We start from the raw sequence: 115343 nt of genomic DNA on the forward strand, positions 1-115343 counted from the left end.
CTCTCAGGCCGGCTACGCATCGTCGCCTTGGTGAGCCGTTACCTCACCAACTAGCTAATGCGCCGCGGGTCCATCTTAGTGCGGATTACTCCTTTAATTACAATATCATGCGATATCACAATGTTATGCGGTATTAATCTCCCTTTCGGGAGGCTATCCCCCTCACTAAGGCAGGTTACCCACGTGTTACTCACCCGTCCGCCGCTAGAGACCGAAGTCTCCCGCTCGACTTGCATGTGTTAGGCACGCCGCCAGCGTTCGTCCTGAGCCAGGATCAAACTCTCAATTTAAAAGTTTGAAAACTTAAGCTCATCGCTTACTTATTTTATTGAAGTCGCTTAAACAACTTCAAAAGAATTGCTGGTCATGTTCCTGGATAACTTATGCTCGCTGATTTCCATCAGCTAAGTTATCCGCTAAAGTCCACTTAGGACTTTAACCCTTAATTTCTCTGTTTAATTTTCAAAGACCAATTACTTTGCCGTCATCTGACAGCTTTTATATCTTATCATCTAAACTTTTATCTGTCAACATCTTTTTTAAAAGTAATTTTTACTTACTATTAGATACTGAAGAAGATTGTTTGAGTAATTTGTTGTCGCTTTGTGTCGGCGACAAGGAATATAGTATCACATATAAAAACTCACATAGATATATAATAAGCATATAAATCAAAATAATTCATTATATCTATATATTTCTCTACTTAACTATAATTTTCATATATTGATACACCAGGGAGAGTATTTGCATAACTTAATAAACTTGTTTCACAATCCTGATGAAAAAGTGCAAATTAGTAATAATCAAGCTAAATAATTACAGGACAACAAAATGTTGTAGGCTTATATATTATTTCCTACGAAAAACGCTGCATACTTTAACTAATAGCTTGATATCATTTTACTGCGTTGACCTCTTTTATTCTTCTTCTACTAGCCTATCAAATCCAGCCCCTTTTCCCCAAACAGAAATAACAGGTAAGACATTTATAAATGCATTTTGATCAACTTGAGCTATAAACGCTTTTATAAGCATAGCTTCCCTCGGTGAGCAAATAGTTGATATCTTTAATCTTTGGAGGTTCATATATCCTCCTTTTATTTCAGAACTGCTTACCCCTCTTTTTACATTGTGAAGAATATATTTTGTTATAGCTTCATATTCATCGCTTATAATTTCGATATTAACTTTTTTAGAGCTAAATCCAAATAAAACCATATCAATTACTTTTACAGTTATTACTTGGGAAATAATAGCATATAAAGCTACCTTTTTATCATAAATTATTGCAGAGCTTGCTATTATAGTTCCATCAATGCCTAATAGTATTTCACTTATACTTATAAAAGCAAATACTTTTTGATGCAAAATCTTTGCAACGGTATCAGTTCCTCCAAAGGAAAATCCTCTTTTAAGAACAAGACCCACTCCTATTCCGCCTATTATTCCATAGTATACAGAGCCCAATATCATATCATTACTAATAAAATTGTAATTTAAATTTTCAAGCACAATCAAAATAATTGGAAAGGTTACTGATAGCGTGATTATTTTTAAGGCCTCTTTTTTCCCTACAGCAAGCCATGCTGATAAAAGCACAAATAAAGATAAGGCATAGTATATATAAGTATATTTAATATGAATAAACTTTTCCAATATAATTGAAATACCAGTTATTCCACCTGAAATTAGACCATTAGGCTTTAATATTGATGTAATAGAAAATGCCGTTAATATGCAGCCAATAGTTACTATGATTATATCAATCACAATTTTTTTATAATTCTTATTTCCCATATTGTCACCTCATTTTTAAAATGCTTGTCCGTTAATAGTATAATCGAATTTGTTTTAATTTAATAGATAGCAATCCTTAATTAAATTAAAAAATCGCTAATATTTTTACACTTTCCCAAATAAAAAAACGTACATAAAATGTACGCAAAGCCTATTTCCAATTTCTATCTATAATATCCCACATCATTTTTCCTACTCGAGAAATAGTTACTACACCATATACATTGTTAGGCAAGGATTTAGCCATAACAACAAACACAAAATTACCTTTATCTATATTAATTAGTGCTGAATCATTTTCTATACCTGATAAGCTTCCTGTCTTATTGGCTATATTCTTCCATTCTCTTTCCGGCATGTAGAATGCAAGCTTATCCCTGCTTTGTGTTTTATGAAGAATAGTTATTAAATATTCTCTATTATTTTTAGTTAAATAATTTCCATTATGAAGCTCTTTAAAGCACCGCGCTAAATCTAAGCTGCTTGTTATATTTTCAAGTCCTTTTTCTCTAGCCTTAAAATCCATCATTTTTCTTTTTAAAAAAGTATCCTTTAGTCCTATTTGTTTAATATGATTATTTATTTTGTCTATACCTAAAATATCTATAATCTTATTTGTTGCAGTATTATCGCTTTGTATCAGCATAGCAGTAAGCAGTTCCCTTATAGAGTAATCCTTTTCATCAAATTCATGGATAATACCGCTTCCTTCTACCATTTCCTCTTTTTTAATGAATAATTTACGTTCAAGATCGATAGTATCATTTTCTACTTCTCTAAGAAGTGCCATAGCAATAGGTACTTTAATACAACTTGCAGAAGGCATTATAGCTTTTTCATTAAAAGAATATGAATATCCGCTATCTATATCTTCAAAATAAAAACTATACTCTCCTATTCTTGTATCTATGTATCTTTTTATTTCTTTCATAATTTCCTCCAGGCTTTCATCCCTTTTTTAATTCCCCACATATAACGATATAATAGGCATGCAAAAATCCTGCATGCCTACAATTTTAGTCACCAAATGAAATTCCAATACTTCTTGCTACTTCAACTAATTCACCGCTAGGGTCAACATTTTTAGTTTTTCCAATAACATTTTCAAGACTGTCATAGGATAATTCGTTTCCTTTTAAGCATACCATGTTGCCAAACTTGCCTTCGTTTATCAAATCAACTGCAGCAACTCCGTACTTAGTTGAAAGTACTCTATCATAAGTTGAAGTTATTCCACCTCTTTGAACATGACCAAGAACAGTGCTTCTTATTTCATGATCTTTTATTAACCTCTCTAAGTCCAAAGCAAGCTTGTTAGCAATTCCGCCTAATCTAATAGGATCTGGACTATCTTCAACAATTTTGCTTATAACCACATCACCATCCTTAGATTTAGCACCTTCAGCAACAACTATTATGCTGAATACTTTCCCCTGCTTCTTTCTATCATTGATTTTTTCTACAATTTTATTTATATCATATGGAATTTCTGGAATAAGAATAACATCTGCTGAACCAGCTAAACCTGATTCAAGAGCTATCCATCCAGCATTTCTTCCCATAACTTCTAATATCATTATTCTATGATGTGATTCAGCAGTTGTATGAAGTCTATCAAGCGCTTCTGTTGCAACTCCTACTGCAGTATTAAAGCCAAATGTAACATCAGTTGACGCAAGGTCATTATCTATAGTTTTAGGTACACCTATAACTTTAATACCTTTTCTTGCAAAGTCTCTAGCACTTGTCAAGGTTCCATCTCCACCTATAACAACAAGAACATCAACTCCGGCTTTCTTTAAATTCTCTACAGCTACATCTGAAACATCCTTTTTAACCATTTTCCCGTCTTCCTCTACCAAATAGTCAAATAGGTTGTCTTTATTAGAACTATATAGAATTGTACCTCCTCTATGTAATATACCTGATACGGCGTCAAGATTTAAAGGCATATAATCATTGTTGTATAATCCTCTATAACCAAACTTATATCCAATAACTTCATATCCATATTTTAAAATTGCTGTTCTAGTTGCTGCTCTTAATACTGCGTTTAATCCAGGACAGTCTCCACCGCCTGTAAGTAATGCAATTCTTTTTATGTTTTCTGCCATTCACATATCCCTCCAAATACTTTTTAGTACTATTATACAACGATAAATTCTAATTTTAAACACACTTCTTAACAATTAGCATTTTTTCTAAATATGTCTACTGTATGTTATATATGCTACCAATTAAGTTACTGAAATATCATATAGTGTAACACAATTACTGCATTTATAATAAGCAAGTTTAGACTCATATTTATTATTACCAGCTAACTATAAAAATACTTAATTTTTAATTATAAAATTAAAAAGCCTCTAGGGCTTTTTAAAATTCTATATTATTTAGTTATAGTGATTACTTTAAGAGCAGCCAATACAAGAAGTACAATACCTATTAAAATTCTATAAATAGCAAATACTCTCATTGGTTTTTTCTTTAAGAAATTAATAAACTTTTCAACAACAAGTAATGCAACTAAGAAAGAAACTATAAAACCTAATATTAAAGCAATAAGTTCTATAGAATTCATATGAGGTCTGTCCTTAATAATATCCAAACCGCTGGCCGCAATCATTGTTGGAATTGCAAGGAAAAATGAAAACTCCGCTGCTGCTGGTGTTGAAAGACCGCTTACCCATCCTCCCATTATTGTAGAAGCAGATCTGGACATTCCTGGCCATAGTGATAGGCACTGAAAAACGCCTATTTTTAAGGCTTGTATAGGAGATACGCTTTCTAAATCTCTTGTAGAATGACGACTTTTCCTAAAGGAATTTTCAATAATTATTAATAGTGTACCGCCGACTATCATTGCTACAGCGACTGTCAATGTATTAAATAGGTATTTGTCTATCTTCTTTTTGAACACTAGTCCAATTACAGCTGCTGGTATAAAAGCTATTATCATATTAAGCCACAATTTAAATCCAGGTCTTCCTGGAACAAGTAAATTATTTGGTTTTAAAGACTCTGAAATCTTTTTCCAGTATAAAACTACAATTGCCAGTATTGCTCCTAATTGTATCACTACTTCAAAGAATGTAGCATATTCACCAGTAAAATTAATAAAATGCCCAACTATAATCATATGACCTGTTGAAGAAATTGGCAAAAACTCAGTTATTCCTTCAACTATAGCAATTATAACTGTTTTTAAAAGAAACAATAAATTTGCAGACATCGTCTCACTCTCACTCTCTAATTTATTCTAAACACAAATTTAATTATACTATCTTCCTATAGCCAAATTCAATTATAATATAAATTTTTAATAATTTTTTAATCTAATAATCAACCATTGTCAGTTGTCAGTATTTTCGTAGGATTTTGGAGGAGCTATAAAATAGTTTACTCCTACAGCAACAGTTATACCTATAAAGGTATCCACAAGCCTGTTTACACTATAAAAAAACGGACTGCCTCCCTTTAAATTTATCATAATAGCACAAAATACCACACAAGCTATTGAAGTTGATTGTTCCCAATTAAAAATATTGCATATGTATATTACCGCAACTATTCCAATACCAATGAGAATAATATTTCCAGGCATAATGCTTGAGAGAATAAATCCGATTAAGGCTCCTATAAGAGTTCCAAGCATTCTATTTCTGCCAGCTTTAAAAGATGCTTCAACAGAACTTTGCATGGAAATAATAGATGCTATCACAGTATAAAAAGGATATTCCATGTTTAGAAGTTTCGATATAATCATAGAAATCACCACAGCTATTGCAGTCTTGATATTTCTCATACCTATTTTTTTAATACGTATATTCACTATAACCACCTCAAAATATGTTATGTTTACTAATTATATAAAAAAATAAGGAACTTAACAATAATCCTTTATTTGTCAAGCTCCTTATTTTTTTATAATGTGTCTACTGCAATAGCATATTGCTTTTCTGGCAGATCATTCAATACTGGTCCAGCATTTACTATGTATTCTGGAACATTATTAAATTTTTTAAAGTTTTCATTAAACTTTCTTGCTAGTTCTCTTGCCTTTGTCTCATATTCTTCAACACTTTCCCATGTATTTCTAGGATTTAATATTTCCTTTGGAACATTCGGGCACTCTACTGGTACTAAAAGTTTAAATATAGAATCTTCTTTATAATCTACATTCTTTAATTTTCCTTCAAGTGCTGCCTTAACCATTGCTCTTGTATATGAAAGCTTTATTCTTTCACCTGTTCCATATCCGCCACCGGACCAACCAGTATTTATCAAATAAACCTCTGAACCGCACTTTTCAATTTTTTCACCTAAAAGTTCTGCATAAACTGAAGGATTCATAAGCATGAAAGGCTCTCCAAAGCAAGCTGAAAAAGTTGCTTTAGGTTCAGTTATTCCTCTTTCAGTTCCAGCAAGCTTGCTAGTATAACCAGACATAAAATGATACATTGCAGCTTCCTTTGTAAGCTTGGATATAGGAGGAAGTACTCCAAAAGCATCAGCGGTTAAAAATATAATAGTTTTAGGATGTCCTCCCATACCGCTCTCTTCTATGTTTTCTATATACTGTAGAGGATAAGCAGCTCTGGTATTTTCTGTGAGGCTGTCATCATCATAGTCAGGACTTTTATTTTCATCTAAAACTACATTTTCTAATATAGTACCAAATTTTATGGCATTATATATTTCTTTTTCTTTTTCTTTAGATAGTTTAATAGCCTTAGCGTAACATCCACCTTCAAAATTAAACACACCACTATTGCACCAGCCATGTTCATCATCACCAATAAGCTTTCTTTCCGGATCAGCTGAAAGAGTAGTCTTTCCTGTTCCTGATAATCCAAAAAACACAGCAGTATCTCCATCTTCTCCTATATTTGCAGAACAGTGCATAGGAAAAACCCCCTTATTAGGAAGCAGATAATTCATTAAAGAGAACATAGATTTTTTTATTTCACCTGAATATTGGGTTCCGCCAATTAATATTATCTTTTTATCAAAATTAATTATAATAAAAGCTTCTGAATTTATGCCATCTTCTTTTCCATTTGCTTTAAAGCTTGGTGCTGCAATAACAGTGTAATCAGCATTAAAAGTTTTCAGTTCTTCTTTGTTTGGTCTTATGAATAATTGATTTGCAAAAAGTGCCTGGGATGCAAATTCGCTTATTACTCTAACTGAGATTCTGTAATCTTTTAGAGCACCTACAAAACCATCAAACAAATATAATTTATTACTATTTAAATGGGTTAAAACCTTATTATATAACTTATCAAAAACTTCTTCCTCTATAGGAATATTTACTTCGCCCCAGTTTATTTTATCTTCTACAGATTTTTGTCTTACTATAAACCTATCTTTTGGCGATCTTCCTGTATATTTTCCAGTGTGCACAACAAGCGCTCCTGTTTCTGACAGTTTTCCTTCATTATTTTTCAATGCGTGTTCAACTAAATCTGACACTGAAATATTTCTGTAAATACTGTTGCTAGTAATACCTATATTATTTAACATTCCCCGAATCCCTCCTTAGAGTTTATAATATTATTATTGCATGAAATTATTATTTTTGCAAGAAATTATTTATATTTTTGACTATTTGGTGAATTATGAGAGTAATCAATTCATTTTTCAGACTAATTATTAATTTCAAAAATAAATGAGAGGAAGTCTCCTCTCATTTTTGATTAGTGTGTTATAACATTATCTATTATTTCTTGTTTAGTTCTCTCTAAATCTGGAACATAGCTTTTAAGAAGCTTCATGTTTCCCTTGACTTCATACTCTCCTAAAGAAGCCGGAATTAAGATGCTATCGCCTTTCTTAATAATTTCTTTTCCACTTGGATAAAATATTTCTCCCTCACCATCTACAGCGGTAAATATATAGAACCTTTCACTGTCACTCTTTTCCTTAAAACTGCATTCAACTTCATACAGCTCTAATGAGAAATGCTCGCAAAGGCAGTAATAAGTTTTACTAAAGCCTTTTTGCTCTAATTTAAGTCCAATGCTTTTTTCACCTTTTAGATTTAAATTCACAACATCTAAAGCTTTATCAACATGCAGTTCTCTGCCTCTATTATAATCATATACTCTATAAGTAGTGTCACTGTTTTGCTGAATTTCTGCTATAATAACTCCTTCACCTATAGCATGAACAAGACCACTCTTTACAAAGTAAACTTCTCCTTTTTTCACTGGGATTTTATTCATAAACTCATCGAATTCTCCAGTTTCAATCGCTTTTTTAAATTGTTCTTTTGTGCAGTTTTTAGTTCCAACTACAAGGTTTGCACCTTCAAAGGCTTCTACTACATACCAAACTTCTGTTTTCCCCATTTCACCCTCTACTTTTTGAGAGTATTCATCTTCAGGATGAACCTGTACTGAGAGTTTGTCCTTTGCGTTTATCAGCTTAACAAGAAGAGGAAACCAATCCTTTGAAATTTTACTTCCAACAATATCATTACCCTTAAGTTTTATAAGTTCATCAAGCCTCATACCTTTGAATTCTCCATTACAAACAACACTTGTTCCATGTGGATGACATGCAACATCCCAGCTTTCTCCTATATTACCTTTTGGAAGATTACTTCTAAAAAGCTCTAAATCTCTTCCACCCCAGATTTTATCATAATATAAATTTTCAAATTTTAATGGATACACTATTATACCTCCGATGCTTTATCTTTTTATTTTATTTATAATACCTATTTTATTTTATGGAAAAACTATATTCAATAAAATTTTATATTATTTTAATTGTTTGGCTAGTATTTTTGTGCTAGTATATTATTGCTTGAAACTAATCCGTCAAACGTTTTATTATCTGAATTATATCTTTCATTATTAGGAGGAACCTTTATCATGAAAACTTTTATTAAAGAATATGCACTTATAACCTTAGGCAGCGTTATACTTTCTTTAGCTATTTCAGCTTTTTTACTACCTTCACAAATAGGTATAGGAGGCGTTACAGGAATAGCCATGGTCATCAATCATGTATTTGGCCTTAAAGTAGGACTTCTTACTATTATTATGAATGTACCTTTATTCTTATTCGGGTATAAGCTGGTTGGAAGCAAGTTTACTATAAGAAGCGCATTTGTGGTTGTACTTTCTTCTTTACTTATAGATTATTTTAGTGCAGCCTTCAAATTTAAACCTATTGAAGACCTGCTTCTTTCTGCAATATTTTGCGGAGTGCTTTTAGGAATATCGGTATACCTTATATTTTTATCACAAGCCTCCTCCGGTGGATTAGATATACTTGCAAAAATAATTAATAACAAATTTAAAAACCTTCAGCTTTCAAATATATTATTAATTCAGGATTTTATGGTTTATGCACTAATAGCTTATGTATTTGGCCCTCGCTCTGTAATGTATGCTCTAATTGCAAGCTTTATAAGAACCAAAACTCTCGACGCTATACAGGAAGGTCTTGCTTCCTCAAGGCAATGTATTATTATCTGTGAAGATTCAAGTGAAATAATTTCAACGATTAATACTAAACTTGTCCGTGGCGTTACAGTTCTTGATGCTGTGGGCGGCTATTCTAACGACAAGAAAAAATTTATATATGTTGTTATTCAAAGGAATCAGTTAACTGCCTTAAAATCTATTGTAAAGAGCATTGAGCCAAGTGCATTTATAGCTGTATCACCTGTAAATGATATTTTAGGAAACTACAAACAATCCTTGACAATTCAATAAAATTTAAAAGCAGCACATCTTGTGCTGCTTTATTTAATAAAATAAAACAAAATCAGGCATCTTTAAAGTCTCGTTTCCTGTACCGCTATTATATTTATCTAGCAAATCCTTAGCTTTCTTATAATTGCTTCTTATCGTGTCGGCTGTATATTTATCAGTTAAATCATTGATGCCTTCTTGAGCCTTTCTCAAATTATATTCACCTTTCTCTAAATTAGTATCTTGGCTTATATAATAACATCCTGCATTATTTAAAGTCATTATATCATCTTGATCAGCTGCATAAGCATACCTTATTTCTTTAATTGCATCTTCTGTTTTCTTATTTTGTAAATAAACTGTACCTAAAGTTCTATGATATTTCGCCGTACTGTCCGAAAGCTTAATACATTGCTTAAGCAGGTTTACAGCTTCGTCATACTTCTTATTGGATAAATTTATTAAAGCCATATTATATTTTATTTCAGGTTCGTCTGGTTTTACAAACTCTGCGATTTTAAAATTTTCCATAGCTTTATCAATATTTTTTGTAGTATACCAATAATAGTTTGCAACTGTAAGCGTTATATTATAGTTATAAGGTTCCATAGACAATGCAGTTCTGAAATAGGGCTCTGCTTCTATTGTTTTCCCCTGAGCTTTTAAAATTTCAGGCATTAAAAACCCATAATTATCTGGATAATTCTTATTTTTAATTATAGACTCTCTGCAATATTTTTCAGCATTTGTGAAATTCATTTTATTTAAATAATACCATCCTGCAGTGTGAAGAACCCTGTAATCATCCTTATTTTCATCTATAACCTTTTTTATAAGCTCATCAGCCTTATCATTTTTCTTTAGATTTTGAAGTGCTGCTGCTTCAATTAGCTTAATTTCTATTTTACCCAAATTATACTGTTTTAAAGAATCAACTAGACTCACTGCTTGATCTGCGGTTGCATCACTTAAAGAATATATCTTTGCAAGCCACATTTTATACGCTAAATCGTTAGGATTTTTTTCAGCCATGGTACTTATGCTTTCTAATAGAGAATCTTTATTATAAACTGACATCTGGGCTAATATATCATATACTTTGTACTCATCCTTATCTATATCCCAGGCAGCTCTTAATTCCTTATAACCTTGCTCCCATTGCCCGTCAATCATAAGCATTCTTGAATACTCAGCAGTATCATAAGCTGACTTTGTATCTACAGGGTAGCCTGATACTATTTCTTTAGCTTTGTCCATTAAGTTATTAGACATATAGACAGTAAACATTGTTTTAATTAAGCTCTTATCTTTAGGAAATTGCTTTAAAGCTTCTTCGCCATAACTAAGAGCTGTTTTATAATCTTTATTCATAAACTCTGTAAAAATAACAGAGTTTAGAACTTGAGAATTTTTACTTCCAAGCTCTTTAGCCTTTTGTATATATTCATTTGATTTTTGTATATCGCCTTTCACAGAATATATTTCCGCAATTTTAGCATCCCATAAACCTTCTTTTGCATCCTTCTCCATAAGCTTGCCGTATTCAACTATAGCTTTATCATACTGACCATTGTAATAGTATTCTTCAGCTTGATTAGCAGCAATTGCATATTTTTTGCTCAAATCTTCTGCTATAGCTTTCTTATGATTGTTATTAACTGAAATGCCAAAGGAAACAACTATAATAATTCCTAAAGCTAAAAAAGCAGTATAGGCTTTAGCATTTTCTTTATATTTTATTTTAAATCTTTCAAACTTATTTTTTATATTATCTTTATCTAAATATTTTTTAATTTGTTCTACTAACCTTGTCATATTCTCTTTATTTAATTTGTTTATAATTTTCTTATGTATATCAAATTTAGGTAGCTTGTCCTTACTAAAAGCGTCCTTAAATTTTTTAATATCAATCATTACTCCACCTCATTTGCTTTTTTCCTACACTTATAAATATTCTAACAAATTAATTAAAAAAATGCCACTAAAACAGCTTAGAAAATTATGTATTTACAATTTGTCTTATATATATGCATGTGTTAAAATATGAGTTATAATATTTTAGTGCTAAAAATACTCACACAAGGCGGTGTTTAAAATTAATATAAAAACTTTTATAGGCATAATTACTTCAAAAATTATTATTAAACTCTCTAAACTTCTATTTAAAGGCGGCAGTAATTTCCCTGGAAAAGTTGCTTTGAAAATTGATAAAGATATATTAAGTACTGTTGCTAAAGATTATGAGGTTATTTTAGTAACTGGTACTAATGGTAAAACTACTACCACAAGTATGATTTATAGTATGGTAAAAGGAGTTTCAGGTAATTCAATAACTAACAGTACTGGCGCAAATATGCTTCCTGGAATAACAGCATGTTTTATCGAAAATTTCAGCTTTAGGTCCTCCGTTGACAAGAAATATGCTGTTATAGAAGTAGATGAGGCAAATGTTCCTCTGGTAACAGAATACATAAAGCCAAAGGTAATAACTGTCACAAACTTATTTAGAGACCAACTTGACAGATATGGGGAGGTCTATACTACCTTAAAGAAAATATTAGATGGTATAAGTAAATCTCCTGATTCTACCCTAGTCTTAAATGGAGATGAATCTTTATTAGGTGATTTAGATGTAAAAAATGAAGTACAATATTATGGATTTGATTATGAAGTAAGTTCAAACAAGCAAATAGATATTAATGCGGATGCAAAGTTCTGTAAAAAGTGTAAAAGTCCTTATAGCTACAATTATATTACATACAATCATTTAGGAAGCTTCTACTGCAGTGAGTGCGGATATAAAAGACCAGAACTTGCCTATACTGTAGATAATATAGTCGAACAAACATCTAGTGGTTCGCTGGTATATTTTAATGGAAATGAATATTATATCAATCAGCCTGGAACTTATAATATATATAATGCACTCTGTGCTTACTCTGTTGCTAAATTTTTAGGACTAGAAAATTCAACTATATTTAATGCTTTAAAGAGTACATCTTCAAGCTTTGGAAGACAGGAAACTTTAAATATAGATAACAAGCAAGTTAAAATAATTCTAGTTAAAAATCCTGCAGGCTTTGATGAAGCTATTAACACTTTAACTTTTGATACAAAAGCAATAAGTGCAGCTTTTATTTTAAATGATAATTATGCTGATGGACGAGATGTGTCATGGATATGGGACGTGAATTTTGAAAAACTTTCTTCAATAGATATGAGTAAAATAATAATTTCTGGTATTAGGATTTATGATATGGCTGTAAGACTTAAAGCTGCAGGCTTAAATCAGGAAAGATTTGTTTTATGTGAAAGCTACGAAAACTTACTAAATGAAATTAAAAACTGTGAAACTGACTTTATATACATTCTTGCAACTTATACTTCTATGATTAACTTTAGAAAATTCTTACACAGCAAAGGATATATTAAAAAACTTTGGTGAAATCGAGGTGAAAAGCTATGGAATTAAATATATGTCATCTATACCCAGATCTTTTAAATGTATATGGTGATTTAGGAAATATTCGTATTTTAAAATATAGAGCTGAAAACAGAGATATAAAAGTTAATGTTTTTAACGTTTCTATGGGAGATACTTTTAAAGGGGAACTCTATGATATAGTGTTTTTTGGAGGCGGCCAGGATTATGAGCAGTCTATTGTTTCAAGTGATTTAAAGGAAACTAAGAAATATGCTATTGCTGAATATATTGAAAACTCAAAGGTTTTCTTAAGCATATGCGGTGGTTATCAACTCCTTGGAAAATATTATACAACTCCAGGCGGCGAGAGACTTGATGGACTTGGCATATTAGATGTTTGTACTGATGGAGGAGAAAAGAGATTTATAGGCAATACTGTAATATATAATGAAACCTTTAATGAAACTTATGTTGGTTTTGAAAATCATTCTGGAAGAACATATATAGGTAATCATACTCCTTTAGGCAAGGTTATAGCAGGCTATGGAAATAATGGAGAGGATGGATATGAGGGCTGCATTTATAAAAACACCTACTGCACTTATTTCCATGGTTCATTATTATCTAAAAACCCTGAGCTTGCTGATAGATTAATAAAAACAGCTCTGGAGCTTAAATACGGAGAGGCAGAGTTAGCTCCTCTTGATGACAGCTATGAAACAAAAGCTAAAAACTTTATTATAGAAAGAGAAAAGAAGATGAAGTCTTAACAAGGCTACATCTTCTTTTCCATTATTATAGCTAAATTAAAATATTTTAATGCTTCACTTACCTGAGATAAATTTGAATACATATATCCCATTTCCATATACCTTTTATATATCTGTTTTTTAGCTCCAAATTTTAAAAGAGCATCCAGCGATAAATTCATATACATTTCTGCTGAAAGAAGATTATCTTGTTTCTGAAGTATACGTGATTTTAAATAATAGCTTTCTTCTATAAACTCAATATTATCAAGGCTTATAGAATTGTCTAAAGCTTCATCGCAAATTTCCTGAGCGTATTCTAGTATATTATTATCTATAAGCTCATCTATAACAAGCAGCATAAACTTAACTAGCTTTTCCTTATTATCCTTAGGGTAAAGCGTAAGTGCATTTTTAATATATTTCATAGCTTTTTCATTAAGACTTACATCAAACATTGTTGCTGCATAGTTATAAATAGCTTTTGATTTTGCTTCTCTATTAAAACCATAGAGCTCATAGGATTTAGATTCATATTCCTCGAATTTTCCCTTATCCATAATCAAAGACAGCATAGCAAGCATATGGTACACTTCAGCCTTCCCTAAGTCTTTATCCATATATTCAACTAATTCTTCAAGTCTTACAGCAATTTCATATGCTCTTTCGTAGTTTCTAAGCATAATATAGCAAGCTGCTTCGTTATATGTAGCCTTGGCAAGGATAGTAAGCTTATTTTTTTCCTTTGAGGATTTTCTCACATTATTATAATAGTTGGCAGCCTGGGAAAAATCTTTATTGCTAAACAAAAATCTAGCTATATCCATATAGTAAGTAAGGTAATTTTCATCGTCATAACATTTTTGATAATACTCGTAATACTTAGATGTCAAGCACTGTACCTTTTCAAGTTCATCTCTATCAATATGATAATTAAAAATTAAGTGTATAAGTTTAAAGCAAAGATCATAATATTCATATTTTTCGGCAAACCCTAAACTATATAAAACTTCCTGCTCATAATTATCTAAAGACTTATTACCTTCTAAAAAAGATATATTTTGTATTATCTGTTCTCTTATATTCTGCATCAAATATTCTTTATCTAAATTTAATGATTCTGAAATATGTTCTATAATCCATTCTTCAGCCTCAGCTTTATCATTTTCAATACAGCTCATTTTAGAAATGGATATTTTATCTCCGCATATATCCTTTAAAGTATATCCTTTATATATTCTTGCTCTTTTTATTTTTCCGCCAGTTGACAGTATTTCCACCTGTTTCCCCCCAAACTAATACCTATCATTCAAAGTCTTTAAATGTACCTATAGACTTGAATACCTGTATCCCTCTTGATAAAAACTCAGCCGCCTCTTTGCTTTTTCCATTGTCAACATAAAACTTTCCAAGCATTATAGAAATTTCAGCCTGATCTTTATTATAACCCATTAAACTTGCATATGATAATGCCTCATTCAAAGTACTTTCTGCATTATAACCATCGCCTTGTAAGCATAAAACTCTATATTTTAATATATAATATTCAACAAGAAGCTTGTCCTTGCAGTTTCCTATATGCTCATATATTTCATTCAGAACCTTATTTGAGTTTTCAAGATCCTTTAACTTGATATAAATATCACACACACTTAATAAGGTTTCTACTAATTTTACCTTATCAATTTCTTCTCTTATTTTTTTTGATTTATTTAAATGTTCAAAAGCCTCATCATAATTTTCGAACTCAAAAAATAGTCTTCCTAGATTATTTTCAATCTCTGCCAAGTAATCTAAATTATGAACTGCTTTAAACTCATCCATGCTTTTTTTAGAGTACTGTATTGCATTGTTTATATCTCCTCTGCTGCTGTAGTCAAGAGATAATTTCAATAAAGTCTTTGCATATTCTTTTTTGTTATCCAGTTCCTTAAACTTTTGCTTTGCCAAATTAGAATATTCAATTGCCTGATTATTGTTTTCCAGCTTATGATAGGTATAAGCTATATAATAATATATTTCTCCGAGCAAAAAATCATTTCCTATATCGTTGTCTTTAAATACCTTTTCCGCCTGTTTAAAATAGCTGTGAGAAGAATTATATGCTTTCATATGAAGAGTTATTATACCAAGCTTGAGAAATGTATTTATTATATCCTCACTGCAGTTTAACTTAATAAATAAAATGTTGGCAGCCAAAAAAAACTGCTGACATTTTGAAGTTTTTCCTTGCTTCATGTAAATAACTCCGCGTAAAAATAAGTTTTTTGCTTTTCTATATTCCAACTTGTATTTTTCAGCGTAATTAATTGCACTTTCCACATATTTTTCTGCTAAAGAAAAATCTTCACTTAAAATAAATGCTGCAATAATATTTTCAAAATAAGTACATATTTTTTCAGCTTGTGCTTCCTCAGATTCCATTAAATATTCTATAGAAGTATTTAAAGCACCTGCCAAGTACTCTAAAAGATCCATGCTCGGGTTTGATTTTCCTGATTCAACAAGACTTATTTGACCAGGTGTAATCCTATCTCCTGCCAAGTCCTTCAGTGTCATATTTAATTCTTTTCGACGTCTTTTTATTTTTTCCCCCAGAGCTAAAATTTCCATATACACTCATCCTTCGTAAACTTAAATAATACATATATAGATAAAAATGCAATATATTAATATTATTATATCATATTTTTGAATTTTAGACTAAGTTTTTATTTAATTTTCAAAATATACTTAAAAAGCTCGAGAATCGATAATTCTCGAGCTTTAATAAAAATTTATCTCATTTTTCGCATAATATCATCATGAATATCTCCCATTATGCCCATCATCATATCACCGGATCTTCTTAATCTCTTTCTTGAACTTTTGTTAAGCTGAGGAACTATTAACATTCCTGCAGCCGCTCCAATCATTGCTCCTGTAGTAACGCCTTTTAAAAATCCCATACTCAAATGCACTCCTTTCATTATAGTATATCATTAGAGTATGCAATTTTAAATTTATTAAACCTTGAAATTACTTCTATAGTTTCTTTAGCTCATCCATTGCATCATTTGCAAGCTCATCGCATCTATTGTTATATTCATTATCCGAATGGCCTTTAACCTTAATAAACTGAACCTTATGATATTTTAAAAGCTCTATTAATTTCTCCCAGAGTTCTTTATTTTTCACTGGTTCCTTGGTCGAACTTTTCCATCCATTTCTTTGCCAGTTATCTATCCACTTTTGATTTATTGCATTAATTACATAAGCAGAATCACTGTGAAGCTTAACCTCACATGGCTCTTTAAGCATGGATAAGGCTTGTATCACAGCAGAAAGCTCCATAATATTATTAGTTGTATTTCTAAAAGCCTGCTTAACCTCTTTCTTGGTTCCATTATACATAAATACAATTCCAAAAGCTCCTATTGTATTTTCCTTTCCATTTCCTCTGCAAGCTCCATCAGTGTATATCGTGACGCTTTTCATCATCCTTCTCCTCTTTAAAACCTTTTACCCTCAATTTTTTAACATAATCTAAGAGTTTACCAACATTTTGGCTGCCAACCATTTTTGAAATAAAGGCTACACCATCTTTTATAACTTTTATTATATCATCTTTTCCTGTCCAATTTGATAATATAACTTCCTCTGGTACTTCATTTATAATTTTATTCATTGCAAAAAATACAATAGCAACATCATCTATCTTACCTACGAGAGGTATAAAATCAGGTATTATATCTATTGGAGATGCTATATATGCAATTAAACCTCCAACCATCATCTTAGTTTTAATGTCTACTCTTTTATCCTTAAATAATCTCCAAAGAAGTGCTCCAATATCCGGAACAAGCATAGCATATTCTACTATATCCTTATACTTTTCAGGAACTCTATTTTCAATATTTTCCCTAGCCTTAGTATAACCATCTTCTAAAGTATTTTGTGTTTTATCCTTATTTTTGTCCTTTTTTTTAAATTCAGAAACCTCTTTATCTGGTGCATATATTATATCTTCTGCTTCTACCTCTATAGCATCCTCCATCAAATTAATAGCTTTAAGCTTAAAATAAACAAACGGTACAAGCTTAGCTATTATATTTAAATCCACAATCAAGTTATCCTTATCAACTGTAATACCATTTTCCGAAAAATCCTTCAAAGCAGTCTTTAGCGCAAAATTCTTGACAGAACTCATTATTCCAAGCTTTGCTACTTTGAATTCAAATATTTTAATGTTAACAATATTATCCCTTATGCTTCCAATCCCTGCTGTTGCTTGAAAAGGAATTTCAACACCTTTTTTATAGCTTCCCTTTACAACAATTAAATCATTTATTTGTATTTCCTTTATATTTAAACCCTCTACTTTTACGTACTCTTCGATTGCTTCTAAAATATCTTTAGATGTTACTTTTGCTTTAATACTAGTAAGCTTCATAGCACTTCCCCCTATTCCTAAGCTTTAAATCCAATAATTAAAGTATATATTAAAAAACAATTTATGCAACATCCATTTTATTCTTTAACATAATTTACTTTAGCAAATTTTATGATTTTCATTAGACTTTAAATTTTAAGTCTATATAATATTATCTTATAAGGCACATATATGTAAAAAACTAAAACATATAAAATTAACGATTTATCTAAGGAGGATATTATGAATAAGAATAAGAAAAAGTATTTGTATATTCCAATGGCAATAGCGCTTTTATCTATAGTATTGCTCCTAATATTTAATATAGATAGTCCCTCTAAGTCTGATAAGCTCTATGTGGACTTTATGAAGGATATAGCTGCTAAAAAAGTTTCTACAGTATATGTTACAAGTTCACCTAAAATAAAGGTAAAACTAACTGATGGAAATACTTATGAAACAGATAATCCTAGAACAAATAATTTTAAGGAAGAGTTATTAAAACAAGGAATTAATGTTTCTGAGAATTCGCCATTTTCACCTAAACAGGCTATACCTACTTTTCTTTTAAGTGCTTCATTAGTATTTATGGCTGTAATGACAGTTAAATCATCAAGTCTAAGCTCAAAAAAGCTGAAGGGAGTGGATGCTCTTGATGTTTCCGCTGTTTCAAATGCTGCCTACACTTTTAACTCTGTTGCAGGTAATGAAGAAGCCAAGGAAAGTGTAAAAGATATAGTAGATTTCCTTAAAAATCCAGAAAAGTACAATGCTTATGGTGCAAGAATGCCAAAAGGTATTATGCTTTACGGAGAGCCCGGTACAGGTAAAACTCTTTTAGCTAAAGCAGTTGCCGGTGAAGCGGGTGTTCCTTTTTACGCTATGTCTGGTTCTGACTTCGTCCAAGTATATGTAGGGGTAGGAGCCAGCAGAATAAGACAGCTTTTTAAGAAAGCAAGGAGCCATGGAAAGGCTGTAATATTTATAGATGAAATAGATGCCATAGGTAAAAAAAGAGATGGTGGAAAAACAGGAGGCGGTTCTGAAGAAAAGGATCAAACTCTTAATGCTCTTTTAACTGAAATGTCAGGTTTTAACGAAAAAGAGGGTATTGTTATAATAGCTGCAACGAACAGACTAGATACACTTGATCCCGCACTTTTAAGACCTGGCAGGTTTGACAGACATATAGAAATAAATCTTCCTGATATAGCTGCCAGAGAAAAAATATTAGAGCTGCACTTAAAAAATAAGCCAACTCAAGATATAAATATTCATGAGTGGGCTCAAAAAACTTCCTACTTCTCAGGTGCTAAGATTGAAAGCTTAGTTAATGAAGCTGCTATTCTTGCAGCAAAAGATGAGGACAAGTTTATAACCAATCTTCATATAGATAAAGCTTATTCAATCGTATTAGCTGGTTATGAGAAGATAAACAGAGATCATATTAAGGATAAAGATAAGAAGATTACTGCTTATCATGAAGCAGGACATGCATTGCTTACTTTAAAAGTGCTTCCTGATGATAAACTTTCAAAAGTAACTATTATACCGACAAGCAAAGGTGCCGGCGGATATACCTTAAGTATACCTGAAGATAAACTTTACCAAAATAAGGATTATTTAAAGAGAAGAATTATGGTGCTCCTTGCTGGAAGAGCAGCTGAGGATATAATATTTGGGAGCGATTTTATTACTACGGGTGCTTACAATGATTTTCAGCAGACAACAAGAATGGTTTCAAGCATGATTACTCAGTATGGCATGGGAGAAACTTTAGGTCTTCTAAATTTTGAAGAACTTTCTCATTTAAACTATGCTAATACTGATAATATAGTTAAGGAATGCAAAACGACTATTGACAACCTATATGAAGAAGTAAAACAAATTATTACAAAAGACAGAGAACTTCTTGAAAAAATTACAGAAAAATTAATAGAAAAAGAAACTCTTCTTGATACTGATATAGAAGAAATTGCTTCCTAAATCTAAAAAGATGAGGCTCACCCTAAGCCTCATCTTTTTTATTTATACTGTCTAAAATTAAAGTTATCAATATACCTCCAACCAGTCCACCTAAGTGTGCAAAATTATCAATATTTGACATTGTAAAACCTATAATGAGATTAATAATAATTACCGAGGCAATATTTCTTAAAAAATCTCTCCCAATATTTTTTCTTGCCTTTACAGCAAAAACTAACGTAGTTCCAAGAAGTCCGAAGATAGCCCCTGAAGCACCAACTGAAACACTGTCAGAAAATATATAACTGAATAAGGAGGATAAAATGCCGCTTGCAAAATATATAATAATATACTTAGCTCTTCCATAAAGTCTTTCAACCAAAGGTCCAATAGAATATAAAGCATACATATTCAAAGCAATATGCAATAAACCTCCGTGAAGGAACATGCAGGATATAAGCCTGTAATACTGACCTTCAGCTATAAGTTCATTATATTTTGCTCCTAATTTTATAAGTACATCCTGGTGACTATAAAAAATACTTCCTGATAAAAATGACGTTACTATATAGGCCGCTACATTTAATGCAATAATACTATAGGTTACCCAGCTTTTGAAGGTATCTCTTTCAGTTTCCTTATTAACATACCTTGAATTTCTGCTTAAATTTAAGAGTTCCTGTAAGGTTTGCTCCGAATTAGCACCATAATATAAAATATTATTATCAGTATAATTAAGCACTATAGTATCATTATCGTATGTCTGCAGCTGTGTACCGTCTGATACTAATATTTTATTCAGTTCAATATGACTTACATTCAGTACATCCTTCAAATACTCTACCAGATTGGCACAATCAATGCAGCCCTCATTGATAAAAACAATTACTTTTTTACTGTCAATTTCAATGTTTCTTACCAATGCCCAGTTAGACATCAAATTATAGTCATCACTAATTTCGATAATTCCATAATTAAAAACTTTGTTCATACCTTCTACAATATTTCTAATTAAATCATCTTTCATATCGTTCTCCTTACTATTGCATATATAATGCAATAAAGTTCTTTTTATTTACTTTTCTATTTGATATAATAAAAAAAACTAAATAATTAGGGTGGTTTCATGAATAATACTTCTGTAAATAAGCATACAAGAATTTTATACTATTTCCTTTCTATTTTTATTGTACTTTTTTCTATATTTAAACTTAGTACAAGTCCTATTACCTTATATATTGAAGATTATATCTTCTTAATAATTTTAATGCTTTCTTTCATTCTAGTAAATAAATATTCTCTTAAATTTAAAGTTACAAATATAAATTTTAGCGACTTTATAATTATAATATGTTATATAAAATTCAGCTTATATATAACGGCATTAATGATATTTATATGCTATTTTATTTCCTTTGCTATTGAATATAATTGCTCTAAAAATTTAAATCTGCTTACTGAAAACACACATGTATTTAACAGAAGCTTAGTAATACTATCAGTTTTCATATCTCATATACTGATAAATAAAATAGACAACATATACTACTTAAGAAACTACGAACAGGCATCTGTAATATTATTCAGCGTGTTTATACTTATATGTAATTATATTTTATATTGCCTAAACTTATCCTTTGAATACAAAACATTAATATTAGTAACTTTAGAAAATGGTCTTTATTACATATTATTAAACTTTATTACATGTACGATTTTAGCTTGTTTTTCAATTTATTTATATAATTCATATGGCTATATGCCTATAGTTTTTATGACTGCTTTTATTATTTTTATTAGTTTTTCTTTAAACTCCTTAGATAAATTAAAAATTTCTAATAAAAATCTAAAGAACATTACAGAAAACACAAACTTTTTAATATCTAGAGCAGATTTTAAAATTAAACTTCAGCACACAATACAAACCATTGAAACTATGATTCCTTTTGTATTCTGCGGTATTTATATTCCTCGTGAAAATTATACTTCAATCTATCCTTTAACCTATAAATGCAATACATTAGTCAGCATGGAGGATTTAAAGTTTGCTACATCATCAGATAATCATACCTATAATCAATTAATGAGTGGAATCACATTATATAAAGAAAGCAGTTATTTTAAAAAATCTATAAACTTAGTCGATACACTTTCAAAAGAAATCAAGTATACTGCCTCTATTCCTATAAAGGACTGCGACCGTACTATTGGTTTTTTTCTCTTATGCAATGATAGATATCTTAATTTAGATGAGGAAATAGAACTGATAAATATATTAGGCCAACATATGGGAATGGTTAATTTTCATATTAATACAAATATAAAAAATAATTTAACATCATATAAAACCTATGATGGGCTTATAAAATGTATAGACTATAATATCAAATACAAGATTTTCTTTACTTTGGCAATTATTGAGCTGACTAATTATACTGAAATAATTGAAAGATATAATTTGGATTTTTATGAAGCTTTTAAAAGTGAATTAAGCAGAATTATATCTAAACTGTTATCTCCTAGAGATAATTTACTATGTTTTGAAAAAGAAGATATTTATATTGTATTTAATCTTTTGGATATTAAAAATTCTTCAAATAAATTAGATGAAATATCAGCATTCTTAAGCAATTTTAAATATAAAGATATACCTTTAAATATAAAATTCTCTTATGCATGCTCCGAATATCCTGTAGAAGGTATAAATGCAGATGAAATACTAGATAACACCTATAGAAAACTTCACTTAAATAAAAGCGTCTCGTAACGAGACGCTTTTATGATACTATTCGTTCTATTACAATATTAGAGAATTCTAACAAATCTATTTCATAAAATGGTATTGGTGTCTTTGTTTCACTTTCGTAAAGTACACGAAGTACTGGCCTGTCAGGAAAATTTTTATTTTGCCTCACTATATAACCTTCAGCGCCATTAGATAATCTAACACAGCATCCTAATGGATAAACTGCAAAGGTTTCTCTAAAACTTCTAACTACATCATTGTCGAAAGCTGTACCACTTCCCGACAGTATTAATTCATAAGCTTCATTAGGACTGAATTTCTTTCTATATACCCTATCATTACTTACAGCATCATAGACATCACAAACACAAACTACCTTTCCAAATCTAGATATTTCCTTGTCCACAAGATTATAGGGGTATCCTCTTCCATCTATTCTCTCATGATGCTGTAGTACCGCCTTTATAGCGTTGTCGGGTATTCTCACATTTTTCTTTAATATTTCTCCGCCATAAATAGGATGCTTCTTAACCTCACAAAACTCATCACTAGTTAAAGGTCCGCTTTTAGTTATTATTTTATTTGAAATTTTTGTTTTACCAATATCATGGAGTATAGCTCCAATAGCAAGTTCTTTTAATTCCTTCTCACTAAAACCGTAAGATATACCCAAAAAAGATGACATAATACATGTATCTAAGGAATGTACAAAAGTATAATTATCATAAGTTTGTATATCGTATAAACTTTTGTTTACATCCCCCATATCTATAATATAATCAACCAAATTCTCTACAATATTTATTGTGTCCTTTACATCCCTTTTATTGCAGCTATGGATATTTCTCATTATTCTTGACATGTTTTTCATTGTTACTTGCTTCAATTCTGCTAATCTATCATCCTCAACCATAACATCATCTAGTCTATTATCCTCTACATATATAAAAAAAACTCCAAGCGACTTAAGTTTATCCATATATCTTCTATTTAACTTTACCCCAGCTCTTAGCAACACTTTTCCATCATTAGTTAGTATATTTCTCCCTAATATTTCACTTTCTTGAACTCTATCAATAAATTCTAATCTCATAAGTCACCTCTATGCTTCTTTTGCTGACAAATAATATTATACTATGTAGCACACATTATTTCAGCATTTTTTTGCAAGAATCTACATAATTATGAAAAGATAAAAAGATTCCAACACTATCTCTGGAATCTTTTTATCTGCATTCTATTTGTAATTATCTTCTTTAGCCTTTATTGCTTCAAATACACTTTCCATTTCATCTTCAATTAACTCACAAGCAGTATTTATTTTTTCACCCATATCTTTATATTCTTCCATATAATCAAACTTTAATAACCAAGTTGGGTTATATTCATTATCTACTTCTTCAATTATAAAGCCCGCTTCTTCAAAAGCATCTAAATTAAACAAGTCATATATAGCGGAATACTCCCATTCTTCAACATCTCTATTTGTATCAAAAAACATATTAACTTTATCACCATCATAATAGAATTTTGTTACATATAGCGCACCTTCGCTTACTTCATAGCTGCCTAATTCTTTAATTAAAAAATTTGTTTCTTTATCTCTTTCCATTAAAACCAATGATGAAAATTCCAACACTATCATCCTCTCTAGTAAAATATCTATAAATATAATAACACAGATTTAAGATTTTTAAACAACTTAATAATTTTGCGAACTTTAAAGCGTAGTCTGCGATCATTTTAGTTCCCAATCTACTTCTATTCCCCTTTACTAATTTACATTTTTTGGTTATTATTATATTATAAGTAATATTATGGAAATAGGAGTTAGTTATGAAGAAAATAATACCTATACTTATTGCAGTATTAATTATTTTAGCTGCCGGGGGAGCCAGATACCGTTACAGTGTAAATAGATATAGAGATTTAGATTACACAGTTCAAAAATATGTTACTACGGGATTATTTAATAAATACAAGCTATATAGGGTTGACGACATTAAATTGAGTTTTTCTGACGGAGATATTGCAGTTATGAGCGTTTCAGGTATGAAAAATAAGGCTCCTCATAAAAATGTAAAATATAAGGTCTTTTTAGAAAAAACTAAAAGTGGTATTTGGAGAGTAAAAAAGGTATATAGTACATAGTCTCGACAGGTCAAAAATTTGACCTGTTTTAAATTTATAACACAATTTTATATTGCAAATAATTTGCATTTAGTTATATAATTATATTTGTTAATATTTTAGTCAATAATTTTATATACGCAGCTATTTAATATTAAAAAATAAACTTGGAGAATGATATATATGATACTAGTTAAAAACTTATGTTTTTCTTATAATCCTTCTTCTCCATACATATTGAACAACATAAACTTACACATTGAAAGCGGTTCATATGTTTCTATATTAGGAGAAAATGGGAGTGCAAAAAGTACTTTTGTTAAGCTTATTCTTGGTTTTTTAAAACCTAGCTCTGGCTCTATTGATATTAATACTACTGAAATTGGGTACGTTCCTCAGAGAATGGAAAGCTACAATTCTCAATTTCCTATTACTGTGTATGAAATGCTCAGCTGTCACTTAAAAGCCTTAAAGCTGAAAAATAAGGATTTAATAACCGAATCCTTAGAAAAGGTTGGTATGTTAGGGTTTAAAAATTCTTTAATAGGCAAGTTATCTGGAGGACAGCAGCAAAAAATATTTATAGCTCGATCTATTATGGCTGTACCAAAGCTGTTAGTGCTGGATGAGCCCTCAACTGGTATAGATACTATGAGTCAAAAAGAGATTTATGAAATCTTAAAGGAGCTTAATGTTAAACATAATGTTACAGTGCTTTCTATAGAGCATAACCTTAACGCAGCTATAGAAAATTCAACACATATATATAAACTTGAAAAAGGTAATGGGATTCTTTATACTGCTGAGGAATATAAAAATATATAAGAACTTAAGAATTTATAACTTTTTAAAAGTTTTGTTTGGAGGAAAATATGCTGGAATATAGCTTTATGCAAAATGCTCTTATGGCAGGCATTTTGATATCTGTTTTATGCCCCTTAGTCGGTGTATTTCTTGTTTTAAGAAGATACTCCATGATGGGAGACACTTTATCACACTCATCCTTTGCTGGTATTGCAATTGGACTTATTTTTGGTTTTAATCCACTGCTCAGTGCGTTTATATTCACTTCAATTTGCGGAATTATAATTGAGTTTTTAAGAAATTATTACAAAAAATATGCCGAGATCGTTATGTCTATAGTGCTTACCTTTAGCATTGGGGTAGCAATATTACTTATAAGTACAGGAAAATCAGGTGCAAATGTTAATACATATCTGTTTGGGAGCATCTTGACTGTATCATCTTCAGATTTATATTTGATATCCATATTGAGTGTTATTTCAATCATATTATTATTGTTTCTATATAATAAAATGCTTTACATAACCTTTGATGAAGAAGGTGCTTCCATAACCGGTATAAATGTAAAACTTATTAATTATATATTTATACTTTTAGTTGGAGCTACAATTGCTGTTTCTATTAGAATAATGGGTATTTTAGTTATTTCATCTATGATTGTAATTCCGGTAGCATCAGCTCTTCAATTAAACAAAGGTTTTAAAAGCACGCTTCTTTATTCTATATTATTTGGATTTATAGACATAATACTTGGTCTAGTATCCTCTTATTATATTAATAGTGCTCCCGGTGGTACTATAGCATTAGTTTCAGTTATAGTATTAGTTATAGTGTTAGTTGTTAAGGGTTTAGTATTTAAAGATTTGCATTAAACTAAAAGAGTGAAAGCATTAACAGCTTTCACTCTTTATTATTTTGAATTGCTTTTACATTCATCACAAACACCTTTAATTTTAAGTTCATGTTCCATCAATGTAAAACCGGTCTTATTTTTAATAATTTGTTCAATTTGAACCATTGGACAATCTATTTCTACTTCCTTATGACAAAGGCAGCATTCGAGGGTATGCTTGTGTATTTCTTTCTTAAGCTTATAATTATATTTTCCGTCACCTAAGTCGAACTTATCTACTAGCTTTTTATTTTCAAACATATCCATAGTTCTGTAAACAGTTGAAAGATCAATAGGTAATTCTTTTTTTCTGCACTGTTCATATATATAATCTACGCTTAAAGCATCTTCACTGTTTAATAATATTTGAAGTATATTTAATCTTCCTTTTGTAACTTTTATGCTAGATTTTTTAAGATAAGTTTCTATATCCATGCTATCACCACACTTACTATTATGGTAATATTATAACATACTGTGCAAAAAAATAATAAGTTTTTTTATTCACTCTGCTTTTTAACTAGTATCTTTTTAATTCTTCTGTTCTCTACTTCTAATATTGTAAACTTATAATCTTCAATTATGATACACTCTCCTTTTTTCGGAAATCTCCCAAAGTAATCCAGCATTAAGCCGCTGACTGTATCATAATTTTCTTCATAATTTGATTCTAATAACTCATTTAGCTCGCTCATGTTTATTCCGCCGTCAACTTCGAATTCATTTTCACCTTTTATAGCTATCTCTTCTTCCATTTCATCGTACTCATCGTAAATATTACCAACTATCTCCTCAAGCATATCTTCGATTGTAATCAATCCCGCAGTAGTACCATATTCATCAATTACAATGCTTATATGCATGCTTCTTTTTTGCATTTCTTTTAGAAGCTTATCAATTTTCATATATTCTGTTACAAAATAAGGTTCTTTAATAAAATTCTTTAAACTGAACTCATCCTGTTCACTGTTAAATGCCATATAATCTATAATATCTTTAGTGTAAAGAATACCAATTATATTATCGATGCTGCCCTCATATATGGGTATTCTAGAATACTTTTCTTCTATAATTATCTTAAGTGTTTCATCAAAGCTGCTTTCTATATCAAGTGCCACGATATCCGGTCTTGGTGTCATAACATCACTTACTGTAGTATCATCAAACTGAAATATGCTGTTTATCATTTCTGTCTCTGCTTTTCTAAATATTCCTCTCTCTTCGCCTACATTAATCATCATTCTAATTTCTTCTTCAGTTATCTGTTCAACATCTTCACTTTCTGACCCATAAATAAGATTTACAAAAAAATTTGTTGCTTTTGTTAATGCAATTACTAAAGGCTTAGCAATTATATCGATTACTTTAATTACACCAACTGACATAGATGCTATAAGTTCTGATTTTCTAAGGGCAAGTCTTTTAGGAATTAATTCTCCAAATAATAATGACAAGAAAGATATTAATATTGTTATAAATACAAAAGATATTGTAGATGCAAATCTTACAAGAAACTCAACATTACTTTTAATGAGAAGTCCCTCTAATACCTTTGACAAACCAACAGCAGCTGAAGCTGATGTAAAAAAGCTTGCTAAAGTAACACCTACTTGAATGGTTGCTAAAAACTTACTCGGTTCTCTAATAATACTTAATAGCTGCTCTGCTTTTTTATCTCCTTCACTGGCTTTTTTTTCTAAAGTCATCTCTCTTAAGGATATTACACTTATTTCTGCCGCCGCGAAGAAAGCATTTATTCCAATTAAGATAACAACTATAATTATCTGTAATAACAAAATTTCCACCACCTAAAAAACAAAAATATAAAATCGTATAAATATAATATTACCATAAAACCTATAAATATAAAAAATTAAAGGTTACAAATTGCCTGACATTAACAGTGCACTTTGTAACCTTTCTAAATATGTATCTTATAAAAAAATCATTTTAAGTCCAAAAATAATAAGTATTATACCGCCTAAATAATCTGCATATTTTCCAATAGCATTTACCCTTCTTAAATATCTTGCTAATAAAAAAGCTCCAAGAGAAATTATTAAGGTAACTATTCCTATAAATAAAGTATCAGTGAACACCGCTGCTGCACTCTTAATATTATCTAAAGCCGTAAAGCCTACAACCATTGCATCTATACTTACAGACATTCCAAGAACTATGTACATGCTAGGTTTAATAAGAGGACATTCTCCTTTGTTCTCGTAACCCTCTTTAATCATAAGACAACCTACGATGGCTATTACAATTCCCCCAATAACCTCCGGCACACTTGCTATGTATGTATTAAATAAAAATCCTGCATAAGCTCCTATTAAAGAAAAAAAGAATTGGAAGAATCCAAAGGATAGTGCAAATAAATATTTATTATTTCTTCTAACTTGATTGTTAAGCCCAATACATACAGCCACTCCAAATGCATCAAGAGATAATGCAAGGGCAATTGTTAATAAGGAAAAAAAGCTCAATTAAATAACCTCCCTAAGCCACCATTTAGTCTAATTCACTTCATACTTGCAGAGAAGAACAACATTTTTATTTTACTTTAAATTATATAAAAAGTCTAACGCTTTTTATGCCAATTAAATGAAAAAAAGAGAAGTTTTTTCAAACCTCTCTTTAATTAAACTATAATCCAAAAACTCTTGTAATAATAAATATTGATACACCAGATAATGCAGCACAGATTGGTATTGTTAAAACCCAAGCCCAAACTATATTTTTCGCAACTGTCCATCTAACAGAAGATAATCTTTTAGATGCTCCTACACCCATTATCGATGTAGAAATTATATGAGTTGTACTTACAGGTGCGTGCATCATGGATGCAGTAAAGATAACAGCTGCTGCTCCTGTCTCCGCAGCAAACCCATTAACCGGTGCTAGCTTTGCCATATTATGACCCATAGTTTTTATAATTTTCCAGCCGCCTATTGATGTTCCACAAGCCATAGCTACTGCACAGGAGAACTTAACCCAGGTTGGCACAGTAAAGGTTGTTAATGCTCCTGCACTAACTAATGCCATAGTTATAATACCCATAGACTTTTGAGCATCATTCATTCCATGGTTCAAAGCCATAGCAGCTGCAGATGCTATTTGAGCCTTTGAAAAAACCTTCGTAACTGTAGCAGGTCTTGTCTTTCTTAATATCCACTGAAGAGCAATCATTATAATATAACCTGCTGCAAAACCTATTACAGGAGATAATATAAGCCATAATATAATCTTATTCCATAATTGCATCCAGTTAACAACCGCTAAAGACATTGACTTGTAAACTATAGCAGAACCTAGTAATCCACCAATTAAAGCATGAGAGGAACTGCTTGGAATCCCAAAATACCATGTAATAAGATTCCAGATAATTGCTCCTATTAAAGCAGCAATAACAACCTCAGGAATTACAGCTTTAGGATCTATAATACCTGAACCAACAGTTTTAGCAACTTCTGAACTTAAAAAAGCACCAACAAAATTTAAAACTGCTGACATTAAGATAGCAACTCTAGGAGTCAATACTCTTGTAGATACTGATGTTGCTATAGCATTTGCAGTATCATGAAAACCGTTTATAAAGTCAAAGCCTAAAGCTAAAATTACTACTGCTATAGTAATTATCAAAACTCCACTAGGCATGTTTCATTACAACTCCTTCAACTGTATTAGCTACATCTTCGCAAGCATCAAGAGTCTGCTCTACATATTCATATATTTCTCTCCACTTCATTACGTCTAGCGTTGAAGTCTCACCACTAAATAGATTTGATATAGCTCTTCTATATATTTTGTCGCCTTCATCTTCTATTCTATTTATTTCTATAATCTTTTCACTTAATTTTTTACTCTTCTTCATATTCTTAAGCTCTTCCATAAGATTTATAACTTCACTGCATGAATTAACTATCATATCAGCTAAAATGATTGCATCCTGCTGTGCTGTTTTAACATTAAACATTATAAATCTATGAGCTGTAGCTTCAACAAAATCTAAAATATCATCAAGCTGCTTAGCTATGGTGTAGATATCTTCTCTATCAATAGGTGTTATAAAAGTTTTGTTAAGCTGTTCTAATATGTCATGAACTTGTTTATCACCTTTATGTTCTAATTCCTCGATATGTCTTACCTTTTCTTCCATGTTTCCAAGATCCTTCAAAAGGTCTCTAAGCTTTATTGCAGCCTCATGAGTTATGTGAGCTGAATCAATAAATAAATCATAAAACTTGTCTTCTTTTGGAGTTAACATAGACATTTAAGAATCCTCCCTTTGCCTAAAAATTTATTTTGATAAATAATTAACCTAAACGCACAAGTTGAATTATAGCATACTGTTAACAATATTTAAACATATGTAAATATGGGTTAACATAAACTTAACATTGCCCAAAATCAACTAAAAAATGTCGTAATTTTATAGAATATTATAGTTAAATATTATACAATAATAGTAAATTGTAGTAATATACTATTATGATATTATATTAAATCTTAGTTAAAGGAGTGTTTTTAATGAAACGCAATAATATTACCTGGGGAATTCTGCTTATATTTCTTGGCATATTAATACTATTAAATAGAGTCTATGGAATCAATTTATTAAGTATTAGCTATTTATGGCCTTTATTTATACTAATACCTGGTTTATGTTTTGAATTCGGATATTTTATAAATAGAAGAGATTCTGGTTTATTAGTACCTGGAGGAATCTTAACTGTAATAGGTTTACTATTTCTTTTTCAAACCTATACAGATTGGAGATTTGCAACAATTATCTGGCCAATTTGTGTTTTATCTGTTGCTTTTGGTTTATTTCAGCTATATATATTTGGACATAGGTCGTCAGGACTTCTTGTGCCAGTATTTATACTTGGCTCTATAGGTCTAATAGGATTATTTTCTATGATTTATGGCGAGCTGCTTCCTTGGCTGAATTACAGTCTTGTACTTCCTATTATATTAATTTTACTTGGCATATATATTCTTGTTAAGAAACATTAATATATACAATGCAAAAGTTCTAATACATTCATGATGTGCCAAAAATCCTTGAAGATTGGATATTTTGTGACATCATGAATGTAAGAACTTTATTGCATTATATATATAAAAAGGTTCAATAGTTTAATAAAAACTATTGAACCTTTTTTCTATGGGCAAACTATCTTTATCCCATTTTCTATCATACTAAATTCTACTTCTTTTCCCCTGCTTATTTCCCCATCAATATTAAAAGAAATTATTTTAGGACTTACTAATTTTATCTTTTTTCCATTTTGAAAATGAACTTCTTTTATTTTTGAATGAGTTCCTTTTATAACCTTTGGAAATAATACTAAAATTCTTGGTTTCGATACCTCCTCAATGTTACATACATTAAATATACCATCATCTATTTTGGCCTCTGGAGTTACATTTATTCCGCCACCATAATACCTTCCATTAGCAACAGCAACAAGTAAAGCTTTCATATTAAATTTTCTATTGTCTATAATTATTTGCAAATCTGGGCTCTTATATTTAAAAACTGTAATAATAATTCCTAATATGTATGCAAGCTTTCCACCTATAAATGGCATTTTTTTTAGTTTTATAGCATTATAAGCTACTTCTGCATCAAAGCCTGCCGATGCAATATTTAAAAAGTATCTATTATTGACTATTCCTAAATCTATATATTTTTCTTTTCCATCTATCATTTTTAAAAAAATGTCTTCGATTTTTTCTTTTTTGGAATAATTATATATACTTTTAATAAAATCATTTCCTGATCCGCTTGGAATAACCGCAAGGCTGCTATTTGTATTTACCATTCCATTTAATACTTCGTTTAGGGTTCCATCCCCTCCTACTGAATAAATTCTAAAATCTTCAGTGCTGCTATATTTCCTTACCAATTCAGTAGCATGTCCTACGCCTTTTGTTACCTCAATAACATACTTTTCATTTCTATGCTCAAATATTTTTTCAATAACAGGTATAAGTTTTAATGTTTTCCCTTTTCCTGCTGCCGGATTTATTATAAAAAGATGATTCATAAAGCACCTCGTAATTTTCATAATGTATTAATATTTTATAACATAATACGGATGTAGTATAGAGGCACTTTAATAAAATTGCAAACTAAAATGGCCGCAAGCTGTGATTTAAAGTCCGCAGGGCTTTGCGTGGAAAATAATATATAAGCATGTTCTTTGATATTGTAGAAATCAAATCTACTGTAAACCAGCATGACTCAAGTAAATATTTAAATATTTTTATAGTTTTATATTTAAATAGTTTTATATTTAAATATAAAACTATAAAAACGATCATTGAGTAAGTCGTATATATAGATAATTATAATTGCGTACAAAATACATAGGCTGGGTGTAAAGACCAAGAGCAGGTGCAGAAAATAATATTTTAATTTCATTGATAACTTTGCTCATGTTCTTGGCGAAGTAATACTGAAAAGCTTAGAGCCTCTCTTCTGAGCAAGCTAAAACTTTTTAAAGCCTGCGGCTATTAAAGCAACAAGAAGTCAAAGCGAATTCTTAGAGGCTCTTAACTTTTCAGTATTGCAAGCCTTAGAACATACGCAAAGTTATCATAAAGTAAAATTTTATTTTCTACGCAAGGCTCTAAGGTCTTTACACAACAGCCTGCGGCTACTTTGTTTAGCAATCTACTTTTATTAACTATTAAGCACTCCTAAAATCTTATTTAACACCTCTCCTCTTGACTTTATATCAGAAAGGATTTGAGCTTTTGCATCTAGTATGCCTTTAAGCGTGTTTCCTGCTGCAGTATAATCTTTAGCTTGTATATTAGACTTAAAGGTCTGCCATAGTGCTTGTTTGTTTTTTTCCTCATCTTTTATTTTTTGAATTATACTTTTAGATTGATCAACTAATGGTTTAGTTTGATCTTTTTTTGCCTTAAGTGAATCTCTATAAGCTTTTAATTGGTCTTTTAAAGGTTTTATCGAATCATTATTAGCCTTAATTTGCTCTCTGATTTTTTCTATTTGAGAATTTAAATTTAAAATTTGATTTTTTAAATCCTCTGCAGTTTTTGTATCTTTATTTTTCACTGCTTCCTGAAACTTTTTCTTTAAATCCTGTCTTTGGGTATTAAGATTTTTTGCTTGAGCTGTTAATTCTTTATCTTGTGCAAGTACTGCTTTAATTTTTTCTACACTATCTTTATTATTTTGTGAAGTTAGCGCTTTATGCTTTTCCTTTATTTGATCTGCTATTTTGTTGTTTTCATCCTGTGCAGTTTTAGTCTGAGCTCTTAGATCAGTTAATTTAGTCATTTGTTCAAGATAGTCTGGTATAAATTTTTGTCTTGCTTCCTTCTGTTCAGGAGTAAGTGTAGTTTTTGCATTTGCATCAGTTCCCTCTGCAAATGCTGTAGTAGTTGCACCAAGCATCATTGCTGCAGTAAGTGCTAATGAAAGAAATTTTTTCATTATTAGTCCTCCCTTGATATATTTTTATTTTCCTAAGCTGATATCCTTTGGAATATCCGCTAATGGATCTTTGTCTGATAAAATGTCATCAATGCTGTTAATTTCATCTTGTAGTTCAATATCGTTAAGATTTACACTTTCATCATATTTTGTTATAGACTTAATAAGTTTATCGTCATCTAGATTTTCTGCTTCCTTAACAGTCATCTTAGCTGTATTATCAACAGCTTTTGTATTTAACGTTTGAGTTAAAGTCTCATCTTTTTTATTTGTAAAATTAGCTCTTGAACATCCGGCAAGAACAACTATCGCTATAAAGCTTAACAATAATAGCTTAATAGATTTTCTCATATGCATTACCTCCTCCTATTGATACAAGCAATGTGCTTTAATATATTTTTATTATAAAGACAATATATTAAATGAAAATTATAAAAAAATTAAAAAAAATAAAGTCTTGGATAAATTCCAAGACCTTAATAACTATGCAGGATTTTCTAGTTCCTTATATTGCAGCTTGTAAAGATTATAGTATAGTCCTTCTTTTGAGATAAGCTCTTCATGATTGCCGATCTCTCTTATCTTGCCTTTATGAAGCACAATTATTTTATCTGCATTTTTAATTGTAGACAGTCTGTGAGCAACTATAATTGTAGTTCTATCTTTCGTTATTTTACTTAAAGCATCCTGAATTAACCTTTCAGTTTCAGTGTCTATATTCGAGGTAGCCTCATCCAATACAAGTATAGGCGGATTAAAGGCTATAGCTCTAGCAAATGCGATAAGCTGTCTCTCTCCTTGAGAAAAAGTCGTTCCTCTTTCATTAACCATGTCATCATATTTATTAGGAAGTTTCTCAATAAACTTATCCGCATTCACATATTTACATGCCTTTATAACATCTTCATCTGTAATACTCTCATCGTTAAGTCTTACATTGCCTTTTACATCACCTGTAAAAAGAAAAACATCCTGAAGAACTGTTGCAAGATTTCTTCTTAAATCATGTTGATTCATATGCTTTATGTTTATACCGTCAATTAATATTTCACCCTTTTGAATATCATAGAGTCTGCTTATTAAGCTTATTATTGAAGTCTTTCCTGCACCAGTTGCTCCTACAAAAGCTATTTTTTCTCCTGGTCTTATCTTAAAGCTGACATCTCTTAATACCCATTGCTCTTCATTATAAGCAAACCAAACATTCTTAAATTCTATTTCACCTTTTAATCTATCAATACTTGTAGGTTCTTCTAAATCCTTGATTTCACTTTCATTATCCATAAGCATAAATATTCTTTCTGCTGAAGCCATGGAAGATTGAAGTATATCATATTTTTCTGTCAGGTCAAAGATTGGCTGAAAGAACTGCATTAAATAACTTACAAATGCAAACAGTACTCCTACAGCTATTTCTTGATTTAACACTTTAACTCCTCCAAACCACAGAAGTACAGCAAGTGTTAATGTAGAAACCAAATCAACTGAAGGTCTAAATAATGCAAATATAGTAAGTTGTTTCATGGAAGACTTAAAGTAAGATTTGTTTATTTCATTAAACTTATTAAACATCTTATCTTCAACATGATAAATTTGGACAGTCCTCATACCTGATATATTTTCTGACAAGGAGGAATTGATCTTTGCTAGCTTTGCCCTAACCTCTCTATATGCATCTCTGTCATATTTTTTAAATATTGCAGAACCGATTATTACAAAAGGTACAGAGCAAAGTATTATGAGGGCGAGCTTAACATTCATCGAAAAAATCGCAATGAGTATTCCTACTAAAATAAATATATCTTTAAATAAGTAAACTAAGACTCCAGTATACATTTCATTAAGTGCTTCAACATCGTTAGTAACCCTTGTTACCAATCTTCCCACAGGATTTTTGTCATAGAAGGAAAGAGATAATCCCTCTACTTTTCTAAACAAATCATTTCTTATATCAAAAATAATTTTTTGTCCTGTCTTTTGTAAGATATAAAAGGATAGATATCCTAAAAGAAATACACTTATACATATAAGTAAAGTATATATAACTGTTTTAATCAAATCCGATACATCTGCAGCTCTTAAAATTCTTATTTGTTCATTTGATAATTGATATGCATTATATATATTGCCATCTTGAGTGAACTTATCTACGTTTAAAGTAAAGGAACCATTTTCTTTTACTTTGCTATCAACAATATAATATTTTTTATTATAATAAACCATAGAAACTGCTTTGCCATCTTTATTTGCTCCCTTGATGACATAGCCATTTCCGAGCTTTATGCTTCCCTCTGCCGGACTTTGAACAATTGTATAAGCCCCTTTATAACCATTAATATCATTATCGATAGCATTTTTAATGAGCATAGGTCTAAGCAAATCAAGCCCTGTCCCCACAAACATCAGCATAATTACAGCAAGCAGCTGCCATTTAAAAGGCAGAGCATATTTTAATAGTCTCTTCATAAGTTTAGAATCATAAGCCTTAACTACTGCTTCTTCTTCATTTACCTTATTCATGCCTGCACCTCCTCATGTTCCTGTATTTGCTGTTCTAATAACTGTTTTTCATATATGTCATAGTAAAGTCCTTTATTTTCTAATAGCTTTGAATGAGTTCCAATTTCAACAATTTGTCCTTCATCTAGAACAGCTATGCAATTTGAATCCTTTACAGCAGAAATTCTATGAGAAATTATAATAGAGGTTCTGTCTCTCATTATTTTTTTAAGACTTTCAAGAATTTTAACCTCTGTTTTTGCATCAACGGCTGAAAGGCAATCATCAAAGATTAAAATCTCCGGATTTTTAATTAATGCTCTTGCTATAGATATTCTTTGTTTTTGGCCACCAGACAAAGTTACTCCTCTTTCACCAACAATAGTTTCAAATTTATCTTGGAAATCCATGATGTTATCATATATATCAGAGTCTTGTGAAGCCTCAATAATTTTATCCATATCTAAGCTTTCAAAAGGTAAGTTTATATTTTCTCCCACAGTTGATGTAAATAAAAAAGCTTCTTGAGAAACAAAACCTATATTTTTCCTTAAAAACTTTAAAGGAATTTTATTAATATCAAAACCATTAATAAATATTTTTCCTTCTGGTATGTTATAAAGCCTTACTAGTAAATTTACTAAGGTACTTTTGCTGCTGCCGGTTCTTCCTATGATGCCCAAAGTGCTTCCTTTTTTAATCTCCAAGTTTATATCTTTTAATGCAGGAACTATAGCACCTGGATAAGTGAAACTCAAATCCTTAATAACTATATCCCCATCCAAAGAACTCACATTCACTATTTTTTTATCAGCTATCTCTGGGGTTTCATGCATTACTTTTTCTATTCTCTCTAATGATGCAAAACCTCTTTGTATATTATTGATAACCTGTCCAACAGCCATCATTGGCCATACAAGATTTCCCAAATACATATTAAAAGATATAAAATCACCAAGTGATATACTGCCATAAATAACAAATATACCTCCTGCCCCTAAAAGCATTACAAAACTTAGAGAAGCTATAAATTCTATTAATGGATGAAAGATACCTACAACTTTAACTAAAGCAATGTTAGTATCAAAATAGTTTTCATTTTCCTTTATAAATTTTTCGTATTCCTTTTGCTCCTGCACAAAGGATTTGACAATTCTTATTCCTGAGAAGTTTTCTTGAACCATGTCGGTAAGCTTTGAAAATGCTCTTTGAACTCTTAAAAACCTTTTATGTATAGTCTTGCCGAACTTAAGAGCCGTAAAGGTTATGAAAGGAAGCGGAATGAGCGATAGTAATGTTAACTTTACATTGATGGTCATCATAATAATTATAGTTGTTACTGTCAGCGTTAAAGAATCAGTCATCATCATAATTCCAGGACCAAGGGCCATTCTAACAGCATTTAAATCATTAGTTGCAAGAGCCATTAAGTCTCCTGTCTTATTATTATTATAGAAGTTAGCAGATAGCTCTTGAAGATGTTTGAAATACATATTTCTTACATCATATTCTACATGCCTCGAGGTTCCTATTATATACATTCTCCAGACATATCTACCTACCGCCATTAATACAGCAATAGCTACAATGTATAAAATGTACTTAATTAAATAATTTGTTGTTGCCGTACCATTTGAAATACTATCGGTTATATACCCAATAAGTTTTGGCGGCACTAGCTGCAGTATATCCACAATGATCAAAAATATTATACCTATAAAATATCTGTATCTATATTTATAGGTATATTTGAATAAAGCTTTGATTTTTTTCATAATAACCCCCCCATGATAAAAATCCTTTAAAAAAGTCCGCACTAAGCGGACTTTACTATGCAGTTTGCTCTTTTTTCCCCAGCACTCTCTCAAAAGCTTTAAGTGCAAATTCAAGCTGTTCTTTTGTATGTGTTGGAGTATAACTTGTTCTTAGAAGTGCACACCCTTTTTCAACCGCCGGTGAAACTGCCGGATTTACATATACGCCTTCTTCTAAAAGCTTCATTGTAAGTGCAAAGGCACGATAATCGTCACCAACCACAATAGGAATTATAGGTGTCTGTGTTTCGCCTATGGAAAGTCCCATTGCCTTAAAACCTGCTTTCATAAATTCAGCGTTTTCCCAAAGCTTTTTAACTCTTTCTGGTTCTTTTTCTAATATGTTCAAGGCTTCCATAGCCGCAGCTGCATTAGCTGGAGGTATAGATGCACTAAATATAAACGGTCTAGAATGATGTTTTATAAAATGAATAACTTCTTCCTTAGCTGCCACATATCCCCCTAGACTGGCAAGTGATTTACTAAAAGTCCCCATAACAATATCAACTTCATCCTCGAGCCCAAAATACTCTGCAGTTCCTCTTCCATGATCTCCCATAACACCAAGTCCATGAGCATCATCTACCATAACTCTAGCTCCGTACTGCTTTGCAAGTTTAACTATTTCCGGAAGATTAGCAATATCTCCTTCCATACTGAATACTCCATCTACAACAATTATTTTACCGCTGTCTTCTGGAATATACTTCAATACCCTTTCCAAGTCCTGCATATCATTGTGCTTAAACTTTAATAACTTGGCAAAACTTAATCTGCAGGCATCAACAATACTCGCATGATTTTGCCTATCCCCAATTATATAATCATTTTTTGCTGCAATTGCAGATAGAATTCCAAGATTTGTTTGAAATCCTGTGCTAAAAACTAAAGCGTCTTCTTTTCTTACAAATGCAGCAAGCTTTTTCTCAAGTTCTATATGTAAGTCTAATGTTCCATTAAGAAATCTTGAACCTGAACACCCAGAGCCATACTTTTCCACAGCTTCTATTGCGGCCTTCTTAAGTCTTGGGTCTGATGTAAGTCCTAGATAATTATTTGAACCAAGCATTATTACTCTTTTACCATTCATGATAACTTCAGTATCCTGCCCTGAAGTAAGCGCATGAAAATAAGGATATATTCCAGCTTTAATAGCCTCTTTAGCCTCGGTAAAGTTATAACATTTTTCAAAAATATCAACCATTTATTAATTACTCTCCCTTCATTGGTAAAACAATGACAACTACAATTATTTAATAAAATAACTATACCATTATATTAACATAGAAATTTATTAATACATATATTTTAATTTAAATTTAATATTATTTTGCCATATAATGTAATATTATATTTGCAGTATGGCCCTTGCAAAAGTATAATATACTTTGTAAGGAATTATATTTTATTTAATTTTTAGTTTACTTAATAATTTAAATTCACTATTTAATCTAAAGAAATGGAAGGAGAAAAAAATGAGTAATGCAAAAGTTGTACTTATAACTGGAGCTTCCTCTGGAATAGGACAAGCAACTGCACAGACACTAATGGAAAAAGGCTATAAGGTATATGGAACCTCCCGTAAAGTAAAGACCGAGGATACAATAAAAGCTAACTCAGGAATAGGCTTTATAAAAATGATACAGCTTGACGTTTGTTCGGAAGAATCAGTAAAAAATGCAGTGGACTATGTTCTTAAGAACGAGCCCTCCATTGATATACTTATTAATAATGCCGGCAATGGTATTGCAGGTTCAGTAGAAGATACTTCTCCAGAAGAAGCTTTAATGCAATTTGAACCCAATTTTTTTGGAGTACTTAGAATGTGCAGAGCTGTGCTGCCTAAAATGCGTGAACAAAAACAGGGTCTCATTATAAATATAAGCTCTGTAGCAGGATTAATATCCGTACCTTATCAATCCATGTACAGTGCAAGCAAATATGCCCTTGAAGCTATGACTGAAACCCTGAGACTAGAAGTTAAGAACTTTGGAATAAAGGTATCCATGGTTGAACCAGGAGATACTAAAACGGGTTTTACCGGACAAAGGCAATATGTTAAACAAGCATCCGACTCTGTATATCATGATACCTTTATGAAATCTATAAAGACCATGGAAAAAGATGAGCAAAACGGTCCGCCTCCAACATTAGTAGTTAATGCTATAATGAAAATTATAAATTCAAAGAATCCACCAGTAAGAATAATTGCAGGATTTTCCTATAAAGCTTTAGTATTTTTAAAAAGAATTCTTCCTGCAAGATTTGTTCAATTTGTAGTCGGAAAAATATATACATAAACTAAGTAGATTGCTTTGCAATCTACTTAGTTTATTTTCACCGCTGTTCTTTTATAAGACCTTTTCTGTAAGCCTCTAGAAGCATTTCAAGATCTTTTATTTGAAGCTTCAATTCCCCGCCTATATCAGTATCGCCTACCCTTTTTCTTTCAACCTCCTGTTCTAAAACCACTGTAGTTGAAAGTATATCTTTCTCTTCTTCAATTGCCTTTTGAGTAGATTCAAAAGGCTCATGGGAAGCAAGTAAAAGGCCATAGGAGTTATATATGAGAGTATAACCAGCAATTCCCGTCTGACCTTGATAGGCCCTTGAGAAGCCTCCATCAATCACCAGAAGTTTTCCATTTGCTTTTATTGGACTTTCTCCTTTTTTGCTCTTAACAGGTACATGTCCGTTGATTATATGAGAAACTTTAGAATTAAGACCAAACTCCTCAAGTATTGAATTGCATATTGTTTCATTATCCCTGTACCTAAAATAGGAATTTTTATTTTCCACCTGAGTTTCCTTGTCATCTATAAAATATCTTTCAAAGGTTGTCATTTTATCTTTTCCAAAAAGAGGTGAATCTGGCCCAGTCCAAAGATACCATGTTATATCCATTCCATAAAGTTTAGCCTGTGGATTATTTTTGTAAAAGTAACCTTCTCTAGCTAAAATTTCAAGCCTATCTAATAGTGCTTTGCCGCTATACTCTTTTCCCGTTATTCCAATTTTAACCCTCTTAAAGCTTCCGTCCTCATTTAGTGGAATACATCCATGATACAATAAATTAGAGTTATATTGTAAATACATGCTTCCTTTTGCAAATAAGAACCTGATATGTTTTTGGAGCTTTTCGCTATTTAAGAACGAAGACTTAAGCTTTTCAATAAGTTCTCTTTCTTCTGTAGTAAGCTCATAAGGACTTTTAGAATCTATGGTTGGAAAATTAGAATCATTTAACTTGTAAACCTTTCCATCCAAATTTATAGTTTCTTCTCCAAAGTTTATTTTATTTAACATTAATCGGTCTTCCATACCAAAATACGGTCTTCTTTTTATTATTTCACCTTCAAGTTTAAATTGAATAATAGCAATTGCCTTATGCATCTGAGCAATTAACCTAATATCCTTATCACTATAATTTTCGCAGCCTTGAAGCTTAGGTATAAAACTTAAGCACTCGTCATTTTTATAAAACTCTAAAGCAAAGGTTGCTAGCGGTAAAAGGTTTATACCGTATCCATCTTCAATAGTATCTAAATTTGCATATCTGGCACAGATTCTTAATACAGTTGCTATACACGCTTCACTTCCTGCAGCAGCACCCATCCAAAGTATATCATGATTACCCCATTGAATATCAACAGAATGATAATCCATTACGGTGTCCATTATTATATCTGCACCTGGCCCTCTGTCAAATATGTCACCCACTATATGAAGTCTATCTACAACCAGTCTTTGAATAAGCTTTGCTAAAGCTATGATAAACTCATCCGCTCTTCCAATTCTTACAATTGTTTGTATTATTTCATTGTAGTACTCTTCTTTATCCAGCATGTCAGGCTGTTCGTGCAAAAGTTCTTCTATAATATAAGCAAAATCTTTTGGCAAAGCCTTTCTAACCTTGGAACGAGTATATTTTGAAGACACATACCTGCATATCTCAATAAGCCTGTAAAGAGTAATTTTATACCAATCTTCTACATTCTCTTCATCCTTTAGCATAAGTTCAAGCTTTTGTTCAGGATAGTATATAAGTGTAGCCAAACTTTTAATATCACATTGTCTTAATGAATTTCCAAAGATATCATTTATCTTTCGTTTAATAACTCCTGAAGCATTTTTAAGGACATGAATAAACGGTTCATATTCTCCATGGATATCTGTTAAAAAATGTTCCGTACCTTTAGGTAAATTTAAAATTGCCTGCAAATTTATTATTTCGGTACAAGCTGAAGCTATTGTAGGATATTGACTTGCCAGAAGCTTTAAATATTTAAGGTCATACATAGACTCATCAGTTAAATTTTCATCTGCAAACCCCATGAGTATCCCCCTATTTTCTTGATATTAATTAGCACATCACACAATATTATATGTGTATTTTTACAAATATGCTATTCTACACATAAATAATATAACATATATGAAAACTATTGCAATATAAAACAAATAAAAATGGATTACTATGAATTAAATCATAATAATCCATCAATTATAGTCTTAAAACTTAAGGATATTGTTTTTGGCACCTAATTTATCTGCCATTTCAACTGCCGCCTTTGCATTAATAAGTCCATAACCTGTTTCTTGATCTTTTCCTTTTTCCATAATATCAACAGCTGTTTTATCTAAAATGTATTCTATATCCTCTGAAGTTAAATTTGGATTTTGCGCTTTTATCATTGCTGCAACACCAGCTGCATAAGGTGCCGCCATACTTGTACCGCTTCTATAATCATAGTCACCATTAGGAATTGTGCTAAGTATATTTTCTCCAGGTGCCGCTATCTTAACAGAATCTCCATAATTTGAAAAACTGCTTTTTTCATTATAATCATTTACAGAAGACACTGTATAAGCACCTTCATCACCTGCAGGGCTGCTATTATCACAGTTTGTATTATTATTTCCTGCAGATACTACAACAAAAGAGCCTTTAGTTCTTGCATACTTGATTGCCTGACTTATAAATTCATCCTTTACATCAAAACCAACACTAAAATTTATAACATCTGCGCCTTTATCAGCTGCATACTTAATCCCTTTAGCTATAATGTCGGAAGACCCCTGTCCGTTTTTGTCCAAAACTTTTACAGGTATTATTTTCACGTCAGCTTTACCAACTACCCCCGTAATCCCAATATTGTTCTCAGCATCTGCTGAAATAATACCTGCTACATGAGTACCATGCCAATTATCATCCATAGTATCAGAAGTATTGTTTAGAAAATTATATCCTTCATCCTTTAATACCCTATTTTTAAGATCAGGATGATTATAATCAACTCCAGTATCTACAACTGCTACCTTTACCTCTCTCTTTTGCTGCAATATTATCCAAGCCTCATCACCTTTTATTTGGGAAATCCCCCATTGGTTACTGTAGTCTGTATTTTTATCGTTATTCGTATCTGATGCTTGTACACTTTTAGTGGAAGGCATAACCTTATAAGCTTTAATACTAGGAGAACAGCCTGATGCAGTAAAAACTAATGAAAAAACTAATGCATATAATATTAACCTTGACTTATTCATGTACATACACCCCCTTAATAATTTTGATTTATCTAATTCATAAATCTAAAGCTATTGTTCTTTTTAAATCACTACCGCTCTAAAGATTATTGATATCTCATTGTCAATTCAAAGTTTCCCCTGCGAAATATCTATTCATTTTTTATTAAGCAGATTAACTCGCAATCTACATCTATGATGCTTCTAATTATATCTTGTCGTCTATAAAAATCCTATGATGAGTTTCTGGAAAAATAAAAAAATAATAGAACATAAGTATATTAATTACCTATCGTTCTAATAAGACTCTGTCTTAGTCCTCTTCCCCCTATGTAATTTACTAGTGGGTTTTATAAATATCCTTAATATTTATATGAATTATGCACAATATAATCATATATTTTTATAAAAGATAATAAGGAGGCATCCATGAGAAAGAATGTTAAAGATATAGTTATAGTTGGTTTTGCATTATTTGCTATGTTTTTTGGTGCAGGGAATCTAATTTTCCCGCCCTATCTAGGCAAAATGGTTGGAAGTGATTTCCTTACCGCAATAATAGGTTTTCTTATAACCGGAGTTGGCCTTCCACTGATGGGAATAATAGCATCAGCAAAGATTAACGGCGGTTTCGAGAATATGGCAATTAGAGTTGGCAAAGGCTTTTCACTTATTTCTGGTACTGCAATGATACTTGCAATTGGACCTTTACTTGCTATTCCAAGAACTGCAGCCACTACCTATGAATTAGGAGTTAAGCCTTTATTTCCTGGAGTAAGCCCTTTATTATCTATTATCTTATATTTTTTAATAAACAGCGCTTTTGTTTTAAATCCCTCTTCTATTATAGATAATATAGGTAAGATATTAACTCCTATACTATTAATTATGCTTTCTCTTATTATATTAAAAGGAATCATCAATCCTATAGGAAATATAGAAAGCACTTCGATTACCAGTGTTTTTTCTATGTCACTGCTTCAAGGTTATCAAACAATGGATGCTATGGCTTCTGTAATATTTTCTTCAATAATTATAGGCTCAGTTGTTTCCAGAGGTTATACTTCTAAATCAAAAATAATTTCAACAACATTGCTATCTGGTGTTGTAGCAGTGGCAGGACTCGCCTTTGTCTATGGAGGTCTTTTATATCTGGGTGCTCAAACTGTAAAAATTTTACCTAGAGACATTATGAAAACAGAACTTGTTATAGAGATATCAAGTAGAACTCTTGGAGCCTTTGGGAGTGTTGCCTTAGGACTTTCTGTAGCATTAGCCTGTTTGACTACCTCTATAGGTTTAACGGCAACCGCTGCTGAGTATTTCAGCAAGACTGTATCAAAAGGGAAAGTATCGTATACAGTAAATGTAATGCTTATAACCTTGATAAGTATTATAATTGCAAACATGGGTGTAGACAGAATTGTAAAATTTGCCTCTCCTGTACTAAATATTTTATACCCTGTGGTAATAGTTCTGATTGCTATCACTCTTATTGGAAAACTTATTAAAAACAACTGGGTTGTTAAGTTTACTGTATATACTACTCTTATTTTCAGCATAATTGATACATTGATGAATCAATTTTATATTAATAGTTCTCTTAAGGATATATTCTATCTTATTCCTCTTTCAAGGCAAGGCTTTGCTTGGCTTATTCCAACATTATTAGTCTTATTTATAACCTCATGGTTTACTAAGATTGGTAATATAAATGATGAGGAGAATCAATCAGCAGCATAAGTAATAAATCTTATTCGTTCGTTTTTAAAACTCTGCCTTATTTTTGTAACATTATAAAATCCACCTGAATATACTGGTAAGGGACGATATATGTTCACAAAAATATGGCGGTTTATGATAATGAGTTTGATTATAAACCTCCATTTAATAAATTGGAGGAAATGATGAAAAGAAAGATTTTGCTTTTTATCTTGTCTTTCTCACTTTCTATAAATATTGCAGGATGTACTTACGAAAAACCGTCAAGTAATGTTAAAGTTTTGTCTCCGCAAAACAGCAGTATTGCTGATGAAACCAAAAACAATACTTCTAACTTAATTGAAATACCAAAATCCGAAGATAAGTCTAAAGAAGAATCTAAAGCTGTAAATTCTCCTATAGAACAGCCAAATCCTCCCCTGGTTCTAAAAAAAGGTGACAATGGCGATCAGGTTAAAACCATGCAGCAAAAATTAAATAAGTTCGGCTATAACTTAACAGTTGACGGAAGCTTTGGTCCCTCTACTCATTTTGCAATTATTGATTTTCAAAAGAAAAACAAAATTACTGCAAATGGCTTGGTTGATTCTGCTACTTTAAAATGTTTGGATAAAACTCCTACAGCCGAAACTACTTATAAGCCTTCCTCACAAGATACTAAAACAGCAGTAAATAATGCAGCCTCCTTAGAGCAATATGTCAACAGTAAAAGCTTTATAAGTAAAACAAACTATTTTATATGGGCTGATCTATCTAAACAGAGAGTAAATATATTCAGCGGCTCAAACGGAAAGTGGGAGCTTATAAAATCTTTTACCTGCTCCTCAGGAAAGTCCTCTACTCCAACAATAAAAGGAAGTTATACAGTTGGAGCTAAAGGAAATTATTTCATAGCTGACAGCGGAGCCAGATGCAAATACTATACTCAAATAAGCGGAAATTATCTTTTCCACAGCATACTTTATGATAATAAGGGAGAAAAAATTATAGACGGAAGATTAGGTATTCCTCTTTCACATGGATGTGTAAGATTAGCAGTAGAAAACGCTAAATATATTTATGATACTATACCTTCCGGAAGCTTAATATATATAAACTGAGAAGAGTTTTTAATACTCTTCTTTTATTTTGTATATGAAGGACTAATTTTTATTAAATAAAACATACTAAAAATACTACTGCTTTTAAAAAATGTTATACTTATATTACAGATACACTAAACTATTAATTACAAACAATAAAAACAAAGAATATATGACATTTTTATTGCCGCTAATCTAAGTTTTCTTGCATTGCTTGTGTTTAATTAGTTAGCTAGGAGGTTTACATGAAAATTAAGTTAACAGAAGATGTTTCATATATATTAGATATTTTAATTAAAAATGGATATGAAGCTTACATTGTGGGCGGCTGCGTGAGAGACAGTCTCATTGAAAGGCAGTTAAAGGATTGGGATATTACAACGAGTGCTAAACCAGAGGATATATTAAGACTTTTTGAAAAAACTATTCCAACCGGTATAAAACACGGAACTGTTACTGTTGTTTTAAATAAAAATAATTATGAAGTGACTACCTATAGAATTGATGGATATTATTCCGATAACAGACATCCTGACGAAGTAATTTTTACAAGCTCCTTAAAAGAAGATTTGAGCCGCAGAGATTTTACTGTTAATTCTCTTGCCTATAATAGCATCAATGGTTTAGTTGATATGTTTGATGGTATATCCGATTTACATAACCGTTTAATAAAATGTGTAGGAGATCCTGATAAAAGGTTTAATGAAGATGCGCTTAGAATGCTTAGAGCTATTCGTTTTGCCTGTCAATTAGATTTTACTATCGATGAAGAAACATACAAAGCTATAAGTAGAAACTATGCTCTTCTTAGAAATGTAAGCTCTGAAAGGATTAAAGATGAGTTTTGCAAAATACTTCTAACATCAAAGCCAAGCAGAGGAATGAAAATGCTTCTTGAAACAAAACTGCTGGATTATATAGTTCCTGAGCTTACGGAAAGCGTCGGCTTTGACCAGAAGAATCCTCATCATGATAAAAATGTTTTTGATCACATTATGTCTGTATTAGACAACTCTGAAGAAAATTTAATTGTAAGACTCGGTGCACTTTTTCATGATATAGGAAAACCTAGAACCTTTTCAATAGATAAAAAAGGCATCGGTCACTTTTATGGCCATAATGTTGTAAGTGCTCAAATGGCTGAAGAAATTCTAAAAAGATTAAAATTTGATAATAAAACTATAGAAAAAGTAATTATAATAATTACAGAACATATGTCAGCATACAATAATATGAAAAACAGAACGTTAAAAAAATTCATTTCAAGAGTTGGAGTAGATAATCTTGAGGACTTATTTCAGCTTCAGATTGCAGACAGCAAAGGTCATAAGAAAGATGCTGATTTCAGTCCTATAATAAAAAGGAGAGAAGAAGTAAAAAAAATATTAGAGAGCGGTGAACCTTTTACAGTAAGTCAGCTTAAGATTAATGGAAATGATTTAATTGCACTTGGCTTTAAACCAGGAAAATATATTGGTGTACTTCTAAATGAACTTTTAGAAAAAGTTATGGAGAAACCTGAATTAAATAACAGAGACTCTTTATTAAAAATTGCAAGAGAAAAACTTGAAAATAAATGAGCATGAATAAAAATCATGCTCATTTATTTTTTAAGAAATTTCTATTTTCATAAAATGCATCTTTTTAGCAGCTGGTTTTATATAGGATATATTCTGAGCATCATAAGTATGCTGAGATATTAAAGGTACTCTCCTCCCGCCTTCATTTGTAAAATCTGTTATTATAGTTGAGTGATATATAAACCCTTTATAGTTCTCATATTGTATTAAATCTCCAAGTTCAAGCTCCTCAATATTTTGTACTTCAACAGCCTTTAAACCTGATGCTCTGCTCTGTCCTCTTATTTTGAGAGTCCAGTAAAGGGAGTGCGCCACAGCCCAAGATACTGACCAAGTATCATTGTTTCTATTTGCTATATTTTTTCTATACCACCAAGGTGAGGAATCATAGGAAAAAGGTGAGCCTCCTGCTTTCAAGCATTGAGATATAAAATTGGTGCAATCTCCTCCTCCATCACCATGCAGACCAAAATATCTGTACGTTTCATTTGGCGTTAAAGAATAATTTAATGCATACTTTGATGCTTCCTGCCTATCATAGCTATTTACTCTATAAAAATCCCCATAGTAATACATAGATATACCCTAACAATTGTTATTACTTCTATATTATGCTTTAGCTAAGATTTTGGTTTATATCTTAAAAATTTATCAAAGTAATATTTAAAGCAGTTTTGTTTTTCTTTAATATATTTTTCAATAAATAAATATATTTCAATTTTATCCAAATTTACTGCTGTCTGTTTACCATAAAACTCTTTATAGGCAGCATCAACCACAATCTTGATTGCTTTTCTCAACCTTTCATCTTTTATCCCCTCTATCCACAGCATATCATCTTCATGATAATTTTCACTTACAAAACTTAATCGATGTTTTACATAATTATAAAATCCTGTATTGCTATTGGACTTTAAGATATTATTTTTAAGCATTATAAACGCAATTGTTTTGTATACTGCAAAAGCAAGTACCAATACGATAACTAAGCTTATAAAACCAATTATATACTTTACTAAACTGTTACCCTCTAAATTACTTAAGCTGTTTTTTTCACCTTTTATATGAATTTTACCTTTTTCATTACTTCTTGTTACTATACGAGCTGTGTTAGGATTAGCATCTTTATATTCTTCTCTCTGTGCCCCTACAGTTGAGTCAACAATACACCATAAATCTTCATCTGGATACAAAAGTATTTCAGTCCATGCATGGGCCATATCATTTGTAACCTCATATATACCCTCTAAATCCTTTTTATTAGTCATATTAAAGCCTTCTACATATCGCGAAGGTATACCTGCTATTCTACACATTATAGTTTCTGCAGTGGCAAAATAGGTACAGTAGCCCTTCTTTTCAGTAAACAGAAAATAATCAACAAACTCCCTGCCTTCCGGAACATCAGATACATCTAAAGAATACTTGTAATTTTTCGTCAGGTAACTTTGTATGCTTTCTATTTTTTCCTTATTATTCTTACAGTTATTTGTTATACTCTTTACAAGCTTATAAACCTCTGGAGAAATGTTTTCAGGTACCTCTAGGTACTTTTGATACTGTCTATTGGTATTTTCATCATAATTTATACTAATATTATCTTTATAAACATTAGAAAAAAGTCCTATATTATCTTTGCTTTCATAAAAACTTACAGTGTAAGAACTATTTATAGATGTATTTCCTAGTACTATAAAACTTCCTGTACCATCAACACCTAAATATCCTTTTGAAAGCGACACCTTATAAGGAAAGCTTGGAGAGAATATAGTTGATGTAACCAGTTTTTCAGGATGCACTATAATACTTTTTAATTCAATGTCACCTTTAAGGTACTTTTTAAGATTATCAGAAGCATATCTTAAATTAGTACCTTCAGCTTTTCTTTCATAGCTTTCACCAGTTTTAGTCCATTTGAATCCATCATAATAATCTTTCACTATTCCTTTTAAGTAATAAGTATCATCGGCCTTTACTTTAAATGCCAAGTTATAATCCAGTTCTATTGGTCCTCCTAACTTGCCCTCTTCATTTGAATAACCGGAATAAGCCAAATCATATGCATTGTTAATACTTTTTATTTGCTGATTTTTACTAACACTTAAATAATCCTCTATTATTGAAACTGAACTTTTAACTCCAAATACTTGTATTGCGAAATAAGAAAAAATACCCATAAATAATGAAGTTAAAATTACATATTGATAAATTTTACTTTTTGATACTGAATCTTTTATTCCATTCTTCTTTAACCTTTCTGATGAATTAATGAATCTATTGCATCCATAGACTGTCATGCTAAGCACAACAAAAAATATCATAAACTTCTTCATTTTAATAAACTCAACTGAAGGTGCTAAGAATAACATCAATAAAACATTTATCAGTATTAATATATTCCCTAGTCCCTTTTTATTGAGGTATATCATCAACACTGTAAAAATAGGAATTATAATTGCAAAAAACGGTATATAAATATAAAAATATGTTTCCTTTGAATAATAAAAACTTCTTTGTATTATTTTGTAGTAAACTTTAAAATTACTAAATTCAAATCTTGACAGGCAAATTATGCAAATTAAAATTATAGTAATTAGAGTAATTAAATATAGTTTCTTACTTGCTGAGGCTGATATCCTATTAAACAAAACAAATAAAAATAATCCCTTAAAAAACATTCCAGTTATAATAAGGTAATTAAAATCTTTGATTAAGTAGGCCTCCTGGATTACCTTAGACATTAGTAAAATAAATAAAAAAAGCATTATCTCAAAAGTATAATTTAAAAATACCTTTTTAATTGGTATTTTTATATTTTCAAGTAGCTTTTTCATATCTTCACCTGCCTTCCATTGAATGCAGCATACTTTCTATACTCATACATTCAACTCCTAAATTAGAAAGATAAATAGCATTTTCCTTATTCTCAATAGTATTATAAAAAATCGTAATACCATAGCCGTAATTTTTAATCATAGAAATATTATTACATAGTAATGCATCAATCCTTGAAGTAATAAGAGCGATATGCACGTTTCTTTGAAGTTTATAAAAATTTTTATATAGGTACTCCGATATTTCATCTTCTCCATCACTTTTTTGAGTTAGAAAGAAATCCATCAAAATTTCAAACTGATCTTTTGATGATATATTTATACATCTGTTTAAAATGCTATTTACAAATACTCTTGTACAAATACTTCTTAACTGCATATACTTTACTATAGATACGCATAAATCCACCATTGCTTCTTCTTTCTCACCATGTTTATCTAACTCAATATTAGCCTTATTCATGTTTAGAAAAATCGCAAATTCTTGACCTGAAATACTATCAGAATTTTTTACAAACAATTCATCATGTTTTGCACTAACCTTCCAATGCACCTTCTTCAAGCTGTCTCCAAAATTATATTTTCTTACATCCTTTATAGTAAACATATCTTCATATGTACTTTTAATATCAATAGCTTGCTGATAAATATCCTTGCCGCCAATAGGCAGCTTTTGAATATTGTATATTTTGGGGTATACTTTCACTACTGCAGAACAATCAACAATTTTTTTTAGTTTGAAAATATGAAATAAATCTGATATTTCCAATTCTATTGTTCCTAAATCATAAATTCCCCTATGATAAAATTTGATATAATTTCTTATCCATACATCTTCCTCTTTTGTAATGTTAATTATTTCACCTTCGTACCCGCTGCTGCCTTCTATATAGCTTAAGGATCTTACCACTATATAGGGTGCTGGCAGAAAAAAGCTGCACTTAACTATGGTTAAACACTCTACAGCATCGCTTGATGTATGAATTGTATCATCTATTTTAACTTCAGCTGTAACAAAGTGTTTTTGAATGATTATATAAATATACGCTATTATGAATATAAAAAACAAAGAGAAGAATATACAGTATGGTATGATTCCCCCTTGATATATAGCTAATATAAAAGAAGCAATAAAAGTTATCAAAAACTTTTTATCTATATTAATCATATTACCTCACCTTTGGCAGTGGTATTTTATCTAAAATTTCTTCTATGATTTCATCTACGCTTAAACCTTTCGCCCTTGCCATGGAAGAAAGCGTTATTCTATGGCATAAAACTGCTTTCGCGTTATTCTTTACATCCTGTGGTATAACATAGTCCCTATAATCTATGAAAGCGTTTGCCTTGGCAACTTTTAAAAGAGCTAGTGCAGCTCTAGTACTTGCCCCTAAGGCTATATACTTATTTTCCCTAGTAGCATTTACTATAGATACTATATAATCTGATACTTCCTTTGCTGCAAAAACTTGTCTTACTTTCTCTTGAATTCTTACTATTTCTTCCTTTTGACCAATTATTTTTAGTTTTTTAATCGGTTCTTCATTTCCGTAAATCTGAAGTATTTTAGATTCATTTTCCTTATCTGCATATCCTATTCTAACCTTCATCATAAATCTATCCAGCTGGGCTTCTGGAAGTATAAAGGTTCCTTCATACTCTATTGGATTTTGTGTAGCCAGAACAATAAAAGGCTCTTCAAGCTTGTAAGTATTAATTCCTTCTGAAACTTGATTTTCTTCCATAACCTCTAAAAGCGCTGATTGAGTTTTAGGTGAAGTCCTATTTATTTCGTCAGCTAAAATAATATTTGCAAAAATAGGACCCTTTCTAAATTGAAAGTCACCAAGCTTTTGGTTATATATAGAAATACCTGTTATATCTGAAGGCAGAAGATCAGGTGTAAACTGAATTCTGCTGTAAGATAAATCCAAAATTTTAGCTAAGGTTTTTATAATTGTAGTCTTACCTACTCCAGGGACGTCCTCAATTAAAATGTGTCCTCCTGCAAATATTCCTTTGAGAATATCATATATTTCTGCAGTCTTTCCAAATATAACTTTCTCCATATTTCCTACAATTTCTTCAATTAAATCTTGTTCTTTCATAATTCCCCTTCCCATCCGCTATTAATGAATATTTAAACAGATTTTATAACTATATTTTATAACAATATGCTTTTTTTTACCATAGAAGTATAAAATTTACCTTACTTATTGACATTATAAATATTTATTATTACTATTACATTAAAATTACATTTGGGGGAATTTGCCATGAATTATAAACTTACCTATGAAAAACATATTTTTAATTTTAGTAAGAGTAATACCGTCGCATTAACAGTCTCTTCTGGAGATAGTATAGAAATAGAAACTATGGACTGTTTTGCAAATCAGCTTACAACTCCAGAAGATAAATTGGAAAGTATGGACTGGGATAAAGTAAATCCAGCTTCCGGACCTATATTTATAAGAGAAGCTTTCAAAGGTGATACTCTAAAAGTTACTATTGAAAATATACGTTTAAATAATCAGGGTGTTATGGCATCTGGAAAAGATTTAGGCGTATTAGGAGATTTATTAGATGGACTTGAGTCAAAACTCATACAAATAGAAAATGGTAAAGCAATTTTTAATGACAAGATTTCAATACCTCTAAATCCTATAATTGGGGTCATTGGAGTTGCCCCTGAAAACGAAGCTGTAAACTGCGGCACACCTGGAACTCATGGCGGAAACATGGACAATACTATGATAGTTGAAGGAGCAGTATTATATCTTCCGATATTCGTTGATGGCGCTTTATTTGCTCTTGGAGACTTACATGCAGTAATGGGAGATAGTGAAATTGGTGTTACTGGAATTGAAATTGCTGGAACTGTGAAAGTAAAACTTGACGTTATAAAAAATTTAATAATTGAAACTCCAATGCTTGAAAACAACGATTATTTTTCTACTATTGCCTCCTCACAAACCCTTGACGATGCAGTAGCCGACTGCACAAAACATATGTTTATGCTGCTTTCTAAAAAGCTTGAAATTCCTAAGCATGAACTTGTGATGCTACTGAGTGTTGTTGGACATACTCAGATATGTCAGGTAGTTGACCCATTGAAGACTGCTAGATTTATAATGCCTAAATGGGTACTTGAAAAATATAAGTTTAATATATATTAATCCAATTAAAGCCTCCTTAATCTTAAGGAGGCTTTAATTGGATATTTTAATAAGCTTCTAAAAATAATAGCTTATATCTATTTTGTTTTAATAAATCCAAAAAGATATTCAGGTTTTAATAAATCCAGTAAAATCAGATCCTGTTCTGCTATTCTGCCTACAAAGTTTCTTTCACCATCATTAGGCATATCCCTTGAAATTATTTCTAACTCACCTCTATAGTGGGATAAGTTATCATTCACTATAACTATATCACCTCTATGAAATAGCTTTTCATTATATTTACGATATGGGATTATCTTATTTCTATAACTTCCTCTTGGCATGCTGCTGCGTACCATAAAGTCCGAAGCATCACCTCTGCCAAAGTGAGGATAATTATATATGATATTTTTTTCTTCCACAGTAATATTATCAGCCAGATTAACTCTAAAGGTTATCTTAGATTTATCAACCTCTGATACTGCTTTTAGTTCCTCTTCTGCTGCATAGGCATTACCTATTATGATATCATCTATTTTGTTAGTAGCAAGCAGATGCCTGGCTTGTAAATCTATAGGAAGTTCTCGATGAATTTCACAAGTAGGCAATCCTTTATATACAGGCCAAGGTCCAAAGGTGTCTTCATTATTGCTGGATATAAAGGCAGCAACGGGAAGTCCTAAGCTTTTATACTTATTAGTAAATTCCATAAATTTATTCCATCCAAGTCCCGTATATTTCTGCGGGTAAAAATTATGACAAACTATCATGTTATGAATATTTGCACCTCTTTCAATCATCAAGTCCAAAGCTGCGTTGGTGCTTCCGTTGAACTCAATTTGAATTCCATATGGATTATGAGTTATTGCTATATCCTCAATTTCACCAAAATGCCCATCAAGGCGAACAATATCTACCTTCATATCACTGAATGGCTTTAGATCATATGGCGTAGCTCCTAAATGTGAAAAAACTTCTGGATTAGTGTCTACAGCTACTATAAACCCAAGCTCATGCGCTTGTTTCATAAATCTCGTAAATTTTTCTATAATAAATTCTTTTGTTTCCTTAACTGATAGTAAACAGGTAAAAATACGTGAAAATCCATATTTTGATGCCAATTTCATGTATTCATAGTCCTTCTCCTCTGTTGAATGTTCAGGATAAATAGAAATACCTAATCTATGCATTTTAACACTACTTCCTTTCAATATTATATTTATTGATGAATAATTTTAACCAGTTCTTCCACAACCCTTGAATCTACTGTATCATAAGAAAAATCATCATTAGCATAAGCATAACTCACATGGTTTTTTGTTGTAGTTTTATCCTTAAGCCATGACTTGCATGAACTATGAATTTGAGTAATTCCTGTGTAATCCATTATTTTTTTTGCATTTTCAGTATTTATTCCACTTCCGGCCAATATTTCAATTTCACTTCCATAATCCTTCTGCAAGTTTTTTAATAATTCCATTCCTTGTTCAGCCTTGGGTTCTAAGCCACTAGTAAGAATACGATCTACACCTAAACCAATTAAATTTTCAACCGATTTAAATGGATTGTTGACACAATCAAAGGCCCTATGAAATACTACTTCCTTTTCCTTACCATATGATTTAATTGTATCAACTACTTCTTTAATCTGTGAAACATTAATATCTCCGCTCTCCTCCAAACAGCCAAAGGCAATTCCATCTGCTCCATACTCTAGCATTACCTTAATATCTAATAAAAGTATTTCAAAATATTCCTTGTTATAGTAAAAGCCTGCTCCTCTAGGCCTTGACATACAAATAACCTTTAAGTCAGTATTCTTTTTAGTCAAAATGAGATTTGCAATACTTGGAGTTAATCCTCCCATATACAAAGCACTATTTAATTCCACTCTATCTGCTTTTCCTTTATATGCCTGAATACAGTCATAATAGCTCCCACAGCATATTTCTACTATCTTATTCACTAGCTTCACCTGCCAATTTTATTAAACTTAGTGCATAAATCTTTGCATTCATCACAATATCTTTAGTATCCATCCACTCGTTTGGATTATGTCCTATTCCTTTTTGCCCTGGAAAACTTGGGCCAAATGGGACAATATTAGGCATCACTTTTGCATAGGTACCACCTGTAGTAGTTACTGGCGTACCATCAAAACCTGTTACCTCTTCATAGGCTTCCTTGAGTTTCCTTATCAAAATACAATCTTTTTCAAACCTTACAGGTTCGTAGTTATGAATCAATTCTAAGGCTAATTTTTCAGGCATCTTGGTTTTTATTTGCATAATAATTTTTGAAATAGTCACATTTGCAGGATAGCTTAAAGTAAAATCAAATATACATTTGTCTTTTTCCATACTTAATTCATATCCACGCATCTGCATTTTCCCAAATTCCTCGTCGGAGAAATCGATACCTAATAGCTCTCCATTATCTTTGCTTTGCAAAAAGTACTTGGTCACAAAGCTAAAAAATTCATTTAAATCTGATTTGTTAGCTTTTACCATGAGCTTAGCTCTGCCTCTTTCACCATAAACAACAGGATATTTGCAATCTGGTGTCCATCCCATGATTGGAGGTTTCTCATATTTTAAATAATGTTCAACATCCTTCATTCCTGTTTCTTCATTAGTTCCAAATATGATACGAATTGACTTATTAAATTTAACCCCACACTGTTTGCAGGCATATAAAGCATATAAACATGACATAATTGGGCCTTTATTATCTAATATTCCTCTTGAATATATTCTTTCATCTTTACAATATCCGCTAAAAGGAGGATGAATCCATCCTTCTCCGGCTGGAACAACATCTAAGTGTCCTATGATTCCTATATAATCGCTTCCTTCTCCTAATTGAGCATAACCAGCATATCCATCTAAGTTTTTTATTTGAAATCCAAGCCTATAGGCAATTTCCAATACTTTTATCAAGCAATCGCTAATTCCTTTTCCAAAAGGCATTCCTTGAAGAGTCTCACCTGCAACACTATTAATTTTGACTATATCTATAATGTCTGTAATCATCTCTTCCTTTAATTCATCAATTTTTTTAAAAACAGTATCTCTCACTTCAACCTCACCTTCTAACTAATGGTGCAGTTCTGGTTTTCATATAATTATCCAGCCATTCACTGTTTGCTTTTTCATGAATACATTTACCATTTATATTTTTTGCTAAGTAGATTATTGGCTCCTGATGCTCGGTAGTCACAACAAACGAGAATCCTTCGATGTTAGTTGCAACTCCCCACTCACCTTTATTGTTCATAGCTATTAATGATAAGTCCCCTGATTTCCCTCTTCTTTCCTTAAGTTCTTTATCAAGCCTGTTTACAGCAATTTCACAGGCCTCCTGAGGGTGATGACCTTCTTTCATTAAACGAACAATCTCGTAAGAAATGCATCCCTTCATTAAGTCTTCACCTAACCCTGTTGCACTAGCTCCCCCTACTTTAGAATCCACATAAAAGCCTGAGCCAGAAATTGGGGAATCACCAACTCGTCCCTTTTTCTTCATAAACAAACCACTAGTTGAAGTGGCAGCAATCATATTACCTCTTTTATCAAGACCTACCATGCCTACTGTATCATGTCCGCTGTAAGGTTTAATTTCTTGTTCCTTTATCTCTTTAATACGATTATAATAGTGAATTTTTGCACGTTCAGTCAGCATATTTTTGCGCTGAAAGCCCTCTTTATGAGCAAATCTTTCTGCACCTTCTGCAACCAATAGATTATTCACTTTTTCTTTGCTTAATCGTCTTGCTATACTAATAGGATTAGCATAATCCTTAATTGCAGCAACAGCTCCAATATCTAAGGTAGTTCCATCCATATATGCCGCATCTAATTCTACCTCCATATCTTCATTAGGAAGCCCTCCATAGCCTACAGATTTATAAAATTCAAAATCTTCTACTTCTCTGATTGCATTTTCAATCGCATCTCCTGCAAATCCCCCATCTTCTAAAATTTCCCTTCCTGCTGTAATGCCCTCAAAAGCCATACGCCAAGTTGCAATTATCCCATACATATTATATTACTCCTTCACATATAAAATTAACTTCATGAAATCGATAATAACTTACTTTCTATTTTATATAATTATAGTTGAATATACTATAATTAAAAGAGGATGTTACATAACACCCCCTTTTAATTTTAGAAGCAAATCTGACTAATTAATGATGTAACATTCTCTTTACTAAATAATGCTTTAGCTAATTTGCACATATTGTTTAACGAGTCATTTAGACCTATTCCGCCTTTTTTAGGAGTAACTACAATATTTACTTTATCTTTAAATTCGCATATTGTTTCCTCGTTCTCAGCAGACATGGCTGCAAAAGCTGGAATATTTACCGTTTTGTTTATATCATAGGCTACTTTTGCTGCCATACTAGCATAGTCTTTATAATTAAGAGCCGGGCCACATATTACTACATCAGGATGCAGCTTATTTACCATGGCACAAAGCTTTCTTGACACCTCCTCAGGATCAGCTAAATATGTACCATTCCCGCAATAAAGGCAAGCGATTACCTTACCGTCGATTTGTTTAAGGAATGGTTCCATCATAATCGCTGGACCCAAAGGTTCCCTTTTAGCACCTAGTGGTATCATCTTGTCATCTTTAGTGCCTGCACCCGCTTGTATTTGATCATAAATCATTATGATTTTAATAGCCATTTGAAATCATCTCCTATAGGTCATCGAATGATAAATTCTCCAAAGAATCATCATCATCTTCCTCAGTTGCTTTAGCCTCTTCATTTATATATTGCTTATCCATAATTTTAATAAATGGCATGTATATGAATACTCCTAGTATTAATAATGCGGCTTGAAGCAGGGCACCTACCCAGTTTGTTGCTAAGAAACCAGAAATAATTATTGGAGTTGTCCATGGAATATTAACACCATTACAAATTGGGACTAATTTTAGACTCATTGCAACATACGAAATAATTATATTTAAAGTTGGTACTAACATAAATGGAATCAACATTGTTGGATTCAATACTATAGGTAAACCAAATACTATTGGTTCATTTATTCCAAATATCCCTGGTACTAAAGCTAATTTACCAAGTTCTTTAATTCGTTTTGATTTACAGAAAAATATCATAGCAATTAATAGTGATAATGTAGAACCGCATCCTCCGAACGTAGCAAATAAATCTTGGAATTGTTGAGAAATAATATGGCCTTGACCAACACCGGTTTTGAAAAATTCCAAGTTTTCAGCAGTTAGTGTCTGAAGAATCGGATTATATACTGCACCTACTACAGAACCACCATTTACTCCAAAGAACCAGAATAAATGAAGGAAAATATACGCTGTAATCATTGCTCCTAATGTATCACCTAAATTCATTAACGGTAGTTGCAAGAACTTAAATACAATTGTGAAAACATCTGTTTTAAAAAATCCGAAAAACAAATTAATAACAAAGAATACAGTTATAACCAAGCCAGCAGGTATTAAAGCTGCAAATGATTGTACAACAGTTGGTGGAACACCTGCAGGCATTTTAATTATCCAGCCTTTGCGTTCAGCAAAGGAATAAATATGAACAGCTAAGAAGGCAGAAATAATACCAATAAATATTCCTTTTGCTCCAACCCATCCAAGTGGAAGACCTCCTCCTAAAAATACCTGAACTGGATCTGAAACACCTTTAATCTGCACTTTTCCTGTCACACCATAAGGCATAATTAAAAACCAAGCCATAATAGATACTGCAGCTCCAAAAATTGGGTTTGTTTTCATTTGCTTAGCAAATGAGTATCCTATACCAAGCACTGCAAATATCGCCATAATTGAAAATGTTGCATCAGCAGGCTTTCCAAAATAAGCTGCTAATGTAGATCCATTTATTTTTACAGACTCTAACCAATTAGTCCATGCAGGAATTGGGAAATTAGCAATTAATAAAAACAATGACCCTACAATTAATAATGGTGTAGATACTAAAAAACCATCACGTATAGAAATCAAATATTTATTTTTGCCAATGGATTCAGCTAATGGCATTAAAACTTTTTCTAACCACTTAAGCATACTTTTCACCTCTTCTATTTATTTGCTGATTTAATTAATTTCACTGCAGTTTTTAAAACCTTTTTAGCATTCATCATGCCATAATCAGTAGGATCAATGACTGCAATAGGAATTCCCATTGCTCCAAAATCGTTTACAGTCTTTTCATACAAGTATTTAACTTGTGGTCCAAGTAAAATACAATCTGGATGAAGTGTTTTTATGATTTCGTCTAATTCATTGTGCGGAAAAGCCTTAACTTCAACTGGTAATGAATTTTCATCAGCAGCTGTTTGCATTTTACTTGCTAGTATACTTGTTGACATCCCTGCACTGCAAAATAAATAAATTTTCTTCATAAATCTCCCCCCTTTCCCCTATTTATTGCATTACTATTAAATAATTTATAAGATTTACTTATTTTCTAAATTAAAAATTCTCTCATAAGTTTCGATTAACTCAGTCGCTAAAATTTTACAAGTTTCAACTGACATTAACTGATCTTCTGCATGAAGCAATAACAAGTTAGGAGTAACTTGTCCATCATTTGCTTCCTGCTGTATTAGTTTAGCATGTGAGTTATGTCCTTGATTAAAATATGCTTCACCTTCACTGATGCAGGTTTCAGCCTTTTTGAAATTGCCTTTCTTAGCTTCTTTAATTGCCTCGATAAAGCTGTTTTTAGCCATACCTGCTGAAGATATAATTTGAAAACAGGATAATTCTAATCCCTCCATAGCTGTCCCTCCCTTCTTGTAATTATAGTATATACTCTTTATGAGGTTATGGACTTTACTATCCTTTCCTACTATTAGGAAGCATTATTAACACATATTACTTTGGTGTTAGAAATCAAATCATGTATAGCTTTTTGATCTTTTCTAAATATAACAAATATTCCTGATAAAACACTTATTACAATACCCACATACATTAGTGGGGTAATTAAATTGATATTGGTGATTAGAGATAGTACTTGATGTAATAGATTGCTTGGAAATATTAACGCTCCTTCGATTAAAAGAATTCCTATTATTTGCCTAACAAACAACTCTTTAAACATAATGGAATCATATCCTTCTTTAACTATCTTAAAATGACACCATCGTTTTCCTAAGGTTTGTCCATTCCAAATCACTAATGGAACAATCATATAATAGAAAAGTGCAAATCCTAATCCTGTGCATCCTGCCAGAATCGCATACTGTTTAGGATATTGAAATAAATTTGTGTTTAAATCCTGTGTATTCGTAACTTTCATATATATCAGCACCATTGGCAAAGAAGTAAAAATACTTCCTATATACCAATCAACCATATAAGCAATAAATCTTTTCCATGATGGAACTTCTTGTGAAACTGCTAATTTAGTTTCATTAGATGTTTTTATTACCTTTTTCATAATTACACCCTCAATCCTTAACTTATTTTAAGACTTCATCCATAAACTCCCTATAGCTATCTGCCTCTAACAACCTGGAAAATTGGTCAGGATCAGAAACCATGTTGCTTAGCCAATCGAAGAATATTTTTAATATTTTATAGTCATCTTTATTGATAGCAAATAGTATTACAAATCGTACTTCATAGTCCCCCCATTTAATTGGCTTATCCATAATTGCAATACTCAGCGCTGAATGATTTATTAAAGCCTCATTGAGCCCATGCGGAGTTGCAAATCCATAATCAAAAGATGTTGCAGATATCTTTTCTCTCTGCAGAACGCTGCTTTTAAAAGCTTCTTCAACGTATCCTTTTTCATACAGGGCATTGCACATCTTTGTAATCAAATCAACATGGTTGTCCACATCTACATGAACGTAAAAAAATTCTTTCTTAATCAGCTTTAATACCAATAATTTAAAATCATCTTTACATCTAACTTTATCCAATCCATTCAATACCTTGAAAATTTTGTTTTCATCTTCATAATTAACAAATAAAGAAATCTGCTCTGTTACAATGCGCAAGTTATGCTTCAATGGAAGTGTTGTTAATATCAAATCAGGTTTTAAATCATCAATTGCTTTTTTCTCAAAGAAACTCATATGCTCAATAATTTCTAAACGTTCTCCGAATCTATTAAGAATCTTTTCTATACACAAATTTGACATAGCCTCATCCCTAGGATGAATTATAACTACTTTGTATTTATATTTAGAGTTTGCACGAGCATATGCAACTCCTAGATGCAATGCGATAAATGCTATCTCATTTTCACTAATAGTAATATGAAGCTTTTTCTCAAGTTCTTCACAAGCTCTAACCCCCATTTCAAACACTAAAGGATAGTTATGTTTAATTTCTTGAAGGTACAAATTATCTATATCAACATTATTTCTATACCGCTCTATTAATGCCCTAATATGTGTTTCCAAACCATTTCTTAGTTCACAGTCGCAGCTAAAGTCAACATCAAATGTCTTTTTTATATCAATGAAAATTTCTGTTAATACTGAGGAAATTGAACAATCACTTTGGCACCGTAATACTTTATCTGTATAAACAGTGCTCCTTCTTCCAAGCAGCAATAAAGCTAGTAAAACAACCTCATCCTCCACAATGTCAATTCTTATTTCTTTTGCCAGCTTTTCAAAAAATGTTTTTGAAATTTTATATTCAAGACTAAGTTTTAATTCATCATTATTTCTATCAGTCTTTATATAGTTATGCCGTATGATACGTTCAATTGCAATTCCTATATGCATTATTATCATTGTAAATGTAAGTTCACGAATGTGATAATGATATTCTTCAAATGTATCCTGCAAAATATCCTTTACCTTGATAAGATTAAAATTTTTATAAAAAGAAGCAATCTTATTTAGGTTTAAAAAGTTGCCTTTTATTTCACTTTCCAACAACTCTTTATACAATTTACGCTTTTGCTCCTCTGTACCTTCCAAGCTTATATGATTTTTACTCCTTATAAGCTGTAAACCATCATAAGATTCAATTGTTTTTTTTATCTTTTTAATATCATTATCAATAGAATAGCCTGAAACAAAAACCTTATCCTGTAGTAATGTCAGGTTAATTTCATTTCTCTCGAATAATAATTCTTTAATAATGTAGATACATCTCTCTTCAGGAGTCTGAGGAATAATTCCATAAGTCTCTATATCTAAACTTTGAAAATTATCTTCATTCATTCTATATCCTAATCTTATATTTGACTCAATTAAAACATCTTTATAAAATTCATTAATATGAGAGACATCGCTTCTAATAGTCCGATCTGATACTCCTAATACCCTTGCCAACTCCTTGCCAATGATCCACCCATTATTATCATGCATATACATAATAATTTTTTCTTGCCTTTTATTTAACACCATATTACCTCTTCCCTGAATCATTATTTATATTATTATTATATATTAACACTTCAGTTATTTTACTGAATAATTTTCCTAGTATTAGGAAAAGAAAAATAATCTATATACTTATGAGATTGATTATAGTATATTCATTCCATTACATATTAAATTTTCACCAAAAAACTTTCAAAATTAATTTATTTCTTTCACATGCTGCTTTATCAAAGAAAAACTTATAAACCAATAAGTACGCTCTATAAATAAATTAATAATTAAAAAGGGTATAGCTTCAAAGCTATACCCTTTTTCACGGTATTTTTAAAAATTATTCTTAAATCGTCTTTAGATCAACTCTTTTTATTATACAGATTTCAATATTCCTAATTTAGCTAAATTATATATTGAATCTTTTTCATCAGTAATGATAAGTCTCTCTTTTATAGTTTTACCATCCTCTGAAACATTAAATAAAACAGGAGCAATATTCCTTAATGTAACTCTTGCAGTTGAATTTATTAAATTAACAGCCTTCTCGTTTCCATAACCTTGAAGCTTAAGGCTTAATTGAGACAACACCCTCTCCGCTTGTTCTGACAACTGACCTTTTATTATTCCCTTTTGAGTGCATACCCTTAATGCTAATATCGCCTCAATAGATAGTTTTTCATCAAACCATACTTCATTTTCCTCAAAAGCTTTTAATAAAAACTTTATCGATTTTGTAAGCTGATTTGAATACATGCTTATATCATCTTTTCCTAAAGTAAAGGCTAATAATACCATAGCTGTAGTTTCAAGCTTGTTATATACCTGGTCTTTATTTATATCTACAAAGCTTCCATCTGCAAATTGATTTTTTGCAAGTACCCTTAGTATATTGGCTCTTGGATACTTAAAATCTAAAACTGCATTATCTCCATTTTTCTGTATGTCTTCCTTAGCAGGTATTCCCGTCTGCCTGTAAACAAAAGTCGGCACATCAAGAAAGTTTGCATGAGATATATTTTTTTCAGTTTCCTCTGATACATTAAGAGGAACTATGTGAGTTATTGGCATTCCAAGCACTGGGTCTTCTATAATTTCCAACATGATAAAAGAAGTCTCAGGACTTATTATTCCATGTTCCTTAGAAAGTTCGATGACCTTTTTTTTCATTGAGTCATAAACTTCTCCTCTTTCTGTTCTCATTCTCTCTTCTATGGATTCAATTCTTTTTCTGCTCCAAACTCTTTGTATAAGTTCAGCGTTTTCCTTGAGGTCCAAACCATCTAAATCTATTGTTTTAATATATTCTTCAATTCCAACTTTACCTCTTATAGTAATTTTTCCTTCAATTTCTCCTGCAACCTTAGCAAAAATAGAGAAAGGTTCCCTGTTGTACAAATAGTCAATAGTTCTAGGATAGGTCCTCTCAACTTTCATACTTCCCCAATCTATTTCCTGAATGTCTACCTGTGGACTTTCTATTCTGCTAAATTGCTTAAGAACCATATCATCGATTCTTTCACCTTCATAAATGAATTCAGCCTTTCCATAACCAAGCTGAGCAAGCTTATTAATAACATAGCTGTTAGCAGAAGTATCGATTCCAAAAGTAAATATTCTGTTGTCTCCTATGTTATCTTTAACGTATTGAAGCACTTGTTCTTCGTTTTCTACTATATCATCAGTAAATAAAAGTATAGTGCTACAACCTATAGCATTTCTCTCTGACAGAGCATATTTTAAAGCTTCAAAAATTTGAGCACCTTTCTTAGCTGAAAGACTGTTAATCCATTCAGTAGCCTTCCTTAAGTTCTCTTCATTAAAAGGAACCTTCCCAAAATCGGAGAAAAAGTGTAATTTGCTTTCAAAAGCAACAATATTAAAGCTGTCTCCTTCTGATAGATTTCTAATGCAAAGCTGAAGAGCATTTTTTGCCTCTTCGAGCTTTGTTCCTACCATAGAATGGGATATATCTATAAGAAAAATATAATTATTCGGTTTTTCCTCTTCTAAATTATCAAGTTTAGGTAGAAGCCTTAAATAAAGAATACCTTTATCTTCATTATCATCCATGTATTCGTAAATCATCCCGGCAGCTTCTACAGGTTTTTCCTCTGTTAAGAAAAGAACAAAGTCTTCATCTCGTCTAGTATTATTTTCATCAAAAGTTACTTTTGCCAAATTAATATCTTCTTCCCATTCCACATTTATTTTATGAGAAGGTGATTCAATATTAATTTTAGCTAATGGCTCTATAAGCAGGTTCAAACTGCTTTTGTATTCATTATCCACGTTAGTTTGTTCATAATCCATATGTCTTGGCTGTAATACAGAAGGTATTGTAAGCATAAGGCTGTCATCTTCGTAAACAAGCATATCCATATAAGAAAATTTTATTTTAACAGATTCCCCAGGCAGTATTTGACCAACGCTGAATTGATAAACATTAGGAGAGGGTTCCTCTAGTGAAAGAAAGTTCACTTCTGTTTCATTTGAATCCTCATATATCTTTTTAGCTTTTGCCTTGTCTTCTACTATTGCTTTTAAAGTCCTCCCACCCAAAGCTGCCTCAAAACCTGTTATTACTGCAGTATCAGGTATCGGAAAGGTATATACTCCATCTATATTTTCTTTACCTTTATTTTCATAAACCTGCTTTATGGAAATCTCAACATATTCCCCACAAATATTTCCACTTATCCCAACCTCTTTTAAATAAACCTCCCCCTGTAGAAGCTTGCTTCCCTTTAGACCATACCCAATCATAAAAACCCTCCTTATACATTTAAACCCAACATTTATATATTACTTATACTTTCCATATAAATAATATTTATTAAACTTTTATATTTCTTTTTTATATAATCTGTAGGTTCTGTATAGAATACCGCCTGTTTTCTCTATGTCTGTTCTCATTGCTGTATTGGTCTCTCCTATCGTTGAACCCTCACAGTATTGATAACCCTTTTTTAAACCATTTATATATTCTTTATATAATATTGCACCGCTTACTGCCTTTTTTCTATACTCAGGAATTACAAAAAGCACAAATATTCTAAAGCCAGTTATTTTTCTTTTATACCATAAAAACTTAAAAACTCCAGTGGGAAGCAGCTTTCCATTTAACTTCTTTAATACTTGGTTGTAATCTGGAAGAGCTATTGCAAATCCAACAGGTTTATCCTCACTTCTAGCTATAAGTATAAGATCCTCGTCTGCCAACGGTTTAAGTCTTGCACCTTCTGCCCTAACCTCTTCTAAAGTAGGCGGAGTCAAATCTTCCCATTCTTCAGGCATTGCAATATCTAATACCTTTTTAATGTCTTCCATTTCTTTATCAATGTTTTTAAGATCTATGCTGTCTACTCTGAAGTTGTACCTCTTCATTGCATACTCAGCAACCCTTCCATGTCTTTCCATATTTACAGCAGTACGAATATCGTGATAATACGCATATAAATCTAAATGTTTTACAAATCCATACTCTTCAAAAAAATCAACATAGTACTTAGGGTTATAAGAATTCATTAATACAGGAGATCCTTCAACCCCCTCTACTAAAAGTCCTCGGTTATCATCACCATTTGTTGGTGATACGGGCCCTTTAACAACCTTTTTACCTCTTTCCTTAAGCCATTTTACGGCTTTATCAAAAAGTGCAAAGGCCACTTCCTTGTTTTCAATACTCTCAAAAAGGGTGATATATCCATCTTCCGCATTTTTCTTTTCATTTAAACTCTCATTAATACCAACACAAATCCTTCCAGCTGGTTTTTCATTATAATTAGCTATAAAGAAAGCGTGCTCTCCTTCCATGAAAAGCGGATTGTCCTTTCCAAGCAGAGTATTTAGCATATCTTTTTTTAATGGAGGAACCCATAGTGTGTCCTCCTTATAAATTATCCACTGTAGTTCTATAAATTCTTTAAGTTCTTTTTTACTTTTTGCTTCAAGTATATTTATCATGTTTAAAATCCATCCCCGTACTTATTAAGTTACAAATCTATTGCTTAATGTGATAACGGCGTATTAAGCCCAACTTCAGCATCAAAATCTTTTATTAATTCATATTCATACTTATTATTTAAAATAATTGCTCTTAGTAGCTCACCTTTTTCTTCATAACTTCTACAGTATTTGTTTAATAGTTTTTCAATATTGTTTTGATATTGTTCTTTACTTTCTAATATATCTTCTAGTGCTTTTACTATTTCTCTGTTGCTCTCAACTACCTTGCCAATATTATATTTTTCAATCATTGTCAAAGTACCTTTATCATTTGAAGTAGCTCTTCTAAATGTTATCTCCGGTGTTTTATTTAAAAGACTTTCAATAAATATACCTGCTGATGGTCTTCCAACAATACAGTCTGCTGCTGCTAAAACTTCATCAAAATTTTCAATATACTTAAAAGTCATTATGTTAATATTAGGATTTTTTACTTTTATAGAGTTAACTTTATTATAAATATTTTCATCCCTTCCACAAATAACAAGCAAATTTAAAGGTTTCTTATATGTTTTAGCGATCAATTGAACCATTTGTAATAAAAACTTTCCCCCTATGCTTCCACTGGCTAAAATAGCACTATCAAGTCCATTATCAAATCCATACTTTTTCTTTATATTTTTAATATCCTTATCAGTAAAATGTTTTTTCTCTGCTAAAGGTCCAATAGCTCTGTAATTAGCGTCATTATTTTCTTCAAGCTCTTTATTTGGATTTCTGAAAATGGAATTTCTGTAACCTTGAAAAACATAGTCTCTATAATACTCCAAGATATATTGTATCTTCTCTAATAATGTAGTTTCTTTATTTAATTTATATGAATGATACGTTTTTGAGAAATCATAACTTCTTATCGCATCACCAGTTTCATTAAAATAACAAATATGAGTTGCATAAGGATTTACTAAATCTATGAAAATGGATACTTCTGTAATAAATATGTAAAAAGGTATGCCCTTTTCTTTTGCATATGACCCTACAGCTTTATTAAAGCCATCAGCCGTACAAATAATGATATCTGGATTTATCTCCTCAAGTTTTTTATAGAAGGGAGTTGTATTAGATACCTCTATAAAAGGTAGAACAAATATTCTTACTATAAAATTCAATAATAAATCTACTGTTCTAATATAGTCTTTCCTGATACAGAAATTCCAGAGCTTTACCACTCCATTTATGCTGCTATCTCCAATCATATCACTTCCGGCATATTTCACTACTTCTACATCATCATCTTTTAAAACATCCTCTAATATCCTAGCCATCCTCAAATGGCCCATACCCATCTTTTCGTAAATAACTAAAACCTTTTTAGACATGAAATTCCCTACCTTCCTAGGGCAGACTTAATAATTGTCTGCTTTTACGTAAAATATAGTATAAGTTCTTCCTATAATTATACTACAGTGAAAAATAAAACGGAATACCAGTATATATCCGAATTGTAAAGGAAAACCTGAGAATAGCGTTCTCAGGTTCATATTTTAAAAATATTCCATTTAAATCATTGCTTTAAGTAAAAGAGCCGCTGCTCCAAGAGCTGCTTTTTCATAAATAGATGCATAGCCTTCAATACTAAATAATGCTGTACCTGAGCTATCTTCTCCCTGTCTTATTAAATCTCCATCTATCCAGGCTATTATTTCACCATCCTTATCCTTACCTTCTCTTATATACTTTCCATCTACAATAACAAGTATATCGCCATTGCTGCCGCTGCCTTCTCTAATAACTTTTCCATCTAAATTAACTAATATATGTCCAAAGCTATCTCTGCCTTCCCTTACAAACCTTCCGTCTAAGTTCGCTAACACTTTGCCTGTCCCAAGACCTCCATCCCTAATACAACTCATTTTATCATCCCCTCTTAGTCTAATGCGTCTTTATTAAATTTTATGTTTATAAATCTTTAATATTACAAATAATTTAAGTAGATTGTTAATCAATCGCAATTTTATTAAGGGGTGGTTTTGTGCGCTATGTAATAGTTTGTTTAATTAAAGGAGAAGCTTTAGTATATCATGAAAAGCTTGCAAAAGATATTTGCGAAAAATTTAATGTTAAAAGACAAAGACTTCCTGCTCATTTTACAATTAAGGCACCATTTGAAACTGATAATATAGCAGAGCTTGAAAAACTAACGGAAGAATTCTGTAATAACAATATATCTACTCCTATTGTTATAAATAACTTTGGATTTTTCAGGGAAAACGTAATTTTTATGGATATTAAAGCTTCAAAAGAATGTATAACTACTAATAGTAGTTATATCGATAGACTAAAAAACTTGAGTTGGATTGAATGGAAAAAAAACGAAGGAAAAAATAAAGTATTTCACTGTACATTGGTTACAAAGCTTTCACCAGAAAAATTTCATCCCATATGGGACTATGTGTCCGGCCTTGAATGTAGCTTTAATACACAATTTGATAATATTTCTATATTAAACTGGGATAAAGATAGATGGGTTACTTTCAAAGAATATAGTTTTAAAGACAGGCATTAACCTGTCTTTAAATATCATTATCCTTAAACTTTTGATTTAGTTCTCCAACATCTTCCTTTACTCTGCCAATACTTAGAGCATCATTTTCAAATCTTGCACCCATATTTCTCATTATACTTTCAACCTTTTCCTGAAGTCCTAATTCAGCTTCTGTGACAATCTTATAGTTATTATCGTTAAATTCGGAAAAACCAGCTGTTACATTAACAATCGGACTTATAGAAGTTAACGGATATCTTTTCATATCAGACGGATCTATAACAAGGTTAGAAAGACTATAAGATGAATTTGTATTCGCTAAATTTCTTTTTATATTCCTGTTATTATCATCAATTTCGATATGAGAATTTGTAAAACCTGCCTCAATTAATTTTGAAAGTGTTTGATTTGCTCTTTCCAAAGTCATAAAATATCCTTCCACCTTCATATCATTTCACACCTCTTATTTTATTTTGTCTTTCTAATATTTTCACCACATAAGAAATTAATATTCTAATAAAAATAAAACCACAGCAATTTTGTTATAGCTTGCATTATATTAGCAGCACTTGGTAATAATACTACTAAAATTACCAATTAATTTTGCAAGGAGAGGATTTTATGCGAATTCCTAACCATATTGGTGTAATACCTGATGGAAATAGAAGGTGGTCTTTAGCTAGAGGCTTAAGTAAAGAAAACGGATATGACAAAGGCTTAGATCCTGGTGTACAGCTTTTTAGGTTGTGTCAGGAAATAGGAATTAAGGAATTAACGTATTATGGTTTTACTATGGATAATACTAAAAGGCCTTCTATACAAACTAAAGCTTTTACAGATGCATGCATTAGGGCTGTTGAACTTCTTTCAAAAGAAGATGCATCATTATTAGTAGTTGGAAATACAGAATCCCAAATGTTTCCTAAGGAACTTATACCCTATACTGAAAGAAAAAATATAGGTAAGGGAGGAATTAAAGTAAACTTTTTAGTCAATTATGGTTGGGATTGGGACTTGAGCAGGCTTATATCTGATACAAAAAATATTAAAAACAGTCTTAAAAGCAATATTCTTTGCTATTTAAATTCCTATGACATATCTCGTGTGGATTTAATAATTCGCTGGGGAGGAATGAGAAGATTAAGCGGCTTTCTTCCTGTTCAATCTATATATTCTGACTTTTACGTAGTCGACGATTATTGGCCTGACTTTAAACCTGAACATTTATTCAATGCACTAATGTGGTATGACAAACAAGACATAACTTTAGGAGGCTAATTGAATATTCACCAAAGTTTAGGCAAAAATAATAATCATGTCTAATAATATTTGCTTAATTTTTGGAGGTTACAGAATGTGTGGAATATGCGGCTTTTCTGGTGAGCTAGTTGAAAATCTAGGTATTAAGTCTCTTAAAGAAATGTTAGGAAGCCTTATTCATAGGGGGCCTGACGATGATGGTATGTACTTCAATAAGCTTATTGGGTTTGGAATGAGAAGGCTTAGTATCATAGATTTAAATAATGGACATCAGCCTATTCACAATGAAAATAAAAACATTTGGACTATTTTTAACGGAGAAATCTACAACTATAAATTTTTAAAAAATTTTCTTCAAATAAGAGGTCATAAATTTTATACAAATACAGATACAGAAGTTATTGTTCATCTTTATGAAGAATATGGTGAAGATTTTATACAACATTTATCTGGAGTTTTTGCTATCGCACTTTGGGATAATAATTTAAATAAACTTATATTAGTTAGAGATAGGCTTGGAGTTAAGCCTCTTTACTATACAATAAAAAATAATACTATTATCTTTGCCTCTGAAATAAAATCTATTTTATGCTGTGGTGCAGTAGAAAGGGAAATAAACAATAAAATAATGGGCTCATATCTAACTTTTAGATATATACCAGGAGAGCAAACCCTTTTTAATAATATATATAAACTTATGCCCGGTAATTCTTTGGTTTTTGTGAATAATAAAATTAGAATCAAACAATTTTGGAATGTAGATTTTAATGTAGGCTTTAATGAAAAACCTGAAATTTATTATGAGGATAATATACGTTCATTACTGCAAACTGCTATACAAGACAGATTGATGAGCGACGTTCCAATTGGAGTGTTTTTAAGTGGAGGATTAGACTCTAGCATTGTACTGGCACTGGCTTCAAAACTTTCTTCAGAAAAATTGAAAACTTTTTCTGTTGCTTTCTCAAAACCCTCTGCAAAAACAAGTTTAAGCGAGTTTAACGAACTTAATTACGCTAAAAGGGTAGCTGATTTTTATGGTTCTGAACATTATGAATATACCATAGATACAAAAGAAGTTATTGATGACTTAAATGATATAATTTGGTATTTGGATGAACCTTTAGGAGATCCAACTGCTATTCCTTTATATTATGTGTCAAGACTCTCTAAAAATCATTCTAAAGTAGTGCTTTCCGGTGAGGGAGCAGACGAAATATTTGCTGGATATGAAATATATAGGGAACCTAATTTAATAAACAAATATAATAATATACCTTATTTTATTAGAAAAGGCTTCATAGAGCCTTTAGTTACCAAAATGCCTTTCAAATTTGGCAAAGACTTTTTAAGAAGGACAGAAATGAATATATGCAGCAGATATAGAGGTGTTGGACGTACCTTTAGGGAAGATGAAATCTTAAGACTTCTTAATTTAGATTTCTGTGAAAGTATTACAAACTCACTTGTTGAAGATTATATTTCTTCTATATACAGGACAACTGAATTAGGTGATGATATAAACAGAATGCTTTACTTTGATCAGAAGGTTTGGCTGCCAGAGGATGTTCTCATGAAATCTGATAAAATAACTATGGCAAATTCAATAGAACTAAGAGTTCCATTTTTAGATTATAGACTTGTTCAATTTGCATCTAATATTCCATCAAAGCTTAAATATAAAGGCAAGTGTGAAAAATACATATTAAAACAAGCCTTTGCAGACATACTGCCTGACTTCGTTCTAAAAAGGCAGAAGAATGGCTTTCCAGTACCTATTACTTCTTTATTAAACAGCGAATATAAAAGTTTTGCCCAAGATATCTTGTTATCTTCCTCATCTATTAACAGAGGATACTTTAACAAAAGCTATATTGAAAATCTATTTAATACAAATAGTACTCGAAATCCTTATACCTCAAGGCAAATTTGGCTGCTTTTAACCTTTGAATTATGGAATAAGCTCTATATAGACAATTTTAATACTAATGCAAATACTCCAAACATTATAGAGCAAACCTCATAAAAAATACACTGTCTCTGCTTTAGAGACAGTGTATTTTTTATGCTAATTCTTCTCTTTCAAATTCTGTAATATATTGAATTCTTTTTACAAATTCTTCACTTAAGCTTTCAGCTTCAGATAAATCTTTAGCCTCAGTATAAACTTTGCATACAGGCTCTTCTGCATCTGGAAGAATTAAAACCCATCCATTATCATAATTGAGTTTCACACCCTCAATTAAATCTATAGATTTAGAATTATTCTCTTCTATTATGCTTCTCATTACCATTCCCTTCATGTTCCAAGGGCAGCTGACATCTTGCCTTTTATTATAGTATTTAGGTATTTGAGATACAATTTCCGATAACATAATATTCTCTTCAGCCATTATATTAATCATAAAAATACATAAACCTATTGAATCCAAGCTCATTAAATATGAATTTACTACATCTCTTTTTAATATTTTCTTTTCATTTTTTATATAATTTTCCAGTATAGATTTTTGAGACATTTTACATCTTATGAATTTAGCACCGCAAGCTTTTGCAACCTCTTCCATTACATTAGAAGCAATTACAGGTGCAACTAAAGTCTTAAATTTTGTTGACTTTAAAAATATAAAAGCACTTAATGCATAATATATATTATCTTTTATAATATTTCCTGTTTCATCTATGATTACAGCTTCTTCGCCTTCACCGGAAATATTTACACCAAAATTTGCACCACTTTCAACAACTTCTCTGCTAAGCCCTAAATAATTATTATATTCGTCATAAAGCTTTATATTTATCCTTAGCTCTAAAAAAATATTTTCTATTACAGATAAAATCAATGGATTCCTAACACACAAGACAGCTTTGAATTTTTCACTTCTTATATTATGCACTCCGACCTTATTTATTATCTGTCTTACATAATACTCAATACAGTCAGACATATGAGTTATTTTTCTAAAGTCATCCGTTTTTACTCTTCTGAAATCTTCTCTTATAAAACTGTTTTCAATTTTTCTTTCGCTAGCTTTATCAATATTACAACCATTTGAATCCATAAATAGTATTTTTGCTTTTTGTGAATTCTCGTCATCTATAGAAACATGAATAGCACCCTGTACTCCAAAAAAAAGAATTGCATATCTTGTCATAGGGGTTACAAGCTTCTTTAAGTCATATACTTCAATACCCATAGATAAAAGACCTGTAGCAAGCGAGTACTTAAAGGTTTGGGATGCTCCATAATCATCACAGCTTATTGCTACCTTTGATCCTGGTTTTAATAATGAACCATAAGCAGATCCAAGCTTAGAAACAAACTCCGGAGTTATATCTACATTTACTTCTCCTATTATCCCTTTTTTACCAAAAAGAGCTCTTGATAATTTTCCTCCCCAAATTATATTTTCCTTTACAACGGTACAAGCTCCAACTTCTTTATTTGGCCAAATTCTTACACCAGGCTTTATAATAGCTCTTTCTCCTAATAAGGTTTCATCTCCAATGGCACACTCCTCAAATACTGAAACTTTTGACTCAAGCTGTACATTATTGCATAGTACTGCTCCTTTAACTTGTGCGTTACTGCCAATATAGCAATTATTTAAAATAATACTTCGTTTTATCCTTGCACCAGTAGATATTATATTAGATCTGCCTAAAATACTGTAAGGCCCCAAATTTGAACCAGAATAAATCTTACATCCACTGCCAATATATACTGGCGCTTCAATAACAGCCTTGGGAGAAATTTCACAGCTTTCGCCTATCCAAATTCCATCCTTATATTTTTCACCTTTTATATCAACCTTCACTAAACCTTTTAGTATATCATAATGACATCTTATATACTGCTCTATATTCCCTATATCACACCAATAACCATTTTCCACAAAGCCATACATAGGTTTTTGCTCCCTTAGTAAAATAGGGAACAAATCATTACTGAAATCAAACTTTTGTTCTTTCTCATAATATGAGAAAACTTCCGGCTCCAAAATATATATGCCAGTATTAGCTTTATCGCTAAAAACTTCTCCCCAGCTTGGTTTTTCTAAAAAACCGGTTACTCTCCCTTCTTTGTCTGTTACCACTACTCCGTATTCAAGAGGCACGGCTACCTCTTTCAACACTAAAGTTGCTGTTGCTTTTCTTTTTTTATGAAACTCTATTGCTTTAGAGATATTAATATCTGTAAGTGAATCTCCGCTTATTACAATAAACGTATCATCTAAAAAGTTTTCTGCATTTTTTACACTTCCTGCAGTTCCAAGAGGCAGCTCTTCAATATAATATCTCAAATTAACACCAAAGTCTTTTCCATCACCGAAGTATCCTATAACTTCATCAGGTAAGTATTGCAGAGTAACAGCTATATCAGTTATACCATTTTTTCTAAGCAGTTCAACTGTATATTCCATAACAGGTTTCTCAAGTATAGGCATCATTGGTTTTGGAATATTGCAGGTTAGAGGTCTAAGTCTTGTACCTTCTCCACCTGCCATAATTACCGCTTTCATAAATTCTCGTCCCCCTATTTGATTCTAAAAATATTAACTGTTTGCTTTTTTTCTAGTTCTCTTAGGCTTAACAGTTATCTCCTCAGCAATTTTAACTTCATCTGCCTCTAAGTTATCAACTACTTTAACTACTTCACTCTTTTTTCTTCTAGTTGTTCCTGTACTTTTTTTCTTAACTTTTTCAATTGACACTTCCCACTCTGTACCCTTAGCTTCTTCTTTTACTTTTTCATACATTTTAACTGTAGCTTCTGCAACCTTATCCCATGAATACTTTTCTAAAACTGTTTCTATACCCTTTTCCTTTAAATGTTTTCTCAAGTCTTCTCTTCTTAATAGCTCTAATAAATTGTCTTTAAGACTATCCTTAGAACCTGTTATTATTTTCATACCATTTGTTTTATGTTCAATAACTTCTTTAAGTCCTCCTATATCTGATGCTACTACTGGACAGCCTGCAGCCATAGCCTCTAAAGCTACTATACCAAAGGGCTCATATAACGATGGAAATACTGCGGCATCCGCTGTCTTATACATTTTTTTCTTTGTTTCATCATCCATGTAACCTGTGAACAGAACTTTATTTTCTAGCCCAAAATATTTCACCTTTTCCTTTAATTCCTCTGTCATATCCCCTTTTCCAGCAATAACAAATTTAATATCTTTATAGGAATTTATTATATCCGGTGCTGCATCTATCAATATTTGAACTCCTTTTTCATACACATGTCTTCCGATAAAAAACACAATTTTTTCATTATCTAGCGCATAATTTCTTCTAAATTCCAAATCATCAAAATCTACTTTAAAATCCTCAGCATCAACACCATTTGGAATAATGTTTATTTTGTCCAAAGGAGCACTTAATACTTGATTTATTTCTTCTTTCATATAATTGCTGCAGGCAACTATCTTCCATGCCTCATAGGTAAGTATCCATTCTGCCGAAGATATATAGCTTTGCAGTTCAGTTCTTATTCCTCCATTTCTTCCATGTTCAGTAGCATGTATCGTACATACCATAGGTATGTTGAAGGAGTTCTTTAATGTCTTTGCTGCATATGAAGTTAGCCAATCATGAGCGTGAATAACATCAAACTTACCATGTTTGCTTATAAGCTTTACTACTTCTTCTATAATTGAAAAATTAAGATGCATAACCCACTTTGTAAAATCTGAAGTATTGATATTATAAGGAATAACTCTGTGCACAAATACTCCAGAATCTATGGTTTCCAGTGGTGCTTCACCCTCAAAGCAAGTAACAACATGAACCTCATTTCCCAATTTCTCAAGTGCTTTTGATAGATAGTAAACGTGATTTGAAAGTCCTCCAATATTTTTAGGCGGATACTCCCAAGACAGCATTAATATCTTCATTAATAATTCCCCCTTGTATTTCTTATTTTATTAATCTTTAAGTACCTTAGAATAATATGTAATTATATTAAACATGGTGCATAGTATGTTGATGTAAATTATTTAAAATAAAATTATATGCAACTTGAAAATAAAAATATTTCAAGTTTGCTAATCCTATTTTTCATTATATTACCAATTATAACCTATAATTTAAAAATTTCAACTATTTGCAATATAATTATCCCAAATTAACCTATTTTTTTATATAACAAATCGATATTTCAATTTATCATTATTTATTTTCGTTTTACTCCGTATTTCTTTCATTTTAATGTACATTTAAAAACGTTTACATATTATGTAAACGTTCAATTTTATATAAATGCAACTTAATCACTTTTTTATTGCATTTAATTAGTGTGTAATTTCTTTTTTGTTTTATTTACTTGTAACAATTATTCCAGATAATCATAGTATGTACTGAAAAATACAAGCCTACTTTATATAATAATGGAAGGGAGATTTTTATATGAGAAGAGTATATAATACTTACTTAAGTCCTCTTGGGTATATCCAAGACACCTCAATCTATGATATTAACAATAATATGGTGGGTTTTTATGATGGCAATACTATTTTTGACGGGTATGGCTATCGTCAAGGCTATTATGACGGCAACAGATTCTATGATAACTATGGCAACTATGCAGGCTATATGAATACAAACATTATTTATAATTCCTCTAATTCTCCTATAGGCTTTACCGATAATGCATTAGACTTTTTATTAGCTGCCTCCTTATTATTCTTATTAATCTAATAAAAGTGGCAAACATCTTGTTTCTCACTTTTATATAGATATCACCCTTGAAAATTGAACCACATTAAAAGACCTGTGACTAAAAATCACAGGTCTTTTATAAATATTACTTTTTAAGCATTTCGCCAATAGCTGCAATATTTCCAAAGGTTGATAATGCTTCATTAGGAAGTATGAGCTTATTAGCAGGATTTTTAGCCATTTCTTGAAGAGCCTCAACTTGTTTTAATGCTATAACAGTTTCATTTGTTCCAGATTCAATAATTGCCTTATTTACCTGCTCAATAGCTTTTGCCTGAGCCTCAGCAATGGCTTCAATAGCTCTTGCCTTACCTTCTGCTTCAAGAAGCTGGGATTCCTTCATACCTTCAGCACGTCTGATATTTGCTTCCTTATCAGCTTCAGCTGTAAGAATCTTAGCCTGCTTCTCTCCTTCTGCTCTGGCAATATCACTTTGTTTTTCACCTTCAGCCTGAAGTATAGCAGCTCTCTTGTCTCTTTCAGCCCTCATTTGTTTTTCCATGGCTTGCTGAATTTCAGCTGGCGGTATTATATTTTTGATTTCAACAGAAAGTATTTTAATACCATATGCGTCAGTTATCTCATCCACAACTTGCAAAAGCTCTAAATTAATCTTATCTCTACCTGATAATACTTCATCAAGCGACATATTACCAACTATATTTCTCATATTTGTTATAGTTGAGTAAACAATACCTGATTTGTAGCTTTCAATGTTATAAACAGCATCTCTAGCATTCATAACCTTATAGAAAATAACATTATCTATTGATATCTTAACATTATCTAAAGTTATTACATTTTGCGGCTCTATATCGAGTATTTGCTGTTTAGTTGAAATTCTTTTTCTAACAAAATCTACAAATGGTATTATAAAATGCCATCCTGGTTCTAAAACTCTATGAAACTGTCCTAACCTCTCAACCACAAACAAACTTCCTGTGTTAACAATTTTTATTGATGATACAACAAGTATTAATAATATTACTAAAACAACAAATGTTAAAAGCAATCCAGCCATATTATTTTATCTCCTCTCTAACTTCTTCATTTTTATTTTTTGCAACAACTAATTTATTACCATCGATTCCAGTAATTTTGACTATATCTTCTTTTTTTATAGGTTCACCAGAATTTTTTATTGTCCAGTATATACCGTCTATTTTAACCTTAGCAGTTTCAATTATATCCTCATCAATTGTTATTTCTCTTCCGATATAACTTTCCTCCATTGTAGGTGTCTTAGCCACTGAACCTTTTAGCGTTCTTCTCACAAAAGGATACCCTATTCCCATGGAAACAGCACTTACAGCTACAAATACAATTATTTGAACTGCTGTACCTGCTCCGAAAATCAAAGCTATAATAGCTGCAATTCCCCCTACTGTAAACCATAAAAATAGAAAAGCACTGGTGGCTATGTCCACAACTAACGCCGCTACCGATATAACTACCCAGAGTAATAACGGTGTCATAATAACTCCCCCTTCTTTTCTAAATAATAATAATTAATACACCTTTGAGTATAATTATATAGCAAACTTTAGAAATTTAATATTATTTTCAAAAATTTTACTATGTATATATAATACAATATTTCTGATTTTTATTAAAGTTTTGTTTTAGCTTGTAAAACGTTATTTATTACCGTCTTTAATCGCTGTTTTTATTACATTTCAACTATCTTAGCATAGCTTGGTTTTTCTTTAAAATTCATCATTATACTTTACGAAGATACTTATAATGGTATAATAATGATGAAATTGAAAATTATATAAAACAAATGCTTGAAATGATTGGAGTGAAAACAAATGAATTTTATAAGAGTCGCTGCTGCCAGCCCATTAACCAATGTAGCTGACATTACCTATAACGTAAATAATATAAAAGAATGCATAGAAAAAGCCTTAAAAGAAAATTCAAAACTTATAGTTTTCCCAGAGCTCTCCATAACCTCATATACTTGTGGAGATTTATTCCTTCAAGATCAGCTTTATAAAAAGTCCTTAGATGGAATAAAGATGTTATGCGATTTTTCCTTAAAAAAAGATATACTTGTAGCTGTAGGGGCACCCCTAGTATTTGCAAACAGCATGTATAATTGCGCCTATGTTATATTTAATGGACAAATACTTGGTATTGTTCCTAAAAGCTATATACCAAATTATACAGAATTTTATGAGAAAAGATGGTTTACTCCAGGCCTTCAAATAAGAGATAAAATAGTAAATTTGCCATTTCAAAAAAATATTCCTTTTGGCACTAATATAATTTTTTCTTCTGGGTGCTATAAATTTGGATTTGAAATTTGCGAAGACCTTTGGGTAACAATACCACCTAGTTCTTATTTAAGTCTTTATGGTGCAAATATTATTTCTAATCTTTCAGCTTCAAATGAAGTTGTAAGCAAAGCAGACTATAGAAGAAGCCTTGTCGAAGCTCAAAGTGCAAGATGCATGTGCTCATATCTATATGCTTCTTCAGGAGTTTTTGAATCCACTACAGATTTGGTCTTCAGCGGTCACTTAATAATAGGCGAAAATGGCTCACTATTGAATGAAAATAACCGTTTTAAAAGAGAAAATGACGTTATAACATCCATAATAGATATTGATAGATTAAGAAGCGAAAGAATAAGAAATGTAAGTTTTAGCGACAGCAGTAAATTTGTTGATATGTCTATAAAAGAAATTGAGTTTAATTTTGAAAACACTGATATAGTAAACTTTGATAGATTTATATATAAGCATCCTTTTGTTCCAGCTAATGAAAAACAAAGAGAAGAGCGCTGCAAAGAGATATTTAATATTCAAAGCTCAGCACTTGCTAAAAGGCTGGTACATACCAAACTGACCAAAGCAGTTATTGGAATATCAGGAGGATTAGATTCTACCCTAGCTCTATTGGTAGCTGTAAAGACCTTTGATATGTTAAAGCTTCCAAGAACGAATATTGTAACTGTTACAATGCCTGGTTTTGGAACTACGGATAGAACTTACACAAATGCAATTAACTTATGTAAAAACTTAAATACAGATTTGCGTGAAGTAGATATAGTTCCTGCTTGTTTACAGCATTTTAAGGATATCGGACATGATGCAGGCATACATGATATAACCTATGAAAATGTGCAGGCAAGAGAACGAACTCAAATATTAATGGATCTTTCCAACAAGGAAGGTGGAATTTTAGTTGGTACTGGTGACTTATCTGAATTAGCCTTGGGCTGGGCTACCTACAATGGTGATCATATGTCAATGTACTCTGTTAACTGCTCAGTACCTAAAACTCTTGTAAGATATTTAGTTAGATATGCTGCATTAAGCGAGATGGATAAGGCAACTTCAGATATTTTACTTGATATACTAGCTACTCCAGTAAGCCCAGAGCTTTTACCTAAGGATAAAAATGGAGAAATCACACAGAAAACTGAAGATATAGTTGGCCCTTATGAGCTTCATGACTTTTTTCTTTATTACTTCATAAGACAAGGAGCTTCAAAAGAAAAAATCTTATTTTTAGCTAAACATTCCTTTAAAGAAGATTACGAAGAAGCCGTCATAGAAAAATGGTTTGATAAGTTTACCAGAAGATTTTTCACACAGCAATTTAAACGCTCTGCACTTCCAGATGGCCCAAAGGTCGGCACTGTGAGCCTTTCACCTAGAGGCGACTGGAGAATGCCTTCAGACGCAAGTTTTAATTCTTTCATATAAAAATATAAAAGGCATAGTGGTACAGTATTTCTAATTATAATCTGTATCATCTATGTCTTTCTTTAATACCATCGGCTTGCTAACTATATAACTATATAACTATTTATATTGTTATATAGTTAGTCATTAAACCATTAAGCTAGTCAACTATTTGTAAATATCTACCACAAGTCCTGAAATTTCATCAATAGTGGCTGCTATTTTAAGATTATCCTTCTCCTCTATAAGCAGTAAATCTGTTAGTTCTTTTAATTTTTCATCAATAGTTTCCACTGTCATAAAATATTGTGTCTGCCAAAAACTTATATCCTTTTTAACATTATACATATACTGCAGCACAGATTTCAAATACTCCTGAATCATCTTTTTATAGGAATGCACGTCCGAATAACATTTGGTTACTACTAATCTATTTCCTTTTTTCTTTATGTCATCAAGCATTTGCTTTAACTGCTCTCCATTCTTTCTATCTCTAGCAAAATTAAAGCTTTGCGAAAAATCTTTTTTAATTCCTATTTCTTTTTTATCTTCAGAGGCAACTGGAGCATTTCTTTTTACTCTAGATATTTCCAAGAATATTCCCTCCCGTATTTGTTTTGTTAATTTTAATATTAACTATACTTATTATATCGGATAAAGTGCTAAAATATAAAGATAAATTTATGCCTTATGTTTAATTGCTCTATAAAAAATACCGCCTTTAGCGGTATTTAATCTCATTTATATTTACTTCTCTATTTTCTCTGCTTGACTTGTAGCAGGCCTCAATAACTCTTTGACTTTTAGCTGCCTCTTCAAAATCAGCAGTTATATTGCCATCAACATTAATTCCTGAAATCATATTTGCAAAATTTACAAGTCCCGCCTTGTGAGAGTCGTAGAAAAATCCAGCTGCACTTGGTCCGTAATATCTTAGTATCTTATCCATGCCTTTAGCACTCTTAATAAAAGTCATATTTTTATTAAAATCATAAATTTCAATACTATCAGCCTTATGAGAAGACATCCTTATAGAGCCTTTAGTGCCATATATAACAAAAGATGTTGATTCCTCACTATCCGCAAAAATTCTAGACACCTCTAAATTACCTCTTATTCCATTTTCAAGATAAAGATTGCAGTTAGAAATTTCATCTACATTGGTTCTATTTTCAAAAAAAATCCTGCTGCTGCAATTTACCTTTTCAATATTTCCTAAAGTAGCCTGTATAATATCAACCAAATGAATTCCCAAATCTAAAAGTGCTCCTCCACCTGAAGCTGAACTTGTTCTCCAAACATCTTTTTTATTGGGATTTAGATAACCCTTATGATATAGCTTAATTTTGAAATCAATTATTTCTCCAATAGTTCCTTCATTAATCTCATTTATTATTAAACTAATGGAAGGAACAAATCTATATATTAATGCTACGGCGTTTTTTATGCCTGCCTCTTTAACTGCTTCAGCCATTTCTACTGCTTCATAATAGCTTGAAGATAAGGGTTTTTCGCAATATACAGGCTTTTTATATAATATTGCTTTTCGCACAATATCTCCATGAGAATCATTTGGAGTGCAAATATCTATAAAATCTATATTCTTATCTTCTAACACCTCTTCAAGGCTTTGTGTATTAGTAACTCCATTTATTGAAAACCCAGAAGGTTTTCTAGTGACTGTTTTAACTAAATTTAAATTATATGGAAGATTTAAAGTCATGTTTGCCATATAAGCACTTATGGCATGAGTATTTCCAATTCCTCCAAGTCCTACTATGGCAAAATTAATATCTTTTCTCTTTTCTTCATTAGTCTGCATCTTTACCTCCTGCTATACTCTATAGCCAAATTCTTTTATACACCTTGAAACAGCCTCTTCAGTATCTAAAAATTCAATTCCAAAACTTTTTAATTTAGCATTTGATATTCTTAAGTCTCTTGGAAGTTCCTTAAACTTTTCTTCATCTTTTTCAATGATATCATTGATTCTATAGGATAAACCTAGTTCTTCTACAACATGTTTTGCTATATCATATGTATTTAAATTATTTTCACTACCAGTGTGGTAAATTTCGTAAGGAAGGTTCATTATCTTAGGAATGTTATTAATAAGGTCATAAACATACGTCATACCTCTGTATTCATTAACTGGAATTTTCATTATATTTCCGCTTAGCGCTGCCCTCATAACATTCCAAACTATATTTGCATTTACCTTTTCAAATCTTTCAGGAAATCCAAACATCCATGTAAGCCTTAATATATATGCTTCTTCTAATACTTTTCTTATTTCATCTTCTGCCATAAGCTTATGATTTCCGTAAGTAGTATTAGGCTCTGGCTTAACTTCTTCATTGTAAGGTCCCTTTTCAATATTTCCATTAAAAAGCTGCTCAGTACTTAAGTGAATAAGCTTTGCATTAACCAAGCTGCAGCCCTTTGCAATATTTCTACTTCCTAGAACATTAATATCATAAGAAGTCTCCTTATCTTGTTCACACTTTCCTGTATCAGCTATTGCAGCAGTGTGTAACACATAGTTTGGTCTAATATCTTTAATAACATTAAGAACTTTGTTTTCATCTCTTATATCTAAATCATTTCTTTTTAAAGGAATAATTTCGTATCTATCACTGTAATATTCACAAAATCTTGAAGCAAAAAATCCACCTGCTCCAGTAACCAATATCTTATCCATAGTTAATTCACCTCTTGAATATATTTCATCACAACACAAGTTTTTTTGCAAATTTATTTTTGGTTTTTCATTATATTCTCCACATCTTTTCTTAACTTTTGTTCAATATAATAGGTTTTTCTGGTTGAATCTTTATCATTTTTATTAAGCTGTTCCATTTTCTTATCTATCGAATTTACCGTTTTAGTAGACATCATGTAGCTGGCATTAAAAAACAAGCCGCAGAATATTACAAAAACTAAAAATACTATTAATCCTATTAAAAATCTATTTGCTGTCCATCTATTGTTTCTCTTTATTCTTATGTCTTCAACCATTTCCAAATCCCCTCTCATGTACTTTCCTCCAAATAATAAATTAAATTTGGATATTTTATTCTATAAATATATTATGAATAAAATATCCATATGTTAATTATTTCCAAATATTTATAAATATTTCATTAACCATATATTGAGTTTTTAAAAACCATATGTTATAATTATAAAAAAGGGGAGTAGCAAAAGCTTTATAGCTTCTAATTATTCGTCATTACGGCTTAGGCCCGGATAATTAACTCAGTTTGAGATTGCAAGACCTTTGCTTAGCATAATGCTTTGCAAAGGTCTTTTTTATATACATTTATGATTTTTTAGTTTTGGTGAATAATATGGGAGAGGTGAATTTATATGTGGTTTCAAAAGAATAAAGATGATGTTATTAAAGAGCTTAATGTTAATGCTCTTCAAGGACTATCTTCTGAAGAAGTTAATGTGAGACTTCAAAAGTTTGGCGAAAATAAGCTTACAGGTAAGAAAGGTAAAACTTTATTTCAACTATTTTTTTCGCAATTAAATGACGTTATGATTTATATTTTAATTGGTGCCGCAATTGTTTCCGGGCTTTTAGGAGAAATAAGCGATGCGTTAATAATCGCAATTGTTATTTTAGTAAATGCTGTTGTTGGTGTAATTCAAGAATCAAAAGCAGAAAAGGCTTTGGACGCTTTAAAAAAATTATCTACTCCAAAAGCCATTGTAAAAAGAGATGGTGAGCTTAAAGAAATAGCTTCTGAGGAAATTGTTCCAGGTGACATTATCATAATCGATGCTGGAAGATACATTCCCTGTGATTTAAGGCTAATCGAAAGTGCTAATTTACAAATTGAAGAATCCGCACTTACAGGAGAATCTGTACCTGTAGACAAAAACGGTGATTTAGTTTTCGAAGCGGATGATACCCCTCTTGGAGATCAAAAAAATATGGCTTTCATGTCTACTTTAGCTACTTATGGAAGGGGCATCGGGGTAGCTGTTGGCACAGGTATGGATACTGAAATAGGCAAAATTGCTAAAATGCTTGAAGAAGAGGGAAGCGAGCAGACTCCTCTCCAAAAAAAGCTTGCAGAGCTTGGAAAAATACTTGGTTTTGCCGCACTAGGAATCTGTGCTATGATGTTCGTAGTTGGTTTAGTTCAGGGAAGAGACTTATTTGAAATGTTCTTTACCTCCATAAGTCTGGCTGTAGCAGCTATACCAGAAGGACTTCCTGCTATAGTTACAATAGTTCTTGCTATGGGTGTGCAGAGAATGATTAAAGAAAATGCCATAGTTAGAAAGCTTCCTGCTGTTGAAACTTTAGGTTCAGTAAACATAATATGCTCTGATAAGACCGGTACATTAACTCAAAATAAGATGACTGTAACCAAATTTTATTCTGATAATGCTTTTGGAGACCTATCAGCCTTAAATATAGGAGAACCAGAGCATAGACTTTTATTAGAATGTTTGGTGCTTTGTAACGATGCAACCTATTCTGAGGAATCAAAGACCGGCGACCCTACTGAGATAGCCTTATTGGAGGCCGGTGTAAAATTTAATCTATTTAAAAATGAACTTTATGAGCAGCATGATAGAATAAATGAAGTACCTTTTGATTCTGATAGAAAACTTATGACAACAGTAAATAAATACGATGAAAATTTCTACGTGTTCACAAAAGGTGCTATAGATAATCTTTTAAAAATATGTAAAAGTGCATATATAGGCGGGGAAATAGTTCCTTTAACTGATGATATTAAAGATACAATAATGGATAAATCAAACTCAATGTCTGATGATGCTCTCAGAGTTTTAGGTGCTGCCTTTAAGCAAATTGATTCTCCTCACATAGCTATAGACTGCCTAGAATCGGATCTTGTTTTTATAGGTCTTGTTGGAATGATTGACCCTCCTAGACTTGAGGTTAAGGACTCTATTGCAATATGCAAAAAATCAGGAATCAGAACAATAATGATAACAGGAGATCATAAGAATACAGCTTTTGCTATAGCTAAGGAGCTTGGCATTGCAGAAGATCAGTCTCAAGCTATTTCCGGGGCTGAACTAGATAAATTATCAGAAAAAGACTTGACTGAAAAAATTGATAACCTAAGGGTTTTTGCGAGAGTGTCTCCAGAGCATAAGGTTAAAATAGTAAAAGCCTTTAAGGCAAAAGGTAATATTGTTTCCATGACTGGCGACGGAGTTAATGATGCACCTTCTCTTAAACAGGCTGATATAGGTGTAGCAATGGGAATTACAGGTACTGACGTAGCTAAAGGTGCTTCTGATATGATACTTACTGATGATAATTTTAGTACTATAGTTTCAGCGATAAAAGAGGGAAGAAATATTTATAACAACATAAAAAAATCAATAATATTCCTTTTATCTTGTAATGCCGGAGAAATTATTGCCTTATTCTTTGCTATACTCCTTGGCTGGGCTTCACCTCTTAAGCCAATACACATTTTATGGGTAAATTTAATTACTGATACACTTCCTGCTTTATCACTGGGAGTTGATCCTGGTGATCCGAATGTTATGGACGAAAAGCCCCGTAATCCAAAACACAGCTTATTTGCTGAAGGAGCAGGATTAAGCTTAGTATTAAATGGTATACTAATTGGATTATTAACCTTAACAGCCTTTGTCATTGGAGCTAGAGTTTATACTGGAACTACTGATTTGTTCCCTATTTTTCCTAAAAATATATCTGAAGCGGCTTTAACTCATGCTCAAACAATGGCCTTTGTGGTATTAAGTGTATCTCAGCTGGTTCACGCACTAAATATGAGGCATCCACATAAATCTATATTCCAGGTTGGCTTGTTCACTAACAAATACTTAATCGGATCAATCATACTTGGAATTTTTCTTCAGGATATAGTTATAACAGTGCCTTTTTTAGCCTCTGTATTTAAAGTATTTAACTTAAACATGAGAGATTGGGGCTTTGTAGCATTATTATCCCTTGTACCTCTTATTCTTAATGAAATTGTAAAGATATTTATAAGAGCAAAAAAGGAAGCCTAGGCTTCCTTTTTATAATTCTTCCCAATTTATATATTTATTTAGTTTCTCAACAAACTTCACTAGATATATTTCTTCAAGCTCTGTAAATCTATCTAATTCAGGACTATCTAAGTCCAGTACACCATAAACCTTATCATCTTTAATAATTGGTATAACAAGCTCAGAATTTGATGCAGAATCACAAGCAATATGACCTAGAAATTCATGAACATTAGATATTCTCTGAACCTTTCTTTGAGAAACAGCAGTTCCACATACTCCATTTCCTATTTTAATTCTGTTACATGCCGGAAGGCCCTGAAAAGGTCCTAAAACCAATTCTTCATTTCTCATTAAATAAAAACCTGCCCAATTTAATCTATCAAGAACAGCATTTATTATTGCACCTGCATTGCTTAAATTTGCTAATGGATCCTTTTCTGAGCTTAATTGACCTTCTAATAAAATAAGCATATATTTGTATTTTTCTTCTATATTCATCTTTTTTAGAGGCTCTAGTTTAAACAAATTAATTTTCTCCCTTCTTATATGGCATAGTAATTTACTCAACTATCTTTTTTATTCTATCATTCTATTTGTTAGAATTTCAACTTGTTTATTCCTATTTCCTCTTCTAGTTATAATACTTCCTAACCTGTCAGTCCTTAAAACTTGAGTTTTATCACTTATAAATCTATTAATGACAACATCATTTGGACTTTCATCGCCATCACAGGTTATGACAGCAATACGTGGATTTATAGCTTTTACAAGTTCTTCAGTTGAGCTTGTATCCAAACCATGATGTCCTACCTTCATAATATCAGAATTTAAAATTTCCTTATTCTCTAATATAATCTTCTCCCTCTCTTTTTCTACATCAGCCATAAAAGCATATTTTAGGTTATCTATGAGCCCATATATAACAGTTCCATTATTATTTTCAATATTTAGGTCCTCTTTTTCTGGAAGCATAACTTTTAAGTCTATATTCTTTTCCTTTATATAATAATTAGTATTTATGTATTCAATTTTTATATTTTTATCTATTAAATAAGAAAAAATATAATCTCTATACTTTTGCTGATGATTTGGAAGAATAACTCTTTTCACATCCTTACTAGAAAGTATTTTGGGAAGCCCTCCATAGTGGTCATCATGAAAATGAGTAATTATTATATCCTCTATCTTATCAACCCCTTGTGAGTTAAGATATTCTATAACTTTATCTTCGGTGCGTGGGAGTCCTGTATCTATTAAATAATTTTTTTCACCCTTAATTAAAATACAATCGCTCTGTCCAATATCAATAAAATGCACTTCCGGTTTTATTGCCTCTGCATGTATTCTCACACTAAAAATTAAAGTAATCAATAAAGCAACAGCTATTATGAGCTTTTTCATAAAGCATCCCTCCTGATCTTTAAAAATATATATTATATTTTCCTATTTATGAGTAAACATTATTCTTGCCAAAGCATGAAAAAAATATGGATAGCTAACAAATGTTAACTATCCATATTACTATCTTTAATTAAAATAATTTCATTAACGTAAAAAGTTTAACCATAATGGGAGCCAGTATTACAGTTATTAATCCTGCTATACCAACTGACAAGCTGCTCATAGCACCTTCAGTTTCTCCAAGTTCTAATGCTTTTGTAGTTCCTAAAGCATGACTAGATGTTCCTATAGCTATTCCCACAGATACACTGTCCTTAATTTTGAATATTTTACATATATACGGTCCAATTATTGCTCCTAAAATACCGGTTATAATAATAGCAGCAACTGTAACAGCTGGAATTCCTCCAAGCTGAGAAGATACATCCATTCCAATAGGAGTGGTTACTGATTTAGGAATCATAGACAGCCTTAAAAGTTCATTTAGTCCAAAGGCTTTCCCTAGAAGTATAATACTTATCATTCCAAAAATAGATCCTATAGTTATCCCCGTTAATATAGCAAGAGCATTTGCTTTTAAAAGCTTTAATTTTTTATACAAGGGTACTGCAAGGACAACTGTAGCAGGCCCTAGGAAGAAAGAAATTAACTGACCTCCTTTATTATAAGCTTCAAAACTGATATGAAATCTTAAAAGAAGTAAAATAATTAAGGTCTGGCTTATAAACAAAGGATTAAAAAAAGCTATCTTAGTCTTATTATATAAGATACATCCAAATTCAAACGCTAAAAGAGAAATCATTATTCCAAACAATGGTGAGTTTATTAGTTCTTTCATTCTACTTGTCCCCTTTTAAAAGCTGTACAGTTATGCCTGTAGTAACCATAACAACTATTGTAGATATTACAATGATAACGAATATAGGAACCCAATTACCTTTCATTACATCTAAACTAGATATTATTCCTACCCCTGCAGGCACAAAAAAGAATGCTAAATGATCAAGAAGAAACTCACTGGTCTCTTCAATATGTTTAAGTTTTATTACTCCGGTCATAAGTCCTAAAAGCAGTAAAATCATTCCTACGACACTGCCTGGTATTGGCAAATTTAAAACTCTATGAAGTGCTTCTCCTAAAAAACATATAACAAGTATTATTGCAAATTGTCTTAAAAATTTCATCTTTTTCTCCTCTTTACAACCTTTTTTTATCAATATATATAATACCACTTTAAACAAGCTATACATTTATTGTGTGAAAAGAAGAAAAATATAGACAATATAAAAAAATAGACCTTTATTTATTTTAAATAAAGATCTATCTTTTCTCTTAAGCCGCTACAACCCTAGAAACTATTAGAGCTATTCCTATTAAAAGTCCAGCTATTAAAATACCTACAGCCATATTTCCTTTTTCAAGTTCTTTATTAAAATCTAGTGGTATCATTTTGTCAAATATAACATAGCCTATAGCCATGACAAGTATTCCTAAAAGTCCAAATAATGCGCTTAATCCTAAATTATTTAACACTGTCATCGTCTCTCCCCCTTTTAATTATAATATTACCATATAATAATTATTTCACAAAATATGGATTTATTCAATCTATTAGTATTATAATTTAAACTTTTTAGATAAATCAATATAATTTTTAGCCGATTGTTCTAAATTTTTCTTTTCTTCTTCAGTAAGTTCACGAACTACTCTTCCTGGAGAGCCTAAAACCATAACACCAGAAGGTATTTTCTTTCCTCCAGTTACTACGCTCCCAGCTCCAATAATAGTATAGTCACCTATTTCTGATCCGTCTAATACTATTGCTCCCATTCCTATCAAACAGTAGTTTCCAACCTTACAAGCATGCACTATAGCTCCATGGCCAACAGTAACATACTCACCAATTTCTGTTGAATACTTTTCTCCTGCTATATGTACAGTGCAATTATCCTGTATATTAGTTCCTTTCCCAACTCTTATATAATTTTCATCACCTCTTAAAACAGCTCCGAACCAAATACTACAGTCCTCTTCAATGACTACATTACCTATAATATCAGCACTTTCTGCCACAAAAACACTTTCATGTATCTTTGGATATTTATCTTCATATTTATAAATCATAACTTCACCTCTTAATAAAATTGTAAACTAAAATGGCCGTAGGCTGCGGCGTAAAGACTTAGAGCCTAGTGTAGAAAATAATATTTTACTTTATGATTGCTTTGCGTATGTTCTAAGGCTTGCAATACTGAAAAGCTAAGAGCCTCTATAAATTCGCTTCAGCTTCTTGTTTCTTTAACAGCCGCAAGCTTTAAAATATCTTTAGTAAACTTAAAATACTTTTGGCTTGCTCAGAAGAGAGGCTCTAAGCTTTTCAACATTACTTCGCCAAGAACATGGGCAAAGTTATCAATCAAATTTAAATATTATTTCCTACACCTGCTCTCGGTCTCTACACCCAGCCTATGTAGCTTTTATACGCCATTATAATTATCTATATATACGACTTACTCAATGATCGTTTTTATAATTAAAACTTTTGGCTTTGTTAAAAGCTAGTAATGACATTTTTATCATTCACCTATTTAAATATAAACCTATAAAAATATTTAAATATTTACTGCAAAAATGCTGGTTTGCAGCAGATTTGCTTTCTACAATATTGAAGAATATGCTTACATCAACATTATTATTAAACAGCGCAAAACTTTTTAATGTTTAACCTGATTAATTATAGAGCTACAAAAGTATTATAGGCCTGCTTTAAAGTATGTAGGGCAGTGTAGAAAATAATATATAAGATTAATTGAGTACTTTGCCCCTGTTCTTGGTGAAGTGAAGTCATAAAACTTAGAGCCTCTCTTCTGAGCTAACAAAAAATACAATATGATATTAAAATTTATCATAGAAGCTTCGCTTTAAAGATAGCAAAAGTTAAAGCGAATTTTTAGAGGCTCTTGGTTTTATGAATTTACGAACCTTAGAACATCCGCAAAGTAATCACTAATATTATATATTATTTTCCACGCATAGCCCTGCGGACTTTAAAGCAAAGCCTGTGCTACCTTTATTATATCAAAAAATCAGCAGCATCACTAACAATGATACTGCTGATTTATAATTAAGCTGCTTTATTAAAATCTCTTAACTGTTTTATTTTTGCAGAGTCCTTAAGCTTCATATAAAGATAGAATGGAACTCCAAATAGTATCAATAAGAATCCGTACATAACTGTTTCAGATCCTGAACCGTAAATAGCCCATACGGCATAAGCAAAGCCTGCTAAAGGAACTATAGAAGCCTTTATAAACTTCCAAACATTAAAATCAGCATCACGCTTTACGAGCAATATAATCTCTGCCGCTGCGGTGCTGGCATACATTGGCAAATAAGCTAAAGTAGCCAATAGTATTATAAAGTTAAAAGCTGATAATAGTGACTTTGAGTAATTCATAACTAACAATATATTTGCAAGTACAGCACTTATTATAAGGGATACATGTGGTGTATTATATTTTGGATGAATCTTTGCAAAAGCTTCTGGGAAAATTTTATCTTTTCCAGCCGCATATGACATACGAGCTGTTGCAAGAAGCCAGCCTACTGTAGTTCCTAATACACTTATGATACATGCAACCAAAAGTACATTTGTAATCCCGCTGCCTAAGTATTGAGCTAATATGTCAACTATAGGAGAGGAACTTTTAGCAAGTGCTTCCTGTGACATAGAGCCCATTGCAAAGAAATTAATAGCCATATACATAACAATTGCAATTGTCATTCCAAGTATAGTACTCAGTTTAACATTTCTTTCGGGATTCTTTATCTCTCCTGCTGCAACAGATGCTGTTTCAAAGCCGATAAACGCCCATAATGTAGAAGCCGCAGCTGCTGGCACAGTAGCTATGCCTTTATCCACTGGAAACATAGGCTTTAGTAATGCAGGATTAAAATGATATGCTGTTATACCTATAAAGAAAACAAAAAGTAATAGTTCAAATATAGTAATGACCGTTTGAGTTATACCTGCTTTTTTAACTCCCATTATATTAATAATTGTAAATATCCAAAGTATTGAACTCGTGTATAAAAATGCAATAAAATGATTATTGTTGATAGCAGGTATTAATTTACCTGTATAACTAGCTACTGCAGTAATTATAGCTGCATTTCCAATCCATGAACCATTCCAATATAACCATGCGTTTAAAAATCCCATAAAGTCTCCAAAAGCTAATTTTGAATACTCGTAGGGGCCACCAGTCTTAGGTATCTTAGAGCCTAAGTTTGCAAAGGAAAGTGCAAGTAAAATAGAACCTAATCCAGTTAATATCCACGCAAGCATGGTAGAGCCTGGACCTGCTTTAGTTGCAAGCGTTGCAGGAAGCATAAATATCCCTGAACCCATCATATTTCCTACTACAAGTGCTGTAGCTATAACTAACCCTAATTCCTTTTTTAAGTGGGTACTTTTTTCCATGTATCATTCCTCCAATGCTAAATTTAAAATTACTCTAAAACAATAGCATAGGGCATGTTTACTGTCAATTATTTTTTGTATAAACTTTCATCCAAATGAATAAATATTATCCTTTTTTGAATTTTTAAATTAGTCAAATTAATCAGTGGTGAAAAAAACTGTTATTTTGTAGAACGAATTTTGTTGAATTCTTATAGTAATTATTCTATAATAGTCAAAGTGATACTACATATAGTGGTTATTATTGAATATAATACTATATATAGACATTTATTGACTGGAGGTAATACTATGAAAAATACTAGCTTTAAAGACAATAGCAATAACGTAAAGTCTCTATTTAAGAGAGTTTATACTAAAGAATTAGAAAACAATAAAAACAAGACTGTTTATGATTTATTTCAATGGAAGACAGTTGATGTTTTCTTAAAAGACTATAAAACCTCTAAGGTAATAGTCGATATGAAAGACTTAGAGTTTCCAGAGCAGTACTCTCAAAATGCCTGCAACATTATAGCATCTAAATACTTCAGAAGAGCAGGAGTTCCAAACAGTGTTGGTTATGAAAACAGCATGAGGATGGTTGCTCATAGGCTTGTAAGTTTTTGGAGTGAAGCACTTGTTGATGAGGGTATTATTGAAAATGATGAAGAGAAAAGCATCTTTTATGATGAAATGGTGTATGGACTTTTAAATCAAATGTATGCTCCTAATTCACCTCAATGGTTTAACACAGGACTTGCTCAGTCATATAATATACGCGGAAACAAACAAGGAAGCTTTTATTATGATGAGAAGCTTAAAAAGGTTGTTGAGAGTGAAGACAGTTATACAAGAACTCAAGCTTCAGCTTGCTTTATAGTTTCAATAGAGGATAAGCTTTTAGGTAATCACTCAATTTCCGAGCAGTTTGTTACAGAAACAAAGCTTTTTAAAGGCGGTTCAGGAACCGGTACTAATTTCAGTACATTGAGAGCAAAGGGAGAAAAACTCTCCGGCGGCGGTGTATCTTCAGGATTAATGAGCTTCTTAAAAGGTTTAGACAGAAATGCAGGTGCAATTAAATCAGGAGGCACAACAAGACGTGCTGCTAAGATGGTTTGCCTTGACGTTGATCACCCTGAAATAATGGAATTCATAACTTGGAAAGCAAAAGAAGAAGAAAAAGTACGTGCTCTTGGAAAAATGGGATACGATATGGATATAGACGGCGAAGCTTATGAGACTGTTTCAGGACAAAACAGCAACAATTCTATAAGATTTTCTGATAACTTCATGACCAAGGTTAAAAATCTACATAATGATCCTGAAGAAGAAATAGAGCTTAATGGCCGAATGGACAGTAATTTAGACAGCAAAATAAAAGTACAGGAAATCTGGAATGCTTTTAATGATTCTGCTTGGCAGTGCGCAGACCCAGCACCTCAATTTGATGATACCTTTAACGCTTGGCATACTTGCCCAGCTGGAGAAGATGGGTTATTAGGAGCTAAGCATAACAGAATTAACTCTACTAATCCATGTGGAGAATATGCATTCTTGGATGACTCCTCTTGTAATTTAGCTTCAATAAATGTATTTAAATTCTATAATCATTCTGATAAAAGCATTGATATAGATGGTTATATTCACTTGGTAGGTTTAGTTCAGCTTGCACTTGAAGCATCTATTCATTGGGGGCAGTATCCTACTGAAGATATTGCAAGAAAAACCTATATGTTTAGAACTACAGGTTTAGGTATTGCAAATATAGCTGCTTTATTTATGGTTATGGGGCACCCCTACGATTCTGAAGAAAGCAGAACCTTGGCGGCTTCATTGATAGGAATTATGACAGGGTATTCTTACTACGTATCTTCTTTAATGGCAGAAAAAATTGGTACTTTTGAAAAGTATGATATAAATAAAGATTACATGTTAAGAGTAATAAGAAACCATGCTAGAGTTTCTGGAAGCTTAGATTCGGAATATGAAGATTTAAATTATGAGCCAGTTAAAGTAAATCACGATCTTTTAAACAGCTTGAATCTTGGTTCCATAAGCAACGCTCTTATAAAAACTTGGAAAGCTGCGGTTCTAAAGGGTGAAGCTTTTGGTTTTAGAAATGCACAGGTTTCAGTAATAGCACCAACAGGAACTATCTCCTTTGCTATGGATTGTACAGCAACTTCTATTGAGCCTTTCTTCAGTCATATTGTATATAAAAAGCTTGTTGGCGGTGGATATATGACTGTAGTAAATCCTGTAATAGAAATGTCTCTTGAAAACTTAGGCTATACTAAAGAACAAATTGAGGACATATTAAACTATGTTCTTAGAAAAGAAACAGCTAATGAAAACGGGTACGAATATGAAAAAATAGCTGACGGCAAGATTGAAGATGCACCTCACTTAAAAGAAGAACATTATGCAATTTTTGATACAGCTAATAAGTGCGGCAGCGGAGAAAGGTATATTAAACCTATGGGTCACGTTAACATGGTTGCAGCCATAACTCCTTTAATTTCTGGAGCTGTGTCAAAGACTGTTAACTTACCTAAAAATGCTTCAGTTCAAGATTTTAAAAATGTAGTATTAAAATCCTGGGAACTTGGTGTAAAAGGCATTACTTTATATAGAGATTCTTCCAAGGCAGCACAGCCTCTAAATACAAGTCTGCTTACTGAATCTGATGATGTAAATCTTGAAAGTCTTACTTATGCTCAGCTTCTTAAAAAGGCAAAGGAAATGCAGGCGCACAAGCACTATACAAGAAGAGATAAACCAGAAGGTATTAGATACGGCACTACTCATCCTGCTCAAATTGAGGATGTTAAAATATATACCACTATAAACAGACGCGAAAATGGTGAGATTTCTGAGGTTTATATAACTACTGACAGAGAAGGAACAATAATAACAGGGCTTTTAAATTCTCTATCCAAATCAATATCTGTTATGCTTCAATATCATGTTCCTCCAAAGGATATTGCCAGAATGCTTAGAGGACAAAAATACGAGCCTTATGGTTTTGTGCAAAAACATCCATATATTAAATATGTATCCTCTATTTCTGATTTAATAAGCAAAATAATCGATATAGAGTTAGGTGATTTCTCACGCTGCCAGGTTAAGCCTGAGGATTATGTAAGCACAACCATAGAAAAAAGCCCTTTTTCACAGCATCCAATATCAACTACACCAAGCGAAACTGTTTCTATAGAATCCAGTAATACTTCTCATTCAAAACCTGAGGGAGAGAAGCTCTACGGCGTAACATGCCCTACCTGCTCTGGAACAAAGATGGTTATGAACGGAACCTGTAAGGTATGCTTGGATTGTGGTTCAACTACTGGCTGCAGCTAAAAATTAAATAATAAGTTTAAAAATATAAAACTTGTCTATAATTTAGACAGGGACTACGAAAAAGATAGAATGTGTTGTGGTGGCAGCAGACATTCTATCTTTTTCTTTTATCAGGCTCAAATATGAGTTAAAATATTTGTAAATAGCTTTATTAAGGTTGGTGATTGTTTTGTCTATTTTTATAAATGGAAATATTATAACCCTTGATAACAATAAAATTGCACAGGCGTTTAAAGTAAGGGCTGATAAATTTGAAGCCGTAGGAACATCTGAAGAAGTTTTAACTTTGAAGGAACATGATGAGGAAATAATAGACCTTAAGGGTAAAACTGTAGTGCCCGGTTTTAATGATTCGCACATGCATTTTTTAAATTATGCAGTTTTTAAAAGCAGAGTTAATTTATCAAACATAACTTCTATAGATGAAATGATAGAAACAACAAAGAACTATATAAAGGAAAATAATATCAAAAAAGGTGAATGGATTATATCAAGAGGCTGGAATCACAATTATTTTACTGATGGCAGGCTTCCAAACAGGTATGACTTAGATAAAATAAGCACAGACAATCCTATTTTCTTTTCCAGGGTCTGCGGTCACATAGGGGTTGCTAACTCAGAAGCTTTAGAAGCCTCAGGTATAACTAATAACACTGATAACCCTGATGGCGGAGTAATTGATAAGGAAAACACAGTACCTACAGGCATATTAAGAGAAAATGCAATGAATTTTATATTTGATAAAATTCCTGCAATGACAAAAGAAGATATTAAAAAGGTATTAAAGTCTGCGTTTACCGATGCTTTAAAATACGGATTAACTACAATTCACAGCGAAGACCTTGGCACAGCCGGAGATTTAAATAATCTAATTGAAGCCTATAAAGAATTAGATAGTGAAAATTCGCTGCCTCTGCGTTTTGTTCTTCAGCTTAATCTTATGAACAAGAAAGCTCTTGAAGAAACAAAAAGCTTAGGCTTAAAATCTGGTGAAGTAAGTCATATGCTTAAAATCGGCGTGATGAAGCTTTATCAAGATGGGTCTTTAGGCGGCAGAACAGCTGCCATGGAAGAACCGTACTCTGATGTTGAAAGCCATGGAGTAACTATATATGACCAAAGGGAACTTGATGAGCTAGTGCTTGGCTCTCAAGAGGCCGGCTTTCAAATAGCTATTCATGCTATAGGCGACAGAGCTATGCATATGATATTAAACTCCTATGAAAAATTACAAGCCGCTTATCCAAACACAGATTTAAGGCCAATTATAATACACTGCCAGTTTACTAATAAAAAGCTTCTTGAAAGATTTAAGGCACTTAAGGTTATTCCAAATGTTCAACCTTCCTTTGTAATGACAGACTGGCCTATTGTAGAAAAAGCAGTTGGAAAAGAAAGGGCTGAAGAAAGCTATAATTGGAAAGAAATGCTTGATCTCGGTTTAAAAGTGAGTTTCAGTTCAGATGCTCCTATTGAAAGCTTTAATCCTTTATACGGAGTTTATGCTGCTGTTACAAGAAAAAGCTTAAAGGGTGATCCTAAACAGGGCTGGTACAGTAATCAAAATTTAACCATTGAAGAAGCTCTCAAATGCTTTACCTTAGGCTCTGCATATATGAATTTTGAAGAGTCTCTTAAAGGTTCAATAGAAAAAGGAAAGCTGGCTGATTTTGCAGTTTTGTCTGAAAATATTCTAGAGGTAGATAAAGATTTCATTAAGAATATAAAGATTTTAAATACATATGTAGGCGGTAAGAAGTCATATTAAAGAAAAAGACTAATTCAAGGGTATTTAAACCCCTTAAATTAGTCTTTTTTATTCTTAACTCTGTTTGGTTTTGCTTTTGGCTTTATTACTATCTTATCTTTTTTACCTTTTTTGTCATAATAGCCTGTTCCTGAAGAATTTGAAGAATTACTATTTCTTCTATTCCATCCGCTTAAATCAATAAACCAAAGGAACAAAACAATAAATAAACTTGATGGTCCATAAACCCACAATGCATTGTTTTGTATGTTTATATGGAGAACAGCAACTAAAATGTTAGGCAAAAGAAGTATAACCATAGCAATCGCAAAAATAACCCACTTATTGATTTTAACCTTAATTTTAGATAACACAAAACGTTTAAGCAGATTATACCCTACTAGAACTATAAGTGCATAAACAACCATCTGAAGCAGAAGCTTTAAAAACGGCACCTCAATCCCTCCTCTTATGATAAATGTTATTTATTAGTCTATATAATATTATGATATATTTTTATAAATATATCAATATATTATAATTCTTTTTAATTGCTCATTAAGGTGCTCTTTTATAAAAAATATGATATAGGAAAGTTATATCCTAACAATAAGTCAACAGTTGTCTTATACTACTGATAGCGAAATCGCAAGCAGGAACATTTCCAAAACCGTACTTTGCAAATATAAAGGGTACTCCTGCAAATACCGATGCCTCATAATCTCCAAGCGTATCTCCAACGTAAACTACGTCATCTAAATTATTTCTTTCTATAACAAGTTTTATGTTTTCACCCTTACTTTTACCTGTATCTCCAAAGCACTCATAGTCTTTTATACACTTTTCAATTCCAGCCTTTTTCATAAATAATTCAATATACCCAGACTGACAGTTGCTTACTATGAACAACTGACATCTTCGCGAAAGTTCTTCAATAGTTTCCTTTACCCCATCAAAAAGCAGATTATCTGTATTCTCTCTTAAGGCATCATGCTCATATTCACAACACTTTTTGAGAAGCTGCTCTCTTTCTCTCTCACTGGAATCTGGAAATAAATTATTTGCAATTACATCCATGGTTTTTCCAAACTCTTTCTTAAGCACTGAAGAGGTTATGTTTGGAGATGTTTTACCTGATTCATGAATTGATCTATTCCAAGCTTTAGCTACAACTTCTGTGGTATCCCATAGGGTTCCATCTACATCGAAAATTATGCTCTTCATGATAAAAACCTGCTTTCTCTTATTTGTATAACTTATTTTATTCCATTGACTTCATACTTTATAATATTATATGATAAATAAGTAACTGTTACAAGCGTATCATATGTAACACACATAATACTTTTATGAGGTGAATTACATGAATAAAATAGCTGTTGTTGTAGATAGCACTGCTGTAATTGATAATGAATTATTCGAATGTAATGATAATTTATATTCATTACCATTACATCTAATAATGGATGGCAACTCTTTTAGAGATGGTTTAGATATAACTCCAAGTCAATTCTGCTCAAAGATGAATGAATGTTTAAGTCTTCCAACCACTTCACAACCACCTGTTGGGGATGTTTTTACACTTTTTGAGAAGATATTAGATAAATACGATCACATTATATATATTACAATTAGCTCTAGATTGAGTGGTACCTTCCAAACAGGAATGTTAGTCAGAAGTCAAGTCTCAGAAGATAAAATAATTGTTTTTGATTCACTTTTCACATCCACTATCCAAAAACACATGGCAATATCAACTTTGGAATTAATAAAAAGCGGAAGTTCAATTGAATCTATTATTGAGAATCTTGAATATATAAGATCTAATGCAAAAATATATTTAGTAGTGGATGATTTATTGCATTTACGTAGGACCGGCAGAATATCTTTATCTGCTTCATCCTTTGGAACCTTTTTAAAGATAAAACCAATTTTGGCTTTTGATAAAGGCGAAATATTACTAAAAAGCAAAGTAAGAACAATGAAAAAGGTGTACAACCATTTAGTCGAATTAATTGAAAGCACTAAATTAACTTCAAACTCAAAGATAATCATTGCTCATGCAAATGCTTATGATTCAGCTATAAAATTGAAGGAAAAAGTATTGGAGATCTATCCTGAGCATGCAGTTACCATAGAGGAACTTTCGCCGGTAATAAGTGTACATACAGGTGATAAAAGCTTCGGGCTATCCTGGATATATTAAAGTAGTTTTAAAAATATTATACATTGACAATTATAAAAGCCTATGTGCAATTTCACATAGGCTTTTATCTATATATAATGCAATGAAGTTCTTACATTGATGATGTCACAAAATATCCAATCTTCAAGGATTTTTGGGACATCATCAATGTATTAGAACTTCTGCATTGTATATATTAATCTATTTGATTATCTTAACGCGATCTTCCAATGGCTGAAACTGCTTTTCATCTGGCTGAGCAGATGGCTTTCCGAATGGCATTTGTCCAATAAGCTTCCAATTTCCAGGTATATTCCATTCTTTTTTTACTTCTTCATCTATAAGAGGATTATAGTGTTGAAGAGAAGCACCTAGACCTTCATTTTCCAGTGATGTCCATATAACTAGCTGAAGCATGCCTGAAGACTGCTGAGACCAAACTGGGAAATTGTCTTTGTAAAGTGCGAATTGCTTTTGAAGCCCTTCTATAATGCTTTTATCTTCAAAGAATAATACAGTACCATACCCATTTCTAAAAGAATTTATCTTCTCTTCAGTAGCTGAGAAGTTTTCTGCAGGAACTATCTTTCTTAAAGTTTCCTTTGTTATATCCCATAGTTTATTGTGATTCTGTCCAAGTAAAACTACTACTCTTGCACTTTGAGAATTAAAAGCAGACGGTGTATACTTTACTGCAAACTCAATAATTTCTTGTATTCTATCATCAGATACTGGTGATTCCTTTGTAATTGCATAAATTGATCTTCTTTCTTGAATTGATGAATTAAAATCTTTATTCATAAATGTAGCCTCCGTTTTATTAATTAATTTTTTAACACTATATTATTATCTATTCGATAATTATTTTTTATTCAGTTACTTTATGTAACTATGATACAATAACTTACTTACTTTTGTCAAGTATGTAATATAAAATATTTTTTATATTCAATTTAAATTATTTATAAAATTTCAACATTATACGATTTTTATAAATAATACCTCTTTTAAGCTAATCTATGAGACCTTTGTTCTTTGTTCCATAAATATATAGAGTATATGCTTATAACAGCTATAATACCTGCGATTATTATTGTATTGTTGGTTGAAGACATAACACTATCTCCAAGGAAGCTGTAGAGTATTATCATTGGCATATTAGCCGCTATTATTGTTAATATAAATTTTTTATAACTTAATTTTGCTGAGCTGACCAAGAAACAAACTGCATCTGAAGGAGCTATCGGACATAAAATACCAATAGCCAATATTTTAGTGTTATTCATAAGAAGCAGCTCGTATAGTTTAGGATTTTTATTTATAAGATAATTTTTTATTCCTGAACTAACTAAAACTTTTGATGATAAATAAACAATAGTCTCACTTAATACAACCGAAACAAGGGTAAGAGCAAACCCCTGTATAGGTCTAAACATCATGCCACCCAGAATCATAAACACTGCACTAGGAATTAATGCAGCTATTCTTAAAGAGGATAAAGCAATAAATACTAGAGCCTTATAATTGCCGCGGCTAATAAAAAACTGATTTAAGTTATCTATATTTCCAGTTAATAAATTCATTCTATATAATATATATATCAAGCCTGCCCAAACAACTATTACTAAAAATTTGCTTATTTTTTTCATGCTTATTTCCTCCTTGAACGACTGAAGTTTAATTAAAAACCATTTTTCATTACTTATATAGTAAACTTTAATTGTCTTAATCATATGGCAAACTTGTGTGAAAATTATGTGATTTAAAATCAATACCAGCATACTGCCATCTTGATGCACTCACTAAATCACGAGAGTAGTACATAATTAATAAGCTCCCCTTGATATAAACAGTTTTACTGTTTATATCAAGGGGAGCTTATTACATCTTATAATTTCCTTCACTCATTAATAAGCGAGTTATATATTTTACTTTAGGGCTATCATATATGAAAAGTTCTTTGGAAACCCAAAATACTTTTCATAGCTCATCCTTTTTAAGTTTGCTTCCTTTAAGCATTGATTTATTCTTAAAAGTTTTATTGAAGTCTGCTTTTGAGCCAATGCTGCGCTCGTTTTGTTTGTTTCGATACCTGAACATCTTGCTGCCCTCATTAAGCAATAGTCTTATTGTTTTAAAAAGTACCTGTCTATTTTCAATTGGCATACTGCTTATAACTTTCCTCATTACTGCTACCTTTGACCACTTATCCCTTGATATGTCTCTGGGACTTTTTATATCTGCAGCTTCAAATATGTAAAATAAAGAATCAACAAATCGTTCTCTTTCATCTGTATCCATGTTATTTAGCCAAGCCTTTAGTATTGCATCTATACGCTTACTTCCTTCAGTGACTCCAGAAACATATACAAACTGTTTGCCAAGCACTTCCCAAGACATAGCATAATGCTGCATTATATATTTTTGCTTGCTTGCAACAACTATATATTCTTCCTCGTGCTCAAGCATCATTCCAACTATAGAAGTTTGAGGCACTATTGTTTTAATCCTGCTGCGTATTTCTCTGTATTCTTCAGAGTTTATCATTTCCCTGCTAAATCCAGGTCCATCATTATTATAAACCTCGATTATATTTTCTTTTATGTGTAAGCAGCATTTTACAGCAGCATATACTGCTAAGTTTCCCCCTTTTGAATGTCCACCAATTCTAATTTTACTTTTACCGTCTATTGTAGTTTCTCTTAAATAATTTACTGCCTCAACTTGTGCTGGAATTGTTGTCATAAAACTCATATTAAAATCTTCTTTCCAGCCAACAAGTGTATCATCGGTTCCTCTATATGCTACATATATGGTTCCATCTTCTAAAGCTATATGTATTGCAGAAAACTGTTTTTGTTCTTCATAATGAACCTTATTTACATATTTTGATAACCTTAGCTTTGCAAAACGCTCACAACAAGCCATCTTCTTCATAAGACATACTGATATTTTAGCTACCGATTCCTCCAGCATGATTTCATACTCATTATAAACTTTAAAAAACAAATCTGAAGCTTCCTTGATTGAAATGCTTTCATCACTATCAATTCCTGGCACTATATTTTCAAAATCTACGTAAGATAATTGTGCAAGTATAAGATTATCTACTTCATTAAACTCCGAAACAGTCATAGATAAATCTCCTCGCCAGTCCAAGTAATCTATTATGTTTGGCAAACTCCTACCTCCCTTTCATACTATAATTTATCTCTATTATATTATATCGCACGCTATTTACTGGTTATATCCATCAAGTTCAATATATTGTATTTATTTTCTATTATACTATAATTCAGTTGCTATAGATTAAATATACATTGATTTATAAGTTTGTATAAAAAGGATTTTCTAAGTCCTCTTACGTTAATCATATTGTGATGCTATAATTATGTTAATAATTATGGTTTACGATTAAAAAGGAGATAAAATTTATGAGACAAATTACTTTAGATGAACTATTTAAGCTTCTGGATGAATTAAAAAGTTCAAGCTTAGCAGCCATTATTAATGCTTATGAGCTTGACACGGTTTATTGCATTGACCAATTTGATTATGAGCTATCAGATGAACGTCGTGGAAGAATACTTAGGCTTATAAGCAAAAATGGTCAAAGAAGCTATTATGATTTTCATGGAATTTATATTAATTTAAAAGATGTTGCAAAGGTATCAGTTACTGAGGATACAATTTATATATACCTTCAGAATCAGGTAGTAAAACTGAAATTTAAATAAAATATAAAGTATGATTCTGGCTTTTATGCCTTCAATCATACTTTTTTATTTTATTTACACCAAATCTTCCCTAAGTACATACTATGTATTAGTGCAATCTAAATAGTACCTTAATTAAACTCTTCAGAAAAGTTTACATAGATTATGAAATTAATAATACTGGAGGGTTAGAGTACTTGATAAAACATAAACGATATTTTATTGTTATTTTGCTTGTATTATTTCATGTATTTACTCTTACAGGCTGTAAAGATAAAGAACAAATACAATTATTAAGCAATAAAGCTGCTGAACTTGAGAAAAACAAAAAAGACTTAAGTTCTGTAATAACTGAATTGAAGAAGACTAATGAGGACTTAAGTTCTGCAATAACTGAATTAAAGAAGACTAATGAAGAATTAAACTCCGAAGTTAATCAATTAAAAACTGATAATAAAAAGCTTACAGAAAGTAATAATGCACTTCAAAAGCAAAACGATGACCTAAAAAATAAGCAATCCTCTTCAAATTCTATTTTAGATAAAACAGCATATTTGACCTTTGACGACGGCCCATCTGATAATACCATTAAAATTCTTGATATATTAAAAGAAAATAATATTAAAGCTACATTTTTTGTAAATGGTCATCCTGAAAGTAAGAAAATTTATCAAAGAATAATAAACGAAAAGCATACTATAGGCAATCACACCTACTCGCATGATTATGCGGCACTTTATAAGACTATAGAGGACTTTGATAAAGATAAACAAAAACTTGATGATCTCATTGCTCAAATTACAGGTAAAAAGCCCAGCATTCTTCGTTTTCCTGGAGGTTCAAATAATCACGTGAGCTTCAGTTATGGAGGATCCGATTTCATGGATAAGCTTACAAAACATATAAAGCAAAGTGGAATCAAGTATTTTGACTGGAATGTAGATTCTACGGACGCATCAGTAGCTACTCAGGATAAGGATAAAATTATAGCTGAGGTATTAAAAGGATCAAAAAATAAGAAGCAAGCAATCATACTCATGCATGACAGCAGTCCAAAAACAACTACAGTTCTTGCATTGCCTTCTATTATCAGTGGCCTAAAGACTCAGGGTTATAAGTTTTCTACATTATCCGATGAAGTAACTGCCGTTCAATTCAAATAGTACTAGAAATAAAAGAGAGGGTGACCTCTCTTTTATGCAAAAACCTAATGAAATCAAGGCAAATCTTGTAAATTTATCAAATTTATTATATTATAAATATTTTTTGTTATAAAATTGTCAAAGTATTATTTTATTGATATAATAATATATAGGATTTGTTAAAAACTGTATTGCATATTAATGTGATAAAAGCTTTAAGCTGATTTTTATAAACAAGCTGTATTTGTTGTGTTAACAAGTATATTCAGCACTTTGTATTCGGGAGGGAGTTATTTATGGATGGGGCATGCTGCCAGCAATTAGATGATTTAGATTATCAAATACTTAGTATATTATTTAACGACTCTAGAACTCCATTTTTAGAAATTGCCAGACAATGTCATGTTAGCGGAGGCACAATTCATGTTAGAATGAAGAAAATGGAAGAGCTAGGTATAATAAAGGGAACAAAGCTTATAGTTGATAATTCAAAACTTGGCTATGATATTTGCTGTTTTATAGGTGTTAAATTGGATAGCACCTTAGATTCTTCAACTATACAAGAAAGCTTAAGCAGGATTAATGAAGTAGTTGAACTTCATTATACAACTGGGGAATATTCTTTTTTCGTTAAGGTGCTTTGTAAAAATGTTTCTCATCTTCAGTACATTTTAATGCGAAAAATTCAATTAATAAATGGTGTACAAAGTACTAATACCTTTATATCCTTATCAAAACCAATTGATAGAAATATAGAACTAGAAAAAATGTACTAAAAGGAAATTCCTTTTAGTACATTTGCTCTTCTTTTAAAACTTTTTCTAAAGTTTCACCTTTTGTATTTTTAATTGTAATATTCGGAGTAATTCCTTTTAACTTTACGACCGTATATGGATAGGTTATTGCCTGTGTTACAATATCCTGCTGTTTAGGAGATTTTTCTTCAACTACAATATTTGTTTTTCCCTCATTATCTTCAACAGACAAAACCTTAATAGAGTAACCTCCTGTACTCTTCTTACCGGAGAATACAGTTATATAGTACCAGTCGTTATATTCGGTAATTAAATATCCTCTGTTAGCCTTTAGCACTTTTATCGATGTATCCAAGTTTGATGGTAAATTTCCTGCCGATACTTCTTCAAAACTAATTTTATTCATAGTTATCCCCTTTTTTGTTTCATTACTGGAATTCTCATTTTTTCCTGGTTCTTTAGCCGAAGCTGTATCATTGTTTATTTGTGAATTTGATTTTACATTCTGGATCGGAGTCTTATTACATCCAGCTAAAAGCGATAAAACAATAATTAATGCGAAAATCTTTTTATATCTTTTCATCTTTTCATCCCTTTTAATTTTCCTTTTAATAGTATTTTATCCAAAAATAAATAATTTATAAATATACTTCCTTAATATATATGTATAAAAATAAAAAACATTATTGTTTAGTAAAAGTAATGCTTATATTTTTAGTAATTATGTAAATACTATTGATGTATAAATAAATACGAAGGAGATGTAATAAATGAGAGTATTAGATACAATAGCATTATTATTAGTTATAATTGGTGCTGTTAATTGGGGTTTAATAGGTTTCTTTGATTTTAATTTAGTTTCAGCTTTATTTGGAGAAATGACTACATTCTCAAGAATTATATACGCTTTAGTAGGTATAGCTGGTCTTTACTCCTTATCATTCTTAGGAAGAGATAGAAACTACGATAATGACCGTGATATCGTCAAATAACATAAAGTAGTCCACTTAATTTTTATATATTCAAAATAAAAGAGCAAGTTCTTCGGATACTTGCTCTTTTATTCATTGTAAAAATGCTAAATTATACCTTTCTCTTTCAAGCTTATCCTTATGATTATATCTGTCAATTATTATCTGAATAAAATTAGTGTCCGCCTGCTCATTAATAATAATTCCATTTGAAAGAGCCTGAGCTCTATTTTTATATATTTGAGCATAACTAATTATAATTTCTTTTTTTAAAAGATACAATTCTTTAGTAACATCATCTCCCTTTCTCCATTTAAAGGAATCATGAAGCTTTTCTAGTTCATAGGAAGCTCGCTTTAACTTAGAGATTAATTGTCTTTTGCTTATTTTCTTTTCTTGATATATGATGTCAAACTTATCCACACTATCAATAGTAGCCTGGAGCTTTTTATTAATCGAACTTTCATAGTGCTTATAGTTTTTATATTCCTGTTTACTGTTCCATGGAAAAAACCAAACTATAAATAATATTAAAGTTATAGATAAATATAATATAACAATCCAGCCTAATATACTTTTAGAAGAACTTTTCAAACTTAAGAGAACCTCCTACAATAGTTCTATCTTTATATTTATAAAATTCAAATACAAAAATAGAACTATTATATAAAACATCTTTAATTTAGAGCTTTAATTATATTAAATAATGTTATTGCAGCGTTCTTAGGTCCAGTTTTTTCCTTACCGCTTACTCCAAGGCAAGTCTTAATTTGACCTATCTTAACACCTTTATTAAAGAGCTCCTCAAAATATATGTCTAACAGCTTATCAGTTTCTTCCTGTTTTTGCAGAGGTCCAAAAGGATTTGCAAAATAGGATTCAACTAAACCTTTTTCTGTTGTCGTACCCTTTGCCATCCTCGCTCCGCTTCTAAATACTTTGACAGCCTCCTTTGGATTATTAAAATATTCTATTTCTGACTCTTCCTCTTTTACTTCTTCATAATTGTTAGCATACAAAAATAAATCGACAGGATATCCTTTAATTATTTCCTTATAAGTAGCTACAGGCATTACCAGCCTTGCATTAATCTTATCCGGATTCATAAATATACTTCTATCTATTTCTTTAAAAGCATAACCTTGATCCAAATCATCAAGTCGTACAAAAGCTCCAATTTCAGTACCATACCCTAAAGGCTTTTCTTTCCCATTAAGCTTTAAGACTCCCATGTCATCAAAAACAATAGTCATATCACTTATATAGTCTTCACTTAACCCTCTAAAGGCTTCTAGGCTTTCTGATTTTCCTGCACCACTGTCTCCCATTATAACAACATTAGCAGACTTTCCGTTTTTCATTACAATATTAACCATAGCCCCATGTATAGGAAGATATCCCCTTTTAATCATGATGAGGTTATGAAGAGTTAAAGTCATTTTTTTCATATAGCCAAAATAATCTATTGCGTCTCCATAACTTACATACCCAAGCATTATATTACTTTTATCATCATCATAAAATACGGTTCTTACTTCTTCACTAACATCTCTTGCCCCAAACACATATACAATGTCTGGTTTTACACCCTTATATTCCTCTTCTCTAGCCATTTCAAAAAGATTACACAGTGTAACTCCATGAGACATGAAATCCCTATGGAAATATATATAAGCCAGAAGCTCCCCTACTTTAGCAGGATAACAGAAAAAATGATCTTTATTTATATTGCAGTCTTTTAACGGATTTTCAAAGGATTCCTTAAAAAAACCATCTCTTGTATTCTTTTTGGGGTAAGATATAAATGGTGGGTCAAGTATAATTGAAGTAATAAATGGAATGTTTTTGAGTATGGAATATTCCTCAGGAAGATTCCACTTATTGCTGCTTACGATTAGCCCTGCATTTCCTCCAGCTGGCAGCTGTCTGTATACCGCTGGCTTATGACCTAATACATGCTCTTCAATCCTTCTATAAGTATTTAAAACAAGCCTTGAAAAGTTAGTATTTGCATCTATAAAACTTACACTTTCATACCCCTCTCCTTCATTTACTCTGCTGCTGTGAACTATTGTATATCTCTCAAGTTTTCTCCAATAGCCGTATAAATCTTCAATTAAATCAATAAAACTTTCTTTGCTTCTTAAGATTACTTGATACTTATTGTTTAGCTTTATTATGTCTTCTGCTCTTTCTATTGTCAGCAATTTAAATAACCCGATTAATTCTTTTGCTGCCTGATCTGTGTCCAATATTTCTAAAGAACTTTCTATGAATTTATAAATATTTGTTCTTCTGTTTTTTACTCTTTCTAAATAAGAGCTTACAACTCTATAAAATCCACTGCTGTCTAGCATCTTTTCCATTGTATCACAGTACTTTGCTGTAAAATTAATCATAACTTTTTCGTTGCTGAGTGAGAATTCTTTTTTCATGCTATCTATGTCTCCTGTCTTGAAATTAAAATTCGTTGAATGCTTCATTATATTCATATTTATTTATACTTTATCATATATTTTGAAATTTATATATAGCTATTATTTCATTTTTACAATTATTTTAAATTTGCATTTTTATTTCACTACAGGTTCCATAACTTCAATCACATGACTTTTACAATTTAATCTTGCTTTTGCTCCAATTGGCAAAATAAGCTTTGGATTATCATGTCCTGCCATAAAGTTTATTAATGTAGGCTTATTTAAACTAAATATATATTGCTCTAAAACTTCGTTTAAAGTAAAAAAGCTTTCTTTCCCTTCATCTATACAGTCGGTAAACTGACCTAATATAAAGCCTTCACACTGCTGAAGCTTATTTGCCATAGCAAGCTGTGCAAGCATTCTATCTATTTTATATGGAGGTTCCTCAACATCTTCAATAAACAATATTTTATTCTTAGTATCCATTTCGTAAGGTGTCCCTAATGTACTGCAAATCAATGTTAAGTTTCCTCCCGCAATTCTGCCTTCAATACATTTATCCGTATTACTCAGCATTAAAATTGACTCAGGGTTTTTTATCTCATATTTTTTATCACCTTCGCAAAGAGTGAGCATAATGCTGTTTAATGTATCTTCATTTTCTAAATCACCAAGCATTGGGCCATGAAAAGCAATAAGACCTGTTTTTTCATAAAACGCATCTAATAATATTGTAATATCACTATAACCCATAAATATTTTAGGATGCTTTTTAATTTTATTAAAATCTAAATATGGAAATAGCCTGACTGCTCCATATCCTCCCCTAACACATAAGATCATATTTACTTCTTCATCCGAAAACATATCATTTATATCTTCTGCTCTATCTTTATCCTCTCCAGCAAAGTATCCCCATTTGTCATATATGTGTTTCCCAAGCTTTATATTAAAGCCTAAGCTTTTAAGTTTATTTATTCCTTTTTCTATCCTGTCTTTATTACCAATTCCAGCAGGAGCAACTATTCCTATAGTATCTCCTTTACATAACTTTTTTCCCAGCATAACTTCACCTCATTTTACTAAATTTACCTTATATTTAAGTATAGCATAATTCCTCATAAGTTGTGTCCAATAAAAAATTTGTTAAACTTATAAAAAAGTAACTTACAAATTATTTTTTTTAACTTCTATAACAAAAATTCACTTTTAAACATAGTATGTAGGGGATAGCTTTTTTAGGAGGAGTTTTAATGTATTACGGTACAGACCAAAATAATTATGAAGAAATGTACAGAGAACAAATGCATCAGAGAGAAAATGTGTTAGATTTAATAAAAGAAGCTATGAAGGATGAAAGACATGACAGAATAAAATATAAAAATATGATGGATATGGCAAAAGACGAAAAAGTAAAAAAGCAAATAGAATTTGCTTATATGGATGAAGGAAAGCACTATAAAATGTTTCAGCAGATTTACTACATGCTTACAGGAAAAATGATTGACATTCCTGCGCCTAAGGTTGAAGGCTATAACAAATTAATCGATGCTGTAGAGACAAGTATAAACGGTGAGCTTGAAGCAGTTGAACTTTACAGGAAAATTCAATCTATGCTTCCAAACCAAAAACTCAGAGATATGTTATTTGAAATAATAACTGATGAACAAGAACATGCTACAAGATTTGTTTATGTATATTCAATTCTTACCGGCAAATAACAACATATTATTAAGCATTAGCGGACCACTTAAATGGTCCGTTTTTATTTTTGCATTATATATACATATTATTCTATGATATTATAAATACTATTTTTAAAAGCATAAAACTTATGACTGCGAGGAGGCACTCTATATGATCATTGACAAAGCAATTGAAATAATGACTTCAACAAAAAATATCAGTGTACTTTATGAAGGAAAACCTATATGGATAGAAAGTGTGGATAAGGATAAAAGAACCGCCGTTGTATCAGTTCTTGGAACAAATCAAACTGAAGAAGTTCTTGTTGCAAGTCTCACCTACACTGGTTCTGAAATGTAAAATATAAAGCAATAGGGCTAAGCTTAGCCCTATTGCTTTATATTATTTTAATTACCATCAAGTAAATTCCCTATTGTACCTAGTATGCTTCCTTCATCCTTTCGGCCTCCGGAAACTCTTGATGCTGCTAAAACTCTGTCCGCCAATCTACTGAATGGAAGTGACTGTATCCAAACCTTTCCCGGTCCTGTTAAAGTTGCAAAGAATAGTCCTTCCCCACCAAAGAAAGCTGTCTTAACTCCACCTACAAATTGAATATCGTACTTAACCTCTCTAGTCATAGCTACTAAACAGCCAGTATCTACTCTTAGAGTTTCTCCATAGCCAAGTTCCTTTTCATAAATAGTTCCGCCTGCATGTAAAAAAGCCAGACCATCACCTTCAAGCTTTTGCATTATAAAGCCTTCGCCTCCAAAGAACCCTACTCCAAGCTTTCTCTTAAAATCAATACCTACAGATACCCCTTTTGCAGCACATAAAAAGGCATCCTTCTGACAAATTATTTTTCCATTATACCTTGTTAAATCCATTGGTATAATTTTTCCTGGGTATGGTGCTGCAAAAGAAACCTGCTGCTTTCCATACCCGCTATTAGTAAATACAGTCATAAAAAGACTTTCTCCTGTAAGTACTCTCTTTCCCGCTCCAAAAAGTTTTCCCATAAGTCCGTTACCATTATTTGAAGTCCCATCCCCAAATATGGTTTCCATTTGTATTCCAGCAGTCATCATCATCATTGCTCCAGCTTCAGCCACAACACTTTCTTTAGGATCAAGCTCAATTTCAACAAACTGCATATCATCACCATAGATTTTAAAATCAATATCATGAGCATTTATATATCTTGAATCCATGAAATATACCTCCCATATAATTCCTACTTAATTATTATTATAACATTCACTAGTTAATTCTTTAATAATTAAATTAATATCAGAACTTTATTGCACTTCTGTAAAATCCTTGTGTAGATCCGTAAGTCTCTTTTTAAAGCCTGAAGAACTATATAATTTATTATCAGTTGTAGTTACTGCACATTCTATGCCAGGAAGGCTTTCAATGAACTTCATACCTTTATCTGCACCTAGTACAAAGACTGTAGTAGTCAGTATATCAGCCTGCATATTAGCATCAGCTACATTTCCTTTTATTACTATAGTATCGCTCATGACTCCATTATCTGCTGGATAACCTGTAGCAGGATTTAAAATATGGTGATATCTTTTATTATCTTTTATAAAAAATCTTTCATAATCTCCTGAAGTTGATAGGGCTTCATCAGATATTTTAACAATTCCGAGAAGACCCTCGCTTCTATCAAGTCTAGGATGCTGAATTCCTATAGACCATGGGGATTGAGTCTTATTTTTCCCAGAAGCATATATTGAGCTTCCACCAAGATCTATTAGTGCATTTTCAATATTGTATTTCTTAAATATTTTCATTACTTCATCAGCAGCAAAGCCCTTAGCTATGCCTCCTAAATCAATCGCCATTCCTTCTTTTTCAAGCTTAACGGAATTATCAGCTTCTTTTATGCTTATCTTATCGTATCCTACTAAAGAAAGCTTTTCTTTTATCTCCTGGTCTGAAGGTACTCTAGCCTTATCTGTACCGATTCCCCAAAGATTAATAAGCGGCGATACAGTTATATCAAAGGCGCCATTACTCATCTTTGAATACTTAACAGCCATTTGGATCATTTTAATAGTATCTGGATTAACTTTAACATAATCCCTCCCAGCACCTTGATTAATCTTCCAAACGTCCCCTTTTTCATTGTTAGGACTGGCCATAACATCAATTTCTTCTAATCTTTTCATAGCTTCCTTGACAGCTTGTGTAGCTTTTGTACCTGAGGCTCTCAAGTCTACTACTGTATCCATTAAATTTAAATTCTTTTCTTCATAAAATTCATTATTTTTCTTAGCACAGCCAGTAAAAACTGAAGCAGCTACTAAAGCTGTTAATGCTAAAGAAATAATTTTTTTCATAAATTTTCTCCTTTCACTCGAAACACTGATCATTTTGGACTTCAACCTTCATTTTCTGATTAGGGTTTATACATATTTTAAAATATACTATACAGTTTTTTAAATGTAAAGACTTATATCTTATAGCCACTTCTTTCTTCTAAAATAGTCTAACATTACTAACACGATAATTATTGTAACCGCCCAAAAAGCTGGATAGGCCCATGGTATTTCAAGCTCGGGGATATTTTTAAAATTCATTCCATATATTCCTGCCAAAAAAGTAAGCGGTATAAATATGGTTGAAAATATAGTAAGCACCTTCATAACGTCGTTTGTTCTGTTACTTATACTCGAAAGGTATGTATCAAGCATTCCGGACATAATATCTCTATATGATTCTATGATATCTATTACTTGTATAACGTGGTCATAAACATCTCTTAAATACAAAACAGTATTTTGCTTGATTAATTGCGAATCAGTTCTGGTTAGATTTCCTATAACCTCTCGTAAAGGCCAAATAGAGTTATTTAAATATATCATTTCTCTTTTAAGACTGTATATACTTTGAAGCACTTCCTTCTGAGGCTCCTCCATAAGCTTATGTTCAATATCCTCTGAAGTATTACCTATTTGTTCCAATATAAAAAAGTAACTGTCTACTATTGAATCTACTAATGCATAAATAAGATAATCTGCACCAAGCTTTCTTATATTGCCCTTCCCACTTTGTATTCTTTCTCTTACTCCATCAAAAACATCACCCTTGAATTCTTGAAAAGAAAACACATAATTATCTACTAGAACAAAGCTTACTTGTTCAGTAACAATTTCCTTAACTTCTTCATTATAGTAAACCATTTTAAAAACTATAAAAATATAATCATCATAATCATCCATTTTAGGACGTTGATTTGTGTTTAAAATATCTTCAAGCATAAGAGGATGAAAATTAAATTTTTTACCTATCTTCTCTATGATACTGATATCATGAAGACCCTCAATATTTACCCATTTTATAGTATCGGTTTCTTTCATTGAAAAACACTCTTCAATACTATCAAGTTGACTTATTTTTGAAAATCCCTTGTTGTACTCTATCATAGTAAGCTCTATATTCTCTGAGGTATAATCACCTACATGGATAAGGGTACCCGGTGACTTTCCTGCCTTTTTTCTGGTTCCTTTTATATACTTTGACATAATTCCACCTCATAACAAAACAGGGCTATTGAAAAACAGCATTAAACCTTCGCATGTTCTTTGCTATTTTTCAACAGTCC

104 protein-coding genes and 1 rRNA gene are annotated in these 115343 nt (G+C 31.4%); 29 read left to right on the forward strand and 76 right to left on the reverse strand.

All coding sequences use genetic code 11. From position 1 onward, the window contains the following. From JK636_RS12780 to JK636_RS12815, 8 genes are all read right to left on the reverse strand, one after another. Positions 1–290 (reverse strand): 16S ribosomal RNA (locus tag JK636_RS12780); the annotation flags it as partial. Between the two features lie 631 nt (positions 291–921). Then, on the reverse strand, positions 922–1800 hold the full coding sequence (locus JK636_RS12785; protein ID WP_202749403.1) for a YitT family protein: 879 nt from the start codon (positions 1798–1800) through the stop codon (positions 922–924). 151 nt (positions 1801–1951) lie between these two features. Further along, a complete protein-coding gene (locus tag JK636_RS12790) occupies positions 1952–2731 on the reverse strand; it encodes a serine hydrolase (protein ID WP_202749404.1) in 780 nt (259 codons plus the stop codon). 85 nt (positions 2732–2816) lie between these two features. Further along, the gene (locus tag JK636_RS12795; RefSeq protein WP_202749405.1) at positions 2817–3914 is read right to left on the reverse strand and encodes a 6-phosphofructokinase; all 1098 of its coding nucleotides are present in this window, start codon (positions 3912–3914) and stop codon (positions 2817–2819) included. Positions 3915–4189: 275 nt separating this feature from the next. Continuing rightward, entirely contained in the window at positions 4190–5032 is an 843-nt protein-coding gene (locus JK636_RS12800; RefSeq protein ID WP_202749406.1) for an undecaprenyl-diphosphate phosphatase, read from the reverse strand. 120 nt (positions 5033–5152) lie between these two features. Further along, positions 5153–5632 carry an FUSC family protein gene (locus tag JK636_RS12805; protein WP_338025777.1) on the reverse strand — a complete coding sequence of 160 codons (480 nt, stop codon included), beginning with the start codon at positions 5630–5632 and terminating at the stop codon, positions 5153–5155. A 92-nt stretch (positions 5633–5724) separates the two neighbouring features. Then, positions 5725–7326, reverse strand: a complete 1602-nt coding sequence (gene pckA, locus JK636_RS12810) for a phosphoenolpyruvate carboxykinase (ATP) (protein WP_202749407.1) — start codon at positions 7324–7326, stop codon at positions 5725–5727. 173 nt (positions 7327–7499) lie between these two features. Next, entirely contained in the window at positions 7500–8480 is a 981-nt protein-coding gene (locus tag JK636_RS12815) for a type I phosphomannose isomerase catalytic subunit (protein ID WP_202749408.1), read from the reverse strand. 201 nt (positions 8481–8681) lie between these two features. Here JK636_RS12815 and JK636_RS12820 point away from each other — a divergent pair, with 201 nt between their 5' ends. After that, positions 8682–9530: a YitT family protein gene (locus tag JK636_RS12820; protein ID WP_202749409.1), complete on the forward strand. Its 849-nt coding sequence runs from the start codon at positions 8682–8684 to the stop codon at positions 9528–9530. A 33-nt stretch (positions 9531–9563) separates the two neighbouring features. Here the strand turns inward: JK636_RS12820 and JK636_RS12825 are convergent, their stop codons facing one another. After that, complete coding sequence (locus tag JK636_RS12825) at positions 9564–11423, reverse strand: tetratricopeptide repeat protein (RefSeq protein WP_202749410.1); 1860 nt, start codon at positions 11421–11423, stop codon at positions 9564–9566. 172 nt (positions 11424–11595) lie between these two features. On the opposite strand from JK636_RS12825, the gene JK636_RS12830 reads away from it, so the two are divergent. Then, a complete protein-coding gene (locus JK636_RS12830; protein ID WP_202749411.1) occupies positions 11596–12954 on the forward strand; it encodes a MurT ligase domain-containing protein in 1359 nt (452 codons plus the stop codon). A 17-nt stretch (positions 12955–12971) separates the two neighbouring features. Continuing rightward, the gene (locus tag JK636_RS12835; protein WP_202749412.1) at positions 12972–13703 is read left to right on the forward strand and encodes a type 1 glutamine amidotransferase; all 732 of its coding nucleotides are present in this window, start codon (positions 12972–12974) and stop codon (positions 13701–13703) included. 5 nt (positions 13704–13708) lie between these two features. Here JK636_RS12835 and JK636_RS12840 read toward each other — a convergent pair whose 3' ends face one another. The 5 genes from JK636_RS12840 to JK636_RS12860 all read right to left on the reverse strand — a co-directional run bounded on the left by JK636_RS12840 (position 13709) and on the right by JK636_RS12860 (position 18114). Next, positions 13709–14962, reverse strand: coding sequence for a helix-turn-helix transcriptional regulator (locus JK636_RS12840; protein WP_202749413.1), 1254 nt, complete (start codon positions 14960–14962; stop codon positions 13709–13711). Between the two features lie 25 nt (positions 14963–14987). Continuing rightward, entirely contained in the window at positions 14988–16295 is a 1308-nt protein-coding gene (locus JK636_RS12845) for a helix-turn-helix domain-containing protein (protein WP_202749414.1), read from the reverse strand. Between the two features lie 164 nt (positions 16296–16459). Next, entirely contained in the window at positions 16460–16630 is a 171-nt protein-coding gene (locus tag JK636_RS12850; protein WP_202749415.1) for a YtxH domain-containing protein, read from the reverse strand. A gap of 76 nt (positions 16631–16706) precedes the next feature. Continuing rightward, complete coding sequence (rnhA, locus tag JK636_RS12855) at positions 16707–17159, reverse strand: ribonuclease HI (RefSeq protein ID WP_202749416.1); 453 nt, start codon at positions 17157–17159, stop codon at positions 16707–16709. Continuing rightward, on the reverse strand, positions 17134–18114 hold the full coding sequence (locus JK636_RS12860; protein ID WP_202749417.1) for a YkvA family protein: 981 nt from the start codon (positions 18112–18114) through the stop codon (positions 17134–17136). Before JK636_RS12860 ends, rnhA begins: the two co-directional genes overlap by 26 nt. Before the next feature lie 222 nt (positions 18115–18336). On the opposite strand from JK636_RS12860, the gene JK636_RS12865 reads away from it, so the two are divergent. Further along, a complete protein-coding gene (locus tag JK636_RS12865; protein WP_202749418.1) occupies positions 18337–20079 on the forward strand; it encodes an ATP-dependent metallopeptidase FtsH/Yme1/Tma family protein in 1743 nt (580 codons plus the stop codon). A gap of 22 nt (positions 20080–20101) precedes the next feature. Here JK636_RS12865 and JK636_RS12870 read toward each other — a convergent pair whose 3' ends face one another. Beyond that, on the reverse strand, positions 20102–21085 hold the full coding sequence (locus JK636_RS12870) for a rhomboid family intramembrane serine protease (RefSeq protein WP_202749419.1): 984 nt from the start codon (positions 21083–21085) through the stop codon (positions 20102–20104). A gap of 732 nt (positions 21086–21817) precedes the next feature. On the opposite strand from JK636_RS12870, the gene JK636_RS12875 reads away from it, so the two are divergent. Next, positions 21818–22825 carry a hypothetical protein gene (locus JK636_RS12875; RefSeq protein WP_202749420.1) on the forward strand — a complete coding sequence of 336 codons (1008 nt, stop codon included), beginning with the start codon at positions 21818–21820 and terminating at the stop codon, positions 22823–22825. 10 nt (positions 22826–22835) lie between these two features. On the opposite strand, the gene JK636_RS12880 is transcribed toward JK636_RS12875, so the two are convergent. Both JK636_RS12880 and JK636_RS12885 read right to left on the reverse strand, forming a co-directional pair. Next, positions 22836–23897: an HD-GYP domain-containing protein gene (locus tag JK636_RS12880; protein ID WP_202749421.1), complete on the reverse strand. Its 1062-nt coding sequence runs from the start codon at positions 23895–23897 to the stop codon at positions 22836–22838. Positions 23898–24041: 144 nt separating this feature from the next. Continuing rightward, positions 24042–24440, reverse strand: coding sequence for a DUF6762 family protein (locus JK636_RS12885; RefSeq protein ID WP_202749422.1), 399 nt, complete (start codon positions 24438–24440; stop codon positions 24042–24044). A 200-nt stretch (positions 24441–24640) separates the two neighbouring features. Here JK636_RS12885 and JK636_RS12890 point away from each other — a divergent pair, with 200 nt between their 5' ends. The 3 genes from JK636_RS12890 (at position 24641) to JK636_RS12900 (ending at position 26610) form a co-directional block, all read left to right on the forward strand. Continuing rightward, the gene (locus JK636_RS12890) at positions 24641–24955 is read left to right on the forward strand and encodes a hypothetical protein (RefSeq protein WP_202749423.1); all 315 of its coding nucleotides are present in this window, start codon (positions 24641–24643) and stop codon (positions 24953–24955) included. Positions 24956–25117: 162 nt separating this feature from the next. Continuing rightward, a complete protein-coding gene (locus tag JK636_RS12895) occupies positions 25118–25759 on the forward strand; it encodes a metal ABC transporter ATP-binding protein (protein WP_202749424.1) in 642 nt (213 codons plus the stop codon). Positions 25760–25806: 47 nt separating this feature from the next. Continuing rightward, positions 25807–26610 carry a metal ABC transporter permease gene (locus JK636_RS12900; RefSeq protein WP_202749425.1) on the forward strand — a complete coding sequence of 268 codons (804 nt, stop codon included), beginning with the start codon at positions 25807–25809 and terminating at the stop codon, positions 26608–26610. A gap of 38 nt (positions 26611–26648) precedes the next feature. Here the strand turns inward: JK636_RS12900 and JK636_RS12905 are convergent, their stop codons facing one another. The 5 genes from JK636_RS12905 to JK636_RS12925 form a co-directional block, all read right to left on the reverse strand. Beyond that, a complete protein-coding gene (locus JK636_RS12905) occupies positions 26649–27065 on the reverse strand; it encodes a Fur family transcriptional regulator (protein ID WP_202749426.1) in 417 nt (138 codons plus the stop codon). 65 nt (positions 27066–27130) lie between these two features. Beyond that, positions 27131–28435 (reverse strand): hemolysin family protein, encoded by a 1305-nt coding sequence (locus tag JK636_RS12910; RefSeq protein WP_338025778.1) that lies wholly within the window; start codon positions 28433–28435, stop codon positions 27131–27133. Positions 28436–28564: 129 nt separating this feature from the next. Next, on the reverse strand, positions 28565–29116 hold the full coding sequence (locus JK636_RS12915; protein ID WP_202749428.1) for a manganese efflux pump MntP: 552 nt from the start codon (positions 29114–29116) through the stop codon (positions 28565–28567). Positions 29117–29276: 160 nt separating this feature from the next. Continuing rightward, a complete protein-coding gene (locus JK636_RS12920; RefSeq protein ID WP_202749429.1) occupies positions 29277–30287 on the reverse strand; it encodes an inorganic phosphate transporter in 1011 nt (336 codons plus the stop codon). Further along, positions 30280–30903 carry a DUF47 domain-containing protein gene (locus JK636_RS12925; protein WP_202749430.1) on the reverse strand — a complete coding sequence of 208 codons (624 nt, stop codon included), beginning with the start codon at positions 30901–30903 and terminating at the stop codon, positions 30280–30282. The genes JK636_RS12920 and JK636_RS12925 overlap by 8 nt, the downstream gene beginning before the upstream one ends. Before the next feature lie 257 nt (positions 30904–31160). On the opposite strand from JK636_RS12925, the gene JK636_RS12930 reads away from it, so the two are divergent. Further along, positions 31161–31649: a LiaF transmembrane domain-containing protein gene (locus tag JK636_RS12930; RefSeq protein WP_202749431.1), complete on the forward strand. Its 489-nt coding sequence runs from the start codon at positions 31161–31163 to the stop codon at positions 31647–31649. Between the two features lie 149 nt (positions 31650–31798). Here the strand turns inward: JK636_RS12930 and JK636_RS12935 are convergent, their stop codons facing one another. From JK636_RS12935 to JK636_RS12960, 6 genes are all read right to left on the reverse strand, one after another. Further along, positions 31799–32686 carry a diacylglycerol/lipid kinase family protein gene (locus JK636_RS12935; RefSeq protein WP_202749432.1) on the reverse strand — a complete coding sequence of 296 codons (888 nt, stop codon included), beginning with the start codon at positions 32684–32686 and terminating at the stop codon, positions 31799–31801. A gap of 638 nt (positions 32687–33324) precedes the next feature. Beyond that, complete coding sequence (locus tag JK636_RS12940; RefSeq protein ID WP_202749433.1) at positions 33325–34104, reverse strand: hypothetical protein; 780 nt, start codon at positions 34102–34104, stop codon at positions 33325–33327. A 24-nt stretch (positions 34105–34128) separates the two neighbouring features. Then, a complete protein-coding gene (locus tag JK636_RS12945) occupies positions 34129–34455 on the reverse strand; it encodes a hypothetical protein (protein WP_202749434.1) in 327 nt (108 codons plus the stop codon). 132 nt (positions 34456–34587) lie between these two features. After that, positions 34588–36624 carry an ABC transporter ATP-binding protein gene (locus tag JK636_RS12950; RefSeq protein WP_202749435.1) on the reverse strand — a complete coding sequence of 679 codons (2037 nt, stop codon included), beginning with the start codon at positions 36622–36624 and terminating at the stop codon, positions 34588–34590. Next, positions 36621–38378 carry an ABC transporter ATP-binding protein gene (locus JK636_RS12955; protein WP_202749436.1) on the reverse strand — a complete coding sequence of 586 codons (1758 nt, stop codon included), beginning with the start codon at positions 38376–38378 and terminating at the stop codon, positions 36621–36623. Before JK636_RS12955 ends, JK636_RS12950 begins: the two co-directional genes overlap by 4 nt. Before the next feature lie 55 nt (positions 38379–38433). Beyond that, entirely contained in the window at positions 38434–39621 is a 1188-nt protein-coding gene (locus tag JK636_RS12960; RefSeq protein WP_202749437.1) for an aminotransferase class I/II-fold pyridoxal phosphate-dependent enzyme, read from the reverse strand. A 271-nt stretch (positions 39622–39892) separates the two neighbouring features. Here JK636_RS12960 and JK636_RS12965 point away from each other — a divergent pair, with 271 nt between their 5' ends. Next, positions 39893–40717, forward strand: coding sequence for an SDR family oxidoreductase (locus JK636_RS12965; RefSeq protein WP_202749438.1), 825 nt, complete (start codon positions 39893–39895; stop codon positions 40715–40717). Between the two features lie 37 nt (positions 40718–40754). Here JK636_RS12965 and JK636_RS12970 read toward each other — a convergent pair whose 3' ends face one another. Next, positions 40755–42752, reverse strand: a complete 1998-nt coding sequence (locus JK636_RS12970) for a fructose-1,6-bisphosphatase (RefSeq protein ID WP_202749439.1) — start codon at positions 42750–42752, stop codon at positions 40755–40757. 177 nt (positions 42753–42929) lie between these two features. Then, on the reverse strand, positions 42930–43964 hold the full coding sequence (locus tag JK636_RS12975; protein WP_243428227.1) for a S8 family peptidase: 1035 nt from the start codon (positions 43962–43964) through the stop codon (positions 42930–42932). 408 nt (positions 43965–44372) lie between these two features. On the opposite strand from JK636_RS12975, the gene brnQ reads away from it, so the two are divergent. The 3 genes from brnQ (at position 44373) to JK636_RS12990 (ending at position 48327) form a co-directional block, all read left to right on the forward strand. Further along, entirely contained in the window at positions 44373–45686 is a 1314-nt protein-coding gene (gene brnQ / locus JK636_RS12980) for a branched-chain amino acid transport system II carrier protein (RefSeq protein ID WP_202749441.1), read from the forward strand. 164 nt (positions 45687–45850) lie between these two features. Further along, entirely contained in the window at positions 45851–46765 is a 915-nt protein-coding gene (locus JK636_RS12985; RefSeq protein WP_202749442.1) for a L,D-transpeptidase family protein, read from the forward strand. A 227-nt stretch (positions 46766–46992) separates the two neighbouring features. After that, on the forward strand, positions 46993–48327 hold the full coding sequence (locus tag JK636_RS12990) for a CCA tRNA nucleotidyltransferase (RefSeq protein ID WP_202749443.1): 1335 nt from the start codon (positions 46993–46995) through the stop codon (positions 48325–48327). 30 nt (positions 48328–48357) lie between these two features. Here JK636_RS12990 and JK636_RS12995 read toward each other — a convergent pair whose 3' ends face one another. The 4 genes from JK636_RS12995 to JK636_RS13010 are packed head-to-tail and all read right to left on the reverse strand — an operon-like array spanning position 48358 to position 53269. Continuing rightward, positions 48358–48903: an amidase domain-containing protein gene (locus tag JK636_RS12995; RefSeq protein ID WP_202749444.1), complete on the reverse strand. Its 546-nt coding sequence runs from the start codon at positions 48901–48903 to the stop codon at positions 48358–48360. 44 nt (positions 48904–48947) lie between these two features. Further along, positions 48948–51161 (reverse strand): transglutaminase-like domain-containing protein, encoded by a 2214-nt coding sequence (locus JK636_RS13000; protein WP_202749445.1) that lies wholly within the window; start codon positions 51159–51161, stop codon positions 48948–48950. A gap of 4 nt (positions 51162–51165) precedes the next feature. Further along, the gene (locus JK636_RS13005) at positions 51166–52329 is read right to left on the reverse strand and encodes a DUF58 domain-containing protein (protein WP_202749446.1); all 1164 of its coding nucleotides are present in this window, start codon (positions 52327–52329) and stop codon (positions 51166–51168) included. Between the two features lies 1 nt (position 52330). Further along, positions 52331–53269: an AAA family ATPase gene (locus JK636_RS13010; protein ID WP_202749447.1), complete on the reverse strand. Its 939-nt coding sequence runs from the start codon at positions 53267–53269 to the stop codon at positions 52331–52333. A gap of 168 nt (positions 53270–53437) precedes the next feature. Here JK636_RS13010 and JK636_RS13015 point away from each other — a divergent pair, with 168 nt between their 5' ends. Then, positions 53438–54340: an acetamidase/formamidase family protein gene (locus JK636_RS13015; protein WP_202749448.1), complete on the forward strand. Its 903-nt coding sequence runs from the start codon at positions 53438–53440 to the stop codon at positions 54338–54340. Positions 54341–54417: 77 nt separating this feature from the next. Here the strand turns inward: JK636_RS13015 and JK636_RS13020 are convergent, their stop codons facing one another. The 14 genes from JK636_RS13020 to JK636_RS13085 form a co-directional block, all read right to left on the reverse strand. Then, entirely contained in the window at positions 54418–55512 is a 1095-nt protein-coding gene (locus tag JK636_RS13020; RefSeq protein ID WP_202749449.1) for a DUF871 domain-containing protein, read from the reverse strand. A gap of 29 nt (positions 55513–55541) precedes the next feature. After that, complete coding sequence (locus JK636_RS13025) at positions 55542–56288, reverse strand: copper homeostasis protein CutC (RefSeq protein ID WP_338025779.1); 747 nt, start codon at positions 56286–56288, stop codon at positions 55542–55544. Next, the gene (locus JK636_RS13030) at positions 56281–57399 is read right to left on the reverse strand and encodes a Sapep family Mn(2+)-dependent dipeptidase (protein WP_338025780.1); all 1119 of its coding nucleotides are present in this window, start codon (positions 57397–57399) and stop codon (positions 56281–56283) included. Before JK636_RS13030 ends, JK636_RS13025 begins: the two co-directional genes overlap by 8 nt. A 7-nt stretch (positions 57400–57406) precedes the next feature. Next, the gene (locus tag JK636_RS13035; RefSeq protein ID WP_202749450.1) at positions 57407–58363 is read right to left on the reverse strand and encodes a glycosylasparaginase; all 957 of its coding nucleotides are present in this window, start codon (positions 58361–58363) and stop codon (positions 57407–57409) included. Between the two features lie 128 nt (positions 58364–58491). Next, positions 58492–59019: a GrdB-related putative oxidoreductase gene (locus JK636_RS13040; RefSeq protein WP_207751752.1), complete on the reverse strand. Its 528-nt coding sequence runs from the start codon at positions 59017–59019 to the stop codon at positions 58492–58494. 13 nt (positions 59020–59032) lie between these two features. Next, entirely contained in the window at positions 59033–60394 is a 1362-nt protein-coding gene (locus JK636_RS13045) for a PTS sugar transporter subunit IIC (RefSeq protein WP_202749451.1), read from the reverse strand. 14 nt (positions 60395–60408) lie between these two features. After that, on the reverse strand, positions 60409–60732 hold the full coding sequence (locus JK636_RS13050; protein ID WP_202749452.1) for a PTS sugar transporter subunit IIB: 324 nt from the start codon (positions 60730–60732) through the stop codon (positions 60409–60411). 54 nt (positions 60733–60786) lie between these two features. Continuing rightward, a complete protein-coding gene (locus tag JK636_RS13055) occupies positions 60787–61110 on the reverse strand; it encodes a PTS sugar transporter subunit IIA (RefSeq protein WP_021654215.1) in 324 nt (107 codons plus the stop codon). Positions 61111–61184: 74 nt separating this feature from the next. Next, a complete protein-coding gene (locus tag JK636_RS13060; RefSeq protein ID WP_202749453.1) occupies positions 61185–61775 on the reverse strand; it encodes an RDD family protein in 591 nt (196 codons plus the stop codon). A gap of 22 nt (positions 61776–61797) precedes the next feature. After that, on the reverse strand, positions 61798–63711 hold the full coding sequence (locus JK636_RS13065; protein WP_202749454.1) for a BglG family transcription antiterminator: 1914 nt from the start codon (positions 63709–63711) through the stop codon (positions 61798–61800). 342 nt (positions 63712–64053) lie between these two features. Next, positions 64054–66444 (reverse strand): VIT and vWA domain-containing protein, encoded by a 2391-nt coding sequence (locus JK636_RS13070; RefSeq protein ID WP_202749455.1) that lies wholly within the window; start codon positions 66442–66444, stop codon positions 64054–64056. Between the two features lie 78 nt (positions 66445–66522). Then, positions 66523–67644: a GNAT family N-acetyltransferase gene (locus JK636_RS13075; protein WP_202749456.1), complete on the reverse strand. Its 1122-nt coding sequence runs from the start codon at positions 67642–67644 to the stop codon at positions 66523–66525. 44 nt (positions 67645–67688) lie between these two features. Continuing rightward, complete coding sequence (locus JK636_RS13080; protein ID WP_202749457.1) at positions 67689–69005, reverse strand: glycosyltransferase; 1317 nt, start codon at positions 69003–69005, stop codon at positions 67689–67691. Positions 69006–69185: 180 nt separating this feature from the next. After that, on the reverse strand, positions 69186–69539 hold the full coding sequence (locus JK636_RS13085) for a hypothetical protein (protein ID WP_202749458.1): 354 nt from the start codon (positions 69537–69539) through the stop codon (positions 69186–69188). A gap of 119 nt (positions 69540–69658) precedes the next feature. On the opposite strand from JK636_RS13085, the gene JK636_RS13090 reads away from it, so the two are divergent. Then, positions 69659–70192 (forward strand): 2'-5' RNA ligase family protein, encoded by a 534-nt coding sequence (locus tag JK636_RS13090; protein ID WP_202749459.1) that lies wholly within the window; start codon positions 69659–69661, stop codon positions 70190–70192. A 7-nt stretch (positions 70193–70199) separates the two neighbouring features. Here JK636_RS13090 and JK636_RS13095 read toward each other — a convergent pair whose 3' ends face one another. Beyond that, on the reverse strand, positions 70200–70619 hold the full coding sequence (locus JK636_RS13095; RefSeq protein ID WP_202749460.1) for a hypothetical protein: 420 nt from the start codon (positions 70617–70619) through the stop codon (positions 70200–70202). A gap of 173 nt (positions 70620–70792) precedes the next feature. On the opposite strand from JK636_RS13095, the gene JK636_RS13100 reads away from it, so the two are divergent. Both JK636_RS13100 and asnB read left to right on the forward strand, forming a co-directional pair. Further along, positions 70793–71449, forward strand: coding sequence for an undecaprenyl diphosphate synthase family protein (locus JK636_RS13100; RefSeq protein WP_202749461.1), 657 nt, complete (start codon positions 70793–70795; stop codon positions 71447–71449). Positions 71450–71525: 76 nt separating this feature from the next. Then, the gene (gene asnB, locus JK636_RS13105; protein ID WP_202749462.1) at positions 71526–73457 is read left to right on the forward strand and encodes an asparagine synthase (glutamine-hydrolyzing); all 1932 of its coding nucleotides are present in this window, start codon (positions 71526–71528) and stop codon (positions 73455–73457) included. Positions 73458–73494: 37 nt separating this feature from the next. On the opposite strand, the gene JK636_RS13110 is transcribed toward asnB, so the two are convergent. Beyond that, entirely contained in the window at positions 73495–75954 is a 2460-nt protein-coding gene (locus JK636_RS13110) for a sugar phosphate nucleotidyltransferase (protein ID WP_202749463.1), read from the reverse strand. Positions 75955–75987: 33 nt separating this feature from the next. Further along, complete coding sequence (locus JK636_RS13115; RefSeq protein ID WP_202749464.1) at positions 75988–77334, reverse strand: glycosyltransferase family 4 protein; 1347 nt, start codon at positions 77332–77334, stop codon at positions 75988–75990. A gap of 511 nt (positions 77335–77845) precedes the next feature. On the opposite strand from JK636_RS13115, the gene JK636_RS13120 reads away from it, so the two are divergent. Then, positions 77846–78136: a 5-fold beta-flower protein gene (locus JK636_RS13120; protein WP_202749465.1), complete on the forward strand. Its 291-nt coding sequence runs from the start codon at positions 77846–77848 to the stop codon at positions 78134–78136. 106 nt (positions 78137–78242) lie between these two features. Here JK636_RS13120 and JK636_RS13125 read toward each other — a convergent pair whose 3' ends face one another. Both JK636_RS13125 and JK636_RS13130 read right to left on the reverse strand, forming a co-directional pair. Continuing rightward, on the reverse strand, positions 78243–79178 hold the full coding sequence (locus JK636_RS13125; RefSeq protein WP_202749466.1) for an SPFH domain-containing protein: 936 nt from the start codon (positions 79176–79178) through the stop codon (positions 78243–78245). Between the two features lies 1 nt (position 79179). After that, the gene (locus JK636_RS13130; protein ID WP_207751753.1) at positions 79180–79632 is read right to left on the reverse strand and encodes an NfeD family protein; all 453 of its coding nucleotides are present in this window, start codon (positions 79630–79632) and stop codon (positions 79180–79182) included. A 336-nt stretch (positions 79633–79968) separates the two neighbouring features. Here JK636_RS13130 and JK636_RS13135 point away from each other — a divergent pair, with 336 nt between their 5' ends. Next, positions 79969–81873, forward strand: a complete 1905-nt coding sequence (locus JK636_RS13135) for an NAD(+) synthase (RefSeq protein WP_202749467.1) — start codon at positions 79969–79971, stop codon at positions 81871–81873. Positions 81874–82020: 147 nt separating this feature from the next. On the opposite strand, the gene JK636_RS13140 is transcribed toward JK636_RS13135, so the two are convergent. The 4 genes from JK636_RS13140 to JK636_RS13155 form a co-directional block, all read right to left on the reverse strand. After that, a complete protein-coding gene (locus JK636_RS13140) occupies positions 82021–82446 on the reverse strand; it encodes a YaaR family protein (protein ID WP_202749468.1) in 426 nt (141 codons plus the stop codon). Positions 82447–82573: 127 nt separating this feature from the next. Beyond that, positions 82574–83674 (reverse strand): Gfo/Idh/MocA family protein, encoded by a 1101-nt coding sequence (locus JK636_RS13145; protein WP_202749469.1) that lies wholly within the window; start codon positions 83672–83674, stop codon positions 82574–82576. Positions 83675–83686: 12 nt separating this feature from the next. Next, complete coding sequence (locus JK636_RS13150) at positions 83687–84553, reverse strand: SDR family oxidoreductase (RefSeq protein ID WP_202749470.1); 867 nt, start codon at positions 84551–84553, stop codon at positions 83687–83689. Between the two features lie 53 nt (positions 84554–84606). Continuing rightward, positions 84607–84888, reverse strand: a complete 282-nt coding sequence (locus tag JK636_RS13155) for a hypothetical protein (RefSeq protein ID WP_202749471.1) — start codon at positions 84886–84888, stop codon at positions 84607–84609. Positions 84889–85221: 333 nt separating this feature from the next. Here JK636_RS13155 and JK636_RS13160 point away from each other — a divergent pair, with 333 nt between their 5' ends. Next, positions 85222–87888: a cation-translocating P-type ATPase gene (locus JK636_RS13160; protein WP_202749472.1), complete on the forward strand. Its 2667-nt coding sequence runs from the start codon at positions 85222–85224 to the stop codon at positions 87886–87888. Between the two features lie 9 nt (positions 87889–87897). Here the strand turns inward: JK636_RS13160 and JK636_RS13165 are convergent, their stop codons facing one another. From JK636_RS13165 to JK636_RS13195, 7 genes are all read right to left on the reverse strand, one after another. Continuing rightward, positions 87898–88395, reverse strand: coding sequence for a GAF domain-containing protein (locus tag JK636_RS13165; protein ID WP_202749473.1), 498 nt, complete (start codon positions 88393–88395; stop codon positions 87898–87900). 51 nt (positions 88396–88446) lie between these two features. Beyond that, positions 88447–89271 (reverse strand): ComEC/Rec2 family competence protein, encoded by an 825-nt coding sequence (locus tag JK636_RS13170; RefSeq protein ID WP_202749474.1) that lies wholly within the window; start codon positions 89269–89271, stop codon positions 88447–88449. Positions 89272–89401: 130 nt separating this feature from the next. Next, positions 89402–90109, reverse strand: coding sequence for an LrgB family protein (locus tag JK636_RS13175; RefSeq protein ID WP_202749475.1), 708 nt, complete (start codon positions 90107–90109; stop codon positions 89402–89404). 1 nt (position 90110) lies between these two features. Then, positions 90111–90455, reverse strand: a complete 345-nt coding sequence (locus tag JK636_RS13180) for a CidA/LrgA family protein (protein ID WP_202749476.1) — start codon at positions 90453–90455, stop codon at positions 90111–90113. Between the two features lie 148 nt (positions 90456–90603). Continuing rightward, entirely contained in the window at positions 90604–90810 is a 207-nt protein-coding gene (locus tag JK636_RS13185; RefSeq protein ID WP_202749477.1) for a DUF350 domain-containing protein, read from the reverse strand. A gap of 78 nt (positions 90811–90888) precedes the next feature. Then, complete coding sequence (locus tag JK636_RS13190) at positions 90889–91395, reverse strand: gamma carbonic anhydrase family protein (RefSeq protein WP_202749478.1); 507 nt, start codon at positions 91393–91395, stop codon at positions 90889–90891. Between the two features lie 1000 nt (positions 91396–92395). Then, on the reverse strand, positions 92396–93754 hold the full coding sequence (locus tag JK636_RS13195) for an APC family permease (RefSeq protein ID WP_202749479.1): 1359 nt from the start codon (positions 93752–93754) through the stop codon (positions 92396–92398). 291 nt (positions 93755–94045) lie between these two features. Here JK636_RS13195 and JK636_RS13200 point away from each other — a divergent pair, with 291 nt between their 5' ends. Continuing rightward, on the forward strand, positions 94046–97099 hold the full coding sequence (locus JK636_RS13200) for a vitamin B12-dependent ribonucleotide reductase (protein ID WP_202749480.1): 3054 nt from the start codon (positions 94046–94048) through the stop codon (positions 97097–97099). Positions 97100–97268: 169 nt separating this feature from the next. After that, entirely contained in the window at positions 97269–98867 is a 1599-nt protein-coding gene (locus JK636_RS13205; RefSeq protein ID WP_202749481.1) for an amidohydrolase, read from the forward strand. A 38-nt stretch (positions 98868–98905) separates the two neighbouring features. Here the strand turns inward: JK636_RS13205 and JK636_RS13210 are convergent, their stop codons facing one another. After that, positions 98906–99301 carry a hypothetical protein gene (locus tag JK636_RS13210; RefSeq protein ID WP_202749482.1) on the reverse strand — a complete coding sequence of 132 codons (396 nt, stop codon included), beginning with the start codon at positions 99299–99301 and terminating at the stop codon, positions 98906–98908. 148 nt (positions 99302–99449) lie between these two features. Continuing rightward, positions 99450–100070: an HAD family hydrolase gene (locus JK636_RS13215; protein WP_202749483.1), complete on the reverse strand. Its 621-nt coding sequence runs from the start codon at positions 100068–100070 to the stop codon at positions 99450–99452. Positions 100071–100209: 139 nt separating this feature from the next. Here JK636_RS13215 and JK636_RS13220 point away from each other — a divergent pair, with 139 nt between their 5' ends. Next, positions 100210–101052, forward strand: coding sequence for a DegV family protein (locus JK636_RS13220; protein WP_202749484.1), 843 nt, complete (start codon positions 100210–100212; stop codon positions 101050–101052). Between the two features lie 180 nt (positions 101053–101232). On the opposite strand, the gene JK636_RS13225 is transcribed toward JK636_RS13220, so the two are convergent. The 3 genes from JK636_RS13225 to JK636_RS13235 form a co-directional block, all read right to left on the reverse strand. Continuing rightward, positions 101233–101832: a nitroreductase family protein gene (locus tag JK636_RS13225; protein WP_202749485.1), complete on the reverse strand. Its 600-nt coding sequence runs from the start codon at positions 101830–101832 to the stop codon at positions 101233–101235. Positions 101833–102038: 206 nt separating this feature from the next. Continuing rightward, positions 102039–102680 (reverse strand): TVP38/TMEM64 family protein, encoded by a 642-nt coding sequence (locus tag JK636_RS13230; protein WP_202749486.1) that lies wholly within the window; start codon positions 102678–102680, stop codon positions 102039–102041. Between the two features lie 331 nt (positions 102681–103011). Next, a complete protein-coding gene (locus JK636_RS13235; RefSeq protein ID WP_202749487.1) occupies positions 103012–104211 on the reverse strand; it encodes a DUF2974 domain-containing protein in 1200 nt (399 codons plus the stop codon). 254 nt (positions 104212–104465) lie between these two features. On the opposite strand from JK636_RS13235, the gene JK636_RS13240 reads away from it, so the two are divergent. From JK636_RS13240 to JK636_RS13250, 3 genes are all read left to right on the forward strand, one after another. Continuing rightward, a complete protein-coding gene (locus JK636_RS13240; RefSeq protein WP_202749488.1) occupies positions 104466–104768 on the forward strand; it encodes a hypothetical protein in 303 nt (100 codons plus the stop codon). A 176-nt stretch (positions 104769–104944) separates the two neighbouring features. Next, complete coding sequence (locus JK636_RS13245) at positions 104945–105910, forward strand: polysaccharide deacetylase family protein (RefSeq protein ID WP_202749489.1); 966 nt, start codon at positions 104945–104947, stop codon at positions 105908–105910. A 275-nt stretch (positions 105911–106185) separates the two neighbouring features. Beyond that, positions 106186–106665: an Lrp/AsnC ligand binding domain-containing protein gene (locus tag JK636_RS13250; protein ID WP_202749490.1), complete on the forward strand. Its 480-nt coding sequence runs from the start codon at positions 106186–106188 to the stop codon at positions 106663–106665. Positions 106666–106678: 13 nt separating this feature from the next. On the opposite strand, the gene JK636_RS13255 is transcribed toward JK636_RS13250, so the two are convergent. After that, entirely contained in the window at positions 106679–107227 is a 549-nt protein-coding gene (locus JK636_RS13255) for a protease complex subunit PrcB family protein (RefSeq protein WP_202749491.1), read from the reverse strand. Positions 107228–107414: 187 nt separating this feature from the next. Between JK636_RS13255 and JK636_RS13260 the strand changes: the two genes are divergently transcribed. Then, the gene (locus JK636_RS13260; protein ID WP_202749492.1) at positions 107415–107636 is read left to right on the forward strand and encodes a DUF378 domain-containing protein; all 222 of its coding nucleotides are present in this window, start codon (positions 107415–107417) and stop codon (positions 107634–107636) included. A gap of 72 nt (positions 107637–107708) precedes the next feature. On the opposite strand, the gene JK636_RS13265 is transcribed toward JK636_RS13260, so the two are convergent. From JK636_RS13265 to JK636_RS13275, 3 genes are all read right to left on the reverse strand, one after another. Beyond that, entirely contained in the window at positions 107709–108209 is a 501-nt protein-coding gene (locus JK636_RS13265; protein ID WP_202749493.1) for a hypothetical protein, read from the reverse strand. Between the two features lie 83 nt (positions 108210–108292). Continuing rightward, on the reverse strand, positions 108293–110050 hold the full coding sequence (locus JK636_RS13270; protein WP_202749494.1) for a phosphoenolpyruvate carboxykinase: 1758 nt from the start codon (positions 110048–110050) through the stop codon (positions 108293–108295). Between the two features lie 138 nt (positions 110051–110188). After that, positions 110189–111103: a S66 peptidase family protein gene (locus tag JK636_RS13275; protein WP_202749495.1), complete on the reverse strand. Its 915-nt coding sequence runs from the start codon at positions 111101–111103 to the stop codon at positions 110189–110191. Positions 111104–111291: 188 nt separating this feature from the next. Here JK636_RS13275 and JK636_RS13280 point away from each other — a divergent pair, with 188 nt between their 5' ends. Beyond that, entirely contained in the window at positions 111292–111759 is a 468-nt protein-coding gene (locus tag JK636_RS13280; protein ID WP_202749496.1) for a ferritin-like domain-containing protein, read from the forward strand. A gap of 136 nt (positions 111760–111895) precedes the next feature. Further along, on the forward strand, positions 111896–112084 hold the full coding sequence (locus JK636_RS13285) for a small, acid-soluble spore protein, H family (RefSeq protein WP_202749497.1): 189 nt from the start codon (positions 111896–111898) through the stop codon (positions 112082–112084). A 47-nt stretch (positions 112085–112131) separates the two neighbouring features. Here JK636_RS13285 and JK636_RS13290 read toward each other — a convergent pair whose 3' ends face one another. From JK636_RS13290 to corA, 3 genes are all read right to left on the reverse strand, one after another. Beyond that, positions 112132–112938 (reverse strand): TIGR00266 family protein, encoded by an 807-nt coding sequence (locus tag JK636_RS13290; RefSeq protein WP_202749498.1) that lies wholly within the window; start codon positions 112936–112938, stop codon positions 112132–112134. A gap of 87 nt (positions 112939–113025) precedes the next feature. Further along, positions 113026–114078, reverse strand: coding sequence for an FAD:protein FMN transferase (locus tag JK636_RS13295; protein WP_202749499.1), 1053 nt, complete (start codon positions 114076–114078; stop codon positions 113026–113028). Between the two features lie 120 nt (positions 114079–114198). Next, on the reverse strand, positions 114199–115263 hold the full coding sequence (gene corA / locus JK636_RS13300; protein ID WP_202749500.1) for a magnesium/cobalt transporter CorA: 1065 nt from the start codon (positions 115261–115263) through the stop codon (positions 114199–114201). Positions 115264–115343: the final 80 nt, after the last annotated feature.

The sequence above is a fragment of the Clostridium rhizosphaerae genome (genome assembly GCF_016765585.1).
In the GTDB taxonomy this organism is placed as follows: Bacteria; Bacillota; Clostridia; order Clostridiales; family Clostridiaceae; genus Clostridium_AT; species Clostridium_AT rhizosphaerae.

Excerpts from the sequence above, each read along its gene's own strand:
- JK636_RS13280 (WP_202749496.1), top strand. The coding sequence starts at position 111,292 with ATGTATTACGGTACAGACCAAAATAATTATGAAGAAATGTACAGAGAA.
- JK636_RS13020 (WP_202749449.1), bottom strand. The coding sequence starts at position 55,512 with ATGCATAGATTAGGTATTTCTATTTATCCTGAACATTCAACAGAGGAG.
- JK636_RS13040 (WP_207751752.1), bottom strand. The coding sequence starts at position 59,019 with ATGGCTATTAAAATCATAATGATTTATGATCAAATACAAGCGGGTGCA.
- JK636_RS13065 (WP_202749454.1), bottom strand. The coding sequence starts at position 63,711 with ATGGTGTTAAATAAAAGGCAAGAAAAAATTATTATGTATATGCATGAT.
- JK636_RS12845 (WP_202749414.1), bottom strand. The coding sequence starts at position 16,295 with ATGGAAATTTTAGCTCTGGGGGAAAAAATAAAAAGACGTCGAAAAGAA.
- JK636_RS12800 (WP_202749406.1), bottom strand. The coding sequence starts at position 5,032 with ATGTCTGCAAATTTATTGTTTCTTTTAAAAACAGTTATAATTGCTATA.
- JK636_RS13055 (WP_021654215.1), bottom strand. The coding sequence starts at position 61,110 with ATGGAGGGATTAGAATTATCCTGTTTTCAAATTATATCTTCAGCAGGT.
- JK636_RS13285 (WP_202749497.1), top strand. The coding sequence starts at position 111,896 with ATGATCATTGACAAAGCAATTGAAATAATGACTTCAACAAAAAATATC.
- JK636_RS13215 (WP_202749483.1), bottom strand. The coding sequence starts at position 100,070 with ATGAAGAGCATAATTTTCGATGTAGATGGAACCCTATGGGATACCACA.
- JK636_RS12960 (WP_202749437.1), bottom strand. The coding sequence starts at position 39,621 with ATGGTTGATATTTTTGAAAAATGTTATAACTTTACCGAGGCTAAAGAG.
- JK636_RS12920 (WP_202749429.1), bottom strand. The coding sequence starts at position 30,287 with ATGCCTAGTGGAGTTTTGATAATTACTATAGCAGTAGTAATTTTAGCT.
- JK636_RS13225 (WP_202749485.1), bottom strand. The coding sequence starts at position 101,832 with ATGAATAAAGATTTTAATTCATCAATTCAAGAAAGAAGATCAATTTAT.
- JK636_RS13005 (WP_202749446.1), bottom strand. The coding sequence starts at position 52,329 with ATGATTAATATAGATAAAAAGTTTTTGATAACTTTTATTGCTTCTTTT.
- JK636_RS12995 (WP_202749444.1), bottom strand. The coding sequence starts at position 48,903 with ATGTATTACTATGGGGATTTTTATAGAGTAAATAGCTATGATAGGCAG.
- JK636_RS12965 (WP_202749438.1), top strand. The coding sequence starts at position 39,893 with ATGAGTAATGCAAAAGTTGTACTTATAACTGGAGCTTCCTCTGGAATA.
- JK636_RS12990 (WP_202749443.1), top strand. The coding sequence starts at position 46,993 with ATGAAAATTAAGTTAACAGAAGATGTTTCATATATATTAGATATTTTA.
- brnQ (WP_202749441.1), top strand. The coding sequence starts at position 44,373 with ATGAGAAAGAATGTTAAAGATATAGTTATAGTTGGTTTTGCATTATTT.
- JK636_RS12835 (WP_202749412.1), top strand. The coding sequence starts at position 12,972 with ATGGAATTAAATATATGTCATCTATACCCAGATCTTTTAAATGTATAT.
- JK636_RS12795 (WP_202749405.1), bottom strand. The coding sequence starts at position 3,914 with ATGGCAGAAAACATAAAAAGAATTGCATTACTTACAGGCGGTGGAGAC.
- JK636_RS13250 (WP_202749490.1), top strand. The coding sequence starts at position 106,186 with ATGGATGGGGCATGCTGCCAGCAATTAGATGATTTAGATTATCAAATA.
- JK636_RS13170 (WP_202749474.1), bottom strand. The coding sequence starts at position 89,271 with ATGAAAAAGCTCATAATAGCTGTTGCTTTATTGATTACTTTAATTTTT.
- JK636_RS13270 (WP_202749494.1), bottom strand. The coding sequence starts at position 110,050 with ATGAAAAAAGAATTCTCACTCAGCAACGAAAAAGTTATGATTAATTTT.
- JK636_RS13200 (WP_202749480.1), top strand. The coding sequence starts at position 94,046 with ATGAAAAATACTAGCTTTAAAGACAATAGCAATAACGTAAAGTCTCTA.
- JK636_RS13160 (WP_202749472.1), top strand. The coding sequence starts at position 85,222 with ATGTGGTTTCAAAAGAATAAAGATGATGTTATTAAAGAGCTTAATGTT.
- JK636_RS12820 (WP_202749409.1), top strand. The coding sequence starts at position 8,682 with ATGAAAACTTTTATTAAAGAATATGCACTTATAACCTTAGGCAGCGTT.
- JK636_RS12970 (WP_202749439.1), bottom strand. The coding sequence starts at position 42,752 with ATGGGGTTTGCAGATGAAAATTTAACTGATGAGTCTATGTATGACCTT.
- JK636_RS13260 (WP_202749492.1), top strand. The coding sequence starts at position 107,415 with ATGAGAGTATTAGATACAATAGCATTATTATTAGTTATAATTGGTGCT.
- JK636_RS12900 (WP_202749425.1), top strand. The coding sequence starts at position 25,807 with ATGCTGGAATATAGCTTTATGCAAAATGCTCTTATGGCAGGCATTTTG.
- JK636_RS13255 (WP_202749491.1), bottom strand. The coding sequence starts at position 107,227 with ATGAAAAGATATAAAAAGATTTTCGCATTAATTATTGTTTTATCGCTT.
- JK636_RS12865 (WP_202749418.1), top strand. The coding sequence starts at position 18,337 with ATGAATAAGAATAAGAAAAAGTATTTGTATATTCCAATGGCAATAGCG.
- rnhA (WP_202749416.1), bottom strand. The coding sequence starts at position 17,159 with ATGAAAAGCGTCACGATATACACTGATGGAGCTTGCAGAGGAAATGGA.
- JK636_RS12825 (WP_202749410.1), bottom strand. The coding sequence starts at position 11,423 with ATGATTGATATTAAAAAATTTAAGGACGCTTTTAGTAAGGACAAGCTA.
- JK636_RS13010 (WP_202749447.1), bottom strand. The coding sequence starts at position 53,269 with ATGAAAGAACAAGATTTAATTGAAGAAATTGTAGGAAATATGGAGAAA.
- JK636_RS13295 (WP_202749499.1), bottom strand. The coding sequence starts at position 114,078 with ATGAAAAAAATTATTTCTTTAGCATTAACAGCTTTAGTAGCTGCTTCA.
- JK636_RS13240 (WP_202749488.1), top strand. The coding sequence starts at position 104,466 with ATGAGACAAATTACTTTAGATGAACTATTTAAGCTTCTGGATGAATTA.
- JK636_RS13035 (WP_202749450.1), bottom strand. The coding sequence starts at position 58,363 with ATGTATGGGATAATTGCAACTTGGCGTATGGCTTTTGAGGGCATTACA.
- JK636_RS13195 (WP_202749479.1), bottom strand. The coding sequence starts at position 93,754 with ATGGAAAAAAGTACCCACTTAAAAAAGGAATTAGGGTTAGTTATAGCT.
- JK636_RS13100 (WP_202749461.1), top strand. The coding sequence starts at position 70,793 with ATGCGAATTCCTAACCATATTGGTGTAATACCTGATGGAAATAGAAGG.
- JK636_RS12790 (WP_202749404.1), bottom strand. The coding sequence starts at position 2,731 with ATGAAAGAAATAAAAAGATACATAGATACAAGAATAGGAGAGTATAGT.
- JK636_RS12895 (WP_202749424.1), top strand. The coding sequence starts at position 25,118 with ATGATACTAGTTAAAAACTTATGTTTTTCTTATAATCCTTCTTCTCCA.
- JK636_RS13185 (WP_202749477.1), bottom strand. The coding sequence starts at position 90,810 with ATGACAGTGTTAAATAATTTAGGATTAAGCGCATTATTTGGACTTTTA.
- JK636_RS12950 (WP_202749435.1), bottom strand. The coding sequence starts at position 36,624 with ATGAATAAGGTAAATGAAGAAGAAGCAGTAGTTAAGGCTTATGATTCT.
- JK636_RS13095 (WP_202749460.1), bottom strand. The coding sequence starts at position 70,619 with ATGAAGGTGGAAGGATATTTTATGACTTTGGAAAGAGCAAATCAAACA.
- JK636_RS13000 (WP_202749445.1), bottom strand. The coding sequence starts at position 51,161 with ATGAAAAAGCTACTTGAAAATATAAAAATACCAATTAAAAAGGTATTT.
- JK636_RS13220 (WP_202749484.1), top strand. The coding sequence starts at position 100,210 with ATGAATAAAATAGCTGTTGTTGTAGATAGCACTGCTGTAATTGATAAT.
- JK636_RS12930 (WP_202749431.1), top strand. The coding sequence starts at position 31,161 with ATGAAACGCAATAATATTACCTGGGGAATTCTGCTTATATTTCTTGGC.
- JK636_RS12935 (WP_202749432.1), bottom strand. The coding sequence starts at position 32,686 with ATGAATCATCTTTTTATAATAAATCCGGCAGCAGGAAAAGGGAAAACA.
- JK636_RS13130 (WP_207751753.1), bottom strand. The coding sequence starts at position 79,632 with ATGACACCGTTATTACTCTGGGTAGTTATATCGGTAGCGGCGTTAGTT.
- JK636_RS12875 (WP_202749420.1), top strand. The coding sequence starts at position 21,818 with ATGCCTATAGTTTTTATGACTGCTTTTATTATTTTTATTAGTTTTTCT.
- pckA (WP_202749407.1), bottom strand. The coding sequence starts at position 7,326 with ATGTTAAATAATATAGGTATTACTAGCAACAGTATTTACAGAAATATT.
- asnB (WP_202749462.1), top strand. The coding sequence starts at position 71,526 with ATGTGTGGAATATGCGGCTTTTCTGGTGAGCTAGTTGAAAATCTAGGT.
- JK636_RS13120 (WP_202749465.1), top strand. The coding sequence starts at position 77,846 with ATGAGAAGAGTATATAATACTTACTTAAGTCCTCTTGGGTATATCCAA.
- JK636_RS12785 (WP_202749403.1), bottom strand. The coding sequence starts at position 1,800 with ATGGGAAATAAGAATTATAAAAAAATTGTGATTGATATAATCATAGTA.
- JK636_RS13135 (WP_202749467.1), top strand. The coding sequence starts at position 79,969 with ATGAATTTTATAAGAGTCGCTGCTGCCAGCCCATTAACCAATGTAGCT.
- JK636_RS13190 (WP_202749478.1), bottom strand. The coding sequence starts at position 91,395 with ATGATTTATAAATATGAAGATAAATATCCAAAGATACATGAAAGTGTT.
- corA (WP_202749500.1), bottom strand. The coding sequence starts at position 115,263 with ATGTCAAAGTATATAAAAGGAACCAGAAAAAAGGCAGGAAAGTCACCG.
- JK636_RS13155 (WP_202749471.1), bottom strand. The coding sequence starts at position 84,888 with ATGAGAGGGGATTTGGAAATGGTTGAAGACATAAGAATAAAGAGAAAC.
- JK636_RS13275 (WP_202749495.1), bottom strand. The coding sequence starts at position 111,103 with ATGCTGGGAAAAAAGTTATGTAAAGGAGATACTATAGGAATAGTTGCT.
- JK636_RS13045 (WP_202749451.1), bottom strand. The coding sequence starts at position 60,394 with ATGCTTAAGTGGTTAGAAAAAGTTTTAATGCCATTAGCTGAATCCATT.
- JK636_RS12870 (WP_202749419.1), bottom strand. The coding sequence starts at position 21,085 with ATGAAAGATGATTTAATTAGAAATATTGTAGAAGGTATGAACAAAGTT.
- JK636_RS13015 (WP_202749448.1), top strand. The coding sequence starts at position 53,438 with ATGAATTATAAACTTACCTATGAAAAACATATTTTTAATTTTAGTAAG.
- JK636_RS13175 (WP_202749475.1), bottom strand. The coding sequence starts at position 90,109 with ATGAAAGAACTAATAAACTCACCATTGTTTGGAATAATGATTTCTCTT.
- JK636_RS13050 (WP_202749452.1), bottom strand. The coding sequence starts at position 60,732 with ATGAAGAAAATTTATTTATTTTGCAGTGCAGGGATGTCAACAAGTATA.
- JK636_RS13290 (WP_202749498.1), bottom strand. The coding sequence starts at position 112,938 with ATGGATTCAAGATATATAAATGCTCATGATATTGATTTTAAAATCTAT.
- JK636_RS12975 (WP_243428227.1), bottom strand. The coding sequence starts at position 43,964 with ATGAATAAGTCAAGGTTAATATTATATGCATTAGTTTTTTCATTAGTT.
- JK636_RS13085 (WP_202749458.1), bottom strand. The coding sequence starts at position 69,539 with ATGAGTTGTATTAGGGATGGAGGTCTTGGGACAGGCAAAGTGTTAGCG.
- JK636_RS12945 (WP_202749434.1), bottom strand. The coding sequence starts at position 34,455 with ATGAGAAAATCTATTAAGCTATTATTGTTAAGCTTTATAGCGATAGTT.
- JK636_RS13110 (WP_202749463.1), bottom strand. The coding sequence starts at position 75,954 with ATGAAAGCGGTAATTATGGCAGGTGGAGAAGGTACAAGACTTAGACCT.
- JK636_RS12955 (WP_202749436.1), bottom strand. The coding sequence starts at position 38,378 with ATGAAAAAAATCAAAGCTTTATTCAAATATACCTATAAATATAGATAC.
- JK636_RS12905 (WP_202749426.1), bottom strand. The coding sequence starts at position 27,065 with ATGGATATAGAAACTTATCTTAAAAAATCTAGCATAAAAGTTACAAAA.
- JK636_RS13145 (WP_202749469.1), bottom strand. The coding sequence starts at position 83,674 with ATGCAGACTAATGAAGAAAAGAGAAAAGATATTAATTTTGCCATAGTA.
- JK636_RS13180 (WP_202749476.1), bottom strand. The coding sequence starts at position 90,455 with ATGAAATTTTTAAGACAATTTGCAATAATACTTGTTATATGTTTTTTA.
- JK636_RS13080 (WP_202749457.1), bottom strand. The coding sequence starts at position 69,005 with ATGTCTAAAAAGGTTTTAGTTATTTACGAAAAGATGGGTATGGGCCAT.
- JK636_RS12850 (WP_202749415.1), bottom strand. The coding sequence starts at position 16,630 with ATGGGATTTTTAAAAGGCGTTACTACAGGAGCAATGATTGGAGCGGCT.
- JK636_RS13150 (WP_202749470.1), bottom strand. The coding sequence starts at position 84,553 with ATGGATAAGATATTGGTTACTGGAGCAGGTGGATTTTTTGCTTCAAGA.
- JK636_RS13115 (WP_202749464.1), bottom strand. The coding sequence starts at position 77,334 with ATGAAGATATTAATGCTGTCTTGGGAGTATCCGCCTAAAAATATTGGA.
- JK636_RS12860 (WP_202749417.1), bottom strand. The coding sequence starts at position 18,114 with ATGAAGCTTACTAGTATTAAAGCAAAAGTAACATCTAAAGATATTTTA.
- JK636_RS13075 (WP_202749456.1), bottom strand. The coding sequence starts at position 67,644 with ATGATAAATATACTTGAAGCAAAAAGTAAAAAAGAACTTAAAGAATTT.
- JK636_RS12925 (WP_202749430.1), bottom strand. The coding sequence starts at position 30,903 with ATGTCTATGTTAACTCCAAAAGAAGACAAGTTTTATGATTTATTTATT.
- JK636_RS13060 (WP_202749453.1), bottom strand. The coding sequence starts at position 61,775 with ATGAAAAAGGTAATAAAAACATCTAATGAAACTAAATTAGCAGTTTCA.
- JK636_RS12890 (WP_202749423.1), top strand. The coding sequence starts at position 24,641 with ATGAAGAAAATAATACCTATACTTATTGCAGTATTAATTATTTTAGCT.
- JK636_RS12880 (WP_202749421.1), bottom strand. The coding sequence starts at position 23,897 with ATGAGATTAGAATTTATTGATAGAGTTCAAGAAAGTGAAATATTAGGG.
- JK636_RS13070 (WP_202749455.1), bottom strand. The coding sequence starts at position 66,444 with ATGATTGGGTATGGTCTAAAGGGAAGCAAGCTTCTACAGGGGGAGGTT.
- JK636_RS13230 (WP_202749486.1), bottom strand. The coding sequence starts at position 102,680 with ATGAAAAAAATAAGCAAATTTTTAGTAATAGTTGTTTGGGCAGGCTTG.
- JK636_RS13125 (WP_202749466.1), bottom strand. The coding sequence starts at position 79,178 with ATGGCTGGATTGCTTTTAACATTTGTTGTTTTAGTAATATTATTAATA.
- JK636_RS12985 (WP_202749442.1), top strand. The coding sequence starts at position 45,851 with ATGAAAAGAAAGATTTTGCTTTTTATCTTGTCTTTCTCACTTTCTATA.
- JK636_RS12940 (WP_202749433.1), bottom strand. The coding sequence starts at position 34,104 with ATGAAAAAATTTCTTTCATTAGCACTTACTGCAGCAATGATGCTTGGT.